The organism is Hymenobacter sp. GOD-10R (assembly GCF_035609205.1).
Lineage (GTDB): Bacteria > Bacteroidota > Bacteroidia > Cytophagales > Hymenobacteraceae > Hymenobacter.
Genome location: NZ_CP141184.1, coordinates 2,509,902 through 2,625,244 on the forward strand (window position 1 = coordinate 2,509,902; position 115,343 = coordinate 2,625,244).

Consider the following 115,343-nt stretch of genomic DNA (forward strand, 5'->3'; position numbering starts at 1 on the left):
GTTTGATACCCCCGCGCGGGTGTTGGGGCAAGTAAACGGTATGTACGCCGGCCTGAAATCGGGTAACTTCTTCGGGGGCCGCTTCCTGATGCTGAGCGACATTCGGGGCGAGGAGTTTATTAACCGCCTGCAAAACGTGTTTACCGGCTATGATGCCTGGAACCACACTATCAACTCCGGCTCCAACGATGCTCTCACGACTTGGAGCAGCGCCTACGCCACCATCAACCTAACTAACTTGGTAATTGATGGCCTAGCCGCCCACCCCAATGTGGTGGATGCGGCCACCACGGCGCAGTACGTAGGCGAAGCCAAGTTTGTGCGGGCCCTGTGCTACTTCAGCCTCATCTCGTTCTACGGTCAGCCCTACGTGAAAGACCAGGGCGCTTCGCCCGGCGTGCCCTTGCGCATGAAAGGGGAGTCGACGCCGGCTAGTAACAACCTAGCTCGCAGCACTGTGGCGCAAGTATACGCCCAGATCATCAAAGACTTAGATGATGCTGAAAAGGCGTTGCCGCTTCAGTATAGCACGCCGCTGCTGACCACTACGCGGGCGCACCGGAACACCGCTATTGCCCTCAAAACCAGAGTGTACCTGAACATGGGTAAGTTTGATGAGGTAGTGACGGAGGCGAGTAAAATCGTGCCCTCGGCTGCGCCATTTAAGGCCCCGAGCGGTGTTGCAAACGAAATGCAGGCAAGTGTTGCCACGGTTTTCTCCGGCAGCTACACGACCACGGAGTCCATGTTCTCCATGCCCATGACGGAACTGGACAACATCAGCGGACAAAGCTCGCTGGGCTATGAGTATACTGTTAATCAGGAATACAACCTGAACCCGGCCGGTATTTTGGGGAACGCCGCGTGGCGCAGCACCGACGCGCGCCGCACTATGTTGCGCACCTCCGGCACCACGGTGTACCTGACCAAATACAACAAGGCCAATCCGTACCTCGATTATGTGCCGGTGATTCGCTATCCGGAAGTATTGCTCAATTACGCCGAAGCTTTGGCCCGCAAAAGCACGCCTAACCTAGCATTGGCTACCACCTTGCTTACGGCTGTCCATCAGCGCTCCGACGCTAGCTACACGTTCCCGGCCACCGCCACCAGCACAGCCGCCGCTCTGACCAGCTCCATCTGGGTAGAACGCCGCATTGAACTGCTCGGCGAAGGGTTCCGCTCCAATGACTTGTTGCGCAATATGCTGACGATTCCGAGCAAAGGCACGGCTCCATCCATTACGGCCAGCCAGCCGGAGTATATCTTCCCCATCCCGAATGCGGAAATTTCCTCGAATAAGGAACTGTAAAAGCTAGCTAGGTGGTGTAGAGACACATACTTGTGTCTCCCCGTTGAACGACCGGTATAGCACGACTATCGTCACAACAGACTGATTGAAAACGGCCGGAATAAACAGCATCAGCAACGACGAGACACAAGTATGTGTCTCTACAACCAGATAGCCGCAACGCGCCAATCTAACTTATTCCTTACCCAATAAACCAAACCCGCACGCCCAATCATCTATGAGAGTAACTCGACCCTTGTTGGTGGGAATGTTGGCCTTCAGCCAGATTTCCGTCGCCCAAAACACTCCCTCTAGCCCCGCCCCCAGAGCCGAAGCCAAGCCTGCCGCGTCCATCTCATCGGTCACGCAGGGCATGAAGAAATTCGATGGCTATTTTCCCTTTTATTACGATGAGAAAAGTGGCAAAATCTACCTAGAGGTTGATAAGCTAGGAAAGGAGTTCCTGTATTTCGGCTCGCTCACCAATGGGGTCGGATCGGGCGGACCGGAGCGCGGACAAGCATCGTCGGCCATTGCAAAGTTCGAGCGGGTGGGCACCAAAGTGTTCTTGGTGGAGCCCGTGTACAGCTACCGGGCCATGTCGAAAAATGCGGATGAGCAGCACGCGGTGGAAAATGCCTTTGCCAAGTCGGTGATTTGGGGCTTTAACCCTGCCGCCGTAGAGGGCGACAAAGTGCTGTTGGATATGACGCCTTTCCTGGTGCGCGATAGCCAAAAAATCGGCGACCGGCTCGGTACACCTAGCTACGCGGGCCCCGGTGTGGGCGGTGGCCGCGCCGGTGGGGGTGGCGCCAGCACGCCGTACCGCTTCGATGAGTCGCGCTCGGCTGTGTACCTAGAGAACACCAAGAACTTTCCCAAGAACACCGAGTTTGAGGCCATCATCACCTTCACCGGCGGTCCAACGGGCGCGGGGCGTGGCTTCTTCGGGGGCGGCTCCGACATTGCGCCCGACCCCAACGCGGTGACGGTGAACATGCACCAGTCCTTCGTGGAGCTGCCCGACGACAAGTACAAGCCGCGCAAGTTTGATCCGCGCTCGGGCTTCAACCAGTTCACCTACATGGACTTCTCGGCGCCCATGACGGAGCAGCTGACCAAGCGCTACACCCGTCGGCACCGGCTAGAAAAGAAAAACCCGAAGGCTGCGATGAGCGAGCCGGTGGAGCCAATCGTGTACTACGTGGACCGCGGCGCGCCGGAACAAATCAAGAAGGCGCTCATCGAGGGCGGCTCCTGGTGGAATCAGGCATTTGAAGCGGCCGGATATAAAAATGCCTTCCAGGTCAAGGAACTGCCTGCTGGCGCGGACCCCATGGATATTCGCTACAACGTGGTGAACTGGGTGAACCGCTCCGGTAGCCCGAGGGCTTTCTCGTACGGCTCTTCGTACATCGACCCGCGCACGGGCGAAATCATCAAAGGCGTCGTGACCCTAGGTTCCGACCGCCACCGGCAGGATTACCTCATTGCCGAGGGCCTGTTGCAGCCTTACCACGATGGCAAGCAGACGACCGACAAGATGGAGAAGATGGCGCTGGCCCGCATCCGGCAGCTGTCGGCCCACGAAATTGGCCACACCCTAGGTCTCTACCACAATTTCACCTCCAGCACCCACGACCGGGGCTCGGTGATGGATTACCCGTTCCCGCGCTTCGAACTCAAGAATGGGGTAGTTGACGTGTCGGATGCCTACGCGACTGGCATTGGCAGCTGGGATAAGCGCGCCATTACGTGGGGTTACCAAGACTTTGCAAAGGGCACGAACGAGGACGAGGCGCTGGATAAAATCATGGCGGAAACCCTGAAGCAGGGCCACATCTTCATCCCCGACATTGGCGGCTACGTGCACCCCAACTCCCACCAGTGGGACGACGGCGAAAATGCCGTGGTGCAGCTCAACAAGCTCATGACGGTACGCCGCCACGTGCTCGACAACTTCTCGGAAGCCGCTATCCAAAAGGATATGCCGATGGCAACGCTGGAAGAAGTATTGGTGCCCATTTACCTTTTGCACCGCTACCAAATCGAAGCCACGGCGAAGTCGCTGGGTGGCCTTTACTTCACGCACGCCGTGAAGAATGATGGCCAGACCATCACTCGCATGGTGGACCCCGCCGAGCAGTGGAAAGCCTTTGATGCGCTCATGGCTACCGTGTCGCCACAAGCCCTAGCCTTGCCCGAGAAACTAATTCAGAAAATTCCACCGCGCCCATCGGGCTTCCCAGGCGGCTTGGAAACGTTCAGCGGCTATACCGGCCCAACCTTTGACCCAATGGCCGCCGCCGAGTCGGCCGCAAACGAAACCATTTCTTCGCTGCTGAATCCCGAGCGGGCGGCCCGCTTGGTGGAGTACCACGCCCGCGACGCGGCCCAGCCCGGTTTCCTGCCCGTGGTCGACAAGCTGCTGGATAAGACGTGGAAAACGCCGCTGGCTGCCGGCTACAACGGCGAGCTGCAAGCGGTCGTGAACAACCTTACGCTGAAGTACTTGCTAGCCCTAGCGGCCAATGAAAAAGCATCGCCTGGCGTGCGCGGCGAAGCGCTGCTGAAAGTAGACGACCTACAACAGTGGATGACCGCCACCGTGGCAAAAGCCGAACCTAGGCAAAAAGCCAATCTGCTATTCGGCCTGGATCAGATTGGTAAGTACCGCGAAAGCCCCGAAAAATTCCTGACTCCGGCTGCCTCGGTCATGCCTCCCGGTGCCCCCATCGGCATGCCCGCTATGGACTTCTTGAACGATGATTTTGCTTACTAACTAATGTAGCGTGAAGCGCCAACTCGCGTGTCGTTGAACGATGCTTATGGTGACTAAACCTAGGTGCTGCTTTTCAGCGACGCGCGAAGCCAGCGCTTCACGCTACAAATCATTCGCCTTTTCACCTCAACCAACCACTGCTTCCATGAAAAGAAAACTACCGCATCTTTTTCGTCGCGCTGGCTTCGTGCTAGCCACGGCAGGCCTGGTAAGCGCGCTGACGCCCAAGCAGGCCGCTGCCCAAACTACGATGTCGCCAGCTAAGCTGGAGGCGCTCAAGAAAGAGCTGGTTGCCGAAATTGACAAGCAACAGAAGTCGACGCAGGAGATGGTGGATATGGTATTCAGCTTCGGGGAGCTAGGTTTTCAAGAGACCGAAACCTCGCGCTACCTAACCGACATCCTGAAGAAAAATGGCTTTACGATTGAGCAAGGTGTTGCCGGTATGCCCACAGCGTGGATGGCAAAGTGGGGGTCAGGAAAGCCTGTTATTGCCATCGGCAGCGACATCGACTGTATCCCAAAAGCGTCGCAGAAGCCCGGTGTAGCCTACCACGACCCCATTATCGAAGGGGCTCCAGGTCATGGCGAAGGGCACAACTCGGGTGAGCCACTGAACCTCACGGCGGTGCTGGCGCTCAAGAAGATCATGCAGCGCGAGAAGATTTCGGGTACGTTGGTGCTGTGGCCCGGTGTGGCGGAAGAGCAGCTAGGCAGCAAGGCGTACTTTGTGCGCGATGGATACTTCAAGAACGTGGATGCCTGCATCTTCACCCACGTGGGCGACAACCTAGGTACCTCGTACGGCGACGCAGGTGGCAACGGCATGGTGTCGGTGAAGTTCAACTTCGACGGTCAAGCGGCGCACTCGGCGGGTGCACCGTGGCGGGGCCGTAGCGCCCTCGACGCCGTAGAGCTGATGGATATTGCCTGGAATTTCCACCGTGAGCATATGGAAATCACCCAACGCTCGCACTACGTCATCCCCGATGGGGGCGACCAGCCGAACGTGGTGCCTTCCAAAGCGTCGGTGTGGTACTACTTCCGTGACCGGACCTACCCGAAGATCATGGACATGTACAAGGATGCCATCAAAATGGCGCAGGGCGCTACCCTGATGACCAACACCGAAATGACCTACGAGATGCTAGGTAGCGCTTGGCCGGGCCACATGAACAAACCCATGGCCGAAGTCATGTACGAGAATATCAAAATGGTAGGGCTGCCCACTTGGTCGCCCGAAGACCAGACCCTAGCTCGCGCCACGCAGGTAGAAATGAAAGCCCCCAAAACGGATCGGCGCGGTCGGCCCATCGATGGCCTCGCAATGAAGCTAGACAGCCTCAGCAAACCCGATAACAACTCCATTGGCGGCGGTTCCGACGACATTGCCGACATCTCCTGGAACGTGCCGACCATTGTGCTGCGCTACCCTTCCAACATTCCGGGCTTGCCTGGTCATCACTGGTCTAATGCCATTTCCATGGCCACACCCATTGCCCACAAAGGCGTAACAGCCGGTGCCAAAGCCGAGGCCATGACGTTGCTGGACATGCTCGTGAAGCCCGAAATTATCAAAAATGCCTGGGCCTATTTCAACGACGTGCAAACCAAGGACACCAAGTATATTCCCTTTGTGTCTAAAACTGATAAGCCGGCTATCGAGTTGAATAAGAAGATAATGGCTGAGTACCGCCCGGAAATGAAGAAGTATTACTACAATCCGGCGAAATACAAAACGTACCTGGAGCAGTTGGGTATCAAGTACCCGACGGTACGCCCCACCGGCACCAGCCAAACAACAACGGGCGGTGGCAATTAGGAAGATGCGAGGCCTAGCTTAGCTATAAGCCTGCACCTGCCATCCTAAGAAAGTGAAGGGCCTTATCAGGCTAGAACGAGTCGTGGTTACGGCAGTTGTTCTAGCTTGATAAGGCCCTTCGCTTTGTTCGAGATGACAGGCGGACTTGAGGTAAAAACTATCGATTAAAAAGTCCCATGCTTTTCTTCCACACCTAGCCCAAATAGCGCAAAATCGTACTTCACCGGGTCAGTTGGATCAAAAGCGCGCAGGTGAGCGGTGAGTTCTTCGGCCGCTTGCCAATCTACGAGTTTGCGGGTCATTAAGCCTAGGCGGCGGGCAACGCGCTCCACGTGCACATCACAGGGGCAGACCAGGTCGGCGGCGGGCATGCGCGTCCAGAGGCCGAAGTCGACGCCGCGGGCGTCTTGGCGGACCATCCAGCGCAGGTACATATTCACGCGCTTACAGGCCGAACCACGCGCGGGCGTGGCCACGTGCTTGCGGGTGCGCTGCGGCGCATCGGGCAGGCTGAAGAAAAGGTTGTGGAAATTCTCCAGCCGCTCGCGTTGCGTACTACCGATCAGAAAACCATCTTCTAACGTGCTGTGACTTTGGTAAAACCAACGCAGCCAATGCACGAAGTACAGCAAGTCGGTGTCGCAGAACGTGCGGTGGCAGAAACCTAGCAAGCCCTTTAAGTCCTCATCTCCGTGCTGCGTGATGAACTGGTAAGGCGCATTATCCATACGCTTTATAAGCTCAGTACACTTGCTGATGATGGTTTTGCGCTGCCCCCACGCGAGCAGCGCCGCAAACAAACCGCTGATTTCTATATCCTGCCGCTGTGTAAAACGGTGGGGAATGCTAATCGGGTCGTTCGCAATAAAGGTTGGCTGGTCGTAACGGTCGTAGTGGTCGTTGAGAAACTGGCGAAGCTGGGCAGTGTTCATTTCATTTATTAGTCAATAATGAGCATTTAACAGGTGGAACCCTCATACGGATGATGAAGCAGCTTCCTAGTTAAATGATGAACATTAGTTGACAAGTGAAACGGTTACGGTACATACGACGTCTCGACGCGGAAGCGGCTGTTCGGCATGGAGAGGCGCTGCACGGCACGTGGGGAGAGACGCACCAAGATGGTGCTGTTCTCACCCGTATCAGGTAGTTGGCCAATCACGCGCACGTACACCGATTGCCCATTCATGATGTTGCGTACCTGCATGATCGTGCCCACTGGTGCCGTCTTGTGCAAGGCTAGGTACTTATCCGTCACGGCCCCCTCAATAGTAGCAGCTAGGCCGTTTTCGCGCACGCGGTGCACGATTTCGCTGGCCCGATCGGGCGCACGGTCTTCGGCGGTGGTGGGTGGGGTCGCCGCGTCGGCGTTGGTTTCTTTGTCGCGGTCAGTAGCCTCCGGACGTTCAGCGAGCACCGTGGCGGGCGATGAGGGCGCGGGCGTAGTCTTAGGTGCGGCAGCCGCAGTAGGCTCAACGGCGGGTTTAGCGCTAGGAGCCGCACCACCAGCCGGCACGATGATCAGCGTTTGCCCTACGCGCACACCGTAGTCAGCCGGCAGCTGATTGATACGCGCTAGCTCAGCCGGCGCCATATTAAAGCGGCGAGCGGTAGAAAAGAGGGTTTGCCCTTTTTCTACAACATATACTTGGTTGCCACGGGCATCAGTCTGTAAGCCTGTCCCACCAGTAGGAGTCGCTGGCTTAGGTGCCGCCGAAACGGTAGCGGGGCGGTTAGCCGGTGCCGGTCGGGTAGCAGTGGGCGCGGGGTTAGTCAGCACAACACGGGTGCGAGGTACCAGTACAACTTGCCCCGAAAACAAAGCGCCTTGCACTTTGGGGTTCGCTTCCACAATCTGATCGACAGGTACTTTGTAGCGGCGCGAAATGCCGTAGAGGGTCTCACCCGCTTTCACGCGGTGTTTGATGAGTATCTTATTATTTTGGTAGATAACCCCAATGGAGTCGACCAGAGCAATGGGCCGAGGCGTGGCCAATGCGGCAAATCCAGCGAAAAAAGACGCGGTAACCAGCACTAAAAAACGAGTCATAGAAAGGTGCGCAGGAAGCGCGCAGGAGCCAGGCAGCCGGGGCTAGGCCCCGCGCGGAAGACGGGAAAAGTAGGCGGAAAGATAAAAAATAATCCTAGCCTAGGATGGTTTGCACGGCCTTTAGGCTAGGAGGAAGTACAATAAAGTAGCTATTTCTGCTAGGAGCTCGGTGGGCATCCCGGAAATTTCGGTTTTTTGCAAAACGTTTTTCGTCTTGCTCTATTATGCTCAACGCTCTCGGCATCATCCCGGCCCGCTACGCTTCCTCCCGCTTACCTGGCAAACCTCTCATCGACCTAGGTGGTCAAACCATTATCCAACGGGTAGTGGCGCAGGCTCAAAAATCATCGTTGAGCCGCGTAGTAGTGGCCACCGATGACGAGCGCATTCACCAGCACGTGCTCGATTTTGGTGGGGAAGTTATCTTGACTTCGCCCAATCATCCCAGCGGCACCGACCGAGTGTTTGAAGCGTACCAGAAGCTGGACCTAGGAGCCGATGTCGATTGTGTGATCAACATTCAGGGCGACGAACCCTTCGTGCAACCTGCACAAATCGACGCGTTGGTGCAACTCTTTGCTGCTACCCCACCGCCCCAAATTGCCACGCTCGTGAAGCCTGTACTCACGGAAGAAGAACTGCGCAGCCCGCACTTACCCAAGGTTGTAATCGACCAGCGCGGGCAGGCCCTGTATTTTAGCCGTCATCCGTTGCCTTACCAGCGCCAACATGCCCCCGAGCAGTGGCTGGCACATCACCGCTACTTGCGCCACATAGGGCTCTACGCGTATCGCCCCGATATTCTGGAGCAAATTACCCGTTTGGCGCCGTCACCGCTGGAAATAGCCGAGTCGCTGGAGCAGTTACGCTGGCTGGAACACGGTTTCCGCATTCAAACAACGGAAACCAACCTCGAAACTATCGGCATCGACACGCCCGACGATGTGGCGCGGGCCCTACAATTTCTGCAAGCCTAGGCTCCCGGGTAGCGCGGACTTTATCGTCCGCGCCTAGCTCGTTCGATGCCCGTACTGTAGCATCGCGCTACTTTGGGGTAAGCTTTGGTTTTGGTATCACCACCGTCTTTTCGTAAGTGCGGGCTGCCTACCTGTTAGCTTAGCCGCCCGCCTTCTTGGCTTTGTATCCTAGGTCCAGCAACACCGCCAAGGCTTTATCCCGAAAGTCGCCTTGAATCAGGATTTCCCCATCCTTAGCATTGCCGCCTACGCCGCATTTGGTTTTCAAGGTCTTTCCTAGGCTTTGCAGATCAGCGTCGCGGCCTACGAAACCTGTGATAAGGGTCACCTGCTTGCCACCGCGCGACTTCTTATCAAGTTGCACGCGTAGATTCTGCTGCTGAGGCGGCAGCGTTTGAGCTTCGGTTTCGCCTTGCTGTTGGTACTCAAAATCAGGGTTTGTGGAATATACCACGCCCTCCCGGCCAGTACGATTTTTCATGGTATCAAGAAAATAACGGAGTAGTTAAGTAATTGATTCGCTGAATAACAGCGTACACTTTTAAGGTGGAAAGTAGGTGAGCAAGGCTATAATAAACTGCTAAGCTGCTTACGTAGCTACTTCCAACGCTAGGGGGGTAAGAGTTACTTCAAAAGTAGAAGCTTCGCCCACATAGTCGCCGTCGACGTGAAAGCCAAGTGGAGCTGTAGTTTGTACGTGAACTTGGCGCGCTGTGTGAAAATCCGCCGCACCAGATTTGGGTAAGTCGCCGATAGCTAGGCCTATTCCGACGCGTACTGCCCGCCAGAGCGGCAGCGCATCTATAAGAACTAAGTCAAGCAAACCATCCCGAATGTCAGCTAGCGGAGCGATGTAGGCATTGTTACCGTATTGAGCAGCGTTGGCAAAAGCTAGGATGTAGCAATTGGTATCAAGCTGCTTCTCCCCAAACGTAAGCTGAATGGGTGTTGGCTGAAAGCTACGATACTGGCGCAAGGCCACTTGCACGTAGGTAGCTAGTCCCCGCGTGCCGGCCGTAGCAAAGCACTTGCTCACGTGCGCATCAAACCCCAGGCCGGCCGTGCAGAAGAACGGATGCCCATTGATGTCGCCAACATCCATACGTTGGAAATTAGGCGCATTGAAGCGCCGAATGGCTGCTGGTAAACTCAACGGCACACGCAGATGGCGCGCCAGCCCATTGCCTGAGCCCCGTGGAACAATGCCCAATGCCGCATTCGTACCCAGTAAGCCGCGCCCAACTTCATTCACCGTGCCATCTCCGCCCACGGCCACTACTACCCGGAAGCCCTCCGCTGCTGCTTGGCGAGCTAGCTCTTCTGCATGACCCGCGTACTGGGTCTTGTAAATAGCATACGCAACTTGGTCGTGGTTGAGGTGTTTGGTGATGAGCGCTGGTACATCCTGCCGCCGGTTCGTGCCGGAGTTGGGATTTAGAATAAAACAGATACGAAGCCGAGGCATAGAATAGGGGAGAGAAGAGGCCGTAGATCTACGGCAACCTGCCAAAAAAGAAAGCCCGCCCGGAAGTGGGCAGGCTTTCCAAAACATACTACTACCTAGCTTACGAAGCCATTTTCTCACCCAATTTCTGGATGAGGTCAGCAGTACGCGTGCTGTAGCCGGTTTCGTTGTCGTACCAGCCGATTACTTTGGCCAGCGTGCCATTGGCCGAAGTAAGAGCCGAATCGAAGATACACGAGTGAGGGTTGCCCACGATGTCGATGCTTACTAACGGATCGGTCGTGTACTCGATGATGCCTTTCAAGGCACCTTCAGAGGCTTGCTTCAAGGCATCGTTGATTTGCTCCTTAGTAGCTTCCTTCTTCAGGATCACGGTCAAGTCGGTCATAGAGCCATCCGGCACCGGAACACGCATTGCCAAACCGTCCAGCTTGCCTTTCAACTTGGGCAATACCAAGCCTACCGCTTTTGCAGCGCCAGTGCTGGTAGGGATGATGCTGTAAGCCGCAGCGCGAGCCCGGCGTAGGTCCTTGTGAGGAGCGTCTTGCAGGTTCTGGTCAGAAGTGTAAGCGTGCACCGTGGTGATGTAGCCTTTCTCAATGCCGAATACCTCGTCCAATACTTTAGCCATAGGAGCCAAGCAGTTGGTGGTGCAGCTAGCATTAGAAATGATGGTCTCGTCGCCAGTCAGGATATCTTCGTTCACACCTAGCACAACCGTGGGAATGTTGCCGGTAGCAGGGGCCGAAATCACAACTTTCTTCGCGCCAGCCGTGATGTGCTGACCTGCACCAGCCTCGTCTACGAAGCGGCCAGTCGACTCAAGTACTACGTCAATGCCCATCGAGCCCCAGGGGAGGAGCTTAGGGTCGCGCTCAGCAAGTGCATGAATGCGCTGACCATTTACCGTCAGGCTCTCCTCGTCGTACGTTACGGTTCCGTCAAAACGGCCGTGTACAGAATCGTACTTCAGCAGGTGAGCCAGCGTCTTATTATCAGTGAGGTCATTAATAGCCACCACTTCTACGTTGTCGCGACCAAGCAGCGACTTGAAGGTGAGGCGACCGATGCGGCCGAAGCCGTTGATGGCAACTTTAATTTTAGCCATATTAGGAAATTGGTTTGGCGGCCCCGAAGAGCCGGATGAAAACGCGGGGCTAAGGTATAAGGATGGGGTAACTTCGCCAAATCAGAGTAGATCTTGACAAACGCCTGACCTTAGTACCGCCCAACGATTGGTATTACAACAATTGACTAAGCAGATTGATTCGGTGGAATCGATGCCACGAAGAGAGGAGGGAGCAGCTAGCACCGTATTTCAACCGTTTGTGAAGACTATATCATCATGCTGTTAAAAAATTTCTCCCTGAATCTCAGTCGCTTTCTTCTAATGGATGATTTTTTTTAGGCCTAGGTATTGCAGTGAAAGCTCGCTGCTCTATCTTTGCACCATCAAAACGAACAAGGGACGACAATAACACAACAAAATGGTCCGTTCGTCTAGGGGTTAGGACAGTAGATTTTCATTCTACCAACAGGGGTTCGATTCCCCTACGGACTACATAAATCCTCGTTTTGACCTTGTAAAGCCTCGTAAGTCAAGCACTTATGAGGCTTTATTCATCTCCGGGGTACGGCTAGGGGTATAGATGCGTGCCTTCCTCGAGTTAGCAACTGCTCTAGCCTTAATGGAAAGAAGTAACATACGTTAAAAAAGGCATAGAATTTTCGCTGTCGGAGCAATCCATCGTGGCAACGATTACTTCACCCACGAGAACATCCACTTTAGCGGGTAAGACTTGGAATGAGCTTCAGCGTAGGAGTTTTCTGACCGCACCCACATCCCAGACAATACCCAACGCTTCCAGGCACACGACCACGCCCCAGGCTAGATCCAGCTCGTACCAAGCGGTGCTCATCTTCGCGGAGCGGCACCACGGCCTACTTGCGTTTTATCGCTGCTAACACCAGAGTCGAAATGCCCGCCGAGTATGTAGCTACCATCGGGGGTTAATCTTGGGCTGTAACCGCTCATCTTCGCTAGGGTGAGTTCATGGTAACAGCGGCCTTTAGCTCTTGTGCGAGGCGCACACATTGCTTTCTGTACGGCTATGGCAGTCGCCCCATCATGATCGGCACCACTAGCTTGTTTCGCCCACACAAAAGTTGTTGTGATAGGGCTCTACTTGGTGACAAAAACATCTTCTCCACCCGAACTTGTCAGGGTCATAGTACCAAAGCAGATCGTACTGGAAAAGGAGACAGCTAGGTAGACATTGCCGTTAGTATCAGTGGTAAAGGCGACGTAGGATTTATTCGTACTAGCCCAGGTGCACCCGCCATTGCCAAGCAGGCATTTGAGCGCGGGTAGTTCCGGTGAGCAAAAGCAGGAATAGTAGCACTCTAAGAAGAGAAGTCTATGTATACGAGAGGGTAAGAGGACGCTCATAGAGTATCGTAAAAGATAATTAACCGCAGCTTGGTCAAACATTATAGCTTCTATATGATAAGTTACATGATAGTTCTTCTTTATTATAACATAGTAAGATTGAGAGAAAGCAAGAAAGCCCCGCTTATTATGGAGAATTTTCTTGTTTTCTATAGCTTCTCTGCGGCGCGCTTTACTCGCGTTACTCTATCACAGGCCTTCTCTGCTGTTATATCGGCACAGCTAACATATATGCTAAGATCTTTACCCGAGTAGGCGGAATAGTTGATATGGGTGTGTTTCCCGTGCCAGAAGTAGGAGCCACCTGGGCTATCTTCCGAATTGTTTAAGACTGTGCTAGGCGCAACCTGATAGGCTGTTTTCAGTAGCTCCATCCACGCTGCTTTGTTCTTGAGGTCATTTACGGCGTGGACTTGTACGGCGCTGAGCTTGCCTTTGTAGAAGTAATAGTCAACATACTTGATCGTGGCTTCGCCTACTGCTTTTCGCTCTGCTTTCTTGCGGTACACCTGCTCTTGCTCTTGAGTGCGGACCAGATGCAGCTCTTTAAAGCTGGTTAGAGGGGTGTCAAAGGGAATACCCAGAAAGCCATGCCGCTTATCGAGTTCAGTGGAATAGCCAGCTTCTCTACTGGTAGAATCATTGGCTGATGGTTGGGCTTGCGTAGGATTGGAAAAGAGTAAACTTAGAGTGAGAAAGTACAAACAGTGCATGAAGAATGGCTTTTGCTATCTTATCGACACAACGATTACTATGCCTAGATTCGATAACTGTATTGATGAAAGTGCTAGATAGTACTACTCAGTTATCCGACAGAACAGCATGACCCTAAAACTCAGCCTCCTTTCCCTACTGCTAGCCGTCTCTCCCTTTGCTTCGGCCAAAAAACTAGAATTACCGATCGAGGTCATTGCCTCTCAAGCGGATTACATTTTCATTGGAGAAATTGCCTCTGTTCAAGCTAGCACTTACCAGTTCTACGTAGCTGAATATATCAAGGGAGGCGGCAGCTCAAGCCTGACTGTTCAGCCTTTTGAGGAATGGACGTGCGATGTGCGCTACGCCAAAGTGGCCAAAGGTCAACGCCTGGTTTTGTTTCTGCAGAAAAACAAGGGAATGCTAGAACTGATCAATGGCAGCAGCGGGGAACTACCCATTATCAACAACTAGGTAGCCCTAAAAAACGAAGTCTATGCTTATCAACGTGGCAAGCCGTTCGTCCCCTATTCAATTCCTTTACCGGAGTTCAAGACCGGCATCAAGAAGTTTGTACACTGCTTCAGCATCCCAGCGGACCCCAACGCTCGTTTCTCCTTTGCTCCTAAAGCCATTGTGCAGCTAGGCAGTGCCGAAGAAGTCAACGCCTTTCGGTATGCGAGCAGATTTACAGGCTGGCTTTATGAGCGAGTCAAAACCCGCTATATGGTTGCTCGCAAATAGCGCGCTCAATAAAATTGATTATTGCTAGGTAGCTGTCTAGTACTATCCCAGATCAAGTAACGCTGCTGCCCTCTTTCTTCCACCCTTCGGTCAATAGTGACCTTGGAGACATGGAGCTCACCTTGGACGTAACCGGTCCTCTCCAAGGGCTGGGCCAGTTGCGGACAATACCAGCAAACACCTCGCCTCATAGTTATCACCCAACTATTTTGGTGGCCTGGTGGAGAAAGAAACCGTCAGACCGGCTCAGGATTACATGCAATCGAAAGTGATAGAAGTGGCGAAAGCGCGCGTTTGACATGAGTGAATCGGTTAGTGAAATTGCCTACGAATGCTTTAGGTTTCCGCAGCATTTCACCCGCTTATTCAAATAAATGCAGGCGTTACGCCGAATGATTGCCGGATGAATTATATGATTTTATACAGAGTTTCATCTTTAGGGATGTTGAAACTTTCGTGCCAGCCCGATCACTACCGATTGTTGGGGAGCAACTTCAACAATGAAAGTTAATTGGTCTTACCAATCGTAACTCGGTGGTGCGCTGCTGGCCCAACATCCTCGGCGGACCGGGTCAATTCGTTGAAACTATTACAAACCCCTTTGATTGTCGTTAGCAGTTCCTTAGGGTGGGTAGGACCTTTGTAAGGTCGTTCGCTGGCTGTATCAGCCGGCGGCAAATGGATAGCGCGGGGCGGTCGCAAATGGGCGCGCTACCGGCATTTTTTGCAGCTATCCCTAACCTAAATAGCTATGTTAAGCAACCAACAAGGAGAATTCACCGGCAAGGTGGCGTTTATCACCGGGGCTGGAACGGGCATCGGCCGCGCTACGGCGCTGGCTTTTGCGCAGCAGGGTGCCCGCGTGGTAGCCGCCGATATCTCGATTGAACAAAGCCAAGAAACTGTGCAGCTGATCGAGCAGGCCGGCGGCCAGGCCCTGGCCGTCACGTGCGATGTGCTACGCTCGGCCGACATTCAGGCGGCGCTGGCACTTACCATCGGTACGTACGGCCGGCTGGACTACGCCTTCAACAACGCGGGTGTGGAACAAGAGCAGATGCCAGCGGCCGATATTGAGGAAGAAGAATGGAACCGTATCCTGAATACGGACCTCCGCGGCGTGTTTCTGTGCATGAAGTACGAGCTGCCGCTGCTGCTTAAACAGGGCGGCGGGGCTATCGTTAATACCTCGTCGGGGGCAGGGGTGAAGGGTATTCCGGGGCAGGGAGCGTACTCGGCCGCGAAGTTTGGCATCATCGGCCTCACCAAGTCGGCGGCACTGGACTATGCCGCTAAAAACATCCGCATCAATGCGGTGTGCCCCGGCTTTATCGACACACCCATGATGGACCGCTTCAGCGGCGGCACGCCCGAAGGCCGCGAGAAAATTGAGAAGCAAGAGCCGATTGGCCGCGCCGGCAAGCCGGAAGAAATTGCCAGCGCCGTCTTGTGGCTGTGCTCCGACCTGGGTGGCTTCACGGTCGGCCACGCCCTGGTGGTGGATGGTGGCCAAACAGCTTAGGAGGCGCAATAGGCAACCGATAACGCATTGTTGCGCGTGGCTTTGCCGCAACCAACTTAACTACGTTCCGCTGGGGTGGGGCGCCTGGGTGCTGGCAGTTGTCGGGCCCTGGGCTCCCCACCCCAGCGGAACGTTGCTTTTACTTTCTACTACCCCTTGGCGAAGGCGCTGCCAGCCTGGCCTGAAGCTAAGTCTGCCCCGATTATTTGAATCGAGTAATCACTCCTTTGATTGTCGTTACCGACTCCTTACTGACCCCAGGGACCTTTGCAGAGTCGAATTAACGACCTAGGTGCCGTGCCGCATTAGTCCCAAAAATGGGTGTGCTACCAACGTAGCCGGCGTCTGGCAGGAGTGTGTAATCTACTTGAACAGAAAAGCTATGAATCAACTACCTAGTACTCTAAAAACCAGTGTTCCCGACCTGGTTTCAAAGCCCGCTTGGAATGCGGTATTTGCCCTGGCCCTTGGGGTGGCGGGCCTGATTACCTCCGAGTTTCTACCCGTCAGCCTACTGACGCCGATGGCCCACGACCTGCACGTAACCGAAGGCGTAGCCGGGCAGGCCATTTCGATAACAGCGGTGGTGGCCATGGTGGCTAGCCTGCTCATTGCCGTGCTGACCAAGGGGCTCGACCGGCGCTGGGTGCTGCTGTCGTTTTCGGTATTGCAGGTGCTGTCCAATGTGCTGGTGGCGCTGGCCCCTACCTTCCTGGTTCTGACCATCGGGCGCTTGCTGCTGGGGGTAGCCATCGGCGGATTTTGGGCCATGTCGGCGGCTGTGGCTATGCGCTTGGTGCCCAGCAAAGACGTGCCCAAGGCGCTATCCACCATCTTTGGAGCCGTGTCGGTGGCCACCGTGGTGGCTGCGCCGCTGGGCAGCTACCTAGGGGGGCTGTTGGGCTGGCGCCTGGTATTTGGGTTGGCGGCCGGGTTGGGGCGCTGGCCTTCGGGTGGCAGGCCCTGACCTTGCCAAGCATGGCGCCCGAGCAGCCGGCGAGTCTGCGCACGCTGCTGCACGTACTCAAGCGGCCCAAGGTCGCGCCCGGTATGCTGGCCACGCTCTTTGTGTTTATGGGCTACGCTACGTTTTTTACGTATCTGCGGCCATTTCTCGAAACTGTGACCGGGGTTAACGTGAATACGCTGTCCACGATTCTGCTAGGCTTTGGGTTAGCTAACCTAGCCGGCACGGTGCTGGCCCGGCACCTGCTGGCGCGCAGCCTGGCTTTAACACTCACGCTCATGCCGCTGCTCATGGGCGGGGTGGTAGCGGGCTTGGTGCTATTTGGCCGCCAACCGGTAGTGGCGTCGGTGTTGGTCGCCTTCTGGGGAATGACCTTTGGCGGGGTGCAGGTAGGCTGGCCTACCTGGCTGACGCGCACGCTGCCCGACGACGCCGAAAGTGGCGGCGGCCTGCAAGTAGCCACTACCCAACTAGCCATTACCATCGGCGCCGCCCTAGGTGGCTTGTTCTTCGACCTGACAGGCGTGGTCGGCGTATTCATTACCAGCAGTGTGCTCACGTTAGTTGCCGTCCTGGTGGCGTGGCTGGCCTTCCGCAAGGCGCCTACCCAGGTGGCCGTGGCGCAACCCGTGCCGGCTGAACTGGTCGCTCATTAAAATTGAGTCAGTGAGAAGCGTACGAGGACCGTGCACAGTTCAGGCTATTGTTCAAACCGTGAACGGTCCTCGTATGATTGGTTTGTTATGAATTGAAAATCAAACGGTTATTACTGGTATTCATGGTCCCGAAACTACTGTTGAAACAACAGAAGTAATGAGCTCAACGGTAGTTATAACCGGCTAGGACAACTACTAGTACCTTTCTCAGCACCGTAAAAGCCGGGCCGGCACGTTCGACGTCATCGAATGTACCGGCCCGGCTTTTACGGTGCTGAGAAAACAGTTTACCGGTGAGCTTCCGCTTAAAAGAGCTGCGCTCGAATGCCTGTTAGCTTTGCTGCTATTGCTCAAACGTGACAGTCACGTTGCCCCGGCCTAGGGCCGTAGCCAGCCCGGCGGGGTTGTCGATGCGCCCCATGCGGGTGTAGCGGTACGAGGTCGAGAGCGTCTGATAGAAGAGCACCAGCGTATTCGAGTTGTAAAGCACCAAGTCGCCCGCCTGAATCGTGTTAGGATTCACGGCATTAGTGGGCAGGCTCTGGGGTAGGTCGTAGTACTTCTCGTTGCCGTTAAGCTCCGTCATCGAAACAGTGAGGGGCAGCCGGGCCACGAAGGCGGTAGTGGTCGGGTTGTCGAACAGCGTCGCGGTGAACGTGCTGGCCCCAACTTGAATGCGGAGTTGACGGCTCATGGTGGGCAGGGTGGAAATAGCTGGCTCGGGCGTATCGTTTTTACAAGCCCCGGCAATAAAGAGTAGGAGCAGCAAGGGCAGCAAAAGCAGACGAGGACGTTTCATTGCCTTAACGCAGTGAGGTACTTAAATCGGGACCGTAGCAATAACGAAGCGGTAGCGCATGTCGCCTTGCAGCTACACTGGCTGGCGCATAGCGGCCAGCACCTTGCTGGGCGTCATGGGTAGGTCGCGCAGGCGGCGGCCGGTGGCGTGAAAAATGGCGTTGCCCACGGCCGCGGCGGTGCCCACGATAGAAATCTCGCCGATGCCCTTCACGCCCATGGCGTTGACGTAGGAATCTTTTTCGTCGATAAATTCCACCATCATGTCGGGGATGTCGGCGTTAACGGGCACGTGGTAGTCGGCCAGATTAGCGTTGGTGTAGCGGGCTAGGTTAGGGTCGCGCACGGCTTGCTCCATGAGCGCGGCCCCGATGCCCATGATGCCGCCGCCCATGATTTGGGAGCGGGCCGTTTTGGGGTTCAGGATGCGGCCGCCGGCCACCACGCTCACCCAGCGCGTGACGCGTACGGTGCCGAGGTCGGGGTCGACGTGCACCTCGCAGAAGTGGGCCCCGAACGAGTGCATCGAATGCTGGCCGCTGGATTCCTTGCCGGCATCGTCCGATTTGGCGGCACCGGTCGCTAGGCCCGACTCGTAGCCCGCGCCGTATTTGCCCTGTCCGCTGCCTTCCAGGTCCAGGATGTCCGCGCGCTTCATCAGGTCGGCGAAGCCTTCGCCCTTGCTCGGGTTGGCTTTCAGCTGCAAGCGGCCTTTTACCACTTCCACATCCGTGGACTTGGCGCGGTAGAGCGGGGACTTGGCATCCTGAACCGCCATTTTAGTGAGCTGCTGCCATACGCTCTGGGCGGCCACGTAGATAGACGACGAGAACGTGCCCGCGCCCATCGAGCCCCCCGAGATGTTGGTGGTCGGCAGCATCGTATCGCCCAACTCGAAGCGCACTTTGTCGGGGGCAATGCCCAAGGCATCGGCCGCTACCTGCGTGCCGATGGTGTAGGTGCCGGTGCCTAGGTCGGTGGCGCCTACCTGCACCACGGCGTGGCCGTCGGCGTAGAGGCGCACGCGGGCGTTGCCCTGCGAGCCGTGCACGGGGTAGCTGGCCGTGGCCATGCCATAGCCCACGAGCAGCTTGCCGGCGCGGGTAGCCCCGTTCTTCGGGTTGCGCTTGCTCCAGCCGAAGAGTTCGGCGCCGCGCTCGTAGCACTGCTTCAAACCCTTGCTGCTCCAGGGCTGGCCGGTGCTCGGGTCTTTGTCGGCGTAGTTGCGCAGTCGAATTTCAAGGGGGTCGAGGCCGACCTGGGCGGCCAAATCATCGAGGGCGCACTCGATGGCAAATGAACCGGGGGCTTCACCGGGCGCGCGCATCCAGCTGGGAGTGCTGACGTTGGCGCGTGCCAACTTGGTCGTGGCTTCGAAGGCGGGGCACGCATAGAGCATCCCGATGATTTTGCTGTTGCTCTCGGCGTAATTGTCCCACTGCGAGGTAGTAGAATGCTTTTCGTGGAGCATCGCCAGCAGCTTGCCCTCTTTGGTGGCACCCACGCGCAGGGTTTGCTCCTGGTCTTCGCGGTGGCCCATGCTGGTAAACATCTGGGGGCGGGTGAGCACTAGTTTCACCGGCCGACCCACGGCTTTGGCCGTCAGGGCCGTCAGCACCGTGTGGGGCCAGATGGGACCTTTGCAGCCGAAGCCCCCGCCTAGGTACTTGGTTATCACGCGCACCTGGTCGTTGGGCAAGCCCATAAAGGCGGCTACCGCCCGCTGCTGCCACGATACCCCTTGGGCCGTGTCATAGATGATGAGGCGGTCGGCGGCTTCCCAGTGGGCGATGGTGGCGCCCGGCTCCATGGGGTTGTGGTGGTTGGTGGCGTGTGTATAGGTAGCCGTCAGCTGCACCGGAGCGGCGGCAAAAGCAGCTGCGGCCTTGCCCCGGGACTTGGTGCCTTCGGCATCCGCATCGGGCTTGCCGCCCGGGTTAAATAGCTGCGTCTTCGGGTCTTGGTATGAGGCAACGGGTGTATCTGGGGCGATGGTCACGCGCAGCTTCGCGGCGGCGTGCTGGGCGTGCTCCAGCGTGTCGGCCACCACGATGGCCACGGGCTGGCCGGCGTAGAATACTTGGTCGGACTGCAAGGGCAGGAACGACATCTGCACCGAGGGACCAATAGCTTTTTTACCCGCCTCCGACGCGGCCGTGAGGGCCGGCTTGGGCAGGTTTTGGTGCGTGAGAATAGCCACTACCCCTGGCTCGCGCTGGGCGACGCTGACATCGATGCTGGTGATGCGGCCTTTGGCCACATCGCTAGTTTTAACAACGGCGTGCACCAGACCTGGCAGGTCATTGTACTCGGCTGAGTACTTCGCGGCGCCCGTCACCTTCGCCCGGCCATCGACGCGGCTCAGTGGCTGGCCCACGGCTACTGCCTGCGGGTTGGTTTGGGAGAATGTTGGTTCGCTGTCCATAAAAAGCTACTGTCTGAGTAAGAGGGAGAAAACAGGCACAAGGCCCTAGGCGCCAGCTACCTGCTGCAAGGCGCGCACCAGCGTATTCTGCGCCAGCTCCACCTTATAAGCGTTGTGCTCACGGGGCTTGGCTCCTTGCAGAGCGGCGGCAGCCGCCGCCTTAAAAGTGGCCTCCGTGGCTGGCTGGCCCACCAACGCTTTTTCGGCCTCGCGGGAGCGCCAGGGCTGCGCGCCTACCCCCCCTAGGGCCACCCGCGCCGCGCGGATGGTGCCACCCTGCACGTCCAGGCCCACGGCGGCCGAGGCCAGCGCATAGGCGTAGCTAGCGCGCTCGCGCACCTTTAGGTAGGTCGAGCGCTGGGCATGCGGGGCGGCTGGAATGGTCACGGCCACAATCAGTTCGCCGGGTTTCAGCACGTTTTCTTTCTGGGGCGTGGTGCCTGGCAGCAGGTAAAACTCGGTGAGGGGCACCTGGCGTTGCTTGCCTTTGGTATTCTCCAGCGTCAGCACCGCATCGAGGGCCACGAGGGTCACACTTAGGTCGCCGGGGTAGGCGTTGGCAATGCAGGTGTCGCTCACGCCCAGGATGGCGAGGTTGTGGCTGTCGCCCGTGAGGGCGGGGCAGCCCGAGCCGGGCACCCGCTTGTTGCACGGAAACGCGGCGTCGCGGAAGTAGCCGCAGCGCGTGCGTTGCAAGATATTGCCCCCGATGCTGGCCATATTGCGCAGCTGCGGCGAGGCCGCCAGCAGCAGCGACTCCGACACGGCCGGGTACTGGGCCTTCACCAGCGGGTGCTCGCCCACGGCGTTCATGCGCTCCATCGCCCCAATGCGCAGCCCGTCCTTGGTCTGCTCGATGCCTTTGAAGGGCAGCAAGTTTATATCCACCAGTTGCGGAGGCTCGGCTAGATTGGCCTTCATCAAGTCTAGCAGCGTGGTGCCGCCCGCAATGTAGGCGGCTTGGGCTTGGTCCTTGAGCCGGCCGGTGGCTTCTTTGGCCGTGGTGGCCTGGGTGTAGCTGAAATTGTTCATCTTTTGAAAGGGGGTAGGCGGGCAAGGACGGAGCCAGCGGCAGGGGGTAGGGAATGATTAGTCAGATAGTTATGACGAGCAGGTAAGCAGTTGGCTACTGCCTAGGTAGCGAGGTCCTGCCAGGGAGCGCTAGCAGCTGTTGCGGGCTAGCTGGGGGTAGGCGGCTCATCGGCCGAAGCAGTCAGCGCCTGAATGCGTGCCCACATCAAGCGGCGGCTTTCGGCTAGTTCAGCTTCACTTAGTTGCGCGGGTTCCGGTTGCCCTAGCTGCTCACTCCACCTTTTTAGCACCGTTGCCTGCTGCGAATTTGGAAGCTCCCCGCTGGCCAAATACTGGTCAAGCAACGCTTCGAATTCTTGCAGGCTGAGCATGATAGTAGTCGCGACTTTTAAGCAGGTAGTGGTCACGATTTGCCTAAGCTGGCAGCCGCACCTAGGTCCCTCTTTTCAGTAAATAGCCTTGTGTCGCACAAGGCATTATCCTTGGTGGCCAGCTACCTCGCGCACGGCGGCCAGAACATTGGGGTAGGCGCCGCAGCGGCAGAGGTTGCCGCTCATCCACTCGCGGGCCTGGCCGTCGGTGGTGGCGTGGCCTTCTTGCACGCAGGCCACGCCCGACATGATTTGGCCCGGCGTGCAATAGCCGCACTGGAAGCCGTCGTGTTTCAAGAAGGCCTCTTGCATGGGGTGCAGCGCGTCGCCTTTGGCCAAGCCTTCGATGGTGGTGATTTCCTTGCCCTTCGTCATCACGGCCAGGGTCAGGCAGGAGTTGACGCGCTGGCCATCCACGTGCACGGTGCAGGCACCGCACTGGCCGTGGTCGCAGCCTTTCTTGGTGCCCGTCAGGTCGAGGTATTCGCGCAGGGCATCGAGCAGGGTCACGCGGGGCTCCAGCGTCAGGTTTTTCACCTGGCCGTTGATGCGAAGCTGCAACGGGCTAGCCCCTGATACGACGGGGTTGACCGGCGCCAGCTTGTCGGCCAGCGTTTCGGCTTGGCTGGCAATGGGGGAGGCCAATGCAAAGCCCAGGATGCCCCCGGCTTGCTGCATGAACGAGCGGCGCGAGCTGTCAGACGGCTGCGAGGCCTCCGGCTGAGCGTCTGGAAATAAATCAGACTGCATGGGATAAGGTAAAAGTGGAAAAATGAGCCCGCTTTGTCGCGTGTTGCGCAGGGCCACCTAGGTGGCTACCTAGCTCGTTGCTGGGGGCCAACCGCGTCCGCCCGAAGTGGCCGCACCGGTTGGCGTAGGGAGTGGTACAAAGCCCTTTCGTAAAGGTATTGGCCCCTCTAAAGCTCCTGTGTACACATTTCAAATGGATATGTATACTTTTCAAAGAGTGCTGGCTTACCCGTCCGATTTACCCACGAACTTCCTTTCCAGCAGCGGCTTTGGCTAGCATAAAAGCATGCCTCGCTCACCATCGACACCCAAGTATCAGTGGCGAGCGAGGCAACAGGCTAAGTAAGGAGGAAGGCAACAATACCCAGCCACCTGGACGAGTTCGGTTGGCGCTAGTGTGCCTTACGCCGGCAGGGCTGGTGCCTGCGCACGGCGGAAGGTAAGGGGGGTAGTGCCGGTGTGCTTTTTGAAGAAGTTGTTGAAGTACGTGGGGTACTCGAAGCCTAGGCTGTAGGCAATTTCGCCTACGCCCCAGTCGGTATGGGCCAGTAGCAGTTGGGCTTCCGTGAGCAGCCGCTCATTGATGTGCGTGCTGGTGGACTTGCCCGTGACCTCCTTCACCATGGCATTCAGGTGATTGACGTGAATGGCCATACGGTCGGCGTAGTCGCTGGCCGATTTGAGTACCGGCTCGCGCAACTGCGCCGTTATGGGAAACTGCACTTCCAGCAAATTCAGAAACAGGCTGGTGATGCGCTCGGCCGCGTTGGCGGGCGCGTGCTGCGCGGTGGCCGGCTCCAGGCGGGCCGCCTCATGAATGATGATGGAAAGCTGGTTGCGCAGCAGGTCTTCCTTGTGGGCGTAGTCCGACTCTAGGTCGCGCCGCATGCGGGTAAAAGCGTCGGTAAAGTAGCGGGCTTGTTCTTCGGACAGAAAGTACACCGGGTTGCCTTCTACCTTGTAGAGCACGGTGTCTTTCAGACTCACGCCGCGCATGGCCGAGTGCAGAAACGACTCGGAAAAGCAGCACAGGTAACCCTGCTGCTCGTTGAAGCCCTCGGGCACCTCCCAGGCGTAGGGAATCAGGCGGTTAGTGAACACCAGCGCGGGCTGGTTGATACCGAAGCTACGGGTGGTGTAGTGCAGCTCGTTGACGCCTTCCAGCACCAGTACCACCTTGAATTTGTCGCGGCGGTTGAAGCTGCCTAGGCCGCAGCGCGCCTCGTGCATGGTCAGTACTTCCACGTCCTCCCCAATATGGTAGGGCGAAGGCTGGGTAAAGGGGCGGACTTCGGTCATGGGATTGCTTAGCGCTTTGGCCAGCATGCGGCGCTGGTGCGTATCCTTAACGGAGGCCGGGAGCCTATGGTTGGTATCAGCCATGGGGTGAACGGGTTATGGGTTGGGTGGCAGCCGCTTGCTGGTGGCCTGCTACTTAAAACTGGTGTACTCCTGGTCGGTCACGGGGCTGCCCCAATCCACGATGCCCTTCTCGGTATTGACATTGAGCGAGATGTGCGTCATGCCCTGCTGGGGCGAGGCGCCGTGCCAGTGCTCCACGCCGGGTTGGGCCTGTACCACCTCGCCCTTGCGTAGCAGCCGGATGGGCTGCCCCTTTTCCTGGTAGTACCCTAGGCCATCGGTGACCAGCAAAATCTGGCCCGCTGCGTGCGTATGCCAGTTCGAGCGGGCACCCGGCGTAAACGTCACGTTGCTGCTCGCGCAGTTAAACGTATCGTCGTTTTTCACCAGCGTGGACACGTACACTACCCCCGTGAAATTGGCCGCCGGGGCCCGCTCCCCCTTCGGGAAAGGGCCGCTCAACGGTCCTGCTGGGGCTTTCGGCGCGGTTTGAGCGAAGCTGGTCAGGCCGATGCCGAGGGCTAGGGCAGTGGTTAGGACGATGCGATTCATAGCAAGGGGGGTAGGAAAGTGAAAAATCGAGTTCGGCCGTGGGCAACCCTTAGAGGTGCTTGACCACCCGCGCGGGCACGCCGGCCACAATGGTATTGGCCGCCACATCTTTCGTGACCACGGCACCCGCGCCCACAATGGCGTTTTCGCCGATGGTGACGCCGGGCATCACCGTCACATTAGCGCCGAGCCACGCGCCCCGTTTCAGCACGATGGGCAAGGAAATGGTGCTGCGTCGCTGCGCCGGCTCGGTGGGGTGATTGGTGGTGATGAGGTTCACCTTGGGGCCCAGCAGCACGTCGTCTTCCAGCGTAATGCCACCCCGGTCCATGAAGGTGCAAGCGTGGTTCACGAAGACATTCTTGCCAATCTGAATGTTGTGCCCGAAATCGGTGTAAAAGGGCGGAATCAAGAACAACGACTCATCCACCGGCTTATTAATCAGCTCGCTGAACACGCGGTTTACCTGCTCGTTATCATCCACTCGCATGGCGTTCAGCTCCGAGGTAATGCGGATGGCTTTGCGAATGATGGCGTAAATCTGCGGGTAGTCCGGGTCATCGAACCGGATAACCTCGCCGGCCAACTCGCGCTCAAAAATGGTTCGGGGCTGGGGCTCCATATAGGCAGTTGTGAGTGGTTTACTTCTTACTTTTCAGTACCCTAGTCAGCACGGTGCGGGCGGCTTCGGCCTTTGGCTGGCCCACCGCCGCTTCGCAAAGCCCAATGAGCTGTTGCAGCTGCGCTTCAGTCAGGCCCACGTGCAGGCCCGCGCCCAAGTGAAACTCCAGCATCGGCTCGACGCCGCCTAGGCTCACGAGCGTCGCCACGGTGGCCAGCTCCCGCTCCTGAAACGTGAGCACGTCGCGCTCAAAGAGGTCGGCAAACAGGTGCTCTTTCAGAAACACGTCGCTTTCAGGGCTGAAGGCATTGGCCCCGGTTTTGGGGCCAGTTTCGGGCTTGCCAGTGAGCTGCTCCAGGTTCTTCTTGCCGCGCTCGTACTTGGGCGCGGTGCTGGTAATGGGGGAGGCCGCCCGGCCCACCACCTCCTGAATGCCTCGGGCTTTGCGTTCCTCCAGCACCTGCATCAGGGTATTGATGCCGCTCAGGCTGCGCGGAAAGCCACAGTAGGCGTAGAGATGCACTAGGACCTCCTTCGCCTCGTTCACGGTCAGCCCCGCGTCGAGACCCTGACTTAGCGCCGGGTGCAGGTGGGGCAAATCGCCGGTGGCGGTGTAGGCCGACACAGTTACCAGGGCCTGCTGCCGGGCAGTGAGGGGGGGAGGCGCTTGGGCGGAAGTAGGCATGCGTGTTAGGAAGAGTAAGACCGAGATGAGGACAGTAGCCAGTAGTAAGGGGCGCGTCATAACGTTGGGGGCAGGTAAGCGTAGCCGCAGCGCCAACGGCTTGTGGGACTGCTGTATAGAAACGGGTTACCCGTGCGCGCTCCGGTATTCCTCGTCCGTGACGGGTTGCAGCCAGTCGGACACCCCTTGCTTGACGTTGGGGTTGATAGCTAAGTGGGTGAAGATGCTGTCGGCCGCAGCGCCGTGCCAGTGAACCACCCCTGGCGCAATACTTACCGTGTCGCCGACCCGCAGCAGCTGGGCAGGTTGCCCTTTTTCCTGGTAAAAACCCCGGCCGGCTGTCACGACTAGAATTTGCCCAGCAGGGTGCGAGTGCCAGTTGTTGCGGCAGCCCGGCTCGAAGGTCACGTCGGCCACGGTGCAGTCGGTAGGGTTACCGCCAGCTAGCATCGTGACCCAGGCCGTGCCCGAGAAGTACTCGGCCGGGCCGCGCTTGGTGCCGGCCGGGGTAGGGGAGGAATTAGTGGAGTCGCTCATAGTAGAGGGATAGTTGGAGCCGCTACGCGGGGCTGGAATGGAACCTAGCAGCACGTGCATGAGCAGTGTCACTCATTCACGTCCTGTGCTTAGAGAATCCGATTAGCGCAGTTGCTGACCGGGTAGTGCAAAGGTCAGCCTGGCCTTTCCCTCAAGAGAAAAGCAATTCAAACGGATTTGTATACAAATCAAAGAATTGCCCGAAGCGGTAAGCCGCCGGGAAAAGGCGACACTTAATGGCTTGTTAAACTCCTATCTATACCTCAAACAGCCTTGCGAAAAGCTAGGGGTGTCAGGCCCACGTGCTTCTTGAAAAAGATGTTGAAGTAGGACGCATACTCGAAGCCTAGGCCATAGCCGATGGTCGCCATGTCCCAGTCGGTGTGGTGCAGCAGGGCTTTGGCTTCGCCCACGATGCGCTCGGCGATGTGGGCCGTGGTGGACTTGCCGGTGGCCTCTTTCACGGCCCGGTTCAGGTGGTTGACGTGCATGGATAGCTGCTGGGCAAAATCACCGGGCGCGCGCAACTGCAGCGGCTGTTCCGGGTTTTCGACGGGAAACTGCCGTTCCAGCAATTCTAAAAACAGCGACGTGATGCGAGCGGCTGAGTTCTTAGGTTGCAAAAAGGTTTCGGCCGGCTGCATGCGCAGCGCCTCGTGAATCAGCAGCTGGAGGTAGGTGCGAATCAGGTCGTTTTTGAACAGGTACCCGGTGTTCTGCTCCGCGATAATTTTCTGAAAAATGCTCTGGGCGTAGGTACTCTGCGCTGCATCGAGGGGGAAGATGGGCGAGCCGCCTACCTTAAACAGCGGCGACTGCTGCAGGCTCTCCGACCGGTCATTTTCCTTCATGAACGCCTCGGTAAACAAACAGGAATAGCCAGTCAGGCGTGGGGCGTGCAATTCCAGCGAATACGGGATGTAGGGATTGGCAAACAGCAGGCTGGTACCCGGCAGCTTGATGCTGCGGTCGGCGTAGTGCACGGTGCAGTCGCTAGTCATCAGGGCCACTTTGTAGAAGTCGCGGCGGCGATACGTCACACCGGCGTTCCCATCCGTATCTACCTCGTAGGCCCGGAAGCCGCGGCGCTGCAACTCCCGGGCGCTCTGCTCCTGGGTGGCGCAAGGTTGGTCGGCCGTTGAGGCGGGTGCCGCTGTTTGTGCTGCTACCGGTTCGTTGTGCATAGGGCAAAGAGTAAAACAGGTATACCTACGGCCCGTCGCCTTCGCTAGGCCACTTTCAGCAGGGCCGACATCGTGCAGAGGAAGCCGCTATTTAGCGATTTATCATCTTTTGCTGAGCCTCGGCGTAGCGGTCACCCACCAGGGGGATGCGCGCGGCGGCCTCGCCGATTTCGCGCAGGTCGTCGGCCGAGAGGGGTAGGGCGGCCGCGCCTAGGTTCTCTTCGAGGCGGTGCAGCTTGGTAGTGCCGGGAATGGGGGCAATCCAGGGCTTTTGGGCCAGCAGCCAGGCCAGCGCAATCTGGGCGGGCGTGGCTTGCTTGTCCTGAGCAATACGGCCTAGCAAGTCTACCAGGGCCTGGTTGGCCTGGCGGGCGTCGGGCGAGAAGCGCGGCACCGTGCTGCGGAAGTCAGTCTTATCAAACTGGGTGTTCTCGTCAATTTTCCCGGTCAGAAAGCCTTTGCCCAATGGGCTGTACGGCACGAAGCCGATGCCTAGCTCTTCGAGGGTAGGGAGGATTTCCTGCTCCGGCTCGCGCCACCACAGCGAGTACTCGCTTTGCAGAGCCGCCACGGGCTGCACGGCGTGCGCCTGCCGGATGGCCTCCACGCCAGCCTCACTCAGACCGAAGTGCTTGACCTTGCCCGCCGCAATGAGGTCCTTCACGGCGCCGGCCACGTCCTCCATGGGTACATTGGGGTCCACGCGGTGCTGATAAAGCAAGTCGATGCGGTCGGTGCGCAGTCGCCGGAGCGAGGCATCCACCACCTGCCGAATCTGCGCGGGCTGGCTGTTGAGGCCACCGCGGTTCTGGCCGGTTTGCTGGTCGATGTCGAAGCCAAACTTGGTGGCAATGACCACTTGGTCGCGCACGGGCTCCAGGGCTTCACCTAGGAGCGCCTCGTTGGTCCAGGGGCCATACACCTCGGCCGTGTCGAAGAAGGTCACGCCCCGCTCCACGGCGGCGCGAATCAGCTGAATCATCTCATGCGAGTCGTGAGCCTGGCCGTAGCCGAAGCTCATGCCCATGCAGCCCAGGCCGAGGGCCGATACCTGCAGGCCACTGGTGCCCAATGCGCGTTGTTGCATCTGATAAGGGGGGATTAAAGGAAAAGATGGGGGTAGGGGGCGTAAGCGGCCAAGAAAAGACTAGAGGTCAAACTTTACCTCGCTCATCCACTTCACAATGGCGGAGTCGCGGTGGTCGAAGAAGGCGCTGGCGTTGGTGTCCAGCGTCTGAATAGCGGCTAGGTCCTCGGCGCTCAGCTCAAAGTCGAATACCTGGAAGTTTTCGGCAATGCGCTCGGGCTTGACGGACTTCGGAATCACGACTACCCCGCGCTGCGTGAGCCAGCGCAGTACTACCTGCGCCACGCTGCGCTGGTACTTGGCCGCCAAGTCTTGCAGCAGCTTGTTGGTAAATAGATTGTTGCGCCCCTCCGCAAAAGGGCCCCACGACTCTAGCTGCACGCCGTTTTCCTGCAGAAATTGCTGGGTTTCGACTTGCTGGTGGAAGGGGTGCGTTTCAATTTGATTGACGGCTGGCTTCACCTCGTGGTGCACCAAGAAGTCCATCACGCGGTCATTCGGGAAGTTGCTGACCCCAATAGCCCGGATTTTGCCGGCGTGGTACAGCTCCTCCATCGCCCGCCACGCGCCGTACACGTCGCCGTAGGGCTGGTGGATGAGGTACAAATCCAGGTAATCGAGCCCGAGCTTCTGCAGAGATTTTGCAAATGCGGCTTTCGTGGGCTCGTAGCCCGCGTCCTGCACCCACAGCTTGGTGGTGATGAACAGCTCTTCGCGGGGCACGCCGCTCTTCTGAATGGCCCGGCCCACCGCATCTTCGTTGCCATACGCCGCGGCAGTATCAATCAGGCGGTAGCCCGCGCGCAATGCCGCCGAGACGCTAGCCTCGCATTCCTGCGGGTCCGGAATCTGGTATACGCCGAAGCCCAGCAGGGGCATCTGCACGCCGTTGTTAAGGGTTGTGTATTGCATGGTTATCTGAAAGGGTAAAAATTAAAATGACAGCGTGCGGCGCATGACGTTTTTTGTCCCGTCATCGGCGCCCGCTACTTATACCCGCCCTGGCGAGCGTTAAGATTACTAGCCAGAAAAGTCCGGCAAGGAGCTGCGTTAAGCAGCTCTGGAGTGTTGGGACAAAGTTCGGGTAACCTAGGGCCGGTACTTGTATTACTATCAAACGGATTCTTATACTAATCAAACGATTTGCGTAGACTAGGTGTCACGAATTCGACCTTCATAGTGCCGAGTATTTCACTGATGCAGCCGGCTTTACCGACCATTTGTTTGCCATGATGCCGGCCGTTTTCTGGCCAGATAAAGTCGCCGACTGCTACGCCATCTTGGTGGGTACGCGCGGGTAGAACTGCGCAACAGCCAAGGAAAAACGGTACTATCTTCCATCGCAGACCTGTATAGCAAGTATCTTGTCGCTGGGCTAGCTTTTCTGAACCCGATCTGCCCAAAGGCAACTACACCTTGACCGTATCGGTACTGGCGGAGCGCAGCACGCGGTCCGATAAGCGAAAGGCGTTGTACGGCAGCACGAGCACTATTATCTCCCTCGATGAGGTGGTCGTCAGTGAATAAACGCGCGAGCGGATAGACAAACTTTTAAGCTAGGCCTGCCGTTGTCGCCATCCTCTATTTTGCTTGCTTTACGCCATGAATTTGAACTACCACTTCGCCAAACTGCCGGTGCTGGCCACGGGCCTTTTTCTACTGCTCGCTTTAGTACCCAAAGACGAGCCCAAAGTCTGGACGTCGGCTAGCCAGCCGTTGCAGGAGCTAGCCCAGGTGCGCAAACTGATTAAAGCCCCAATCTTCAAAAACAAGGAGTATTCGATTACTACCTACGGCGCCAAGGGCGACGGCACGACCAACAACACTGAGGCCTTCAAAAAAGCCATTGAAGCTTGTAATGCTGGGGGCGGAGGAAGAGTGCTGGTACCGGCGGGTAAATTTCTGACCGGGCCTATTTACCTGAAAAGCAACGTTAACCTGCATCTGGATGCGCAGGCGACTATTGTCTTCAGCCAAAACCCGAAGGACTATCCGCTGGTGCTCGTGCGCTGGGAGGGCATGGATTGCATGAACTACTCGCCCCAGATCTACGCCTACAACGAAAGCAACATTGCCATTACCGGCAGCGGCACCATCGACGGCAACGCGGACAACGAGCACTGGTGGCCTTGGAAAGGGCGGGCGCAGTACGGCTGGAAAACTGGCACGCCCAACCAAACCAACGCCCGTGACAGCCTGCACGTGCTGATGCACAATAAGGTTGAGCCGCGTAAAAGGGTGTTCGGCGCAGGCTCCTACCTGCGGCCCTACATGATCCAGCCCTACAACTGCAAAAACCTGCTGATCTCCGGCGTCAAGCTCGTTGAATCACCCATGTGGTTTATCAGCCCAGTGATGTGCGAGAACGTAACCGTGGAGAAGGTGCGCATTTCTTCGCACGGTCCCAACACCGACGGTTGCGACCCCGACGCCTGCAAAAACGTGCTGATCAAGGACTGCTACTTTGACACCGGCGACGATTGCATCGCCATCAAATCGGGCCGCGACGAGGACGGGCGCGACAACAAGCGACCAGCAGAAAATCACATCATCGAAGGCTGCGAAATGAAAGATGGGCACGGAGGCGTGGTGCTAGGCAGCGAAATTGCTGGCGGCGCCCGCAACATCTACGCCCTAAACTGCAAAATGGACAGCCCCGACCTCGACATCATTCTGCGCATCAAAACCAGCTCGTCACGAGGCGGAATTATTGAGAATATCTTCCTAAGAGATATCAAGGTGGGCACGTATAAAACGGCGGCCGTGCACTGCAACATGTTCTATGAGAAGCCCGGCAGCTTCATGCCTACCATTCGCAACATCTGGGTAGAGAACCTCGACGTGACCGACGGTGGCGAGTACGGCGTGTTTGTGAATGCTTATAAAGAATCTCCGGTTACAAATCTCAAACTGGTGAACTGCACCATCCGCAGCGTAGAGAAGCCCGTGCAGACCGACTATACTAAAAACTTGGTGCTGCAAAACGTGCTAGCCAACGGCCAACTCGTCAAGCAGAGTACGGCTGCCAAGAGCAGTAACTAAGGCCACGTCTCCGTCTAGTACCACGAGCGAGCGGCATACAGGCTACGGCTCCGTAGTAGTGGCTTCTTGCTCCTTTTATTAGTCCATTCCAGAACTTCTGACCTCCGTCTGTGCATGAGGAAGTCCCGCTTTTTGCTGTCCATCTGCTTACTCGTATTAGGGATCCACCTAGGACTAGCGCAGAACTCGCCCGCCCCATTAAAGCTGATCAGCTTTGTGCTAACCCCTAGCGCCCCCGAGTGGAAGTACGCGGTCAACCAGACTGCTTCAGTACAGGTGCTGGTGTTGAAGAATGACGTGCCACTGGAAGAGGCGACGATCAGTTATGAGTATGGGCCGGAAATGCTAGACGCAGAGAAGAAGGGAAGCCTGACGCTCAAGAAAGGGCAAGGCCGAATCGACCTAGGTACCAGTAAGCAGCCCGGCTTTCGGCAACTACTCGTGAAGACCGAGTACCAGGGGAAAACCTACAGCAGCCAGGTGAAAATCGGGTTTTCACCCGAACGGATTACGCCGACCGTCGAGCTGCCCTCCGATTTTGCCGCCTTCTGGGAGCAGGCCAAACGCGAAGCAGCCACCGTGCCGATGGATGTCCACCTGACGTACCTGCCGGAGCATTCCACGAGCACCGTGGACGTGTACTTGGTTAACTTGCAGAACTACCAGAAGGGGCAGCGTTTATATGGCTTTTTGTGCAAGCCCAAGGCGCCCGGCAAATACCCCGTGCTGTTTTCGCCACCAGGCGCCGGGGTAAAAGCAATCGGCCCGTACACCTGGTATGCCGAACAGGGATTCATCAGCCTCAGCATTGAAATTCATGGTATTTCGCCCTTGCTCGACGAGGCTACCTACAAAAACATCAGCAATGCCTTCGGCGATTATACCCTTAATCGGCTCGATGACCGGGACAACTACTACTACAAACGCGTATACCTAGGTTGCGTCCGCGCTATCGACTACCTGTGCAGCCTGCCCGAGTTCGATGGCCGGAATGTGGTCGTAACGGGAGGAAGCCAGGGCGGGGCCCTCACCATCGTCACCGCGGCCTTGGACAAACGCGTCACGGCGCTTGCTGCTTTTTACCCGGCGCTGTGTGACCTGACCGGATACCTACACGGCCGGGCTGGCGGTTGGCCACACCTGCTAAACGCACGCTCCGCCGGCACCAACAATACGCCAGCCAAGCTCCGCACCATAGGCTATTACGATGTCGTGAATTTTGCTCGTCAAATAACGGTTCCCGGTTTCTACTCGTGGGGCTACAACGATAATACCTGCCCACCGACTTCGGTGTATGCGGCTATCAACACCATCAAGGCACCCAAAACTGTAGTTATTTCGCCCATAACTGGTCATTGGCGCTTCGAGGAAACCAACCTAGCCTCCATCGAATGGCTCAAGCAGCAGATCGTAAAATAGGTATTACCAAGGAAGGCTTGGCTAAGTGTTGAACCGCAAACAAGCGTCGGTTCGCAAATCAAAGCGGCCTTCGTAGGTACAATGTCCTTTCATTCCTAAGCGATACACTCCTCACAACTTTCAACGCTATTAGTCCTAGGTAAACTAATGCTGCCGTACGAGCGCCCGAGAGGCTTGTAGCTTCTAAGGTGCTCGTTTTTGTCCTTGTTACAGTATTATTTTAAAACGAATTATCTTCATTAATTACAGATATTTAAGTCGATAGAGCCGATGCCTCACATATCGTGAGAAGTATACATGCATATAAATGACATTCATGCCTGATGAACAAACATTGTGGCGCTCCATGTGCCAAGGTGATAAAGCGGCATTCAGGCAGCTGCATCAGGCGCATGTTCATCATCTTCTAAACTATGGACTGCGTCTGCACGGCTCTCTCTCAGTCGTAGAGGATTGCTTGCAGGATCTTTTTGTCGAGTTATGGCATTACCGTGCCCGTTTGAGCCAGCCCACATCCGTACGGTTCTACCTACTGAAAGGACTGCGAAACAAGATCAAGGCGCAGTATAAGCGGGAGCAGCTTTGGCAAGCTAGTCTAGAGGACGATGCCGAAGAATGGTTTTCGCAGTACTCCTTTAGCCTAGAGCCATCTGCTGAGCAACGGCTAGTTGAACTGGACCTCGATGCTGAGCGGCGCGAGCAAGTGCGGCAGGCGCTAGAAGCCCTTACGCCCCGGCAACGTGAAATCCTGTACCTGCGGTACTTCAACGACCTCTCGTATGAACAAATCTGTGAGGTAATGAGCATCAATTATCAAGCAGCCCGCTCACAAGTATACCAAGCCTTGAGGGTACTCCGCACCGTCTTAAAGAACCAGTATTTGTTGGCGCTGCTCGTTAGCAACTTTTTTCTGTAAAAAATTCTCTTTTTCATACTACAAAAGAGGACCGTTACGCCACTGTAGGATTATTAACCCTTGGTTATGAAATCCTACGCTGATTATAACCCCTACGCTACCGACGACTTCCTGGCGGATACAGCCTTTCGAGCTTGGATCAGGCAGCCTACGCCCGAAATGGATGCCTACTGGCGGGGTCTGCTGAAAACCAATCCGCAACTGCGCGACGCATTTGCAGAAGCGCGCTTGCTAGCGCAAGGTTTAGAAAGTACATGGACTTCCTTTTCGGATGCCTACGTAGAATCTTTGTACGAGCGCTTACGAGTGCCGCATACTACGCCCCGGCTGCGGGCAAGGCGTAGTTCTCGGCGGCTGGTGGCCGCTGCAGCGGCAGTGTTACTCGTGGGAAGTGGTTGGGCGTACTCGTACTTCATGGTGCCGCAGCGTATTCAAACGGCGTTCGGTGAGGTGCGAACCCTGACTCTGTATGATGGCTCGGTAGTGACGCTCGCCGCAAATACCCAACTGGAGATTCCTTCCCGCTATCAGTGGCAACAGAGCCGGCAAGTATGGCTGAAGGGCGAAGGCTACTTTGTCGTGCAGAAACAGAAGCAACACGACCAGGCAGGCGCCTACCGCAAGTTTGTGGTTCATACCCAGCGCGTCGATGTGGCGGTGCTAGGTACGCGGTTTTCGTTGTACACGCGCCCCAAGCAAATGCAGGTGGTGCTTGAAGAAGGAAGCATTGAATTAACGGACGCTGCCACTCGCCAACACTTATTTATGCAACCCGGGCAGGTGGTACAATACGCACCCAAAGAGCAGTTCTATCATCTCCAGCCGGCTGCTACCGCCCATAAGCGCCAGTTGACCGTTTGGCGCGAAAACCTGCTGGTATTTAATGGTGCTACCATGAATGAGTTAGCCCGTCGCTTCAAGGAGGTGTATGGGCTAGAACTGGTGCTGCAAGGTGAGCTTTTCACTAAACAGCAGTTCGTCGGCGAGTTGCCAGTAGATGATGTACAAAAAGCCTTGCTCATCCTCTCAGAAACGTTCGGTGCTAAGGCCGTTCGGGATGGAGCCCAGGTCTATTTTATTTCCAATGATCAGGTCAAATCTCAGTAAAGCATCATTCAAAAGCTTGAAGAATAACCTGTAATAATCCTGCCACACAAAAGACTTAGTTATATGCCTAGACCCTTACTGATTGTTCCGCTGAGCGTGCCCCTGTTGCTGGGAGCTGTTGATTGTGTATCAGCGCAAACGTATGCAGCTATGCAGATGCAACAACACAGCTCACCTACGATTGCGCAAACTACGAATGCATATAAGCAAGTAGACTTGCCACTTTTACTCAAGGAACTAGCGCAAACGTATGCAGTAAAGTTTAACTACAAAGCCGACCTGGTGCGCAATGTCACCGTTGCGGCTCCTGCAGTGGCCGAGTTTGATGGAAAACTGACTGAACAACTTAATTCGGTTCTACAGTCCGTAGCATTGCAATGCGCTTCCATTGACGCTCGCACCTTTGTGATTCAAACTCGGGTGCCTTCGGCTCGCCAGGCCCAGCAAGTTAACGCGTCCGCAACAGCCGATATCGTAGTGACTGGCCGTGTCACTAGCCGCGACAACAACGAAGGCTTACCGGGCGTGACCGTGCTGCAGAAGGGCTCCACGAATGGTGTTTCCTCGGGCGGAGACGGCTCATTCTCCCTAACTGTGCCGGCGGGAAGTACCCTGGTCTTCAGCGCTATCGGGTATATAACGCAAGAATTGCCGGTTACGAGTTCGACAGCTAGCCTTAACGTGAAGCTAGCGGCCGATAATAAAGCGCTGGACGAAGTGGTAGTGGTGGGCTACGGCACCCAGAAGAAAGCGGACGTGACCGGTGCCATTGCTACCCTCGATGCGAGCAAGCTAGAAGAGCGGCCCATTCTGCGCGTCGATCAGGCGCTGGTGGGGCAGCTAGCGGGCGTGCAGGTACAGCAGAACACCGGCTTGCCTGGCCGAGGCTTTGCGGTGCAGGTGCGCGGCACGGGCTCTATCACGGCCAACAACCAGCCGTTGTATGTGATTGACGGCTTTCCGCTGGAAGCGGCCGCGCCCAACTCCAGCGGCAACTATGCCACGGGCAGCCCGCTCGACAATATCAATCCTAATGATATTCAATCCATTGAGGTATTGAAGGATGCCGCGGCGGCCGCCATCTACGGCTCGCGTGCGGCCAATGGTGTGGTGTTGGTAACTACCAAGCGTGGCAAAACTGGTAAGGCTCAGATTTCTTTTAATACCTACGCTGGGGTGTCGCAGGCCGCGCGGAAAGTGAAGCTGCTCTCGCCGGAGGAGTGGATCGAGCGGGCCACTGAGGTCATTAACGGCAACTGGGTACGCTCCGGTACCGGCCGCAATGCCACCGACGACAATGCCACCCGCCGCCGTATTTTGAACCTAGGTGCCACTGGCTACAACCCCGACCTGATGCCCGACGACCGTTGGACCCAGCCCGGCCACCCCGGCCTGGATTTCGTGGACTGGCAGGATGAAGGGTTCCGCACCGCTAAAGTGCAGAACTACCAGGTGAGCGCCGCAGGCGCTACCGACAACGTGAACTACTACATATCGGGCAACTACACCGACCAGGACGGCATCGTGCTGGGCGTGAACTATAAGCGCTACTCGGCTCGCGCCAACATGGAAGTGCAAGCCAATAAAAAGCTGAAGTTTGGTCTGAACGTGGCACCTAGCTACTCCGTGTCGAGCGACCCCGGCGTGGAAGGCAAAGACAACATCCTGAACAAGCTCGTCACGATGGTGCCTGTAGTCGAATCGTCGGCTGGGCTGCTTTCCAACTACGGCGATAATGACCGCTACCTCTGGGCCAGTAGCAGCAACAGTCCGTATGGCCTGCTCACTGATCGGCAGCAGCGCACCACCACCTTCCGGACGCTAAGCACCGTGTTTGCAGAGCTGGAAATTATTAAGAACCTGCGTTTCCGGACCACCCTTAACCTCGATAACACCGACGTGCGCAACAAGTCGTATGTGCCCAACGCTAAGTCGGGTGGGCTAGGGGCGACGGGCACGTTCTCGGCGTATCGCAAGCAGGCGTTCGTGAACGAAAACACCCTGACCTATAACCGCACGATTGCCGAAAAGCACAGCGTCACGGCGCTGGCAGGTTATTCCTACAACTTCTTTAAAACCGAAACCGACAAGCTGAAATCGTCGGGGGGCTTTGTGAACGCCGCCGTGACAACCCTGAACGGAGCCCAGAACATCAGTGGCACTAGCGACAACGGCACCAGTGAGACCCAGAACGTACTGCTGTCGTACTTCGGCCGCTTGCAATACGCTTATGAGGGCAAGTACCTGTTCACGGCTAGCGTGCGCCGCGACGGTTCCTCGCGCTTCGGTGAAAACGACAAGTGGGGCATCTTTCCGGCAACTTCGCTGGGTTGGCGCATCTCGCAGGAAAAATTCATGCAGGCCCTGCGGCCAATCAGCGAGTTGAAGCTGCGCGCTAGCTTGGGCTACTCCGGCAACAACGGTATTGGCGACTACAGCAGCGTGCCCACCTTGGGCGTCTATAACTACGAGCTAGGGGGCGCGCTAGCTACCGGCCAAGCGCCTAATGTTTCGGCTAACCCCAATCTGAAATGGGAGAAGTCGCGCACGCTTGATTTCGGCTTGGATTACGGCTTTCTGGACAACCGCATTTATGGCTCTTTCGACTACTATACGAAAACCAGTAACGACCTGCTCCTGAACCAGCCCGTGCGCGGCGCGTCGGGTTTCAGCTCGCAGCTCGTCAACATCGGCGAAGTAGTGAACAAGGGTTGGGAAGTGGAACTGAATACGCGCAACCTGACGGGAGCCTTTCAGTGGAACACGTCGGTGAACTTCAGTCACAACGAAAACCGGGTGGTGCACCTAGGTACCGGTGACGCACCCATTGAAATCGGCACCGCGCTTTATGGCGCACCTAGCGTATTGCTGAAAGTAGGGCAGCCCATGTACTCGACGTATGTGGTCAAGCAAATCGGTATCCTGACGCAGGCTGACATCGACAACAACGTGCCGATTGTCCAGGGCCAAACCCAGGGTGACCCGCGCTACGAGGATGCCAATGGCGACGGGGTTATCAGCGTGGCTGACCGCCAGATACTGGGTCAGCCCAATCCGAAATACACGTGGGGTATCACCAACACGTTCCGCTTCAAGGGTTTTGACCTGAGCGTGCTGGTGCAGGGCCAGCATGGAGGCAGTGTTTACTCGCTTCTGGGCCGGGCTCTCGATGGCACTAGCATGGGCTATAATGGCAACGCGGCCGTTGCGCAGCGCGACCGGTGGCGCTCACCCGAGAACCCCGGAGCTGGCGAGCGAGGCCAGGCTCGCGCCAACTTCACGCCCTTGCTCAACAGCTCATGGCTGTACTCGTCGGACTACTACCGCGTGCGCAACATTACGCTGGGCTACAACCTAGGTAACATTCTGAGCAAGCGCGTGGCGCAGGGTGCCCGGATTTACTTCTCGCTGGAGAACTTCTTTGGCCATGACTCCTACCGCGTGGGCTACAACGTGGAGGCGGCTAACTCCAGCAACAGCAGCGACGGTTTCTCGGTGAGCACCGACTACGGCGGGCTGCCTCTTTCCAAAGCCATGACCCTAGGTCTGAACGTCACTTTCTAAAAAGCCGCTGGCTTTTCGCCGTCCGCGGCATGCGCTACTGGGTTCCCGCTGTTTGCGGCCGGTAGCTTAAAGCCAACCGCCACTACTCTCCATGAAAAAGATATCTCTCCTGTTTCTCACGGCGGCCGCCCTCACCTTCAGCAGCTGCGAAGACGAACTCAACCAGGCGCCTATTTCCAGTGGCTCGGTACCCACGTTCTACCAGAGCGCAACGGACTTCAGCCAGGCGCTGAACGCTACCTACAATGCCCTGCGTAACTTTCCGGACCGTGAGCTCACCTTATCCGAAATGCGCTCCGACAATATCTACGGGGTAAGCACCCAAGGCGTCCGCCCCTGGGAGCCCATCAACAATTTCTCGACGACCATTGCCACTAGCGAATTCGTCGATGAAGCTTGGAGCGCCAACTACGCGGGTATTTTCCGGGCCAACGTCCTGCTGGACCAACTCGGCAAAAACGGCGGCGTACTCGCCGCCGACGTACGAAGCCGTATGGAGGGCGAGGCCAAGTTTTTACGCGCCTTTTTCTACTTCAATCTGGTTCAATACTTTGGCCGCGTGCCGCTGGTCGACAAGCCCTTGAGCCCGCAGGAAGTGGCTACCATCAACCGCACGTCGGTTGATGAAGTGTATAACCTCATTGTCGCCGACCTGCTGGATGCGGCCGGCACCCTTGCGCCCTCCTACACGGGGGCCGACGTGGGCCGCGCCACTAAGTGGGCCGCCAAGGGGATGCTAGCCCGGGTATACCTCACCCGCTCCGGCGCGACCTACGGCATTGATGGACCCGGCCGCGGCACCAACGACTACGCGGCCGCCCTAGGTTTGCTCAACGAGATTATCGCCAGCGGCCAGTTTCAGTTTTTGCCCAACTACGCCGACATTTTCTCCTACACCAACGAAAACAATAAGGAAGTACTTTTCGACATCCACTATAGCAGCGGTGGTACGGGCCTAGGGGCTACCTACCCGTCTATTTTGGTTTCTAATAACTACTTCAACTCGGTTGTGCCGAACACATCCGGCTTCAGCACCGGCGACGAGCTGCGCCCCGCTTCCAACAACTTGCTCAGCTCGTTTGCCACCGGCGACTTGCGCCGGAGCCAAGCCTTGCAGGTGGGCTTTACAGTAGCGGCCAGTGGCAGCACACCCGCCATCACCGATTCTCGTGCCGCCTACAAAAAATACCTCGACGTGGCCCGGCGCGGCACCACTCGTGCCGACTGGTCCATCAACTTCATCGTGCTGCGCTACACCGACGTGCTGCTGATGAAGGCCGAGTGTATTCTTAAAGGTGGCGGTGGCAGCCAGAGTGACGCAGATGCCATCATGAACCAAGTGCGCCGCCGGGGAGTCGCTAATGCGCCGGCCGTGACCAACACCACCTACGCGCAACTCATCGAAGAGCGCCGCCGCGAGTTTGTGGGTGAAGGCCTGCGTTGGCACGACCTCGTGCGCTCGGGCAATGCCGTGACCATCATGAATGCGTGGATACCCCAAGACGACGTAAGCAAGCGCATGCGCTCCCCCATTACGGCCAACGACCTGATTTACCCGGTGCCACAGTCTGAGTTGAGCGCCTCGGGCTATGATTACGAGCAGAATCCTGGTTATTAAATAGATAACTTAACGCTCAGCCGCCGCGACATTGCTACTGCTTACGTGCTGACGATTTCCATGGCATATCAGCAACCTAGGTTGGCTACATCAGTACGTGGCCAGCCTAGGTCGATACTGCTCCCACTTGGCCGTACTCGCATCACCGAGTCGGTCTTCAACCAACCGAATGGCTAAATGCCACTCCCCGTTGCTTACTAGCAGCCTGCTGCATGAATCAAAAAGAACCTAGTAGAATAGCGGCTAAATCATTGTCTGGCAGCTGCCTAGCGCTAATGCTTTGTGCAATGAGCTACGCGGCAGCGGCGCAGCAAGACAGCCTCTCACTTGCGTTCAAGCAGCCAACGGCCAACGCAAAGCCTATGATCTGGTGGTTTTGGGGGGAAAGCACCATCACGGAACACGGCATTACCAAAGACCTAGAAGCCCTGAAAAGCGCGGGGTTCGGTGGCGTGGTCCTGTACGAACAAGTTTTCAAGGATGATCCTGACGCGTTGAAAAGCCTTTCGCCGGAATGGTTAAGCCGCGTTCGTTTCGCCGCCGCGGAGTGCGCTCGATTGGGCATGCGCCTAGAAATCAATAGTAGTAATGGCTACGTAGCCGGAGGACCCTGGATTACGCCTGAGCTAGGCATGCAGCGACTAGTCGCAAGTGAAACAACGGTAGCAGGGGGGCGGCACCTAGCCCTACAGCTAGAGCAGCCCCCCACAAAGCTCAACTACTACAAAGACGTAGCGGTACTGGCGTTTCCGGCCTTAAAAGGCCAGCTTTTGCCCGCTCCCGTCATCACGAGTAGTCCGAAGGTGGACGACCTAGCCGCCATGTTCAACACCGCGGCACCCGTTCGAGTGAGGGTGAAGCCGGCAGCAGGTGGCAAGCCGACCTACATCAAGCTGGATTATGGGTCGCCGGTTGAAGTCAGGAGTATCACCTACGCGCTCCGGCCGTCCTCGAAGGCGTATATCATTGCTACGCAGGTTCCTGGTAACTGGAGCAAAGACTTCTACGGCGAAAACATGAAGCCCATCCTGCCCATTGGCGAGCTGGAAAGCAGCGCGGATTCGCTTCACTGGGAAAAGATAAAGCAGTTGCCGGGGCGAGGCTATCAGTTTGAAAACTGGGATAGGCAGACGCTAGCTTTCAAACCCGTAAAAGCTAGGTATTTCCGCCTGAACCTCCACGACTGGGGCTACAACGACCGAGCGAAAGATGCGGACCTGCTGATCGGTAGCGTTCGATTGCAGGGCACGGCCAAGATTGACCAATGGGAAAAGAAGAGTGGGAACACCAATGATTTTCCCGACCCCGACTTAACACCCAACTATCAAGCCGGGGAAGTTATTGACCCGCGTAAGATCGTCGACTTGACGCATTTGATCGATGCCACTGGTCACCTGGAGTGGACGGCCCCAGCCGGCCGCTGGACGATTATGCGGTTTGGACATACGCCCACCGGCGTAAAAACCAAGCACGGCCGCCCCGAAGGCCTAGGTCTCGAATGCGATAAGCTGAGTGCCAAAGCGACAACGGTGCAATTTGAACACTACGTTGGCACCATCCTGAAAGAAGTACAACGCGTGCCGGGAGCAAAGGTGGCTGGCGTCAACATGGACAGTGCGGAACACGGCACGCAGAATTGGACCGAGGACTTTGCCGAGCAATTTCGCAAGCTGTGCGGCTATGATCTGCGGTCCTACTTGCCCACGATGGCGGGCTACGTAGTTGATAATCCTCAAGTCTCTGAACGCTTTCTGTTTGATGTCCGCAGGACTATCGCCAACCTAATGAGCGATCAGTACTACGGCACGTTTCAGCAGCTCTGCCACGCCAACGGGATGACCTTTATGGCTCAGGCGCCGGGCAATGCAACCTGTATGCCCAGTGATAATATCCGGGCCAAAGGGCGAACGGACATTCCAATGGCGGAATTCTGGATGCCCGAGAAGGAGGGGAGCATCGAATGCAAAGAGGCATCTAGTTCGGCGCACATCTACGGCAAAAGCACTGTCGCCGCCGAATCATTCACCGGCAGTAAGGCCGACGTGACCCTAGCCCAAATGAAGCCGCTGGCCGACGCGGCGCTGGCGCAGGGCATCAATCGGTTTGTGGTGCTCGCCTACATGCACCAGCCGTGGGATGAGCGCAAACCGGGCGTAACCGAAGACCGGTTTTACCTGCCTTACCAGCGCCACAATACCTGGTGGCAGGAGAGTACGGGCTTTTGGAATACCCTAGCTCGGTCTTCGCAAATGATGCAAACCGGAAAGCCGGTCATTGATATTCTGTATCATCTCGGGAATGACACTCCCCTAAAAATCGCCACGGCCCGCATGCGGCCCGTACCCCCAGTCGGCTACGATTATGACGTTTGCAGCGACGAAATCTTGCTGAGAACGACCGTTAAAAATGGTCGTATTCAGTTACCTAGTGGCATGACCTACCGCCTGCTTATACTGGCCGGCGGAAAACAGCTGACCCTAGCAAGCCTGCGCCACATCCACGATCTGGTTAAGCAGGGAGCCACCATTCTAGGCCAAGCCAAAGTCAACGGCTCCTCCTCACTTGCGGACGGCAAAGCGGCTGATTTGCAAGTTCGTACCATCACGAATACGTTATGGGGCGCTGGAAATGCCAAAAATGGCCAGACCAATCTTGGCGCCGGCAGATTTATCTGGGGCGTTTCCCCCGCGGAGGCACTAAAGCGCATGCAGGTACTCCCCGATTTCGAGGTGGCGTCTTCTGCGCATGCGGACAGTATTTTGTTTAATCACCGCAAGGCGGGGCAGGACGAAATCTACTTTATCGTCAATCACGCGCAGCAACCCCTCGCCTTTGAGGGTGTTTTCCGGACGGAGAATCTACATCCTCAGCTCTGGAACCCAGAAGACGGTGCTATGGTGGGAGTAAAGCACTACCAGGAAGCAAAAGGGCAAACCACCATTCCGCTACGGTTGGAGTCACACGAATCGGTGTTTGTAGTATTCAGAACCAAAGCAGTACCGGCAGTGGAGCAACCTAGGTTAGTGGAAGCCCTTCCAGTTTGGAAAGATCTTTCCTCAGATTGGCTGCTACGCTTTACACCAGGCTTAGGCGCTCCGAAAGAGGTAAGCTTAAGCAAATTAACATCGTGGACAAGCGCTGCTGATTCGGGCGTACGACACTATGCCGGCACCGCCACATACAGCCGAAAATTCGAGGTAACAAGCAAGCCTCCTGGGCGGATTATGCTCGACCTAGGTTCTGTAAAGGAAGTAGCCACCATAAAGGTGAATGGCGTTCCTTGTGCGCCAATCTGGAAAAAGCCTTATGCAGTTGATATTACCGAGATGATCAAACAAGGTAATAACGACTTAGAGGTAGCAGTTACCAACACCTGGGCTAACCGCCTAATTGGCGACGCCGGCCTCCCTCTAGATAAGCGCATTTCATGGGCAACCTTTAATCCCTACAACCCAGAAGATCCCTTGATAGCATCTGGGTTATTAGGGCCAGTGGTCTTGAAAACTGAATAGAATAGGAGCTAGTAATCTAGGTCAGCCGCACCGAATCAGAATACATTTTCATTTGTCAGGAGCGACACAGCGCGCGGAGCGTCACTTAATAAATCACGCAAGCATGACGCAGATCCTGAAGCATCACGCTGTAGCAGCTGTATTTCACAAGCCTTGTGGTAGCGTGTATCAATCAGCGTGGTAAGCGGTAATATGAACAGTAACATGCAGAGTAATAGAAAGTGGCAGTGGCTGGTGGTAAGCGTCTTATTGAGCACGTTGAACGTAGCCTTCTGCCATTCGGCAAGTGCCAAACCAAAGCCAGCGCCTTTGAAGCTGTGGTATACCAAACCCGCCGCGAACTGGAACGAAGCCCTGCCTATCGGCAACGGCCGCTTGGCCGCTATGGTCTTTGGGCAGCCCGGCCGGGAGCGGCTGCAACTCAACGAGGAAACCGTGTGGGCCGGCGAGCCGGGCAATAACGTGGTGCCGAGCGTGTACGAAGGCATTCAAGGCATTCGCAAGCTGCTCTTTGAGGGGAAGTACAAGGAAGCCCAAGACCTGTCGAACCAGACCTTTCCGCGGAAAGTAGCGCCCAATAACAACTACGGCATGCCCTACCAAACGGTGGGCAACCTGCTGCTGACTTTCCCCGGCCACGAAGCCGCTACCAACTACTACCGCGACCTAGATATTCAACAAGCGGTAACCAAGGTAATCTATCAAGTGCAAGGCGTGACCTACACCCGCGAGATGTTCGCCTCGCTACCCGACCAGGTCATCGTGGTGCGCTTGACAGCTAGCAAGCCAGGTAGTATCACCTGCCAGATCGGCATGAACAGCCCGCAGCTTAACTATGGTGTGAAGACGGAGCCCTCGAAGCTGGTGCTAGCGGGCGTCAGCGGCGGCAATGACAACAAGGTCGGCAAGGTCAAGTTTCAGGCGCACATCGTGCCGAAAGTGGAAGGCGGCACCGTAACCTCGACCGACAGCACCCTGCAAATAACCGGTGCCAACGCGGCAACGGTCTACATTTCGATGGGCACGAACTTCAAGAGCTACAAAGACCTGAGCGGCGACGAGGCCATCAAAGCGGCTTCGTACCTGCCGACGGCCCTAGCTCATGCGTACCCAGCCGCCAAAGCCGCCCACGTAGCTAGCTACCGGCGCTACTTCGACCGGGTGAGCCTCAGCCTAGGCAGCTCCGATGCAGTGAATAAGCCTACCGATGCGCGCCTCGCGGATTTTGCCAAAGGAAACGATCCGGCCCTGGCTGCCATGTACTTCCAATACGGGCGCTACTTGCTGATTTGCAGCTCCCAACCCGGTACCCAAGCCGCCAACTTACAGGGCAAGTGGAACGACAAGCTAGCTCCGCCCTGGGACAGCAAGTACACGGTAAACATCAACACCGAAATGAACTACTGGCCGGCCGAGGTGACGAATCTGTCGGAGCTGCACCAGCCGCTGTTCGCCATGCTCAAGGACCTAGCGGAGACGGGCAAAGAAAGTGCCTCGGTCGTCTACCACGCGCGCGGCTGGAACATGCACCATAACACCGACTTGTGGCGCATCACCGGCAACGTCGATGGTGGCTTCTACGGCATGTGGCCCATGGGCGGCGCGTGGCTCACCCAGCATATCTGGCAGCATTACTTGTACACCGGCGACCAAGCTTTTCTGCGGGAGTACTACCCCGTGCTGAAAGGGGCGGCCCTGTTTTATGTGGATGCCTTGCAGGAAGAACCTAGCCATAAGTGGCTGGTGATGGCGCCTTCGATGTCGCCGGAGAATACCTACGAGCCGAGCGTGGGCATCACGGCGGGTACGACTATGGACAACCAGCTGGTGTTTGATGTATTCTCCAATGCCCTGCGCGCTGCGGCTGTCCTGAACACGGACAAGCCTTTTGCTGATACGCTCCAAAACATGATCAAACGCCTGCCGCCCATGCAGATTGGTCAGTACGGGCAGCTGCAGGAGTGGCTGCAAGACTGGGACGACCCCAAGAGCACGCACCGGCACATCTCACACCTATACGGCCTGTTTCCAAGCGGACAGATTTCGCCCTACCGCACGCCGGAGCTGTTTGAAGCGGCCCGCGTGACGCTCGCCCAGCGCGGCGACGTATCCACGGGTTGGTCGATGGGGTGGAAGGTGAACTTCTGGGCCCGTATGCTCGACGGCAACCACGCCTACAAGCTGCTCACCAATCAATTGCGTCTGCTCTCGGGCGACCTGGTAAAGGTGAGCGAAGCCACTGGCGGCGGTACCTACCCGAACCTCTTGGACGCGCACCCACCGTTTCAGATCGACGGCAACTTTGGCTGCACTTCGGGCCTAACGGAGCTATTCGTGCAGAGCTACGACGGCGCTATCGACATTTTACCCGCGCTGCCGGATGCTTGGCCTACGGGCGAAGTGAAAGGCCTGGTGGCGCGTGGTGGCTACGTGGTGGACCTAGCCTGGGACAAGGGCAAGGTCACGCGCCTACAGATTACCTCTAAGCTAGGTGGCAACTGCCGCCTGCGCCTGCACTCGCCCCTGAAAGCCAGCAGTAAAGCCAGGCTGACCGTGGCGCAGGGCGACAATCCCAATCCCTTTTACCAACTGGTAGTGCCCGTGCAAGCACCGCTTATTTCAGCTAAAGCCAGCCCTCAAAAGCCTCAACTCCCGACTTCAACGCTCTACGATATGGCTACCCAAGCCGGACAGACCTATGAACTGACCAACAAGTAAGCGTGGTGAGCCTAGCTACGGTGCTGTGTGCCAGCACTAGTAGTTGCAGGAATCCACCATTGCTGACATTTTTTCTCACATGCAATACCCATTAAAATCCCCACACTATGAGAAGAAAACTACTAGTACCCATGAGGCTAACGCCCGCTCGCCCCACGGGAGCTTGGCGAAACCTCGCTTGCGCATCAGTGCTTCCGCTGTTTCTGGTGGCCACTTGCCCGGCGACCTCACTAGCACGTGGTAACCACGAAGCAACCAGAAAATCGACAGCAGAAGAGGCTGCCCAGCCGTTGGCCGACCGGGTAATAACCGGGTTTGTGACCGACGAGAAAAATGAGCCGTTGCCTGGCGTGACCGTCGTGGTAAAAGGCACCACGCAGGGCTCGACAACGGACGTCGCCGGCAAGTTCCAGGTGACGGTGCCCGAAACCGGTGAGGTGGTACTCTCTTTCTCCTACATTGGGTACAAAAGCCAGGAAGTAGTCGTCGGTAATCGAAAAACGATTACGCTAGCCCTAGCTCCCTCCACCAATGCCGTCGACGAGGTCGTGGTAATCGGCTACGGGGCCGTGCGCAAGAAGGACCTGACCGGGGCAGTATCCCAGCTCAAGGGCGAGGAGCTGAAGGAAATTCCGGCTGCCAACGTGCTAGAAGCCGCCCAGGGCAAAATTGCGGGGGCTGATATTACCCGCAGCAGCGGCCAGACGGGGGCAGCCGTTAACATTAACATCCGCGGCAACCGCTCGATTGGGGGCAATAACTCGCCGCTGATTATTGTGGATGGCATTCAGTACAACAGCCTGCAAGACATCAACGCCAACGACATCGAGACGATGGACGTGCTGAAAGATGCCTCGTCGACTGCCATTTATGGCTCGCGCGGTTCGAACGGCGTCATTCTGATTACCACCAAAAAGGGCAAGTCGAGCAAGCCGGAAATCTCCTTTAACACCTACGCGGGCGTTTCGCAGGTCACGATGTACCCGAAGGCCATGGACCTTTACGGCTACCGCGACCTGAAGCGCGAGGCCTGGCGCGCCGCCGGCGTGTGGAAGAGCCCAACCGACGACCCGGCTATTTTTACCAACGGGGCCGAGTACCAAGCCTTGCAGGACGGGGTGTGGACGGATTATCAGGATAAGCTCATTCACCATGGCTTACAGCAAGACTATCAGGTGGGCGTGCGGGCCGGTACCGACCGCCTAAAGGGGTACGTCTCCGTCGACTACTTCAACGAGAAGGGCATCCTGAAAATGGATGAACTCAAGCGTTACACCGGCCGCCTCAACGTCGACTTCATCGCTACCGACTGGCTGAAGGTGGGCCTGCAAAGCCAGCTGACGTACTACGACCAGGGTGTGCGGCGCGACCCGCTGAACCAGGCTAATAAAATCAGCCCCCTAGGTTCGCTCTACGACGCCAACGGCAACTTTAACTTCATCATGCTGGACGGCCAAACCGCCAGTCCGCTCTCCGACGAACAGCCGAACGTGTTTAAAGGCCAGGTACTGACGACCCGGACGCTGACCAACGGCTACGTGGAGCTGACGCCCGTGAAGGGCCTTATGATTCGCAGCACGCTAGGGGTCAACTTGTCGTCGGCACGCGACGGGGCCTATATGTCGCCCAAGTCGATTGACCGGTCGCTCTCGGGCAAGTCGCTGGCTACCTACAACACCAGCAACAGCCGTGGCATCAACTGGGAGAACGTGGCGACCTATCAGCGGGAGTTTGGCCAGCATGCCTTCACTGTGACGGGTATTGCCAGTTACCTAGGCAATAGGGCAGACAGCGCGGCGGCATCGGGTGTCAATCAGCTGCTGCCTTCGCAGCTCTTCTACTCGCTGGGCAGCGCCACCGAAGAAATCAAGATTAGATCAGCTTATTCGCAGAACAACCTGGTATCATTTGCGGGGCGCCTCAACTACGCTTTCCGCGACCGGTATTTGCTGACGGTGACGGCTCGCAAAGACGGCTCGTCGAAGCTAGCAGTGGGCAACAAATGGACGTTCTTTCCGTCGGCGGCCCTGGCCTGGCGTATTGTGGATGAACCGTTTATGCAGGGCATCAAAGGCCTGACCGACCTGAAGCTGCGCACCAGCTACGGTGTGGCCGGCAACGACCCCTCTGGACCCTACGCCACCCAGACCACGCTCACACGCATTGCCTTTGGCTACGACGAGGTGTCGTACCCGGCTTACACGTTTTCGCGTAGCGTAGGTAACCCAGACCTAGGGTGGGAGCTTTCCTACACCAAGGACATCGGCTTGGACGTAGGCATCTTCAATGGCCGCCTAGCGGGGTCGATAGACTACTACGACACCCGTACCCGCGACCTGCTGCTGAACCGGGGCCTGCCCCCCACGACGGGCGTAACCACGGTGAAGCAGAACATCGGCCGCACGCGCAACCGGGGCTTGGAAGTCTCGCTGACCAGCACCAACATCAAGGCCAAGGACCTGACCTGGACCAGCACGCTCACCTTCACGCGCAACAAAGAGGAGATTACCGAACTCGTAACCAATGGCAACGACGTGGGCAATGGCTGGTTTATCGGCCAGCCCATTCGCGTGTACTACGACTACGAGAAGCTAGGTATCTGGCAAACCAACGAAGCCGACCAGGCCGCCAAAATCCAGCCCACCCAGGTGCCGGGCGAAATCAAGGTAAAGGACCAGAATGGCGACGGTAAGATTGACGCTATCAACGACCGGATTATCCTGGGCAACCCGCGCCCGAAGTGGAGCGGCGGCCTTGATAACACGTTGCGTTACAAGGGCTTTGATCTGAACTTCTTTATCTACGCCCGTATCGGCCAGATGATTAACTCCGACCGCTCGGCGCGCTTCGACTACCAGGGCATCGGCAACAGCACGGCCGGCCTCGACTATTGGACGCCCGAAAACCCGACCAATGCCTACCCACGTCCTAACAAGAACGGGGGCGGAAAATACCTCTCGACACTAGCTTACCAGAACGGCTCGTTTGGCCGCATCCGCAACGTCACGCTCGGATACAACTTCTCTAAGACGTTGCTGCCGAAGGCGATTAGCGGAGTTCGGGTGTACGTAACGGGCAAGAACCTGTACACCTTCACCAAGCTGAACTATGACCCGGAGCGGGGCGGCGGCGAAAGCTTCCCCATGACCAAACTGTATGTCGTTGGCCTGAACGCCACATTCTAACTCTAGCATCCCATCCATCCCATGAAAGCTTTTTTCACCAAGAAGGGGGTGCTAACCCTCTCATTACTCGCGCTGTTTTCGTGCGATAAAACGCTCGAGGAATATAACCCAAGCGGGCTGACCGCCGACACCGTGTATACCACGCCCGAGGGCTTTGAAACCTTGGTCAATGCGGCGTATTCGTACCAGCGCTGGTGGTACGGCAAAGAGGAAGCCCACAACATTGCCGAAATGGGCACCGACATCTGGACCAGTGCCTCCGGCGACACCGACCGGGGTCTGAGCCAATACCTCAATCTGCAAGGCACCAATACGTACCTAGCTACCGAATGGCGCGAGCTATACGCGGCCGTAAACTTGTGCAACGGCGGCCTAGGTCGCATCGACAAAGCCGGTCTCTCGGCCACGTTGCGGCCCATTCGGGAGGGCGAGTTGCGGTTTCTGCGCGCCTTCTACTACTGGCACATCGTGGAAACCTGGGGCGGCGTGCACTTCACCACCGAGGAAACCAGCGGCGTCGTGTCGACCGCCAACCGCACGCCCGAAAGTACGTTTTACGACTTGATTATCTCGGACTTGCAAACGGCCGTTAACCAGCTGCCCGCCACCCAGCCGCAGTATGGCAAAGTGACCAAAGGCGCCGCGCAGGCCTTTCTGGCGCGCATCTACCTAACACGGGGCATGAACCAGGAAGCCCTAGCTATGGCTAAGGCGGTGCTCGCCAACACAGCCTACAAGCTGGAGCCTAACTACGCCGACCTGTGGAAGATGAGCAATCTGAAAACCAAAGAGGCCGTGTACGTGGTCGATTACTCGGCCAATCTAGCCCTCGACGACCTCGCCAACACCACGTTCAACCCCTACGGGCACAGCCGGGGCGGCAACAATACCCACCTGCTGTACATCATGAAGTACGATGACCGGCCCGGCATGGTGCGCGACATTCCGAACGGGCGACCCTTCAACCGCTACATGCCCACCCGCTTCCTGCTCGATTTGTACAGCACCAACGATGCTCGCTACGAAGGTTCCTTCAACGAGGTGTGGTATGCCAACTCCACCACCCGGCCAGCTGGCATGGCCCTGGGCGATACGGCCGTGTACTGCACCCGCCGGGAAGTTCCGGATGCGTATGAGGCCACCCGCAAGTACCAGACGGTGGACCGCAGCAAGATTTACAATGCCAACGGCACGGTGAAAGATGGCCTGCGCTATCCTAGCCTCACAAAGTTTATGGACCCCACCCGGCCCAGCTTAAACGAAGCGCAAAGTGCCCGCGACGTGTTCGTCATCCGACTGGCCGAAGTGTACCTGATTGCCGCCGAAGCGCAGATGAAGCTAGGTAATACGCAATCCGCCGCCGACTACGTGAACGTGCTGCGCACCCGCGCCGCCAAACCCGGCCGCGCCGCCGCCATGCAGGTGAACGCCTCGCAAATGACCCTGGATTTCATGTTGGATGAGCGCGCCCGTGAGTTGGCCGGTGAGCAGCTCCGCTGGTTCGACCTAAAGCGCACTGGCAAACTAGTGGACCGCATCAAACTCTATTCGCCGGATAATGCGGTAAATATTCAATCCTATCACTTGCTGCGGCCCATTCCGCAAACGCAGCTAGATGCCGTAACCAACAAAAGCGAGTTTACTCAAAACTCTGGTTATCAGTAGTATATTCGTTCTTTGCGTGGCTGCGCAAAGAACAAGCTGAGGGCTTGGAGAGTCAACATAACGCGAAGAAGGCGTGCATGCTATTTAAGCTAGGAATTCCTACAACGCTACAATAAGTACTGTTTCATTTCGCAGTAATTAGGGCCTCATAGCCTCACCGTAACTTGACCTGATAGGCGACACACGCCGCCTATCAGGTCATTGTGCGTCCTAGCTACTAGCTATGAATCGTTAGAACATTCTGACGGCTACCCGCCCGGCTCCATTGGATACTTAGCCTTTGGGTGAGCAAATGAACTCTTGTTAGGAGTACTTTCAATCAGGCTATTGACTTTCTGGAACTACTGCTCAAATATCCACACCTCCTAGAACGATTTTGTTTGATTCAGCGGCAATATCGATCCAGCAACTGTGCTTCGATGCCCTGCCAACGGGCGAAAGAGGCTAACAGCCGGAATACGGGCGTGAGTAGATTGCCTAATCCTGGCAGGCGCGTATCGCTCATGATAGCGCACACGGCTAGGTGCATGATACTTTTCGGTAGACCCTTCTCGTTGTAGAGACCGTCGGCTGCTAGGCCATAGAGTATTCGTAACGTGTTTTCGAATCCTTCGTGCCCTAGCAGCACGACGTTGCGGAAGGTGATGGGAGTGTCGCCGGGGTTGAAAAAACGATGCACCTCCCCGAGCTTGATGACGTAGGATTCGCCGGGAGTTAACAGGAGCTTGCGCTTCTTTTCGAGTTCAAGTCCCAGTGTTCCAGTTATGGCGGTAAAGGTTTCGGTGTAGGTGGTGTGGTAGTGCAACGCGTTGCCGCCGCCAGGCAGCATGGTAATTCCCAGTTCGCTTAGTTGCCCGGCCGTCTCGGCCGCTGTCTGTACAAAGGTGAGCGTGTCTTGCTGAATGGGATTGAAAATAGTACGCTTCATCAAGCTGAAAAAGAAGGAAAGAGAAAGGATGGAGCCGCCAGCAGGAGGGAGGGCTACAATTTGGTACCGGGCTGAAATGAGCCGTCGTCTACTGCCTTCAGGTATTTAATCAGGCCGGCCATGTAGGTTTGCTGGTCGTCGTAGAGGCTCATGTGGCTGCCGTTGGGGCAAATCAGGGAGTTGCCTTGCTTAACCTGCGTGGCAATCCAGGCCATGTGCTCGGGGTCCATGGTATCGTACTTGCCGCCGATGGAAAGCACGGGCATGGTGAGCCGGGCTAGGTCGCGGCTCCGGTCCCAGTGCGTCAGTTTGCCCGCCAGCCCAAATTCACTAGGTACCTGCATGGTCACATAAAGCGACTGATTGATTTTGCCCAGGGAACGGTTCAGCGGCTCGGGCCACAGGGCCAGGGGTAGGCGGCAGATATGCTGCTGGTAGAAATTAGGCAGCAGCAGCTCCATGTAGCGCGGGTTGGCAAAGTCCTTTTTCGCTTCCAGTTGGCGGATTTCGGCTAGCACTTCGGGCTTCATCTGCTTGGCCAGCACCTCATGAGCATACTTGCCGTAGGCCGGGCCGCTCATCATCATGTTGGAGATGATGAGGCCCTTGAGGTTCTGCTGGTACTTGAAAGCATACTCGGCCGCCAAGATGCCGCCCCAAGAGTGGCCGAGCAGGTAGAAGTTGTCGTTGGTCAGGTTGAGGGCTTTGCGCACCTGCTCCATCTCTTCCACGTAGCGCGGCAAGCTCCACATAGCCGTGTCCTTGGGATTATCGGAGTTGCCGCAGCCGAGCTGGTCGTAGTAGATGAACTCGATACCCTCGGCTGGCAAGAAGTTTTCCAGGCACTCGAAGTACTCGTGCGTGGCCCCGGGGCCGCCATTGAGTAGCAGCACCTTCATCTTGGGGTTGTTGCCAAAGCGCTTGGTCCAGACGTTGAACGTGCCTTTGGGCGTGGTAATCGGTACGAGCTGTACGCCGCCCGTTTGCACGCCCGTAGTACGAGAAGTGAAATAGCTGCTGGTGGCGGAGGCGTTTGAACTAGTAGTGGGGTTGGCTTGGCAAGCCGCGAGTAAGGTCGCGGAGCCGACGACTGCGCCGATGGAACGCAGGATAGGAAGTGACTTCAACAGGAACGAATTGACGACCAGCCTAACTGGTCAGTGGAAAGTAAAATCGAAACTCAACTACCTGGCAGGAATTTGCCCGGGTAGAAAGCGCCTGCAGCGCAAGTAATAGGAGAGCAACTGCGGGAGTAAGTCAGCTTTTGGATTTGTGTAGAAAAGGCGCTTGTCATTTGCTTGAACTATTGCTGTTTATATGTTTTAGATTCAAATAGCGGCTAGTTATTGGCGGTGTTCGCGCCAGGGTGTTATTTAAGGTGAAAGGTTGCGGTTAGCAGCACCGTATGCTGCCAGCGCACGCGCCGCGGCTCGTAGCCCGCCCACCAGTTCCAGTACAGCGCCTGCGCCGTGATGCCCGCCCTCGGGGCGAACTGCAAACCGACTTGGGAGCGCACCTCTTGCAGCCAGGTGTCGGTGCGATATACAAAGGGCTCTGTATTGAGCACCAAGCTCAAATGATGGCTGAGCGGGGGCACGATGCCAACCAAGGTGCGCACCCGGTAGATGGGCGGCCGTTCCTGGCTTTCGAAGAGTTCGGGGGTAAACCAGAGGCGATCTAGGGAGAGCTGCCAGCGCGGGTGTAGGCGGCGGGTAGCCAGCTCCTGGCCTAGGTAAAGTCGCGCCAACTGTAGCGTGCCCCGCTGGTCAGCCGGCCCTACTTCGTACAGCAGGGAAAGCGTCAACTGCTGCCGGGGCCAGGCGTAGCTGACGCGCCCCAGGCCGAGGCGCAAAAACGTGCGCGTCAGGTTCTGATAGACTACGTAATTAGGCGAGATTTCCAGCGCCCAGCGGCTGCTATCGGGTTGCCACTGCACACTTGCCCAGGTCCAGCCTACTAAATCGGCCTGTTGCTGCGCCCGGCCAATTCTTGGCTGTAGCGTTAAGCCAGCTAGAACGCTGACAAGCAGAAACGACGGCCTGAAATGCCGGTAAGCTGCCAGCAGCCGACCTCGAAGCTGGTTCAACATGCCTCCTCCTTGGAAGCTAGTCCGAGGACTCTTTGGTTTGGAGCGGCGGGCTCGGTGGGCGCTAAATTCGGCGGCACGTCTTTCAGCGGACCAGGCTTTTTCGTCGGGTCGTGGGTGTAGCGAGACGCAATGGTAGTAAAACCCGTAACTGGGGCCGCCGGCCCGAAATAGTCCACGAGGACGATGCCTAGGCCGGTTGCGGTACCTAGCAGCAACAAGAGCAGCGGCGAAACCCAGGGCGCGGCCAGTACCAGGCAGCTTCCGGCCGCCACCCGGATGGTTACCCGCAGCTTGGTGCCGGGCTGAGGCTGCTCACTAGCCCATTGATTCACAAGGCCCAGCAGCCCCATCACCAGGTAGCTGCCGCCCACCCCGGCTCCTACCAACAAGCTAGTGAGTGCCAGCGCGCGCTTATCGGCCACGGCCAGCGTCAGCCCGGCGCTGCTCACGAGCAGGCAGAGCGTCAGCGGTAGGTGTAGATACACCCACGCCCAGAACGGACCGGTGCGCTGCCGTTCGCTCAGGGCCTGCACGGGCGCTTCGTACACCCGGGTGAAGTAGGCCCCGCCTAGCCCGATAAGGGTCAGGCCCGCTAGCACCGCCCGGCCGAGGCCTTCCCCGCTCAGCCCCGTTTGGGAAAGCCCCTGCGTGACGCCGTGCGCCACCTGCCCAAGCACCAGTAGCACAAAGGTGGCAACCCGCCCGGGCAGGTGGCGGGCATCGGGGGGGATGTGCTGGTGCAGAGCCCGCCCGCCCGCCACCAAGGGCGTACCTATCTCTGCCGCCAGCGCTAGTGCCCACAGGCAGTAGCTAAGCGGGGTAGGCGCCAGCGCCGCTCCTACCCAACAGGCCAGCGACACCCCGAAGCCGACCTGCACATGCCGCACGTAGGGCCGAGCGACGGGCACGAAATAGGCCACGCGGGCGTATTGTAAATGTACTACCCCCCTGAGCCCCGCGTAGATGCACACGAACAGGACCGTGTTGGCATGGCTGGTTAGGGCGAGCTTCGTGACGACCGCTAGCACCAACAAACCCAGCAGCTGCACCACCGTAAACAGAAAGTCGCCTAGGTCGTTGACTACGGCAAAGCGGTTGGTATAAAAGGTCAGCCCATTCCAGAGCCACCACACCGGCACCACGAGCAACAGCAAGTCGCCGACGGCGACCTCGCCGGGCACCTCGAGCAGGCGCCTAACCAGCTGGCCTAGGATGACGACAAAGGCTAGGTCGGTGAGTAGCTCCAACCAAGAAGGGCGGCGTGTGCCGGGCGGGTCGCTAGCGCGCAGGCGAGGTACCGTATCAGGAGGATAGTGACTCATGCGGATAGAAAGAATAGTGGGGGTAGTGGCGTCCCGGCAGGGAGTCAGCAAATCAGCTTCTGGGCTTGAAAGACGCCCGGCTTTCAGCGCTAGCGCTTTACCCTGCGCCGCTGCTGGCCAAGAACTAGTGGCTGTGCAGCGTGCCCGCCCGGTCACGCAATGGCTGCCCTACCCGCCCGTTGCGGTGGGCCTGAATTTCAGCCACAATGCAGAGGGCAATTTCCTCGGGCGTCTCGCTGCCTAGGTCCAAGCCGATGGGGCTGTGCAGGCGGTGGCGCAAGCCGGTGGTATCGCCGGGTAGCTCGTCGAGCAGGCGCTGAGCTTTCTGCCGCGGACCAAGCAAGCCAATGTAAGGCGCGGGCGAGCAAGCTAGGGTTTGTAGCACCGCCAGGTCGTAAGCGTAGTTGTGGCTGAGCAGCACGTGGTAAGCCAGTGGGTCGGGCGCGGCGGTTTCGAGTTCCTGCACCGGCACGATGTGCACCGCGGCGGCCTCTGGAAAGCGGGCGGCCGTGGCTAGGTGCGGACGGCCATCCACGACCGTAATGTGCCAGCCCAGCGAGGCCGCCAGGCGCACCAGCGGCTGAGCGTCGTTGCCGGCGCCGTACACCATCAGCCGCAGCGGCGGCACCAGCACCTCCAGCAGCGCCCGCACCGGCCCGGCATCCGTGTCAAGCGTCAGCACGCGCGACTGCCCTTGGCCCAGTGTAGCGCGGGCAGCTTCCGTCAACGGGCCGGCCTGTAGCGGGCTGCTGCCTAGGGCTTCGGTGGCGGTAAGAAGCAGCCGCTGACCTACTACCGCCTTAGGCCCCGCCGCATCGGTGGCGAATAGCGTAGCCAGCACGGCGGGCACCGGGTGCCGGGCAAAGCTGCGCAGTATTTCCAGCGGGTTGGTCTGGTCTGAAAAGTTTAGCGGCTCCAGCAAGATGCGCACCACGCCCTGGCAGCCGGGCCCGAGGCCGTGCCGCGGGTCGTCTTCGTCGCGGGTGTCGTAGGTTACCAGCGCCGGCACGCCCTGTACGAGGGCGCGCCGCGCCCGCTGCCGGGCATCGCCTTCTAGGCAGCCCCCACTGATGGCGCCGGTGAGCTGCCCATCGTCGGTGACGAGCATGCGCGCGCCCGGCCGGCGATACGCCGAGCCGAGCACCTCCACCACCGTCGCCAGTGCGCAGGGCCGCCCAGCCGCGCGGTGCTCGTCGTAAGCCAGTAAAAGTCGCTGCAACTCGGTCATGGCGTTCTGAACCAGTGAGGCCAGGCCCTAAAGCAGCTTGTCGAGCGTGATGGGCAGTTCACGCACGCGCTTGCCGGTTGCATGGTAAATGGCGTTGGCTACGGCCGCCGTTACGCCGAGCATGCCCACTTCCCCGATGCCTTTCACCCCGATAGGGTTCACGATGGTATCGTTTTCCTCCACGAAAATGACGTCAATTTTGTGGATGTCGGCGTTCACCGGCACGTGGTACTCGCCGTAGTTGTGGTTCATGTACCGGCCGAACTGGTTATCGAGCACCGTGGCCTCCATCAGGGCCATGCCGATGCCCCATACCACGGAGCCGAGCACCTGGCTGCGCGCCGTTTTGGTGTTCATGATGCGGCCGGCCGCCACGGCATTCACCACCCGCGTGACGCGGATGATGCCGAGGTCCTCGTCTATTTTCACTTCCACAAACACCGCGTTGTGCGAGTGCATCGAGTATTGCGCCTGCTTGGCTTTGTCGGGCGCGCCCCCGCCCGTGGCTTCTACGCTAGGCTCGCCACTGGCCGCCAGCACGTCCCGAATGCTGACTTGCCAGCTGATGTCGTCGTTGGCCCGAATGACGCCCTCCGCGAACTGCACGTCCTCGTAGGCGAGGCCGGCGAGCGGCGAGTCAGCTTGCTGCTGAGCCAGGCGGAGCACTTTTTTGCCTAGGGCCTGGCACGTGTCCTGCACGGCCGAGCCGAGCGAGGCCGCCATCCAGGAGCCGCCTTGCAGGGGAGCCTGCGGCAAACTGGTATCGCCGAGCACGAAGGTGACATCCTCCAGGGGCAGGCCCATCGTTTGGGCGGCCATTTGGGTCATGATGGTGTAGGTGCCGGTGCCGATGTCGGTGCTGCCGCTGCTCACCGTGAGGTGACCGCTGGCGGTCAGCACGGCCTTGGCCTTAGTGGGCATCTGCATGGCGTCCCAGATGCCAGTGCCTACCCCCCAGCCCACCAGTAAGTTGCCGTCGCGCATGGAGCGCGGCTCCGGCGTGCGGGCGTCCCAGCCGAATTTGGCGGCCCCTTCGTGGTAGCAGTCGCGCAGGCGCTTGCTGCTGAAGGGCTTGCCGGTGGTTTTGTCGGTTTCTGAGTAATTCAGCAGGCGAAACTCCAGCGGGTCGCGGCCGGCTAGGTAGGCCATTTCGTCGATGGCCACTTCGAGGGCAAACTCGCCCGACGCCGCTCCCGGCGCCCGCATTGACTGCGGCGTGTAGATATCGAGGGCCGCAATTTGGTGTTCCAGCGACACGTTGTCGCAGTTATAGAGCACGCCCGAGGTGGGCACCACGTTGTCGGCGTACTTCTCGAAGCGCGACGTTTCAGCCACCGCGTGGTGTTGCAGGGCTGTGAGGTGGCCCCACTCGTCGGTGCCTAGCTTCAGGTTCTGAATTACCGCGGGCCGGTTGCCCATGCTGAACATCTGGTCGCGCGTGAGGGTCAGGCGCACGGAGTGTTGCAGCTCAAGCGCCGCCAGGGTGGCCAGAAACGCCTGGTGCTGCGGCCGCAGCCCCGCGCCAAAGCCGCCGCCCATGTACTTGGTGATAACCTGCGCATCGGTTTTGTCGAGCCCAAATACGCTGCACAAGTACTGCTGCGTGTTGAATACGCCCTGCGTCTTGTCGTAGATTTTCAGCTTCCGGCCGTCGCCTAGCCACTCCACGGTCGTCGCAAACAGCTCCATCGGGTTGTGGTGCTGCGGGGGGTGGGCGTACTCGCCGGTGTGCTGGTACGTGGCCGCCGCGTAGGCCTGCTCGAAGTGGCCGTAGGAAGTTGGGGGCGTAAACACGTTGTCTTTCCCCGGCGTGAAGCCGTTATGGCGCGCCTGCGCCAAGTTGGTGTTGAAGTCGGCCACCTCATACTCGATTTCCAAGATGGAAGCCGCGTAGCGCGCCAACTCAAACGTGTCGGCCACTACCAGCGCCACCGGCTGCAAGTTGTAGACCACCTCGGGCGAGTGCAGCGGCCGGAAGGGCGAGCCGTTCGGCGCCAGGTCATCTTGGTAGCATTTGTCGGGCGCGGCCAGCGGGGGTACATTTTCGTGCGTAAACACCTGCTTTACGCCGGGCAGGGCTAGCACCGGCGCCGTGTCAATCTTCGTGATGCGGCCTTTCGTGATGGGACTGTTTACCACGTAGCCGTACCAGAGGTCGGCCACGGCAAAATCGGCCGCGTAGGGCGCGGCGCCCGTCACCTTGGCCGGACCGTCCACGCGGTTGGTGGGCTGGCCTACGTAGTCGGTGCCCAGCTTGACGGTGGGCGGCGAAGCAATGGTCTGGCTCATGGGTTAGGGATTGGAGTTGAGAAAAGCATTCGGATTCCGGGCCTGGTCCATGGCCACCGCTTGCCGGAGGGCCCGCACGATGGCCCGCTGGCCTAGCTCTATTTTGAAGGCGTTGTAGGGGTAGCCCTTGGCTTCGGCAAACACCTTGGCTGCCACCCGGCGGAACAGCTCGGGCGAGGCCGGCTGGCCTTCCAGCATCTTCTCGGCCTCTTGGTCGCGCCAGGGCTTGTGCGCTACCCCCCCGAGGGCGAAGCGGGCCCTAGTAATCGTGTCGCCGGCCATTTCCAGCCCCACCGCCACGCTCACCGTCGCGAAGGCGTAACTGGTCCGGTCGCGCACTTTCAGGTAAGTAAAATGCTCGGCGTAGCCCTGCGCGGGCAAGTCGATAGCCACCACCAACTCGCCGGGCTGCAGCGTGTTATCCACCTCCGGCGTGTTGCCCGGCAGTCGGTGGTAGTCCTCGAACCGGATGGTGCGCTCCCCGGACGGGCCTTGCACGCGCACCACGGCCTCCAGCACGGCTAGGGCCACGCACATATCGGAGTGATGGGTCGCGATGCAGCTTTCACTGGTGCCAAGCACGCCGCACCCGCGGTTGTAGCCCGTGAGGGCCGAGCAGCCGGTGCCGGGCTCGCGCTTGTTGCAGGGGGTAGCGAGGTCGTAGAAGTAGGGGCAGCGGGTACGCTGGTTGAGGTTGCCGCCGTCGGTGGCCGCGTTGCGCAGCTGCGGCGTGGCCCCCGACAGAATGCTCTGGCTCAGCACCGGGTAGCGCGCCTGCACCTGCGCGTCGTAGGCAGTGGCCGAATTGGTCACCAGGGCCCCGAGGCGCAAGCCGCCGTCGGGCAGCGCCTCGATGTGGTGCAGCGGCAGGTGGCTGAGGCTCGTGAGGTGGCCGGGCCGCGTCACGTTGTACTTCATCAGGTCCACGAGGTTGGTGCCGCCGCTCAGGTAGGCCGATTGGTCGTGGCTAGCCCGGTCGGCTAGGGCCGCGGCCACCGAGTCCACTTGGGTAAGGGTGAAGCTGTTCATGGGAAGGCGCGTAGATTATTGAGCAGTAGCGGAAATCGTTGTCAGCGTGCCGTTGTCCACGATGGCCTGACCATCATGTAGCACTTCCATCACGGCCGAGAGAATATTGGTATAGGCGCCGCAGCGGCAGACGTTGCCGCTCAGCAGCTCGCGCACCTCGTCCTCGGTTTGGGCGCGGCCCTCGTTGAGGAGCCCCTGGGCCGAGCACAGCTGGCCGGGCGTGCAGTAGCCGCACTGAAAGGCATCGTGGTCGATGAAGGCCTGCTGCAAGGGCGACAGATTATCCTCGGTACCTAGGCCCTCAATCGTCTCTATTTTCCGGCCCTGGTACACGGTAGCCAGCGCCAAGCAGGCGTTGATGCGCAGGCCATCGACAAGTACCGTGCAGGCCCCGCACTGGCCGTGGTCGCAGCCTTTTTTGGTGCCCGTCAGGCCCACGTACTCGCGCAGGGCATCGAGCAAGCTGGTCCAGGGCGCAATCTGAATGGTGCGGTCCTGGCCGTTCACGTGCAGCGTCACCGCCTGCGCTGGTACTACCTGCGCCGCGGGCTGACTTAGTGGTTTTTGAACAAAGTGAGGCATAAAAACAGCGGTAAGTGAACAACCCAAAAAGACCTATCAAGCGCGTAACACGCTGAATTCTAGAAGCAGGCTACAGCCAGGCCTAGCTCCGTAGCGGGTACCTAGGGCTAGCACCCGAGAGCTCGTTTTCTAACCCTAGGTACCCGCGGCCCACTAGCGGTTCGCCGGCACGGTGTCTTCCACCAGCACTTCTTGATTTACTAGCCACTCGGCTACGGCCAGCGAAAAATCGGCCACGTCGATGGGGTGGCGGCTGGTAATGAGGTTGCCATCGACCACCACCGGCTCATCGACCACCTGCCCGCCGGCGTTCACCAAATCGGTCTGGATGTTCCAGTAGCCCGTGAGCTTTTTACCCTTCAAAATGTTGGCGGTAGCCAGCACCACCGGGGCGTGGCAGATGGCCGCCACGAGCTTGCCCGACTTGAAAAAATCTTGCACGTAGGTCACCACGTTTTTGTCGTAGCGCAAGTTATCGGGGTTCCAGGCCCCTCCGGGAATGAACACGGCATCGTAGTCGTCGGCCTTCACTTGGTCGGCCCGGCGGTCTACTTTCACCCACCCCACGGGGTTCAGGTATTGGATGGCCATGATGTGGTCCTTCGCCATTTCCGGGGTAGTCAGCCCAAAGCGGGCCGGCGCCGGGTTATCCGTGGGGCCCACCACTTCCACCTGCGCCCCTAGGGCTCGGAAGTACCACACGGGGCCGAGCATCTCGATTTCCTCGAAGCCATCGGCCGCCACGACGGCAATCTTTTTGCCCGCCAGCTTTTGCGGGTCGTCGATGGGGGTGAAAAAGAACTCCCGCATCTTTTCATTGCCGGGGGCCGTGAGCAGCTTGGCCACGGGTAGCCCCGCCACCGATGCTTGACTGGTCAGTTGCTGTAGTATTTCTAGCTCGCGTTTGCTTTCATCTAGCGCACTCATGGGTTTGGTTGGTTAAGGGTGACGGAAAAAGGGTCTTATTGCCACCGCAAGGGGGCAAACTCAGTTAGCTTGTGCAGTCCCTACTCGAAGGGCGGATTTGTAATCGAGGTGTGCAGAAAGTCGAGGATGGGCCCCACGAACGAAAATTTCAAGTGGTCCTGCAAGGCCTGCGCATTGCGAAATTTCTCATAGGTAATAAACTTGCCTTCAGAGCCTTGCACCTGCGTAAGCTGGTAGGTCACGATGCCAGCCTCTTGGCGGATTTGGGGCATCGCGGCATGGTAGCGCCGCCGGAACTCGGGGCCCGTGCCCGCCACGGCATCCACAAACAGCATCACGGTCAGGGGCTGGTCGCTGGCCGCAGGCGCCCGTAGCCAGTCTTCTTTGGAGAGGGGCTCCAGGTCGTGCACCAGCAGTAGCTCGGCGGGTGCCGCCAGGGCTTCCTCGGCTAGCCTAGCCACGGCCGTGGCCGGGTAGCTTTTCTGGTAATCTTCCCGCTGCGCTTGGTCGCGCCACCGCTCAATCAGCCAAAACACGTCGGGCTTATCCAACTCAGTGTAGGCTTCGGCCATGATATTGCCGGGCAAGTTGAGCGCACTCGTTACGTACTCGCTAAGCGCCTGGCGGAAGGCGGCCTGGTGCGTCGGTTTGACGCGGTAGCTGGTCAGCTGAGCCAGCGCACTCTCGCCGGCTGCCGGCTGCGCTTCCGTAGCCGCCGGTCCGGCAGAAGGATGTTGCTTCGTTAGCATGGGGTCAGGGGTGTTGTGGTAAGAGAGACCTTCAGACGTTTTGCCTACCCCCCTCCGGGAGTGGCGCTAGTGACGGGCCGCCCCGCGAGCAGGGGTAGGAACACCTAGGTGCGGCGGGTGTTACAGGCTAGCCCCTAGGTGCCGCCAATCTGCTCTTGGGCAGGCAATGGCCGCTTCAGCTGCGCCGCTGCAAGGCGCCTTGGGGCCAGCCTGAACAGTGCAAAAGTCTGCGCAGCTAAGCGGCTGCTTTGTCTGATTTTAGACAAAACGTGTTCATTGCACGGTTTTTTTATTTTGTATTGACAATCAAATATTTGCGAACAAAAAAAACCAAGCCTGCATAAGGCTCGGTTTCAATTTTTAAACACCGCTGTTACAATAGTTTTAGTGGGGCGCGTGCTGCGCCCGGTACTCGGAGGGCGAGACTTGGTAGCGGGCCCGGAAGCTGCTGGAAAAGTAAGACGGCGTTGAAAAGCCTAGCTCGTAGGCCACGTCGGTGATGGTGCGTGACTCGTCGCGCAATAGCTCGCCGGCCTTGGTCAAGCGCAGTCCTTGAATGAACTCCGTGACGCCCATGCCTAATACCGCTTTCACTTTGCGGTAGAGCTGCATGCGCGTTAGGTTCAGGTGACGGGCCACGTCCTCCACGCTCAGGTTGGTGTCGCTCAGGTGCGCCTCTACGGTGGCCGTGAGGTTGGCCACGAACTGCTGGTCGGGTGTAAGCGCGGCTTCGTCCAGGCGGAACTCGCGACGGAAATGCGCCCGCTGGCGGGCGCGGTTGGCCAGTAGGGTACGCACGCTTTCGAGTAGCAGCGCGGGGTTGAAGGGCTTGGTCAGGTAAAGGTCGGCGCCGGCTTGCACGCCTTCCACCTGCTGCTCGGCCGCCCCGCGGGCCGTGAGTAGCACCACCGGAATGTGCGAGGTGCGCCAGTCGGCCCGCAGCTTCGTTACGACTTCCAAGCCGCTGAGGCCCGGCATCATCACATCGCACACGATGAGGTCTGGCACCAAGTCGGTAGCCAAGCGGAAGCCCGTGTGGCCATCGGTAGCGCTTTGCACCTGAAAATCGGTGTTCAGCTTGCGCATCAAGAAGCCATTAACTTCCGGGTTGTCTTCAATCACGAGCACCAACGTTTCGCTGTCGGCGTTGGCCGTTACCTCTGCTTCGGGCACTAAGTCGTGCAGCATGCCTTCCGGCTCCTCGAGCCAGCCCGCCGCCGGCTCCTCGCCAGTGTCCGTGGCCAGCAGCTCGGCCGGCAACTCGCGTGGTAGCGTCACGGTGAATGTACTACCCCGTCCCGGCAAACTACTGAAGGTGAGTTCGCCCTGGTGCAGGCGCACCAGCCCACTAGCCAGCGCCAGGCCAATGCCGGAGCCTTTGGTTTCGGTTCCTAGCCCACTTTGGTCGCCTTGGTAAAACCACTCGAAAATGTGCGCCCGGTCCTGCTCCGAAATGCCGCGCCCGGTATCGGCGATGCTAACCTGCACGAACCGTCCCTCGTCGGCAGGTTGCAGGCTGATGGTAATCGTGCCCCGGTCGGGCGTAAACTTCACCGCGTTGGAAAGCAAGTTGAAGAACACCTTGTCGAGCAGATTAGAGTCGAAGGACGCCAGCAACTCGGACTCGGGGCTTAACAGTCGCAACTCGATGCCGCGCAACTGGGCCGGCTTCTCGAACACTTCCACAATCTCGCGCACGAAGGCCACCAAATCGCCCTGGGTGGCTCGCACGGCCATCTTGCCCACTTCAATTTTCCGAAAATCCAGGAGCTGATTGACCAGTTGCAGCAGCCGGCGGGTGTTGCGGCGCATCAACGTCAAATCCTGCCGTTGGTCTTTGGTCAGCGTGGAGCCGCTGGTGAGCAGCTCTTCTACTGGCCCCATCAGCAAGGTGAGCGGCGTGCGCAACTCGTGCGAGAGGTTAGTGAAAAACCGCAGCTTTGCTTCCATATCGGCGCGCGCTTGCTGAGCCAGCGCCTCCAACTGGTTGCGCTGCACCATGATTTCCTCGTTCTGGCTGGCTAGTTCGCGGTTGATGCGGTCGTTCTCCTCGTTGCGGCTGGTTAGCTCCTTATTGATTTTATCGTTTTCCGCATTTTGCAGGGCTAGCTGCCGGTTTATCAGCCGGTTCTTGCGGGCCGAATTCCATGCCAAGGCCCCTAACGCAAGCGCCACCACCAACGAAGCCAGCAACCCGAACACGGCCCGGTGCTGCGCGGTATAGGCATCCTGCAGCTGCTGCAGGATACCTTGCTGCCGCTCGATATCGCGCTGCTGTCTGGTCATCTTATCCGTCTGCTGCCGTATCGTAGCCGCGTTGGTTGAGTCGACGACTAGCGTAGCCAGGATGTTTTCCCGCTTGAAGGGCTGCTTGGTCAGAATCTTAAACGCTAGCCGGATGGCGTCTTCGCCCGCGGTCGGGTAAAGCAGCGAAGCCGTAAGCTCGCCCCGCTGTATCAGTACCGGGTCTAGCCCGTCTACGCCGATGATGCGCACTTGCCGTGTGCGACCCATTTGCTGCAGCACGGCGGCGGCCCCTCGGCCCATAGCGTCATTGTGCGCAAAAATGAGCGACACCTCGGGATGCGCTTTCAGGGCCGCCGTGAGGGGCGGTTGCACTCCTGTTCGGCTCCAGTTGCCATTCACTTTGGCTACCAGATGCAGGTTGGGAAACTCGGCCAAGCCTTGGCTGAAGCCTAGGTGCCGGTTTTTGGTTGCCGGCGACTCGGCAGTGCCTAGAATCTCCAGTAAGCTCCCACGCTCTTTGAGCAAACGAGCAGCGTAGCGGGCGGCGGTTTTGCCAGCCTCCAGGTTATCACCCCCCACAAAAGCGGTGTACTGGGCCGAAGCAATCCGCCGGTCGAGTAGCACCACCGGGATGCCCCGCTGGTAGGCCTCCGCTACAACCGGGGTCAGGGCCCCCGCTTCCTGCGGCGAAACAATCAGTAGGTCAATGCCCTCGCGCAACAACTCTCTAATTTGCTTCTGCTGCAACTGGCTGTTACTCTGTGCATCCGTCACCTGCAACTGCAGCTCGGGATGGAAGCTCAACTCTCGTTCCATGCCCGCTGTTACGGCTTGCCGCCAAGTGCCGGCTGTGCTGCACTGCGAGAACCCAATGCGGTACGTACGGGGTTTCGCTGGCCCATCACAGGCCCCTAGTAGTAGGAGCGGTGCCAAGCACCATATCAACCGGTGTAGAATATTTTCAGTCAAGCTCTTGCATTACCCTCCTAAGCCTGAAACGATGACACTGTGTATCAAAGATATGCAATGCAAAGCAGAGAAATATACGCTCGCCTGCTACCCTGCAGCAGGGCCAGCAGGATAGCAGGCGAGCGAGCACCTTGGTGCGGTCAGCCTAGGCCGTAGCGAGTAGCCAGTCGAGCGCTTGCTGCTCCTGTGCGAAGTTCTGGAAGACCATGGGGAAGCGTTGTTCGGCCTGCTGGTGCAGCGTGTACATCGTGAGGCGACGCTCCACTTCCTGTGCGGGCAACACGGCCACATACGACGGCCCATACTGCGTGGCGCGGGGCAACCATTCCAGCAGCAACCACAAGGTATCTTCTTCACTCAAGGGGGACATGCCGCGCTGATCCAAGAGTACTTTATGAGCGTATCCCTCGGCTAGGTACGACAACAAGCACTCTAACCCGGCGCGTAAGGCGAAGCGGCTACTGCAAGCCGGTAAACACACCAGCTGCAAATACCCACCGGAACGTATAGTCAGCCGAACAGCCGAATTTTCAAAGCAGACAACCGAAGAAACAGGGGAGACGAGGTGCACGGAGGCAAGTGTTGCTGATTATCAACCACTTTACAAGAACGTTGCCAGTCACACGCAAGTGTTAACCTACTCCTGCTTAAACCGCTGCTTGCTCGTTCAAGGTAGTTCTGCCATTACTGAACTGAGACCCGCCTTTGCTTCTCCGCTGCCACTAGTCGCACGATTTTCCTTCCCTTACCCTAGTGCACGCTTTGGCGCGCCTCTAATTAAGAGTTAAAGGCGTTCACAATAGTCTGGTATCAATGCCCGAAGTCCAATTCTACAACTGCCACTAGGGAAGGTAGTGTAACTGGGTCCCTCTTGCACGCGAAGAGTTGTTGCCCCAGACTCCCTGCCTTTTTCGTAACAAATAGCAGGGCTGCGCAGACCATATGCTATGCGCAGACTTCTAGCCAGCTCTACTGGTTGAGAATAGCAGTGAATAGGTCCTACCAATGGCCTCAGCGTCTTGTGTCAACGTCGCAGGGGCGCCTCGCTAAGCCAACGCAGAATAGCTGCGTTACTATTTTTCTGGGAAGACTGTACCTCACGGAAAAAATAGTAACTCTAGGTTGCCGAGCACTTAGTACTCTTACTGCACTCCAGCAACAGCGTGTGTCTTTGGCTGGAAGCTAGGTCAGTCGTTCTTATACGAAGAAATAAAGCCACAGCGGCGCTACGTACATCCCTACGTAGCGCCGCTGTGGCTTTATTTCCTTGCTGTATTTCGTTGGTTCTCGCTAGCTCCCGCTCTGGAGCTGAACGGAGCCCTAAATAGCCGCGGAGTTATTCTTAGAAGAAGAACCAGCGGTGTTTCTTCGCGCCTGGACGCGGGGCTAGGGTCATGTTGCCCACGGTGGTGCCTTTCACTTGCACTTCCTGCTCGGTGTAACCTCCGTAGCCGTATTGCAACGTTACTGGCTGATTCGCGGGTACGCGCAGCAGGTATTCCCCTTTGGCATCGGTGCTCACCCCGTAGAAGCTGCCCTTTTGCAGCACCGTCGCGCCCACTAGCGGCTTGCCGTTCTCGTCCAAGATGCGCCCCCGTACCGTGGCCACGCGCAGTAGGTTCGCGGAGGCTTCCGTTTCAGCAGGAGACAGGGCTGAAGAAGCCATCGGCAAAGTTGCTTCGGTGGTGGTAGGGCGGCTCGAGCCGGCAAACACGGCACTACCGACCAGTGCGGCTCCCACAATCATCGTCGCGGCGCGCTGGCGGAAGCGCTGGGGCTCGGTGCGAATTAGGTCGAATTGACGCTGCACCCAGCCGACGGCTTTCACCTGGTGCCCCTGACCTTTGAGCTCGTGGAAGCGGCGTAGTGTCGCATCGGCTTGTTGACGGTTGGCATTGATGTACGCGTCGACGAGTTCGGTGTTTTGGCTGGAGAGGTCACCACGCAAGTACGCGTCGCGGTAAGCGGGAAGAAGTTGACCAGTTGTTGCGTGGAAGGGAGAAGTCTTGAGTTTCATATTGGGAAAAGTGCAAAAAGAGCGTGCGAGAAAAAGCGGGAGTATTAATAGGGAAGTGGCAAGAATAAAGTATCGTTGCCTTTATTGTGATTCAAAGATACTAGAAGGCCATTTAACGCTTAGTTTAGCTTCGATCAACGCCTGTCAATTCTAGGTGAGTAGGAGTAGAAACGAGATGAGAGTGGGAAAAAGAGCCTATATGAATTCCTAAAAGTAGACACTGGTTCTCCTCTTGGGAATTAAATGTACGCACATGGTTTATAATCGGATTTAGTATAAAGCAAATAATCTTACTTATTATATGTATTGGTTATCACAACATCATTGCTTGGTGTGCTATACGCAGTGACCCTTGGGGAGCAGTGGTAATTATGATATCTACTCAGTTTGTCGTTACCGCATCTCTGCTGCCACGTTTTGGGTTGTATTTGGCTCCTCACATCTTGGGAACCTGATTAGGAACCGGCGGCTCTCGCTGGTTCCTGGCGTAGTGGAAAGTAGCAGACAAGCCACAAGGCACAGCAGATGTATTGCCGAAATGGAAACGGCTGTAGAAAGCGACCGTTCGCACTTGTTACGGCCTTGATGCTCCTACTAGGTCTAACCTTACGGAACTGCTTGGTAGAATGTAGCCAAGCAGTACTCGCACAAGTGCCTTGCCTTTGTCAACAAATCGACGAAGTAGGAGCAATGAGAGGATCTAAACAAAACTAATTGTGCGCCACTACAGTCAGTCTGTCGGGGCGTAGTGCTCTGCAGACTATAGCGGCGCTTAATGCGAAGCTTATTTTATTAACTCGTCTAACACTGCCTCGCGCAGTTCGCCGGTTTTGCTCACCAGCTTGCCTTCGGTGAGAGTGCCCATGTTCACGCCGAGAAAGAAGTACAGCTGCTTATCAGGCAGGTAGTAGAGGGCGCAGCCGGCTCCAAGGCCTGCGCCGCCGTGCCCGTAGGCTACGTGGCCTTGGTGCTCAATGTGGTACAGCCCCATGCCGTACTTGGGCTTACCGGTTTCGGGGTCCTTCACCCAACTCATCATCAGCTGGCGAGTGGCGGGCTTAAGAAGGCGGTCTTCCATTAGGGCCCGCAGAAAGGCGACATAATCCAGGGGTGAGGCCACAAGGCCGTCGTCGCCATACAGTGACTCTACGTTGATCTGTTGCATCTGCGACACGTTTTCTACCTGGCCGTTGCCGTAGCGCTCAAAGTAGCTGTTCACTACGTCGGGCTGGCGAAGGTAGCTAGGGGTGTTGTGGTAAAAGGTACTTTGCAGGGCTAACGGAGCAAGGATGCGTTCCTGAATCAGGCGGGCATGGTCGCCGTGAATCGCATCGGTAATAAGGGCGACGAGCAGGTAGTTCGTATTAGAATAGTTGAACTTGCTGCCGGGCTCAAACTCCAGCTTGGTGCCGGTCAGGTAGTCGAGGTAGTCGGCGCTGCTGAAGCGGTGCCGCGGGTGTTGTAGCAGGTAGGCTATGTAGTCGGCATTGCTGGCGTAGTCGGATAAGCCAGAGGTGTGGTTGAGCAGCATGCGCACAGTTATCTTTTCCGGATCGGGCAGTTTGCGACTCAGATTGGCCGGCAGGTACTCCGTAATGGGTGCGTCGAGTTGCACCTTACCTTCCTCGTAGAGCATAAGCAGGGCCACGGCGGCGTAGGTTTTGGCCACGCTTTGCCCATACTGCAAGTGGCAGACCTGCATGGGCGTGCGAGTTTCGATTTGGGCAAAGCCGGCAGCATCGGCCCAGTAGCCCTCCGTGGGGCTGTACACGGCTACCGCGCAACCCGGCAAACCAGCGGCTGCGTAGCGTTGTAGCACCTGCCGAAGTGCGGTTGCCTTGGAAAAGCTAGGGTTGATGATAGCCGGGGCGGCGCAAGTCGTGGCCGGGGCAGTAAAATCGACGGGCGTACAGGCGCCCAAGGCCAACAGCAGGCCCAGACACAAGGTTTTCATAACGGATCAGTGGTGAAAGAGGTGGGCCCGGACGCCAACTTGCAGTAAGCGGTTGGGCACGATTGGGATACTGGGATTGTAGCCGTGCAGGACAAACACCTGGTAGCTGACGAAGGGCGAAATTCGGGGCGCGGCTTGCCGCCCGTTGTAGCCTATCGACAACCCCACCGGCAGCATCAGGGTGAGCTTGCCGCCGTGATTGTGCGTTTGCCAACTGTCGTCTTTCAGCTCGTAAGAACGGCTTGGCTGCATGGTGTACAGCGCCCCGACTCCGGCCCGCAGCTCGGCGTACAGCGGTCCGAGCTGCGGGCGGTACACTAGCTGCGGCGCTACGTACAGGCCATTGCCGGCGTAGCGGTTATGATAGTATCCTACCTGGGCGCTCTGCAACAGCGTGGCGCGGCGGTTGTAGCGAAACTCAGTACCTAGGCTCAACCCAGGATTGGAAAAGGACGTTGGCCAGTCGCCGAGCGGCGTGGAGAGGCTGTGAAACTGTAGGCTCACAACGACGGGCCAGTTGTGGTAAGTGGCCGCCGTATTGGGCGCTTGGGCGCGGACTCCCACGGTACTTAGCAGTAGCACCGTGGAAACCCACTGGAAAAGATTTGTTTTCATAGCATATAGGAGAAGAGTGGAGGCACGGTTTTGCGCAGCGAAAAGGCGCTTGGTGCTGCACAACCTAGGTCTCGGTGAAAAGCGCGTAGGCATGCGCTACTTGTTGAGTTGCAGCCCCCGGCTTTTACTGGGCTGCATTCTTCGGGTATTCTGGACCTAGGCCTTATCTCAACAGGCCCGCTTGGTGCAGCGCGTCAAAAATGAGCTGGGCCACGGCCGATACGTTAGCCCGATCGGCGTAGGTAAGCCACGCCATTTCTTCAATCTCGGCGGCTGGGGCCAGCTCGCCGCAGTAATCGGCTGCGTAGCAGCGCATTCGTACCAGCGTACCGGCTGGTTTGTCGTGCGCCTGGGCTTCAAATTGCCCCACCAAGCGCACCGTTTCCGGAATCAGATCGACGCTTAGCTCCTCCTTTATTTCCCGCAGTAAAGCTTCCTGATCTAGTTCGCCGGGTTCTCTTTTCCCACCCGGAATGTAGTAGGCGTCGCGGTGGCGGCTGCGGGCCGTCAGGATGGCGCCGTCCTCCAGGCGGATCCAAGCTAGTTTATCAATCATGGCGCGGCTGATGAAGTGGTCGTAAGCTACCAATCTAGGTCAGTGAAGAGCTACTCAGGGGCAGAAGCCTAGAGGAGCGCTGCGTCAGCGCTAGTTGCTGGCGTAGTAGATGTTAGACCACGTTTGCCAGCCGCCGGAATACACGCCTTTCCAGTCGCCGGCCGTCGGAGCATTGGCACTGCCGTTGCCGTTGGAGTCGCCGCCGCGGGTGTCGTCTTTGTAAGAGGTGAAGGTCACGCCCGAGCCGTTAGCATTGACCAGTTGGGCGAGGGTGCTGCGCAGGATAACCTGCATAGTGGGCAAGAACTTCAGCGTGACGTTGTTGCCTAGGCGCAAAGATTTGTCAATAGCTAGGTCAATGTTCTCGGCGTTCACATAGGCCACTTCGGTTTCCTCCCAGCTCACGATTGCCTTGCTCAGGTTGTGGTTCCATACCGCCACGATGCCCTGGTACTGATTTTTCTCGCTGGCGTTGGCCGGATTGTGGAAGGTGTTGGAATCGTCGAGGTCGAAGCTGCTGGTGATGGAAAGCGGCCGCACGTTGTCATAAAAGACGTTGTGCTGGATAACGGTACCGGCATAAGCACGCGACGCGTCGAGGGCGGCCTCGGTCACGAGGTCGTCTTGCCCGTTGTGGGCGAAGGTGCAGTGTGTCACGCTGATGACGCTGGCAAACAGATCGAGGGTGTTGCCGCCGTTGCCGCCGTAGAAGAATTGGCAATAAGCAAGTTCGGACCCGCCGGTGCTGCCCACCACCAGGTTGCGCCAATCCTTTTTGGCCGCGGTGGTGTTGGTGCCGTCGTGGTTTGTGTCGCCGCCGTGCGCGTCGTCTTTATAAGAAGTGAAGACGACGGGCTGGGCGCTGGTGCCGCGTGCGAGCAGCTTACCGCCGCTGTTGAACTGCAGCAGCGCGTTGGGCAGCAGCTTGAGCGTGACGCCGGCACCTAGGGTAAGCGCCGACTCCCAATAGGTACTTTCCAGCACGTACGGCACTTCCGTTTCGCCCCAACTCAGAGCCTGCGACGGGTTGGAAGTGTCTTCCACCCAGATGCCCTGAAAGTCATTTTTCTGCGCCGCGCTCTGCGGGTTCTGAAACGAGTTGGAGTTGTCCAGGCTGAAGAGGTTGTTGACACGCAAGGGTAGCTCGTTGTCGTAGAAGGTGTTGCCTTCGATAACGGTGTTGGCCAAAGCTTCGCCAGCGTGCAACGCACCGGGCTGGTTGTTTCCGCCACCTGCGTTGTGAGCGAAGGTGCAGTTACGAACCGTGGCGCTGCCATTGAACAAAGCGAGGGTGTAGCTCAGGGTGCCGTTGCCCCCGCCATAAAGCAACTGGCAGTATTCTAGGCGCGAGCCACTCTTGCCGTTGAGGTTGATGTGGTTCCAATCTTTGCGGGCTGGGGTGGTGGTGCTGCCATCGGTGTTGGAGTCGCCGCCGTGGCTATCGTCCTTGCTGGAGGTGAAGAAAATGGGGGCGGCAGCCGTACCCGCAGCCTCGATTCGGCCGGCCCCTTGCAATTCTAACCCACCGCCCGGCTTGAACTTCACCACCGTGCCTGGCTGCACGGTGAGTACGTTGCTGAGCCCCACGTTCCCATCCACCACGTACACATTGCACGATTCCCAGGTGGTGGCGGTCGTGATGTTGCCGCTAACCGGAATGATCTGGCGGGTGCAGCCCGAGCCTGTTCCGACCGTGATGCGCTGGCTTGTGGTGTCAGCGCCGCCTGCGCTAGTTGCTTTGAGCTTTACGCGGTACAGGCCGGCTCGGGCGTAGGCGTGCGAAAACTGAGCGTCGGTTTGACTGCCCGTGGTGTTGTCGCCAAAATCCCAGGTGTAGGTAGTAGCGTTCTGCGAGGTATTCTGAAACGTCACCGGGCAGCCATCCTGGCAAGTGCCGCCGGTGTACGTAAACGCGGCTTTGGGCTTAGTGGAAGGCTCTGGAGAAGGATCTTTATCCTCACAGGCTGTGAGTGTCAAGGCAGAAAGGCCTACCACCAACGCTGTCAAACGATAGGGAAAGAATTGCATAAAAGAGTGTAATTGAAAGGAAGGAAGAACAAGGGAATGCGTGCGCGTGCCGGGCTGGCCAGTACCTAGCTTTGGCGTAATGATGAACCCCATAGGCAAGGGCTAGCCTAGGCAGTTGGCGGAGGCCACTGCTGCGCGATAAAGGATTGGTAGATTGATGCTTTGCCTGGAAAGGCGAAAGCGTTATTGCTTCACCACCCGCTGCCGCACTACGTGCCCGTTGGCGAGCGTGAGCGTTGCCACGTACACACCGGCGGTCAGTTCACGCAGGTCGAGCGTAGGAGCAAGGGCGGTGGCGGAAGGCTCGAGGCGGCGCACTAGCCGGCCACCTAGGTCGGTGAGCGTGACGGCGCGAAGAGGTTGGTGCGTATTGTTGACAATGTGGACCAAGTCGGTCGCAGGATTGGGATACAGCTGCACTTGCGCTTGTTCCTGCTGGGGCCGATTGGCGGTAACTACGCTGGTAGCCCAGTACACAAGCGGGTCTAGATTTTGCACCATGAAGAGCTTGCCGTCGGGCAGCTCAGCAAATTGCTGGGGTTCGTGCAGGCCGTAGATGCTTACCCCTAGCCCTGCATTCAGGAGGCCCCAAGTGTGTCCGCGGTCCTGCGACACCAAGGTGCCGCCGAAGCTAGGGGTACCGGTGCGCGAACTATACCACGTGCCATTAGCGGCAAAATACAAGTGGTTCAGAGGCGGGCGAAACCACCAGTTTTGGGCGCTGGTACCTCCACGCACAGTCCAGCCGATGCTAGGATCAGCGGCTTCGGCCACGCTCTTAGTGAAGTTGCCCATCACGCCGATTGTGGCATAGCTTCCCGAGAAGCTGCATTGGAGCGAATCCTGCGGGCTCACGGCTAGTGCCGTAACTTCTAGCACGTTAACTGGATCCGTAAAATCGGGGCTGCGGAGGCACAAGGGCAAATAACGCCAAAGCTGCCCATTGTCGCCCGACACATACAGCCCCGGTTGGTGGTCCGTATTTTGATCGGCCACGGCCGCGTACACCCGGCCTTGGCGGTCGACGGTGAGTTGATTGACGTAGCGGCCGGTGCCAAACCCGGTATTGCGGACCTGCCACGTAAATCCCTTGTCAGCGGAGAAATACACGCCGCTCCCGATGCTGCCCGTTGTGGTGTAAGCGCCCGTGCCGAGGAGGAGTTGTCCCTGCGGGGTTTCCGCAAAGGTCGTGATAGGGTAGGAGGTAGTTAGGCGAACCGAATCCCAGCTAGCTCCGGCATTGAAGCTCCGATACACTTTCCCCAGGCCGCCAGCTAACAATTCCCCGCTGCGCGTAGCATAAACTACCTCCACGAAATGCGCCCGCAAAGCTAGCTGCCAAGTGCGCCCTTGGTTGTTGGTGCACATAATTCCGGTCGCCACGGCTGTGATTAAGGTGGAGTCACCCGTAGCCGCTATGCCGGTCTTCGCGCCACCTGGAAATGAATACGTTGTTTGCCACGCTGCTTGTGCCTGCACTGCAAAGCTGCCCCCAAGCAGGAGCAGCCCCATCGCCGCGCGGCACAGCAAGCCACCTAGGTTTACCAATGAAAGCGCCAAGCGCCAGGCAGAAACATTCATGAGAGAAGGAGTAGGGCAGACGAACAAGCTATGGTCAGACACTTCGCACTAGCAGTTGCCAAGGCAAGCATAAGTGCTTCATTGCTTGACTGATACTTTCACTGCGACAAAGCTAGGGTGCCGCTTTCCGGCGGGCTTTCGTCAAACGGATTTCTACTTCTCGCTCGCGGATTACTGCCTTCTCTCTGGTTTTTGGATGGCTATCTGCTGATGCCTAGCGAGATTCCACAGCATCAACCCAAGGCGCGTTTTAATCAACTCATACACTTGAAGTAGGCTAGCTGGAACACGTAACCTAGCTGCCTGCCACAAACAGATTAACTTGGGCTGCTTATGATAATAGCCGGTTTTAAGAAGAATCCGGCAGCCGCAAGTAGAACTCCGTTTGACAAAAGTCTGTCAGCAGGAGCCTTGCTAGCTTTGTCGTACGCTTGCAGCAGCTATCCTAGCGAAGCCTAAAACAAGCTGCCAGTGCTTTAATTGGCTTTAAGCTTTACCGCTACTTTTGCCTTCTGTTCCTTTGCTATGAAACTCCACGCTTTCTTCGTGGTCTGTGGCCGCTTGCTTATGGGAGCACCTTTGCACAAACGCCACCAAGCAACGAGACCGTACCTTAGGTGCTAGTGAGAAGGAACAGCCCACGCGCGACGGCCGCAGTATTCTCGTAGGTGCTTCGCAACCTGGTATTTCGGTTATAAACGCAAGCTAACCTAGGGGTGGAGGATATCTGGGTGGTAAACCTAGGTGCCTCAAGTACCAAGCAGTGGGATTGCACGCTGGAAGGCAGTAACTATGACGGGCCACCAGTATGCGGCAGACAACCGACGACGGGTACCTGCTCAGCGGATAGTCCACCTCCGGCTTCTCACTCCTTCGTGCGCGACAAGTAATTACACGACGCTTTTCTTCACTTATCTACCTTCTACTCATGTACATTCCCGAAGTCAATACCAAGGCTATTGAAGTGTTGTCCGACAACTGGTACACGCTTCGTAAGATTACCTTTGAACTCCGGCAGAAAGACGGCCGCTGGTCTACCCAAAGCCGGGAAGCCTACGACCGGGGCAATGGCGCAGCCATTCTGCTGTATAATCCCGGCAAGAAGACGGTGATTCTCACCCGGCAGTTTCGCATGCCCACCTTCGTGAACGGCAACCCCACCGGCATGCTCATCGAAGCCTGCGCAGGCCTGCTTGACCAAGACGATGCGGAGGCCTGCATTCGGCGGGAGACGGAGGAGGAAACTGGCTACCGCGTGCAGAACGTGCAGAAAGTATTCGAAGCGTATATGTCGCCGGGCTCCGTGACGGAGATGCTGTACTTCTTCGTGGCCGAGTACGGGGAGGAGTTACGTGTGCACAGCGGCGGCGGGCTAGCCGAAGAACAGGAAGATATTGAAGTACTCGAACTGCCTTTCGCGCATGCCTTGCACCTGCTCAAAACCGGCGACATTCGAGATGCCAAAACCATCCTGCTACTCCAGTACGCGCAGTTGCATGGGCTGCTAGGGTAAGCCGAAGGGCATACAGAAGATCAAAAGGCTAGAACATGACCCTGCTTGACCCTGGTAAAAGCGCAAGGAGTATTTTCAACAAGAGCCCTAACCCAAGCCGCGCATTTAACTCTAGTACCGAACTTTCAACCTAGGTCTAGGGCGCCAATCGGCTTGGAATCCTTCCGTATAGGGCCTCAAACCAAACGTTCTTTGCTTGTTTGTTCGCAATACGTCCGTTAGCCTCAACAGAAATTCTTGCTTAACATACTTAAAGGATACGTAACAATGCCGTAGCTTTGCAGCATGCTTCAACCAAAAAACTTGTTGATGAAGCGTGGGACCCTGCTTGGCTGGGAACCGCGAGTGGACCGGAAGGTCTTCGCAACCATCGGTTCTCCTGATTTTGCCTCTGGTATTTCCGTTGTTTTTTTTGAGTGTTGCCCCGCCACCGTTTCGGATTCCGAAACGGTTTTTTTATGTCCGTTGAGTTCGTCGGCTACCACCCCGCAGCCAATGCGTAGTGCATACCTCAAACGCTAAACCCAAACCCCTACCTCCCATGGACGCCAACACCCTCCCCCAGTCGTGGCTGCTGTTACCATCGCCTCGGCCCACACCGGTAGTCCATTTTTCTGTCATAGGTAGTGGCAGATAAGTATTCACATTGTCCGTTTTAGCTAGTCCACCTCATTTTCCTCCACTTCGGTATGGCACGTAAAGACCTGCTCGACATCGCCTCCCTCCACCGTGAGGAAATCGAGTTCCTGCTCGACCAATCCACGTCGTTTAAAAAATTGTTCACCCACTCGGTGAAGAAAATTCCTGCCCTTGAGGGCAAGTCCGTGCTCATGCTGTTCTACGAGGCTAGCACCCGGACGCACTCCTCCTTCGAGGTAGCGGCCAAACGCCTCTCGGCGGAGGTAACGAATTTCGATGTGGCCCACTCCTCCATCACCAAAGGCGAGTCGGTGCGCGAGACCATTGAGACGCTCCAGGCCATGCGCACCGACTACATCGTCGTGCGCCATAGCCACCCCGGCCTGCCCGGCATGATTGCCCGCCAAACCACAGCCTCGGTTATCAATGCCGGCGACGGAGCGCACGAGCACCCGACCCAGGCCCTGCTGGATGCCTTCACCATCCGGGAGAAATTTCCCGACCCTAGGGGCAAAAGAGTCCTCATCATTGGGGACATTCTCCACTCCCGCGTCGCGCGCTCTACGAGCACGCTGCTGCAAAAGCTAGGTATCGAGGTTGCTTACCTCGGCCCAGGCTCGCTGGTACCCAAATACGTCCCGGAAAGCATTCCCCGCTTCACCGACTACGAAGCGGCAATGGCTTGGGCGCCCGATGTGGTGTACCTACTTCGCGTGCAGATGGAGCGCCAGGACGTGCAGTTTTTCCCCAGCGTCCGCGAATACCACCGGGTGTACGGCATCACCACTGCCCGGCTAGCGGAAATCCGCGACAAGGGCCTCTACATCATGCACCCCGGCCCCGTGAACCGGGGAGTCGAGCTGTGCGACGCCGTGATGGACTACGAGCGCAGCTTGATTACCAACCAAGTCGAAAACGGCATCTCCATCCGCATGGCCGTGCTCGACTGGCTCACGCCGGGCGGGGAGTTTCCGAAGCAGGAAGCGTATGCCGCGCGGCAGAAAGCTAGCTCGCCGGTGATTATGCCCTAACTGCCGGACGCGGCGGCCGACTCTTTACTTTTACCTCTTCATAACCCCTTGCCGGGTCACAGCAATTACCACCCCATGCTTCTCCTTCAAAACGCCCGCATTGCCTCCGAAAATTCACCTGTGCTGCTCGAGGGCGATGTCCTGATTGTCGAAGGAAAAATTCAGGAAATCGGCAGCAACCTAGCTGTTCCCAAAGAGGCCCGCGTTATCGACGCGCGTGGCCGTGTGCTTATGCCGGGCATGTTTGATGCGCACGTCCATTTCCGCGCCCCTGGGTTTGAAAATAAGGAAACCATTACGACGGGTAGCGAAGCGGCCATCAATGGCGGCATTACCGGCGTGGTGATGATGCCGAATACTCGCCCGGCCATCGACTCGGCGGCAGTGGTAGCTACAGTGCTGGAAAATGCCAAACATCGGTCGCGCATTCCGGTATACACCTCCGGCTGCGTCACCAAGAACCGCGAGGGCAAGGAGCTAGCGGAAATCGAGGGGATGCACCGCCTCGGCGTGACCATGCTCACCGACGACGGCGACACCACCAGCGACCCGGCGGTGCTGCTGCGGGCCATGCAGTACGCCACCGAGTTTGGGATGTTTTTCGCCAGCCACTGCGAGGTGCCGGAGCTAGCCGGGCCGCGCGCCCTCAACGAGGGCGTGATGAGTTATCGGCTTGGTATCAAGGGGTCACCATCCTGCGCGGAAGAAATCATCATTGACCGCGACATCCGTTTGGCCCGGGCGGCGGGTGCGCACGTGCACATCCAGCACGTGTCCAGCAAGCTAGGTATGGAGACCATCCGCTGGTGGAAATCTCGCGGCGATGTGAAGGTGACGGCCGAAGTGGCCCCGCACCACCTGCTGTTCACCGACGAGCACATCGGCGACTATGACACGAACTACAAGATGAACCCGCCGTTGCGCACGCAAGACGATTGCGATGCACTGCTTGAAGGGCTCATCGAAGGCGTCTTCGACCTGATTGCCACCGACCACGCGCCACACACGCCGTTCGAAAAAGCCCAGGATTTCATCAGCGCGCCCAACGGCATCACCGGCTTGGATACGGCCCTGGTGTCGCTCTACCACTACTTCGTCGAGCCCCAAAAATTCGGGTGGGACCTAGTGGTGAAGCGCTATTCAGCCGAGCCTCGCCGCCTGATGGGCCTGCCAGTAGCCGCCATAGAAGTCGGCCAGCAAGCCGAGTGCGTTTTGTTCGATACCGAAGCGGAAACGACCTTCACGCGAGACTTCATGAAGTCTAAATCCCAGAACACCCCATTCATCGACCAGACGTTGAAAGGCCGGGTGGATATGGTGATTCTAGGTACCGAAATCTTGCTGGAGCGAGAGTAGCAGAGCTTACCTAGATAATAGTCGTCTGTCATGCTGCGCTGGTCGAAGCATCTCTACCGCCATAGTAATTAGTTGCTTGCGCAGTAGAGATGCTTCAACTAGCACAGCATGACGTTCATTTTCAATTTGTTTCCCATGAGTACCTTTCCCACATCCGATACCCCTAGCGCCGCCCCAAGCAAGCCCTTAATTGGCGTTGTTATGGGCTCCAGCAGCGACTGGGACACCATGCAGCATGCCGTGCAAATTCTCACGCAGTTTGGCGTGGCCCACGAAGCGCGCGTGGTATCGGCCCACCGCATGCCCGACGATTTGTTTGCCTACGCCGAACAAGCCGGTCCGCGTGGCTTGCAGGCTATCATTGCCGGCGCGGGTGGTGCCGCCCACCTGCCAGGCATGCTAGCTGCCAAAACCACAGTGCCCGTGCTAGGGGTGCCAGTAGCCAGCCGTCATTTACAAGGAGTGGATTCGCTGCACAGCATCGTGCAAATGCCCAAAGGGATACCCGTGGCCACGTTTGCTATTGGTACCGCCGGGGCTGCCAATGCGGCGCTATTCGCCGTCAGCCTGCTGGCCCTGCACGACCCGGACCTAGCCACTAAGCTACAGGCGTTTCGCGCCGCACAAACCGAGGCCGCCCGCGCCATGACCTTGCCCGTATGAGTGCCGATAACCACGTTGCAGCCCTGACCCCAATTTTTCCTGGCAGTGTGGACGCTGCGGGCCAGCGGGCCACCCTAGGTGTGCTGGGGGGCGGGCAGCTGGGTCGGATGTTTGTGCATGCCGCTCAGCGCCTGGGATACTTCACCGCCGTGCTGGAGCCCGACGCGCAAAGCCCGGCCGGACTGGTAAGTCACCACCACATCCAGACTGGCTACGACGACCCGGCCGGGCTGGCTGAACTGGCTCAGCTGTGTCAGGCCATTACCACCGAGTTTGAAAACGTGCCGGCCCAAGCCCTGCAAACGCTGGCGCAGACCCGACCCGTAGCGCCGGGCGCGGCCGTGGTGGGCATTGCCCAAAACCGCATCGAGGAAAAAGCTCACTTCACGGCCTGCGCCGACGTGTCGGGGGTGACTTGCGCGCCTTATGCGGTGATTGAAACGCCGGCCCAATTACAGGCCGTGCAGAGCGACCAAGCGGATTTACTGCCCGGTATCCTGAAAACCGCGCGCATGGGCTACGACGGTAAGGGCCAGGTTCGCGTCAGGACCGCCGATGAGCTAGCTGTTGCCTGGAAGGAGTTGGGTGGCGTGGCCTGCGTGTTGGAAAAGATGCTGCCGCTCACCGCCGAGTGTTCGGTGCTGGTGGCACGTGGCTGGGACGGGCAAGTCGTCAGCTTCGCCCCGCAGCGCAACGTGCACGTCGATGGCATTTTGGCCGTGACCCACGCCTACGAAGGAAACATGCCGCCCGCCCTAGCCGATAAAGCTCGCGAAGCGGCCATTTCTATTGCGCAGCACCTAGGATATGTCGGAGTACTATGCGTAGAGTTTTTTGTGGTAGACGACGGCAGTGAGCACGGTGGTCTGGTGGTGAATGAAATGGCCCCGCGCCCACACAATAGTGGTCATTACACCCTAGACGCCTGCGACGCGTCGCAGTTTGACCTCCAGGTTCATACTATGGCAGGCTTGCCCTTGCCGCAGCCACGCCAGCATTCCCCGGCCATCATGCTCAACCTGCTAGGTGACGTGTGGTTTGACGCCGACGATCAACCGCAGGAGCCAGACTGGTACTCCGTGCTGAGCCTGCCGGGAACGCACCTGCACCTGTACGGCAAGTCGGACGCGCGCATCGGCCGCAAGATGGGCCATCTGACCATCACCGGTCCGGATGCGGCTAGTGTCAAAACCGTGGCGCAGCGCGCCGCTGGTCTGCTCGGCTTGCCGGGGCTGGACGCCATCTAGCTAGGTACCATTGTCTGAACGTGGCCAATGGCGCATTCTAGCGTAGGCAGTTGGCCCAGCGTGAAGCCGTCGATAGGTGAGACGAAGTCCTATGAATTGTCAGACCCCTGCCAACGGCCTTTCATAGGGTGCAAGTAGCGGCCATTCTGGTCAAACAGTTCGGGCATTGCCTACTTGACGACGCTAAACAGACCACTGGATGCTACTTGCGTAGAAAAGAGACGCGAAAAAGCCCGTCGTTTAAGAGAGTGGGCCCACTCTCTTAAACGACGGGGCTTCAGAAAAGACGGTGGGGTCGTTATCCTATTCAGCAAATTACTCTACCAACTCGAAGGCAACACTGGTCAGCTCTTCGGTTAAGGGCCACAATCGTTTGGCGGCGGCAGCATCCAACGAATAGGGCTTTACTCCGGCTGACATTCCTTCTCCAAGCGCTAAGGCGGCAACATCCCCATCCTCACAGTACACGCCTCCGATGTGGTTTAGCAACGGACTTGTCGCGCACCAAATCGTAGTCGCAGCTCCTTGAGGAATGGTTTTGAGCGAAGCAATTACTTCTGGCACTACCTTGCCTTGGGCGTCATAAAAGCCAAACTGCTGCTGCATTTCCATTGGCGCTTCCCGAACCAACTCGGTGCCCCAAATATTGCCAGGGTGTACCGCATACGCCCGTACACCAGCGTTTTTCGCCCGGTTATCTAATTCCAACGAAAACAGGTTCAGTGCCGTTTTGGATTGACCATATGCAGCCAAGGTTTCGTAGTTCCGGTGTTCAAAATTGGGGTCTTCAAAATCGAACGATGCAAACTGATGCCCGAGAGAGGATACGTTGACGACTCGGGCGCCATGTGCTCTTTTCAACGCCTCCCACAAGCGGGCCGTTAGCTGAAAAGGAGCTAGGTAATTCGTAGCTAGTTGCGACTCGATGCCCCGGCTGTTTCGACGCAGGGGCACGAACATGATGCCTGCATTGTGAATGAGCAAATGCAGCGGCCGGCTCGAAGCCAAAAACGTGGCTGCAAAGGCGTCTATAGAATCTGGATTCATTAAATCCAGTTCTGCTAGTTCCACGTTGGCCACGCCCGCCAAATTCTCCCTAGCTTTCTCCAAGCTCCGGGCGGGCACCACGACGGTGGCCCCAGCGGCAGCTAATGTTTTGGTGGTCTCTAAGCCAATGCCTGTGTACCCGCCCGTGACGATGGCCACCTTGCCGGCCAGACTTATTCCCTGGATAACCTCACTAGCCGTAGAGGTCGCAGTAAATCCCGAACCTAGCGGCTTTTGCAGGACACCGTTATTATTGTTCTGTTCCATGGAGCTTGAAGCTTAGCGTCCGTATTGTTGGGTTGAACTATTTTACAAACCATAGATGCCGCCGGATACCGATATTTTCTCCCCCGTAATCCAGGCGGCATCTTCCGACGCCAGGAAGACGGCTGCTTTGGCGATATCGGCGGGCTGACCCGTCCGACCAAGGGGAGTGGTTGCCACTAAGCGGGTTTCTGCCTCGCTGCCGATAAAGCCTCCACTGCGGGACCCTTCCGTGTCCACAATGCCGGGCAGAATCGAATTGCCGCGGATGTTGCGGCCGCTGAACTCCTTCGACAACGATGTCGTGAGGGCATCCAAGGCGGCTTTGGAGGCCGAATAGATGGAGCCAGTAGGGAGAGGGTTTCTGCCAGCTTCGGAGCTGATATTGATGATGTTGCCACCGGCCGCGCCAAAGAGTTTCAACGATTCCTGAATGGCGAGTACCGTGCCCCACACGTTGATATCGAACTGCCGCCGAAAGGACTCAGCTGACACCGCTTCAATGGGAGCATAGTCATAAATGCCGGCATTGTTGACCAGGATATCCAAGGTGCCGAACGCCGCCTGGGTTTCGGCAAATAGTCGGCGCACATCGGCTTCGTTCGATACATCGGCCTGTACCGAAATAGCCGTGCCGCCAGAAGCCCTAATGGCCTGGACTACTTCATCAGCCCCGTCCTTGCTGGCGGCATAATTCACCACCACGCTAGCCCCTTCGGCGGCAAAAAAGGTGGCAATGGCCGCGCCGATGCCTTTGGAGGCCCCGGTAACTACCGCGACCTTGTTCTTGAGCTTGCTCATTCTTTCAGTTTAGTTGAGAAGGCAAACGCCACTGCCGATTTCATAGGTAGGGCCGTTTGATAAGGCAAAATTGGGGGGAGTGCCGGGGGCAAAACGAGGACATTTGTCACTAAATCTTCCGGCTCTGCAGGCCTAGCAAGGATTGCCAAAGGCCGTAGGTCGCGCGACCATACAGCATATGAGCTAGCTCAAATAGCTAGGTTGCTAGTGCACTCGCCCGCAACAGCTGCCCGTACCTGCGGGTAATCGAAGACTTTAGATATTTAGACAAGCCCCGCGGTATTCTCATCCAGCCCTGCGGCCAAAGCCCGGCCCTGATGGTTTACTAAGTCAAATGCGGAATTAGCTTATTTGCGTAGCCCTTTTTTCATCCAACGCAGCTACATGGCCCGCGTAGCCTGCTGCGTTAAACGACGTGCGAAGCCATGATTGAACGGTTCCGAAAGTACCTGACTTCCAAAGCCGCTTTTACCGACGATGAGTTGGAGCAGATAGAGGCGGGGGCGGTAGTGAAAAGCTCAAGCGCCGAGAATATTTATTGCGGCAAGGTGACGTATGCCGGGACATGGCCTTTGTCGTGAGCGGCTGCTTGCGCCTCTACCGCACCGATGAGCAAGCACAGGAACACATCATGCGCTTTGCGGTTGAGATCTGGTGGATTACCGACGCCGAAAGCTTCCGCACTGGGCTGCCGGCCAAAGGGGCTATCGATGCGCTGGAAGACACTCAGGTGCTGTTGTGGTCAAGGGAAAACTTCGAGCGGCTGAAAAAGGAAGCTCCGACCTTCAACGCCCTAGAAAATCAATTAGCCGGTCACTACTTGGATGCTCAGGTCAACCGGCTCTACACGGCCATCAGCCACAGCGCGGAAGAGCGCTACGAGGAGTTTGTAAAGGCCTTCCCCGATTTCTACCAGCGCATCCCGCTGCACATGATTGCCTCTTACCTAGGCCTCTCCCGCGAAACCCTCAGCCGCATCCGCAAGCATACCGGCTTTCATTGAAGAGCCTGGCAATTGGGCGTCATTCTTAGTCAGCCGCTGCCGAAATCACTAGCAGGTAGTGGTTTTGGTTACAACAAACGCGGTTTTGGTTAACCCAGCCGCTATTTGTTATCAGACCTTTGCATCACTCCACCACAGAGGGATAAGCAGCCGCTATGTAGCCTATCCTTATGGCTTGGAGCAACCTTGAAGGATCCATGACGAAGCCGTACACCATTCATTCTATCTCTGAGCTGCACCGGCTGCTGGAAATCGGCAAGCCTGAGCACCCCCTGGTGAGCGTCATCGACTTCGCCGAAATCACCTGCTTTTCCGATGAGAAGCTGCGGAGCGTGGTCTACAACTTTTACTGCATTGCCCTGAAGAAGAATTTCCAAGGGAAAATGCAGTATGGGCAGAACTCCTATGATTTCGACGAAGGAATAATGACCTTTTTCGCCCCCGGCCAAGTGGTGACCACCGACATCGTGGATGGCTTGCACCTGACGGGGTGGTGGCTGGTCGTGCACCCGGACTTCATCGCCAGCTCGCCCCTGGCCAAGAAGATGAAGGAGTACGACTTTTTCTCCTACGCCGTCAACGAAGCGCTGCACCTCTCGGAGAAAGAAGAAGCCGTTGTGGACTTCCTTATTCAGACGCTGCAGCAGGAGTACCGCGCCGGCATCGACTCCTTGAGCCACACCATCATTCTCTCGCACATCCAGCTGCTACTGGATTACTGCCAGCGGTTTTACAACCGGCAGTTTCTGACGCGTCAAGTGGTGCACCATACGTTGCTGGAAAAGCTAGAAACCCTGCTGACAGCTTACCTCGGCAGCGAGCAGCTAACCGAAGCTGGCCCGCCCACGGTGCAGTACCTAGCCGAGCAGCTGGCCATGTCGCCCAACTATTTGAGCAGCATGCTCAAGAGCCTAACGGGCCAGAACGCGCAGCAGCACATTCATCAGCATTTGCTGGAAAAGGCAAAAACGGTGCTAACGACCAGCGAGTTGAGCGTGAGTGAAATTGCTTTTTTGCTGGGCTTCAACCACCCACAGTCTTTCACCCGCCTGTTCAAAGCCAAAACCAGCCTCTCCCCGCTGGATTACCGCAAAGCCTTTCGCCTCAACTAAGTTTTCATAATCAACTATCTCATGTCAACCTCCCCACAGAAAGTAGCCATTGTTACGGGCGGCGCCACAGGCATTGGCCGGGCCATTGCTCAGGCCCTAGTCGCCAACGGTACTGCCGTCCTCATTGCCGGCCGCGACCAGCAGCGTGGCGAAGCCGCTGCTGCAGAACTGGGCGGCAACACCTTGTTTGTGCCTGCCGACGTCAGCCAAGAAAGCGACGTGCAGCGGTTGGTAGCCACTGCCGTGGACCGCTACGGCCGCCTAGACTACCTCATCAATAATGCGGGCGTGGAAGGTGGCATGGGTGGGTTCGAAGGTACCGAAGCCGCCCTAATTGATAGCGTACTGTCCGTTAATGTGAAAGGTGTGTTCCTCGCCATCAAGCACGCCGCGCCGGTGATGGTGCGTCAGCAAAACGGAGTAATTATTAACATCGGCTCTTTTGTCGGTACCACCAACCCCATTCCGCAGGCTGCCATCTACGGGGCTAGCAAGGCGGCCGTGCTCAGCCTCACGCGGGCCGCGGCGGCAGGCTACGCCGACCAGCACCTGCGCGTGTACGCTGTCTGCCCCTGGATGACTGACACCCCCATGGCCGACCGCCAGACCGACAGCGACGCAACTGCCAAAGCCGGCTACGCAGCGGCCATCAACCCAAGCAAGCAACTGGTTACGCCCGAAGACCTAGCCCAAGCCACAGTTGACCTTCTGGAAGGCCACACCCAGCTGCCCAATGGTGAGGCCATCCTGGTAGACCACGCCAGTGCGCTGAGCCAGATTGTGCCGATGACAGTCGCATAAACCCTGAAGCGGCTACTGGGTACTTTGTGGTAGTATCCTTGCGTTTCGTCACTTGGTGTAGGAAACGCATCCGTTTGCATTTCTATGCCCAATAGCCTGTTGCGCGAATGGCTAGGTAGCGTCTTAGCATTCAATGCTTTACTAGGTAAAGTAGAAATCCGTGCGACGCCTCTTCTAGTTCAAGAATAGGGTAGGTTTTCTGAAAGATATACTTAGGAAACAGCGCTAGTTACCCTAGCCGGTTAGTTAGTAATGCTCTTACCCTAGACCTGCTTATGCAACTGCTGAGCCTTTGTATCATGTAGCTTCAACCTTCTGCTGGCTGCGCAACGGGTAATAACCTCTCTGTGCGCTGTTGACTTGGTGAGCTGGTAGCTAGTTAGCGGGCACTCCCTAGATCCAGCACGAGTTTCCCAATCATTTCGCCTTTTTCCAGGACTTCATGGGCTGTGCGGATGTTCTCGCTGGTTAAGCCGGACAAGGTTTTCTGCAGGGTAGAGGTAACCTTGCCCGCTTCTACCAGCTTCGTGAGTTCACGCAAGATTAGACCTTGCTGCTCAGGGTGCTGGTTGGTGATTACTCGGGTAAATACATTTTCTAGATGCACGGAAATAGAATGGTGTGTCAAACCGCTGACATCCAAGCTTTGGTGAACATCCAGCAAGGAGAGGTGTCCGTAGGCCTTTAGCAACTGCGGAATGACGGCCAAATGGCTGGCAGAGGAGCGGGTTGCCAATACCATATCTACCCGCTCGATTCCGTGCTGCGCCAATTGCGCGGCGAGGTCCTGGCTGTGGTCTAGCACCATATCGGCGCCCATGGCCGCTACCCACTGTTTGGAGGCCGGGCGCGAAGCCGTAGCAATGACCATCGCGTTGGTGTGGGTTTTCAGCAGCTGGATAGCGATGGACCCAATGCCGCCGGCTCCGCCCAGCACCAGGACGGTGCCTACGCCCGCGGGCAACTGATTGTCGTTGCGTAGTAAGGCGCCCCAGGCCGTCTGGAAGCTCATGGGCAGGGCGGCAGCTTCTGGGAACGATAGGTTAGCGGGTTTGCGGGCTACCACCCGATAATCGACCGCCACGTAGTCGGCGTAGTTGCCGTCTCGTGACAAGTCGCCGGCGCCATATACCGCATCGCCCGGTTGAAACCCCGTGGTGTGCGGGCCTACCTGCTCGACGATGCCAGCGAACTCCCAACCTAGTATCACTGCCTGGCCCGGAGCCGCCGACTGAAACCGGCGGATAACCGTATCACCGGGGTTTACGGCAAAGGCTTGGACGCGAATCAGCAAATCGGAATCTCGTAGCGTGGGCAGCGGCACCTCTTGTAGGTGAAGGTCGAACTCAGCTAGTTCGTGGGCGTGCTGATACGTAAGCGCATTCATGGCTAGGTAGTTAATTAGTGAGTAGTAAGTTGAGAGCGGCTAGGGGCTTGCCGGCTTGTTGAAGCCGGCCGCCCTCCACTAGCCCACCTAGGTCGATGGGGGCAAAGCCCATAGCAGCAATCAGTTCCTTAGCCGTGTTTTTCGCTTCTGCCTCATCGCCGCTCACGAACACGACCCGCTTCCCCGCTGGCTGCACGGGTTCATCTTCCATCCAGGCGGCAAACAAGCTGTTGAAGGCCTTGACCACCCGGGCGCCCAGCAGCTGAGCCGCCACCAACTCGCTCGACGTCCGCTCGCCTAGGTCCACGAAGGTGCCATCAGCCAGGATAGGGTTAGTCGTGTCGACCACGATGCGGCCTTCCCAGTTGGGAAGGCCTTGTAGGGCCTGGCTGATGTCGGCCCAGCGCACGGACAGGAACACTACCTCGGCCTGGGCCGCCTCGGCGACGGTGCCCGCCGAAGCCAACGGGCCTAGCTCGGCCACGTAGCTGGTCAGCGAGGCGGGCCCTCGACTATTGCTAAGAAGGACGCGGTTGCCCGCTCGCATACTCTTCTCGGCCAGCGCCTTGCCGACGCGGCCCAGTCCGATAAAGCCAATGGTTATAGGAGACATAGTAGTAGGTTTGAAGGAATACTGAACGTGCGGGCCAGCAAGCAGAAAAAGGCGGATAGGGCGCGGCTGGAAGCAAGCACGGGCATTCCGAGATAATTTACTGGGCTGACTCGGTTGGCTGGCAAGCCCAGATAGCGGCCGCCACAACGAGCAGTTAGCTACCCGAGAAATACGTCGTTTTCAAGTACTCCCGCAGCGAAGTGGGCTTGCGACCTAGCAGCCGCTCCACGGTATCATCCGTGCCGGCCAGCATGCCGTGCTGGGCGGCAGCACCCCACTGGGCGAAGAAGTTGGCGACGGGTTCGGGGAAGCCAGCGGCTACTGTCTGCGCGATGTAGGGGGCTAGCTCGCTGCTGTGGTAGGTGATGGGCCGACCCGCTAACTCGGACAATTCCTGAGCGATGTCGTGAAACGAATAGGCTTCGCTCCCGGTCAGAGTATACTCTTGGTTGTCATGGCCTTCACTGGTCAGCAGGGTCGCCGTGGCGGCAGCCAGTTCGGTCCGCTTAACGAAGGCTATTTTGCCTTCTCCCGCCGGGAAGCGTACCTCTGCCTCCGGCACCTCACTCCCAATTAGGTACCTTAAGCCTTCGAAGTAGTAGCCGTTTCGGAGGATAGTGTAGACCAGCCCGGACGCTTTGAGATAGGCTTCCGTGGCCAGGTCGCTTTCCGTAACCTCTTGCATTATAAAATCGGTGCTGCGCTGGATGCTGGTGTAGAACAGGTGCTTTACCCCAGCTTCCTTCGCTGCATCGATAACGTTGCGGTGCTGGTGCACTCGGTCGGTAAAGGCCACGGCGGAAACTAGCAGCACCTTATCGACGCCCCGGAAGGCCTGTACCAGCGCGGGGTGGTCAAAGTAGTCGGCTTGCCGCACGTCGACGCCCCGCTCTGCGAGGTCCGTGGCTTTGTTGACGTCGCGCACCAGAGCGGCGATTTCTGTGGCAGGTGTAGTCGTGAGCAAGCAGTCGATGGTTTCGTGGCCCAAGCCACCGGTGGCTCCAGTTACTAAAATCATGGTTAGAGAGAAATAAAGACCACTCCTGTGTGGTCGGCAAAAAGTAATGTGGTGAGAAGAACAAAATGGGGCTCACCGCCTAAAAGAAGGGGGTTGGGTAAGCCGTAAAAGGCAGTAAGTACTTGTGTTGCAAGCGCTGGAGTATCTCAGCATTGAAGAGGTCTCTACCTAGTATGGCTTTTGGGGCTCGCGGGACATCTACTAGGCGCGGCCGATACTGCGTCTCCGCGGCCGGTAGAACGCCTAGCCGCCTTTCCTACCTAGGCGAGGGCAATCGGCTCGATGGCGGTGAATCACTTATCTAGCGTTAACAGTAGCTCGTGGCCGGCGCAGGGTACGGAACTGTTTCTGAAACTGCTGTCGGGATTGAAGGGGCGGTTGCTGGCATGGGGCTGTTAAGTGGGGTGTTGAACAAAAAGGAGAAAACCTAAGTCAGACAGGCTCCCTATAGTGGCAGGATCAAAACATCTGTATATTTGCTTGCGAATTGCAAGTGCAAATGTAAAATAAATAACTTGCAAAAAGCAAGTAAAAATAAATTATTGGTATGAAAGAGTTCAAACAGCGTTCGACCTGCCCCGTAAGCACGTCGCTCGACGTACTCGGGGACAAGTGGACCCTGCTGATTCTGCGAGACATGGTGTTCGCCGGTAAGACGACCTATGGGCAGTTTCTGCAATCGGAAGAGAAAATAGCGACCAACATTCTGGCCGACCGCCTAGCCGTCTTAGAGGCACAAGGCCTCTTAACCAAAGCCGTGGCCGCTGATAAGAAATCGAAGTTCACCTACCGCCTGACGGAAAAAGGCGTAGATATCGTCCCGATTATTGTCGAGCTTGTGCTGTGGGGAGCTAAGCATTGCCCTGCTATTGTGGACCCTAGCTTAATGGCAGAACTTCAGACGGACAAAGACGCGGCTGTGGAGAAGTACAAGCAACTTGCCCGCGAAAAGGCGCTGGTCTAAACCAACAGCGGGGATGATACTGTCTACTTCCCCGGTCATGAGCTATTATCCCGCCTCCACGATCTAAGCCCCGGCGGGTGGTCGAAGCCGCTAGTTGCAGTTTGAGGCACCCAGCTTTACGATAGTAGTGCACGAATACTTTTCGCAGGGCCACGAGTTGCACAGCCTTATGCGGGGGTATGGGTACTTTGAGTACGAAACGCGCTACGCCTATTTTCTGAGGAAGAGCAGGTTATCATTGGCCTCTACGCCAACATTACAGGCGAGTACGCTAGTAACGAGGACCCTTGCAGCCGGAAGCTGATTTTGAGGTACTTGTCGACTATTTTGCTTTGTGTCCAGCGCTGCTACGTTCGGTAGGTTTGGAACTGGTTCGTAGCTGCGGGCAAAATGCTGACCCGCTCCCGCAAGGCATTGGCGGCCTATTATCAGACCCTCCCGTCGTCCAAGGCCAGCTTGCCTCGGTGACCACCATTCTAGGCTCATGGTGTTGAGCGCTGTGTTCACCAAACGCAGCAAATCGTTTTGGAAGGCGAAGTAGGTAGTGGCCTCACTGCCCAGATGTGCGGAGTGCCACGGCCCAGACGCACCGCGGCCCGGCAAACGACGAGAAGTCCTTTGCCGGGCCGGGTAGTGGTCGGCACCACACTAGGTGGGTGCCGTAGCGCGCTCCGTCGTTTATTGTTTGACTAGGCGCACCTGCTGGGTGCCGGAGGCCGTGGTCAGGCGCACTAGGTACACGCCCACCGGGTAGGCCCCCAACGATAGACGCACTTGCTGGCGTTCGCCCGCAGCTACCGGCTGGCCGCCCTGCTGGCTCAGCGTGCGCCCCGTCAGATCATACACCGCCAGCGTGTAGGCTTCCGCACTCGGAAGCTGGAAGCTGACGCGGACTAGGTCGGCGGAGGGGTTCGGTGCTGCTTCTAGCCGCGCGGCGAGCCGGCTCGAGGCGGTGGTGGCCAGCACTGCGTTACTGGCTAGGCTTGTGCTAGCACGGCTGCTCGGCGCGAGTACTTCCAGGGCCGAGAGCTTGGCCGCATCCCGGCCCCCGTCGCTCTCGAGAGCCGACAAGTCCAGGTTGAGTACCCCATCGGTCACGACCACCGAGAAGGTCTCAGTCGTAGCGGTGAACGGAGCCACTTTCTTTAGAATGTCGTAGTTGTCGAGCACCAGCTGGTTCTCGGCCCGTACGTCGAAGATACGCTGGCCGGGCTGAGTCCAGTAGAGCTCAGCGAAGTGCACCACCACTTGGTAGGTGCCGTTGGGTACGCGCAGGCTGTAGCCAAACGCGCCCTCAAACCGCTCGGTCTGATACAAGGCATCATCCGTGGTGCCGGCAATCGGCCCGCTGTTCGCGCCCGTACGGCTGGGCGAGAAGTACTGATCAGCGGTGAACGAACCGAGGCTGGTGTTCACGGCCGGGCCACCGGCGTGCAGGCGATAGAGCACCTGCATGCCCGGCGTCACGTTCACGGTGACCGTGGCCGTGGCACTCAGCGCGGGCTGCCCGTCATCGGTGACGCGCACCGAGAGGGTGAAGGGCGAGGTGGCCGAGCGCACAGCTGCCGCATTGGCCACTTGCAGCTGATTGCCCACGAAGGTGAAGGCCCCGTCCGTGTTGCCCGCCGTCAGGCTGTAGGTGAGGCGTTGCCCGGCATCCGGGTCGGAAGCCACCACGGTGCCCACCAGCGTACCCGCGGCGCTGCCCTCGACCACCGAGAAGCTTTGGTTGGCAAGAACAGGCGGTTGATTGGGGCCGCTGCTGCGGGAAAGCACTTCCAGGGCCGAGAGCTTGGCCGCATCCCGGCCCCCGTCGCTCTGCAGGGCCGACAAGTCTAGGTTGAGCACCCCATCGGTCACCACGACCGAGAAGGTCTCAGTAGTAGCCGTGAACGGGGCGACCTTCTTGAGGATGTCGTAGTTGTCCAAGACGAGCTGGTTTTCGGCCCGTACGTCGAAGAGGCGCTGGCCGGGCTGAGTCCAGTAGAGCTCAGCGAAGTGCAGCACGACTTGGTAGGTGCCGTTGGGCACCCGTAAGCTGTAGCCGAAGGCGCCCTCAAACCGCTCGGTCTGGTACAAGGCATCGTCCGTAGTGCCGGCAATTGGACCGCTGTTTGCGCCTGTGCGGCTGGGGCTGAAGTACTGGTCGGCCGCAAATTGACCCAGGCTCGTATTCAAGGCCCCGCCCCCGGCGTGCAAGCGATAGAGGGATGTTGTCGTGGGTGCTACGTCTACGGTGAAGGTAATAGTAGCGCTGTTGTTACTCACCACTAAGCCACTGAGTTGGGCGGTGGCGTACACGCTGTGCAGACCTCCGCTAAGCTCGGTGGGTTGGAGTAGGCTGAAGCTACCACCCGTGGCCGTGGTGGTACCGATGTTGGTATTGTCCACGTACACCGTCACGAGGCTGCCGGCGGGGGCAGTGCCTTGGTAGGTAGGCGTGCGCGTGCTAACCGTGCTGTTGTTGGCTGGGGTTGTAATCACCGGAGCTGCCGTGAGGGGTTGGGCGTAGGTGATGCTAAAAGGGGCGGCGGCCACGTTGCCATTGCCGGCCGCATCCTGGGCCCCGTTGGCGGGCACGTTCACTGTCACGAGCCCGCTGGCGGTGGGCGTCACGCTGAAGGTATACGTAGTGCCACTGCCGCTGACGGCGTTGCTGGTTACTGCGCCGTTCGTTACCGTGATGTCGGTGGCCGTGAAGCCCGTTACGCTTTCTGAAAACGTCACCGCGAAAGGAATAGGCACGGTACCCGTACTGCTGCCCGACGGCCCCGCCGTACTGCTGATAGCCGTCGTGGGTCCGTCGCGGTCGATGCTGTAAGCTAGGCTGGTGAGGCCCGGGTTGGTTACCACAGGCGAGATGCCGGTGCTATTCTGGAATTGCAGCTGCACACTGCCCGTGGTGCCGGGACTCAAGATGCCCGTCGTAACCGTTACAGTATAGCTAGCACCTGAGCCAGCAACAGACGCTACGGCGGTACCCGTCAGGTTGGTGCTGCTCGCCAGGAAATTGCTTGTACTCACCCCCGTTACCGTGCTAGCAAAGGTGACGGTATAAGCAACCGTGCTGGCGTTGGTCGGGGAAGCGCCGGCTCGCTCGATGGAAACTACCGTTGTGGTGGCGGCAAACGTGATGTTTTTCGTAGCAGCCGTACTAGTGAGGGCCCCGTCATTCACCACAAACGACACCGTGCGGGTAGCCGTATTCGGCGCAGCCGACGAATTTCTGTAGGTTGCACTGCGCAGAATGGCCTGGTACTGGGCCACCGTAGCAGTGCCCGTCAACGCTAGTATACCCGTGGCGAAGGTATAGGTGCCAGCTACACCATTGCTTGGGGTAACACTCAGCACATCCTGGCTACTCACGAAGCCGCTGCTGATGCTTACCGTGGCTGAGCTCAGCGTGGTGTTATCCACGTCCGCTACCGTGAGGCCGTTGTCGATGACCACGCCACCCGCGCCCGGCGTAAAGGCGGTGCTACCGGCGGTGGTCGTCACCACGGGTGCATCGTTCACGGGCGTTACCGTCACGGTTACGGTTGCGGTGGCCGTGCCGCCGTTGCCGTCTGAAATAGTATAGTCAAACGTCGTCGTGCCGGTGAAGTTGGCGCTCGGGGTAAAGCTTACTATGCCGCTGGTCAGGGTGGCGGTGCCATTAGCGGGCTGGGTGACGGTCGTTACGGTCAGCGTTTCGTTGAGGTCGGGCGCGCTCGTGTCATTCAATAGCACATTGACCACCGTGGGGCCACTGTCCTCGCTCACGGTCACCGCGTCGGGATTGGCCGTGGGCGGGTTGTTGAGGGTGGTGAAGGTTTGGCTGGCCCCGTAGGCCGTGCCGGCGCTATTGGTAGCGTAGGCGCGCACGGTGTAGGTTGTGTTGCCGGGCAGGCCCGTTATTGCCTGCGAAAAGGAGCCCGTACCTGCGTTCGTGCCAATCGTTACCTTCGTATTGCTGATCGTTGGGGTGGCCGCGCCCTGTACATAAACCACGCCGCGGTCGGTGATGCTAGCTCCGCCCGTGGCTGTTACGTTGCCCCCCAACACAGCGCTGGTCCCTGTGATACTGGCGGGAGTATCCGTCGTGACGGCCGGCACGGTAGCCGCCGTCGAAAAGCTCACGACCGTGCCATAACTCGTGCCGATGCTGTTGGTGGCATAGGCCCGCACGTAGTAGATGGTACCGGGAGCTAGGTTCGTAACGGGTTGGTTATAAGTGCCCGTGGCGAAAGGAGCCGCACCAATGGTGATTTTCGTATCGGCAATAGTGGGCGTAGTATTAGTGCTGCTGTACACCACGCCCCGGTCGGTCAGGGCCGTGTTACCGTCGCTGGTTACGTTGCCGCCCAGCGTGGCACTGGTGCTAGTGATAAGGGCCGCGGTAGCGGTCATGACTGATGGAGCTACTACCTGCGTGCCCGTTACCCGGATATTATCGAAGGCAAAGTCGTTGGTAATGTCGCCGCTGTTGAGCACCATTTGAAATTCTAGGATCTGCCCGTTCAGACTGCTGGGCAACGTAAACTCAAAATCGGTCATTGCGGGGCTGAGGGCCGTGCCGGTCGGTACGCCGGTGCTCGCATTAGGGTCTGTGTCTTGGCGTAGCACGCCGGGGCTAACCCCTAATGAGCCCGTCGAAGTGCCCCGGAACGAGCCAAATGGCGTCCAGGTGCTGCTGCCTGCCGTGCGGTAATACAGCTTAAAGTATTCGCTCGTTATCCAGGTTGCGTTTCGTGCGTTGCCGGCAGCCGCGCCACCGGTGTTGGTAGCTCCTAGCCGGACGGTAAACTTCAAATTAACGTAGCCGCTCGTGTTCACCTGCTTGGTCGTGAACACACCTAGCCTCGGGGTACTTGGGTTGAGGCTGTTGTTGGTGACGGTGCCGTACCAATAGTAGCTGCCGCTGATGTTGCTGAAGGTCGTGGCCGTTACGGGTTCCGAGTAGGGGTTGACGTTGGTGCGCAGCCAGGCGCTGCCGTTGGCGGCCACGTAGGTGTTAGAGGCGTAGCGTGTGCCTTCACCGTTGGTTTCGAGGTCGTCGGTGTAGGGCAAGTTGCTGGCCGCATCAAGCGCGGTCGTCACCGCAATGGTGCGCGTAACGGGTGAGGAAGTCAGGTTGGTCGGGTCCGTTACTGAGATGCTGACGACGCGGTTGCCAGCCGAGGCGCTGATGGCATCAACGTTCTGGTACCGCACCGAGCGGAGCGCCGCTTGGTAGGTAGCCAGAGGGGCCGTGCCCAACAGCGTCAGCACACCTGTGCCGGTGTTATAAGAACCCGTAATGCCGTCTTGGGTAATAAAGATCAGCCGGTCTTCCGACGAGTCGAAACCGCTCGCAAATTCCACTTTAGCGCTGCTCAGCGTAGGGCTGTCGTTGTCCGATACGGTGATGGTGTTGGTAATTGCCGTAGCTGGTGCGCCCTCGCTGTACGCCAGCGGTGTTGATTCAATGTTGGCCACTACCGGCGGCGTGCCACTGGCCGCCGTGCCGTAGACCCGGATGTTGTCGAAAGCTACTTCGCGGCTGGTGCCGCTGGTCGACACAACCACCCGCGTATCCATTGTGTTGGCCGACGACCCCACGTCGAAGGTGAAGTCTCTCATCACATCCGTGATGTATTGTGGGTTGCTGCTGTTGCCGATGGTGCGTCGCAGGTTGCCGGTAGAGCCCCCCGTAGCTAGGTCAGTAAAAAAGCGCCCAATGGTGCGCCACGCGCCTGCCCCGTTCAGACGCACCTGTACCTGCACAGTGTCGGTGGTCCGGTATGCGCCATTATTGCCGCCCGCATCGTAGCGCGGCGCCATCAGCGCCACCACCACTTGTAGGTTAGCCTGGCCGGCTACGTTCAGGGTGTTGAGCCGCACGGAGCCAGGAGCGCGGTAGGTGTTGTTGCCGCCCTGGGTGCCCTCGGCCGCCCAGAAGTAGGCGCCATCGAGGTTGAGACCAATGCCGGAGCCAGCCACCAACGGCTTGCTAGGCCACACGTCACTCATAATGCCCGAGGCCTGGGTGGTGGGCAGCGTGTTGGGCGGACTGGTCGTGCCCGGCTCCGTTACCCGCTGAAAGTACTGGTTATACTTCTGAATGGTACCGGTGCTGGTGGTGCAATACGCGTTGCCGGGGCAGTTCACGTTGTTGTCTTGCAGGAGAACGTTGGCGGTATAGTTTACCGCTTCACCGTTCTCAAACGACTGCTTTTGCAGCAGCGTTTGAGCGCGGGTCCCCCAGGCCGCCAGCAAAAGCGGCAGCAGCAAGAGTGGTTTCAAAAAGGAAAAGTGCTTCATACGAAAGAGAATGGGGATAGAAAGAAGAGCGAGAATCTAGGTCGGGAAGGTGCCAAGGCATTGCCAACCGACCTAGACGGCTGCGTGGCGAATGGGGTGCGTAGCGCGCGGTTGCCGCGGATTAAAGCAGCCTGACGCAGTATAATTGGGTCAGGCTAGCTTGCGCAGAAGTCTGCGGTAGGGATGGAGTGGGTAATTGAAAAACTGTAAGGTGTTGTTAGCTAGGTTGTAGAGCGCAGCTAGTTGGCGTAGCTCCCGGTAGCAACTGCCATCAGCCCGAAGGCGTGGTCGGCGGCGTACCTAGCACTTCGCCCGGCTGCACTCCTAGCCCTGCTAGCTGCCCGCCGCTGAAATAGCCTTCGTCCAAGGCTACCACGTCTAGTTGCAGCACCTGCCCGTCGCCGCAGGCTACCAGCAGGGCCTGGCCGGGCGCGGCCAGCACCACGGTGCCGGGCGGGGCGGCTACGGTTTCGGGGCGGGGGGTGGCGCTCAGCACGCGCAGCAGTTGTCCGCGCAGGGTAGCTAGCGCGCCCCGGTTCCAGGGGTTAGCGGCCCGTGCTAGGCGGGCAATGGCTTCGGCTGGTTCAGCCCAGCGTACGCACAGGTCGGCTAAAGTAGGGCGGGGCCAGTAGCGAGCTACTGCCTCGTCCTGGGGCTGTTCTGGCAGGGTCGCCGTGCCGCGCAAGCCGGCCAGCAACTGGCGGCCAGCTTGCACGCCCGCCAAAGCTAGCTGCCCCCGGTGCAGCCCGTGGGTGTCGTGGGGACGGATGGGCACCGGCAGCGCTACCAGCACCGGCCCCGTATCAAAGTCGGCGGCCATGCGGTGCACGGTCACGGCTCCGGCTGGCTCGCCGTTGCGCAGTTGCCAGAACGTAGGCTCCGGCCCCCGGTAGCCCGGCAGGGCTGCAAAGTGGAAGTTAAGAAAGCCCTGGGGCGGCAACGCCAGCACTGCCGCCGGCACCCGCCACGGAAAGGTGAGCACCAGCACCGCCGTGGGCTGCGTGGTGGTTATCCATTCAGTCAGCTCGGTGGTCAGCCCCGCCCGCGTCAGGGGGTGCGCGGTTAGCCCCTGCTGCGTCAGCAGCTCGCGCACCTGCTCCGAGCCCTCTCGGCCGGTAACTGGCACGGCCACGCTGGCTACTACATCCTGCGCTAGCAAGTCTTGTAGCAGGGGCCAGCCTAGTAGGCTGCTAATGATAACGGCCACGCGCATAGAATAGCTCCGTAACGTAAATAGGATAGTAAACAGCACCGCCCAGCTAAAGCTAGGCTGACTCGTGCACCGGGCTCCAGCCGGAGCATGGCTAGCAGGAAGCAGATAACAAAAAGCCCCGCGCTACTGGAACGAGGGGAAAACACCGGTGAGGGCAATAACGTAGTTGAGCGCGACGTAGGGCTGGCGGTTTTCGTGCCCTAGGCTTCCTCCCGCGTTGCTGGTGGCAGGCGGCAAGGCGGTGCCCATGGGGGCATTGGCTGGGCCATCGGTGTAGAGCGCCGCTACGCCTGGCCCTGGTAGCCCCGCACTGGCAGTCGGCCGTTCAGCTTCTGTGGCCGTTTGCAGCGTGGCCGAGAAGTTGTGGTTGTGGGCGGGTAGCTGGCCCCTGGTCAAGCTCACCTGTTCCGCACCGCCAAGCTGCCCCTGGAGGTAGTTGCTGCCACTAGCAAGTTGGCCGGCTCCCACCACGACGCGGCCACGCAAATCGGGCAGGGCGAAGGTGGTGGTGCCGTTGCCGCCATAGGTAGTGCCTATCAGCGTAAACAGCGCCGCGTTCTGGTTGATGGATAGTAGCTGACCAGCGCAAAAGGCCCAGCCTTTAGGCTCGTAATTGATAGCAATGGGGCGAATTTCGCCGAGATACGGGTCGTCCATGAGATGACAGTGTAAAAGAATAAAAAGCTAGGAAGGCGGCTGGGTGGGGTTAGTTATGCGGCGGAAATAGACCATCCACCGCAATGATGTAGTTGAGCGCCAGCGAGGGCTGGAGGTTAGGGTGCGCTTGGCCGCTCCCGGCCACCGTTGTAGTACCGGTCAGGGCCGCTACATTCAGGGTAGCGCTTGGCGACGATGACGGGTTGTAGGAGCCGGCCAATTGGCCGGGCAGGTGGCCCACTGGGTCGTCGGTAGGGGTGCCGCCCGTGCTACCCGCCAACGACCCCGAAATAGAATGGCCGTGTGTGGCTAGCTGATTGGTGGTGAGCGTGACGGTGGCCGTACCGCCCCGCTGGCCCAACGGGTAGTTGCTGAGCCCACCGCCCGCCCCCGCCCCGACGATCACCGTCCCGTTCAGGTTTGGCAAGTTGAAGGTGTTGACGCCGTCGCCCCCGTAGGTGGTGCCCAACAGCTGGAACAGGGTGCTGTTATCATTAATGGACAGCTGCTGCCCGTTGCATGTGGCCCAGCCTCGGGGCGCAAAATCGAAACCAACCGCGCGAACTTCACCCAGATAAGGAGTAGACATAGTAATACTGGCGATAAGGATGAGAAAAACGACTATGGACGCGGCGGAAAAACTCCCTGTAGGGAAATGTAGTAGCCTAGGGCTAGGTAAGGCATCCGGTTTTCGTGGGTTTCGTTGCCGCCACTGATGCCCGTTGTGCCGGTGGCCATCGGGGCCATCTGGCTGCCGCTGGGGGCTAGGCCATAGGCTTCGTCCTGGGTGCTAGCAAAGTAAGCACCCGCCGGTGAGCCCGTTGAGCCGCCAGCGGTCGACACTGGCACAGGACCCCCAATTTGGTGCGTGTGTGGCGGCAGCTGGGGTTCGGTCAGCAGCACGTTCTCGGTCCCTATCACCGACCCCTGCGGGTAGGAGCCGTCGACCCCCATAATAACGCGGCCATTCAGGTTCGGTAGGGCAAAAGTAGTGGAGCCGTTGCCGCCATAGCGGGTGCCTAGCAGCGCAAACAGGGCCGTATTCTGTTGCAGCGGCAGTAGCTGACCATCGCAAGGCAACCAGCCGAGTGGGTTGCGACGCATATACGGCATGATGCGAATTTCTCCCACAAATGGGTCCATAGGGTAAGGAAGTTGGGATGAGGAAAGAAAGACTGGAAATAGGACTAGCTCGGCGCAGGATCGAAGAAGCGACGGTCACTGAGCTGCCTAGGTCGTCGCGGGCACTGGTCAACTACTGGCTGCGTACGGGCCTTGCTTAGGTGGTAAGCTGACACTCGCTGCTAGCAGGCACAAAAGGAGGCGGGAGCGGGTGAGGAAGAGGCCAGAGTGGTGGGTAAGTAAAAGTGGTTATCTCTTTAGCTTACAGCAACAAAAGTCCGTGAACACCCGAATTTGGATAGTAAACGACACCGATTGGGGTGTGAGCAGATGGCGCACTTGGTTCGTATCTTCTCGCTGCTCCCGTGGTAGGAATGCTGACCTTTGGTGCCGCGCTCAAAAGAGGGGAGAGGCTAGCTTCTTTTAAGCGGAGTAGCTGCCGCTACTCTGGCTAACGTAGCTCGGCACCTCGTGCTGACGCCCGCCGATTAGGCCATTTTCACCGCTTTCTTAGTACCGGCTCAGCTGCCTCGGTTTGCCTATTTACTCCGAGTTGGTGGACATCGTCGATACGAGCTGCTAGGCTAGGCTCCCATTGGTGGACCTAGGGGCTACGTTGGTGTTACGCTGCTGACTGGGGTTAACCACCTGCCCTTGGGCCGGGGCAGTGAAGGCGAGGGACAGCAAACCAATCAGTAGCTACAAGTGGTTCAGCCGGGGCAAGCACCTAAGTAAGCGAATACGGATAGTAGCATGGTCATAAAGGAGATGAGGTGAACTGTTAGAGAAAAGTAAAAAGCTAACGTGAGGGTGAGGTAGCGGGCCGTGTCCGCCATCTTACTGCACGGCGGCACTATTTGCTTGAACTTTTCAAAGGTTTCATTTCTGCTAGCCTCAATGCAAGCAAAGCAATACCCCTAAACAGGGGGGATACTTTAGCTTTCTGTACCTAGCGTTTCACGGGAGTGACGCTTACCCACCATGTACCTGTGTAGGAGCGTCCTGTGGCTACTCTACGCGTACTTTATACCCTAGCACTGGTTAGCTGGCCCGCCGACAGAGGCGGATGCTTACTTCGTAGCTGCTTACCACTGATCAAGACCTGAGTTAGCCACTCAGGTACGGTTTGTTTTGGTTCGTTATAGCGCTGGTCTCCTTCCTGCGACCCTAGGCCCGCCGCGCTTTAGCCTCCAATAGCGTAGCGAAACGGTTACTTGACCTTTTCAGCATACAAACTTGGACTTTTCAACAAAACAGCGCCGGCAGACCTGACGGTACCTTTGCTATGTAGATTTTACATAACAAAACTCCTAAACACATGAAAAAGACAGCCTTAGTAACGGGAGCTTCTGCCGGAATTGGCAAGGCGACTGCCATTTATCTCGCGCAACATGGCTATACGGTTTATGGTGGAGCGCGCAGAACAGACCAAATGCTTGCTTTAACAAGCTACGGCATCACACCGATTGCGCTTGATGTAACAAAAGACGAAAGCGTGGTGGCGTGCGTAAATCAAATTCTCGAAGAAGAAGGAAGCATTGATATTTTGGTAAACAATGCAGGTTTCGGTCTGGAAGGAGCAATTGAAGATCTTCCGATGCAAGACGCACGCTATCAATTGGAAGTAAATGTATTTGGTGCGATGCGTTTGGCCCAACTGGTTTTGCCGAAAATGCGGGAAAATAGATACGGTAAGATTGTGAATATTTCGTCTGTTGGCGGTAAGATTGCCTTTCCACTAGGTGGTTGGTATCACGCAAGCAAATTTGCTTTGGAAGCGTTGAGCGATAGTCTGCGCAATGAAGTAAAGGAATTTGGTATCGACGTGATAGTGGTTGAGCCAGGTGCCACCCGGTCGGAATGGGGAAATGTGGCCACGGATATTCTACTTAAAGTATCGGGACACACCGCTTACAAAGAATTGGCGACCAAAACACATCGTTTATTTACCCGATTGTCGAAGGATGTAGCAGAACCAATCGTGATAGCTGAACTTGTCAAGAAGGGAATTGAAGCGAAAGCTCCAAAAACAAGGTATACAACTTCACAAATGGCCTCTTTGCTTTTGTTGTTTTTAAAGAGAATTCTATCCGATAAGCAAATGGATAAATTAATTATGAGCCAAATAAGATAATGTGCTATGGATAATGTCTTTCTGCAACATAATTTTCTGTACGCACATGGTCATCAAAAAATGCAAAGCAGTGAACACTACTTCCCCGACCACGCGCTAGGAATAATGCTGTCCGGCGAGTCGCATTATTTTTCAAACGAGGGATCTTTCGTCATGAAAGAAGGTACAATATGCTTAATGCGCCGGAACGAGTTGTTCAAAAAGCTGAAAAAGGTTGGGCCAAATGGTGAGCCACCATCGTTGATCAGCCTATTTCTTGATCAAAAAACGTTACATCAATACGCATCCGAAAATAGTGTTCCCAAGCAAAGTACTTACAAGGGTGAAGCAATGATTGACTTAACCAGTAATTTGTTCTTGAAAGGATTTTTTGATTCATTATTGCCTTATATCGATAACCCAAAAAGACTTAACGCGAAAATTGCGGAACTCAAAACTTATGAAGCAATTGAGCTATTGCTTCAAACGGGTGATATCTACCGAAAATTCTTATTTGATTTTCAGGAACCTCACAAGATAGATTTAGAAACGTACATGAACCATAATTTTAAGTATAATATACCATTAGTATCATTTGCTAAATTGACGGGACGCAGCCTTTCTACCTTTAAAAGAGATTTTACAAAAATATTTGAGACGACGCCGGAAAAGTGGTTGCAACAAAAGCGTTTGGAACAGGCGCACTATCTCCTTTCAAAGAGGGAAATGCGGCCCTCGGATGTCTATTTAGAAGTTGGTTTTGAAAATCTGTCGCACTTCTCCTTCGCTTTCAAAAAAACGTTCGGCCTAACGCCAACCGAGTTGACTGAACAAAACGGAGTATCAGCCGCTAACAAGGACGAGGCATTCTATGGCATTTAATCTCGAAAGCAAAACCTTATCTATTCTAAGCGCAAAGCCGATTGAAAGCTTGCTATTTATCCGGATCGAATAATAAAAATCCACGATTTAGCTAGGTGCACAAATCGTCGTTTTTGAGCTTGTACTATCAAATGGACACGTACATTTTTGCTCCATGTCAGGAGCACCTTCCTTCCCTTCCTGCAGACCGCTGCCAGTGCGCAGTGGCTATCGTCCTCGTGCATGTCCTCTTCTAGTAAGGTTTCTGCGGCTCGTGCTGCCCGGTTCTGGGCCGCTCGCCGTCATGTGCTGCAAACCATTGGCAGCATTGGGGGCGCGTTCGTAGGGGTCCTGTTAGCTCTGGCACTGCTGCTGTGGGTACCGACGCGCGCCCTGTTGCCACTCGCCCTTGTAGGACTACCGATCGGCTGGGCGCTGGGCGTGCTCGAGGTACTTGTGTTTCCCGCGCTAGTGCAACGCATGTCCTTGCGTTTGGCCACGGCGCTCCAAGGCGTGGGGCATGGCTTCGTACTGCTGCTGCTCTACGGCGGCTTTCGCCTGATTGCGCACCGCTTAGGACTGCCACAACTCTGGACGGAGCCGGCTAACGCCACCGCCGAACCGTTGCGGCGGGTGTTGCTGGTGCCCATTGTCTATGCCCTAGCAGTATTGGTTACTACCCTGCTGAGGCAATTACTGCAAGGTATGAGCCGCCGTCGCTTGCAAGAGCTGCTACGAGGCCGTTATCAGCAGCCAGAAACCGAAGAGCGCATTTTTCTCTTCGTCGATCTGAAGGACTCGACGCACCTAGCCGAGGCCCTCGGGAATGACCGCTACAGCCGCCTCGTATGCGACTTTTTTCGTGACGTGAGCCCGGCCATTGCGGCCGCCCGTGGGGAGGTGTACCAGTACGTGGGCGATGAAGTGGTGGTCACCTGGCCCGCCGCAACGGGGCGGCAGTATGCGAACTGCCTACATTGCTTTTTTGAGATGCAGCGGACTATTACTGAGCGGCACCAGGCGTACCAAGACGCGTACGGAGTGGTGCCCTCATTCAAGGCCGGAGCGCACGGCGGCATGGTCACGACCGTGCTGGTGGGCACGTTACATCGGGAGGTAGTTTACCACGGCGACGTGCTCAACACCACGGCGCGCATTCAGGCCCAGTGCAATAGCCTAGGTAGCCGTTTTCTGATTTCGGCTGCATTGCGCCAACAGCTAGGTGAACAGCCAGAATTCCAGTTTACGGCTCTAGGCGGACAAGCGCTACGCGGCAAAGCTAGCACAACGGAGCTGTTCGACGTGCAAGTCTACTTGCCCCGTCTTTGAGAGAGTCTTGCCACGGACCCGCTTTCAAAAGTAGGTGGATACCAAAAGGTAGCGTAAACTTTACCCGCTTCAGCCTAGGCCTGCGTTAGCTAGTACCTGCGGCGCTGGGTAAGAACTCCTGGCTCGCCTTCTCGTCGCCTCCAGCGCGCCTATCTCACGCCGAACGAAGTAGTTGTTACTTAGTTTTGTTTCTTGCTGCTTCTGTTCCCACCGCTTTCGCTTCTGCCTTTGCTCATGGAAACGTACGTTATCGGCGACCTGCACGGCGCAGCTCGCGCGCTCGAACAAGTGCTGGCGCGCAGCCCCTTCCGCCCCGGTATTGACCGCCTCATCCAACTTGGGGATGTGGCCGATGGCTGGCCCGAGACCCCAGCCTGCGTGGAACGCTTACTAAGCCTATCCAACAGCATCTGGCTACAAGGCAACCATGATTGGTGGGCCGCCGAATGGCTCAGCACGCAAGTGCCCCCGCCCCAGGTGAACCAGCAATGGTACACGCAAGGGGGCCAGGCCACCTACGAGGCGTATGAGCAGCTGCCACCAGCCGAGCGCACCCGCCACTTTCGCCAGTTCTTCGGCGAACAGCTCCCTTACTTTGAGGATGAAGCCGGCAACCTCTACGTACACGGCGGCTATGATTCCCGCCGGCCCATTGCCGAGCAGGACCCGTACGATTTGATTTGGGACCGTGACTTGTGGGAGGGCAACCAAGTGGCCAAGGGGTACCGGGAATGCTTCATTGGTCACACCTCCACCTGGAATTACAAGAAAGTGCCATGCGCCACCCACAACGTCTGGAACGTGGATCAAGGCGCCGGCTACCGAGGTTGCGTGAGCATGCTGAATGTGCGCACCAAGGAGTTTGTGCAAAGTGACCCGGTGCCGAGTCTCTACCCCGACGTGCAGGGGCGCTAGCCCATCCGCCGACCGTCCCATTCGACAGAGGCTTGCTTACGCGAGATAGCCGCCTGCGAAACCAATGTAAGGCTGAGTCGGCGGCTTTCCCTGTTAGCTCAACACCCCCTGAAGTAAGCGGAATCCTTGATTCGAGGTCTGTTCCACAATGGGTACCTGATTGAACTAGCGCGTCTTCAAACAGAAGCCTATGGCCTAGCCGTATTGGAGCCGTTAGCCTAGAGGGGGCCTGAAGCAACGGCGTAAGACCGCATGTGCAGTGCTCAGGAAGGTTTGCTCACCCGGCATTATCCTAGCCAGAGCTTCCGGCAAAAACTTGACTCTTCACCATTTTGCCGGAATCCAATGGTCGACCTTTGCTATCGTACTACAGCAAAGCAGCATGCTTCCTCTTCCACTGGATTACCTGTCCCGCCAAGCAGAAATACTTACCCGGTTTGAGCAGGTGCTGGAGCAACATCTGGATGATTTGTTGGCTGGGCGGGTCGAAAAAATGCATGAACTACAGGACTTCGCAGCGGCGCTCTGCCTGCACCCTGGTCATTTAAGTCAGGTGATCAAGCTAGCCAGCGGCCAGCACGCCTGCCAATTCTACCAACAAAAAATAGTACGAGTAACTAAAAATCTATTGACTAACAGTGATTTATCTATCGGAGATATTGCTCACCGCCTAGATTATGATGTATCCAATTTCACGAAGTTCTTCAAGCGCTTCACGGGATTTACCCCTTCTGCTTATCGCAAAGCGCACGGCTCGTCGCCGATTTCCAGCCACTAAGTAATTCGTAATAATGAACAGAGTAGTCACGATTGGGGCAGATACAGCTAGCCCCTTGCTGGCGCGTACCCCTGGGTATGGTACCATGCGCCTGACGGGGGAAGACTTCTGGGGCGAGCCCCGCGACCGGGCAGAGGCACTGGCCCTCTTGCGCCAAGCCGTTGACCTAGGTGTTAACTTCTTTGATACCGCTGATTTTTATGGGCCGGGGGTCACGAACCGATTGCTGGCGGAAGCGCTTTATCCGTACTCGGCCGACCTCATCTTGGCGACTAAGGTGGGCGGAACCCGCGGCGCCGACAAGAGCTGGCAGCCCTACGCGCAGCCGGCCGAAGTGCGGCGCAGTGTCGAGAACAACCTCAAGGAGTTGCGGCTGGAGCAATTGCCGCTGGTTCATTTTGGCAAAGCGGCGGATAGTCCGGGTAGTTACGAAGCTGCCTTTACGACCCTGTTGGAAATGCAGCAGGAAGGCAAGATTCTGCATCTCGGGCTAAGTAATGCGACCCTTGCGCAGTTTCAGGTTGCGCGCGCCCTAGGGCCCGTGGCGAGCGTCGAAAACTTGTACAGCTATGCGCAGCGGGTTACCGACCCAAGCAGCTCGTATGGCTTTCAGGGTGGCGAGTTGCTGCCTGTCTGCGAGCAACATCGTATTGTTTTTATTCCTTTTTTCTCGCTGCAAACGTCCTTGCCCACCGCCCAGCAGAAACTACAGGGAGTTGCTGCCGCGAAAGGCATCACGGTGGCCCAACTGAACCTAGCCTGGCTGCTGCATCAGTCCGAATGGATATTTCCGATTCCAGGCACTACCTCTTTGCAGCATCTACAAGAAAACATCCAGGCGGCGGCCATTTCGCTTTCCCCAGAAGAATTGGCGTTCCTAGGTTGATCCGATGGCGCTTAGGAAGCTATCCAGCAGCGCTACAATTAGGACTGCCTTCGTCACAGCTTAGTGCAGGTAGTCTAGCCTACCTGGTGCGCGTAAGCGGCGTGTTATTGACCAACGGTAGGTGAAGTGGTTGTTGGCGAATGTAATGCCATGCGCCGAAAGGCTTTAGCCGTCCAGACCGACACTTGGCCTGCTTGCGTCATCCAGACCCGTTGTTGCTCATCTACCTGCGTCAAACGTGGACCATGGGTCTTCGCAGCAGTACTAGCGGGCAACGAAAGTGGCACCAGTAACTGCTTTGGTATTATCTGGTCTGTGGCAGATTCAACCTTTTCAAGCCGGCTACTAGATTCAGCGGGCAGTAGCAGCAGGCCCATGGCGGTGGCAAATACGTGTCCTACGCCGTTTAGGTACGCCACGCTATAGACCTCATTACCAGGTTGGCCGATGAACGTGACAGTGAGTAGGTGCTCCGTGTCAGCAGTTCGTTGAGCATCCCCGGAAAACACGCTGATACCAGCCGACATGAGCACCCACATGGTTCCGCCGTTGTCGCGTAAGAGCTTCTCTACAATGTTATCGGGAATTTCGTGATTCGCTACGCCTTCTTCGTTGTAGCGCGTCCATTGGTGCCGATGCCAGCGGTATAGACCAATATTTGTTCCGATCCATACAGAGCTATCTGCCGTGGTAAGGCCAGTGTTTACCGACGGAATACTAAGCTCCCGTTGCAGGTCACCCTGTGCATAGCGAAACATCCCCTCACCAGCAGCGCCCAACCACACGGCACCCGTGGCATCTTGGAAGAGCGTGGTGATGTTTGGTTCGGCCTCAGTTGTGGGCAAGTGTTGCGCGTGGGCGCTAAACTGCCGCGTATTCAGGCGAATGGCCCCCTGCCGAGTGCCGAGCCAGAGCACCGTGTCGGTGTTCACGGCACACTGAATGGGTGCAGCGCTTTGATACTTGCGAACAAACTGCTTGTGCTCCAGCCGGAAAACACTCTGCTGTGTTACCAAATACGTGTCCTTCTTACGCTGGAGCAGGGCTACCGGCTGTTCGTTTCCTGCTACGGGATAATAGGTTTGGGCGTGCAGCGAAAAGCTCCCCACCAGTAGCAGCAGTCCTATCCACAAGACCCGAAGTGGTTGACGTAATGGTGTTATCATGCAGCGTACGAACAGGCTTTACACTCGTTTGCGCAAAGGTAGGCACCTAGCTTCCTCGCCAGTTGTCATGTTTTTGTTAACAAAATAGACTGTATAATGCCAATCGTTAACAAATGCGTAACTGCTTCATAATGCTCTAGTTATAGTAGCCAGTCAACTTTGGTAGGTAAATATTACCCCTCACTACACTACCAAACCGCATGAAAATCAAACCTTTACTCGTCAATGGATTACTGTTCTTTGCTGGGTGCTCTCCGGCTATTGCGCAGTCTTCTACGGCCAACAACGTCATTCTCTATATTGGTGACGGCTTTGGCCTAGCTCCCAAAACAGCGACCCGCATGGCTATGGGGCAAGGTAAAGATGGCAAGCGCTTCACCTCCGATCCAGGCTTTCAGGTGCTCGCCCTCGACAAGCTCAAGTACAACGCTACGGTGACGACTCACTCGCTGAACTCCTGGATTACGGACTCGGCGCCCGGTGCTTCGGTATACGCCTGCGGCAAAAACGGCAAGCAAGACAACGAGGTGATTGCCCTGAACCCTGCTAATGGGCAGGCCATCGAAACGATTCTGGAAGCCGCTAAAAAACAAGGATACGCGGTAGGGATAGTGTCGACTGCCCGCATTACGCACGCCACGCCTGCCGCTTTTGCTAGCCACATCTGGTTCCGCGACTTAGAAGACTACATTGCCGCGCAATACATTGCTTCGACACAGAGCCAGTACGAAGCCATCTTCAACGCTAGCCCAACGGCTAGCTACCACTACAATGCCGCTCGCGACTGGCAACTACCCACTCCGAAAGTTGGCGTGGAGCTAGATGTGGTGCTGGGGGGCGGGGCGCGCCACTTCTTGCCCCGCACTGCCGCTAGCCCTTACAAAGCAGTGGTAGATGCTGCGGGCAATCCTATTACGAACGGTGGCACGGCGGTTACGCTCAGTGGCACCCGCGCCGACAACGTCGACTTAGTGGATTATGCCGTGCAGCAGCGCAACTATAAGTACGTCAACAGCCGCGATGCGCTCAACAACCTAGATCTGTCGCAGTTTGGCCCTGGGGGCAAAAAGCTGCTCGGCCTGTTCAATGCCTCGCACGCTAGTTATGAGCAAGACCGCCAGACCAGCGCCGCCTGGGAACCCTCACTAGCTGAAATGACGAAAATGGCCATTCAGGTATTGCAGGCAAAAAGCAATGGCAAAGGCTTTTTTCTCATGGTGGAAGCCGGCCGCATTGACCACTTGGAGCATTCCAACACGGGCGGCATTTCGGTAGTAGCCGGCACTGGTGCTGCTAACCAGTTTGTGGTGGATGCTGACCGGCCAACCTACGTGGGTACCGGCGACGCGGGTGTAGCGGCTACGCCCGCATCGCCGCGCACCTCTAACGTATACGGCTCTGACTACATGATTAAAGAAGTGTTGGCCTTCGATTACGCCGTGGCCGAAGGGCGCGCCTTAGTAGCTACTCCTGCCAACGGCCGCACGCTGCTGCTCTCAACTTCTGACCACGAATGTGGCGGCTTTGCCGTAACGGGCTTGCACGACGAAGCCAACGCAAGCGGCAACGGCACCAAAATCCGCACCTACGCGGGCCAGATTACCAAGTCGGTAGTGGCCGAAGCCGGGTACGCGACACCCACCAATCTGGTGCGGGGTGATGGTGGAGCCAACGGCTGGTTTCCCGAATATGTAATGACCAGTTTTCAGGGCAAAGACTATCCAACCCCCGCTTCTCCTACCGGCAAGCGCATAGTTGTGTCTTATGGGTCTAACCCCCTCACTAACGGCAACGGCACGACGCAGTCAGGCACCGCCGGCAATCACACGCCGCAGGACATTTGGGTTGGTGCCGATGATAACACGGGCACCCACGCGCAACAGCTGGTTGGTCGTGGCTTGCTCGACAACACGGCCCTAACGCCCCTAATGGCTGACTTCCTGAAGCTGGCAGACTTCGGTATTACCCTAGGCGTGCGGGCGGGTGCTCAACTGAAGGCCGACACCAACCTGACGCTGTACCCAGTACCCTTCAGCGATAAGTTCAATATTTCGTTTGACGTAGAACAGGCTTCACCCGTGAGCGTGGAGCTCTTCACGGAAACGGGCCAGAAAGTGCAGACGATCGTCGGACAGCGAATCTACCAGAAGGGTACTCACTCCGTTGCTATCGACGGTGCCCACCTAAAAGCGGGCCTGTACATTGCCACAGTAACCATTAATAACCAAATAGTTTCTAAAAGAACGATCAAGTTCTAATAACGACCAAGCAGTAAACGGTATATTAAAAGCCCCAGCTGCTCGACAGCTGGGGCTTTTATCTTTCAACATAGCCACGAACAAGGTGGGAGGGAACTGCTTGCTAAGGCATATTGGTTGCCTCCAATGCATCAGTTATTTGCGTTGCGTGAGATATTAACTAATTAGCTCTCTGAGCATAAGCGAGTAAATATCCTGTCGGATAGACACAAAAGCGAGGCACTCATAGATGCAGCTTTTTCTTGCGCTTTCGACTTCTTGAGGTCGATTTCTACCAAATCCACGCCCTTCTCAATGGCTAGCAAGGAGTTTTTCGGAGCATTGCGCCAGTCACCCCGGTGCGCCACTAACACCTGCTTGCAGCTTGGGTCGCGCAACGTACGAATGATGCTATCTACAGGACGCTGCTGAGCCTGTCCCGTTCTGAAGAGGAAAACACCGAGTAGAAGGAGGAGAAGACGGTTCATGGAAGGCAAGAAGTAGCGAAAAGCAGTAGGGCTAGGCTAGGTTGTGCTAAGCCCAGAAGGATAGCGCGTAAGTTTGACAACGGGCTTGCCACTTGACGTGCTCAGGTAAGGGGAGAAGCGAGTCAAATGGGGTAGGCGTATTCCGTTTTCTAGGGATCCAACGGATCAAACGGGTCGGGTTGGCGAGCCTCCGGCACGGGCTGACACGCGTTTTCGGTTTCAGATACCCGCTGCGGGTTGCCGTAGGGCACGTATCCTAGCTCCCGCTGACAGCGCGCCGCCATATTGAGGATGCCGCGGCTTTGGCTGATATCGGTCACTGTCAGCAGGGGTTTATCGGTCGGGAAGCCGAAGGCATACAGCATGCGCACCGTGTTGCGCAGGTTGGTAGTGGTGTGGCGGGCATGTGGGTCGATGAGCACGGCTGCATCCGGCAAGCCTAGGGTTTCAACCATGTATTTCTTCATCTCCACCGCTTCGCAGTAAGGCGTCTTGTTCGGATGCACGTACCCGCCCGATACCACCACGAAGGGTGCCTGCCCGGCACGGTAGCGTTCGGCGGCGAGTCGACAACGGTACGCGCCCATCGAGTCGAGCGCCACGCCGAGCTTGCTAGGGCCACTGCCCGGCACCAGAATGACGCTGTAGGCGTAGCGCGCCCACTCCGTGCGAGCCACCGCGGCCTGGGGGCCGGCGTTGGGGCCAGCGGTGAGGGGTTCGTAGCGCGCCGCTTCGTCCCGACCGTTCAGGCGCAGAGCTGCTAATGCGGCTTGCAGCGGCAAGGTGTAAAAGGTAGCTGGACGCCGCCGCGCGGTAGCGGTGAGTGGCCGGAGCTGCTGCCGAACCTGCTGGGCCAAGCCAGCATCCCGACGGGCGAAGCTGCTGGAATCGATAACCGGGTAGCGCGGCTTCGCATTAGCTAGGTACACCCGCAAGATGCGGTTCAGGCCTTGGGCTGCATCCTGCCAGGCGAGCCGCAATGCTGCCGTATCAGGGCGGGAGGCATACAGCGGGTAGCGGCCGGTGCGCGTCAGCAGCGGGGCAACCGCCGCCCGGAAGCCAGTATTTGTGGCGTAAAGCTGCTGCAACTGTTGCCCCGCCGCGCGAATTTCTTGCGGCTGCCACACCAGCGAATCGACAAAACGCGCCACGAGCACCGGCTGTTTGCGCAACGTTCCGTAGCTGCGCTGGGCTTGGCGGCGGGCGAGCGTTTGTAGGCCGGTTGACTCTTGCAGCGCTTGTCGCAGGGCGGGTTGAGCTTCAAAGAGCGCTAGCAACGGAAACGCCTTGGCCACAATGATGGAGTCGATGCGGGCATAGCTAGGGGAAGCAGGCAAAGCTTGGCCGAATCCAGAGTGGGTGCACAGGAGCAGCAAGCCCAATAGGTAAGAGAACAGGCGCTGAGGTGAGTATTCCATGAGCATCAGGGGCAATGCGCCAGCAGGGCGTCAGAATGTATGGCCGGCAACCTACGTTAGTCCGCCGGAATATTCAGCTCACTCAGCACCACCTAGGCCAAACATAATAGCATGGCAACCCTAGTGCAACTGTTAGATAATGGTGGAGTCGGTCCTTGGCAGCCGCTAACCACCACCTAGCACGCTACCAGCTAGGTTGCTGCAAGCTACTGACCTTCAGTAATATTTAGGTAATGTAGCCGCCGCAACCGGTTTCCTCGACCAAGTACGCGACCGGGCTAGGTTGCCGCTCTACGCGGCGTCCAGCGCCAAATATCCCACGCTCAAGCTCGCCATCCTGCATGAGCGGCGCGTAGAGCTAGCCTTTGATAAACCAGCGCTGGTTTGACTTGCTGCGCTTCTTCACGCCCAAGGAACTCGTTGCCTACTTCCGCACTAAGAGCCAGGCTGATTTTAGTGCCGCTCAGCTCTCAAATTTTGGCGCCAAGGATTATTACTATCCCATTTCGTTCAACGAAGTCAAACTGAACCCAACGGGCATGTACCAGAATCCAGGCTACTAAGCCGCTAGTTCTACAGGTAGGTGTACCTTGTGTTCAGCATGGTCCTACTAGCCACCTTGTCGTACTAGCTAATTCATCGCTGTAGATTTACTTTTGATAGCAGCAGTTGGCCTAGGCTTGCTACCTACCATCTTACAAAAGCCGCAGCCACTTGGCCGCGGCTTTTGCGTTTCATACTCCTAAAGAGTTATGCTCCTGAGAAACTTTGATCACACCTTCCATTTAACAAGCAGAAACCGCATGAAATTTATCCTTCTTCTCACGGCCGCGCTGGCTACATTGGCTGTTCAAGCGCCCGCGCAAACCGCCACCACGGGGACTACCTCACGCGTAGCCGCCGATCAGATTACGACCCAAACAGGTCCGCTCACGGTGCAACCCATCACGCACGGAAGCGTGGTATTTACCTGGAACAGCAAGACCATTTACGTAGATCCTTACGGCGGGGCACAGGCCTATGCCGGGCTAGCCGCGCCGGATGTGATTCTGATCACTGATATTCATGGCGACCACCTAGATCCGAACACGCTAGCGGGCCTTTCTGTAGGCAAGGCCCTGCTAGTGGTGCCGCCAGCCGTGGCGGAGAAGTTGCCGGCCGAATACCACGCGCACGTACGCATTCTGCATAACGGTCAGCGGCTCGACACGCTTGGGATGAGCATATCGGCCATTCCCATGTACAACCTGCCCGAAACTGCCGACGCGCGGCACCCCAAAGGCCGGGGGAATGGCTATGTGCTGAAGCTAGGGGGCAAAAACGTGTACCTATCCGGTGACACGGAAGACATTGCCGAAATGCGCGCCCTCAAAGGCATCGATGTAGCGTTCGTGTGCATGAACATACCCTATACCATGGACGTGCAACAAGCCGCGCAGGCCGTAGTTGCCTTCAAGCCACGCATCGTGTACCCCTACCACTACCGGGGCCAGAACGGACTGAGCGACGTGGAGAGCTTCAAGAAAAGCGTGAACGCAGCCAATAAGAACATTGACGTGCGGCTGCGCAACTGGTATCCAGCACCCTAGTAAGGTTACGCAACCCTGAAGAACGTCTTGAAAGAGCATCTAGCTAGCCAGGACGCTCTTCAGGCTTAATGCCCAGGAAGACTGGTGCAACCTTCTTGGGTAAATAGATATCAACAAGCCTGTTCGTGATACTAGCTGTTGACCACCATGCCGCAGATACAGCCACACTGACTTCACGCCACGAGGTACAAGTGCTGTTTAGTAAGAACAACTGGCCTAGCTTCCGGCTGAGCCAAAGGGTAGGGGCGGGCAGCCTAGTTGGTGGTAGCCGGCAGAATGCCCAGCCAGCGCAACCAAACCTTCTGACCTAGCTAGGAAAAAGCGCAGCCCGCCGCCCGTGGCATAGCACGCGGAGGTCAACCAGGTTATTTCGACCTAGGTGTATGGCACGTTCAGTCGTTAGCTAAGCGAAAGTACCTGACTGCGTGCGGCCGAACTCTTGTACCCGATTTAAGGACGCTTCGTAGCACTTCGCAGAAATTGGTATGGTAGGCGCAAAACGTCGAGATTAAGTGCTGAGCATCGGTTGCGCAACCGTGAAGAAGTTATTCAGCCAGTTGCTGCATGAGGCGGTTAAAAACCGTCGCCTCCGCCTGAACAGGGCCGAAAAAGGTGGTATCTACCTCCTGCACCAGCGTGTAAGCGTGGCGCAACAGCGTTTCACCGGCGGGCAACAAGTGGAGCTGCTTAGCGCGGCCATCCTGCGCGTTGGTACCTCTTTCCAACAGCCCTTTTTTCTCCAAGGTCTGCAACACTTTAGACGTCATCATTCTATCGACGTGGGCATAATCAGCCAGTCGTTGTTGCGTGACGACTTCCCCTTGCCGGCTGAGCCAGTACAGGCCGGCCAGCAACGAAAACTGGGTGAGCGTAAGGCCAACAACTCGCAAGCGCTGATTCATTTGTAGCTGCCAGCGCATACTCACCTGCCACAGCAAATAGCCGTTGTTCTCCTCCGGCTGCGAGTACGTAAAAATTGGTTCAGTCATCATGAGCCGGCGTTAGCATATGCCGGCGAATTAGGTCGAAGTTCGACTGCGAAATCTCTACGCAACCGAAGCGAAACGGGTACCCCCATTGCGCTTTGTTGGTAATAAAGCCGAGTGAGGCGAGCAGCGGCTGAATGGAAGTTTCGATGACGGCTTCGTACCTAGCTTTTCGCCGGAAGGGGTGAAAGTCTTCCCCTACGGTGGCTTGATAGATTGGTTCATCGGTCACCACACCTAGGGCCACAAAGCGCTGACAAAGCGTGGGCTCCCCATAGACGAGCTTAGGCGCGTACACGACTATCCCGTCGCCGGGCTGCATTCGGCGCAACGGAGCTGCCTTGCCGTGGTTGGCCTGCACTATGCCCTGCTGCACCCCGGAAAGGGCGTGGTCGCGCGGCGACCACTACCCAATAGCGCGGTGTACTCATTGCGCTGGTACTTCTAGCAAGGTGAGCGTGTACCCGTCTGGGTCGGCTATCACCGCCGTGTTGCCAAACGGAGTGGCCTGAATGCCCCGCACTAGTGTGGCCTGGCCGTGAATGCGGTGCAAAAACTCATCTAAGTGCGTCACATTGAACCACAAGCCTACTCCCCAGCCTAGTCGGTCAGCAGCCTGCAAATCCACCAACGGCTTGCGGATAGCAAACACGGCCCCCGACTGCGTAGCAAAGACGCAAGCGTCGGGTTGTCCGGTGGCGAGAGGCTCGAAGCCCAGCACTTCCGTGTAAAATTGGCGGGAAGCGTCCAGGTTGCTGACTTGGAGCGAAACGAATCCGAGTTGAGTGGTCATAAGCGAAATGGTTAAATTTGTAGTCACGACTACAAATTTAACCAAAGATTCGGAATTGCAGCTTAGTCAACCTACCTAGCTTTCGTCGGTGAGCAATTTTCTTGTAGTTTCCTACCAGAGCGCAATTGATGGAATAGTCCTATGATTACTTTCGGAACTGTTCTCGTGTCAAGAGCAAAAGCTGGCTGTCACGCTTTCCCAGCAGCTTTTGCCACCCCGTTAGCGTATCCCGTTTCGGCAGGCCATTGTGGCCTACTTTCTCAGTCCCATGAGTTTAGGTAGCGAAAGGGGCTGCTCACGGCCAGCTAGTCAAACGGCTGGGTCTCTTCTGTTGTCGTAAGCGGCCTGGAAAGTTGCTGCGCGCAGCCT

92 protein-coding genes and 1 tRNA gene (1 of these 93 only partly in view) are annotated in these 115,343 nt (G+C 57.5%); 40 read left to right on the forward strand and 53 right to left on the reverse strand.

The annotated features are described in order from the left end of the window. The 3 genes from SD425_RS10095 to SD425_RS10105 all read left to right on the forward strand — a co-directional run. Positions 1 to 1,312: the 3' portion of a RagB/SusD family nutrient uptake outer membrane protein gene (locus SD425_RS10095; RefSeq protein ID WP_324678066.1), read on the forward strand. It extends 143 nt beyond the left edge of the window; the window shows 1,312 of its 1,455 coding nt (coding positions 144-1,455); its start codon lies off the left edge, out of view; its stop codon occupies positions 1,310 to 1,312. A gap of 217 nt (positions 1,313 to 1,529) precedes the next feature. Further along, positions 1,530 to 4,073, forward strand: a complete 2,544-nt coding sequence (locus SD425_RS10100) for a zinc-dependent metalloprotease (RefSeq protein WP_324678068.1) — start codon at positions 1,530 to 1,532, stop codon at positions 4,071 to 4,073. Between the two features lie 250 nt (positions 4,074 to 4,323). Then, complete coding sequence (locus tag SD425_RS10105) at positions 4,324 to 5,895, forward strand: peptidase dimerization domain-containing protein (RefSeq protein WP_324679519.1); 1,572 nt, start codon at positions 4,324 to 4,326, stop codon at positions 5,893 to 5,895. A 164-nt stretch (positions 5,896 to 6,059) separates the two neighbouring features. Here SD425_RS10105 and SD425_RS10110 read toward each other — a convergent pair whose 3' ends face one another. After that, on the reverse strand, positions 6,060 to 6,827 hold the full coding sequence (locus SD425_RS10110; protein WP_324678070.1) for a TIGR02757 family protein: 768 nt from the start codon (positions 6,825 to 6,827) through the stop codon (positions 6,060 to 6,062). 104 nt (positions 6,828 to 6,931) lie between these two features. Further along, a complete protein-coding gene (locus SD425_RS10115; protein WP_324678072.1) occupies positions 6,932 to 7,945 on the reverse strand; it encodes a LysM peptidoglycan-binding domain-containing protein in 1,014 nt (337 codons plus the stop codon). A 224-nt stretch (positions 7,946 to 8,169) separates the two neighbouring features. Between SD425_RS10115 and kdsB the strand changes: the two genes are divergently transcribed. After that, positions 8,170 to 8,922 carry a 3-deoxy-manno-octulosonate cytidylyltransferase gene (gene kdsB / locus SD425_RS10120; protein ID WP_324678074.1) on the forward strand — a complete coding sequence of 251 codons (753 nt, stop codon included), beginning with the start codon at positions 8,170 to 8,172 and terminating at the stop codon, positions 8,920 to 8,922. A 139-nt stretch (positions 8,923 to 9,061) separates the two neighbouring features. Here kdsB and SD425_RS10125 read toward each other — a convergent pair whose 3' ends face one another. The 3 genes from SD425_RS10125 to gap form a co-directional block, all read right to left on the reverse strand. Next, positions 9,062 to 9,403 (reverse strand): translation initiation factor, encoded by a 342-nt coding sequence (locus tag SD425_RS10125; RefSeq protein WP_324678076.1) that lies wholly within the window; start codon positions 9,401 to 9,403, stop codon positions 9,062 to 9,064. Positions 9,404 to 9,511: 108 nt separating this feature from the next. Continuing rightward, positions 9,512 to 10,387, reverse strand: a complete 876-nt coding sequence (locus SD425_RS10130; RefSeq protein ID WP_324678078.1) for a diacylglycerol kinase family protein — start codon at positions 10,385 to 10,387, stop codon at positions 9,512 to 9,514. A gap of 100 nt (positions 10,388 to 10,487) precedes the next feature. After that, entirely contained in the window at positions 10,488 to 11,495 is a 1,008-nt protein-coding gene (gene gap / locus SD425_RS10135) for a type I glyceraldehyde-3-phosphate dehydrogenase (RefSeq protein ID WP_324678080.1), read from the reverse strand. A 381-nt stretch (positions 11,496 to 11,876) separates the two neighbouring features. Between gap and SD425_RS10140 the strand changes: the two genes are divergently transcribed. Then, positions 11,877 to 11,948 (forward strand) — tRNA-Glu (locus SD425_RS10140). 1,037 nt (positions 11,949 to 12,985) lie between these two features. Here SD425_RS10140 and SD425_RS10145 read toward each other — a convergent pair. Then, on the reverse strand, positions 12,986 to 13,549 hold the full coding sequence (locus SD425_RS10145) for a hypothetical protein (RefSeq protein WP_324678082.1): 564 nt from the start codon (positions 13,547 to 13,549) through the stop codon (positions 12,986 to 12,988). 109 nt (positions 13,550 to 13,658) lie between these two features. On the opposite strand from SD425_RS10145, the gene SD425_RS10150 reads away from it, so the two are divergent. The 4 genes from SD425_RS10150 to SD425_RS10165 all read left to right on the forward strand — a co-directional run bounded on the left by SD425_RS10150 (position 13,659) and on the right by SD425_RS10165 (position 17,421). Continuing rightward, positions 13,659 to 14,006 (forward strand): hypothetical protein, encoded by a 348-nt coding sequence (locus SD425_RS10150; RefSeq protein ID WP_324678084.1) that lies wholly within the window; start codon positions 13,659 to 13,661, stop codon positions 14,004 to 14,006. A 1,021-nt stretch (positions 14,007 to 15,027) separates the two neighbouring features. Further along, complete coding sequence (locus SD425_RS10155; RefSeq protein ID WP_324678086.1) at positions 15,028 to 15,798, forward strand: SDR family oxidoreductase; 771 nt, start codon at positions 15,028 to 15,030, stop codon at positions 15,796 to 15,798. 382 nt (positions 15,799 to 16,180) lie between these two features. Beyond that, positions 16,181 to 16,765 carry an MFS transporter gene (locus SD425_RS10160; RefSeq protein WP_324678088.1) on the forward strand — a complete coding sequence of 195 codons (585 nt, stop codon included), beginning with the start codon at positions 16,181 to 16,183 and terminating at the stop codon, positions 16,763 to 16,765. 11 nt (positions 16,766 to 16,776) lie between these two features. After that, complete coding sequence (locus tag SD425_RS10165) at positions 16,777 to 17,421, forward strand: MFS transporter (RefSeq protein WP_324678090.1); 645 nt, start codon at positions 16,777 to 16,779, stop codon at positions 17,419 to 17,421. A 343-nt stretch (positions 17,422 to 17,764) separates the two neighbouring features. On the opposite strand, the gene SD425_RS10170 is transcribed toward SD425_RS10165, so the two are convergent. The 13 genes from SD425_RS10170 to SD425_RS10230 form a co-directional block, all read right to left on the reverse strand. Then, positions 17,765 to 18,220, reverse strand: coding sequence for a cyclophilin-like fold protein (locus tag SD425_RS10170; protein ID WP_324678092.1), 456 nt, complete (start codon positions 18,218 to 18,220; stop codon positions 17,765 to 17,767). Between the two features lie 72 nt (positions 18,221 to 18,292). After that, the gene (locus SD425_RS10175; protein WP_324678094.1) at positions 18,293 to 20,644 is read right to left on the reverse strand and encodes a xanthine dehydrogenase family protein molybdopterin-binding subunit; all 2,352 of its coding nucleotides are present in this window, start codon (positions 20,642 to 20,644) and stop codon (positions 18,293 to 18,295) included. 45 nt (positions 20,645 to 20,689) lie between these two features. Continuing rightward, positions 20,690 to 21,676, reverse strand: coding sequence for a xanthine dehydrogenase family protein subunit M (locus tag SD425_RS10180; RefSeq protein ID WP_324678096.1), 987 nt, complete (start codon positions 21,674 to 21,676; stop codon positions 20,690 to 20,692). 146 nt (positions 21,677 to 21,822) lie between these two features. Then, on the reverse strand, positions 21,823 to 22,083 hold the full coding sequence (locus SD425_RS10185; protein ID WP_324678098.1) for a hypothetical protein: 261 nt from the start codon (positions 22,081 to 22,083) through the stop codon (positions 21,823 to 21,825). A gap of 69 nt (positions 22,084 to 22,152) precedes the next feature. Further along, positions 22,153 to 22,797, reverse strand: a complete 645-nt coding sequence (locus SD425_RS10190; RefSeq protein ID WP_324678100.1) for a (2Fe-2S)-binding protein — start codon at positions 22,795 to 22,797, stop codon at positions 22,153 to 22,155. Positions 22,798 to 23,199: 402 nt separating this feature from the next. Further along, entirely contained in the window at positions 23,200 to 24,180 is a 981-nt protein-coding gene (locus tag SD425_RS10195; protein WP_324678103.1) for a helix-turn-helix domain-containing protein, read from the reverse strand. 48 nt (positions 24,181 to 24,228) lie between these two features. Further along, entirely contained in the window at positions 24,229 to 24,711 is a 483-nt protein-coding gene (locus SD425_RS10200) for a cupin domain-containing protein (protein ID WP_324678105.1), read from the reverse strand. Positions 24,712 to 24,760: 49 nt separating this feature from the next. Beyond that, entirely contained in the window at positions 24,761 to 25,333 is a 573-nt protein-coding gene (locus SD425_RS10205) for a sugar O-acetyltransferase (protein WP_324678107.1), read from the reverse strand. Positions 25,334 to 25,352: 19 nt separating this feature from the next. After that, positions 25,353 to 26,078 (reverse strand): carboxymuconolactone decarboxylase family protein, encoded by a 726-nt coding sequence (locus SD425_RS10210; protein WP_324678109.1) that lies wholly within the window; start codon positions 26,076 to 26,078, stop codon positions 25,353 to 25,355. 66 nt (positions 26,079 to 26,144) lie between these two features. Then, positions 26,145 to 26,627 (reverse strand): cupin domain-containing protein, encoded by a 483-nt coding sequence (locus SD425_RS10215; protein WP_324678111.1) that lies wholly within the window; start codon positions 26,625 to 26,627, stop codon positions 26,145 to 26,147. 191 nt (positions 26,628 to 26,818) lie between these two features. Next, on the reverse strand, positions 26,819 to 27,739 hold the full coding sequence (locus SD425_RS10220) for a helix-turn-helix domain-containing protein (protein ID WP_324678113.1): 921 nt from the start codon (positions 27,737 to 27,739) through the stop codon (positions 26,819 to 26,821). Positions 27,740 to 27,830: 91 nt separating this feature from the next. Then, positions 27,831 to 28,826, reverse strand: coding sequence for an aldo/keto reductase (locus SD425_RS10225; protein ID WP_324678115.1), 996 nt, complete (start codon positions 28,824 to 28,826; stop codon positions 27,831 to 27,833). A 60-nt stretch (positions 28,827 to 28,886) separates the two neighbouring features. Continuing rightward, entirely contained in the window at positions 28,887 to 29,738 is an 852-nt protein-coding gene (locus SD425_RS10230) for an aldo/keto reductase (RefSeq protein WP_324678117.1), read from the reverse strand. Positions 29,739 to 30,428: 690 nt separating this feature from the next. On the opposite strand from SD425_RS10230, the gene SD425_RS10235 reads away from it, so the two are divergent. From SD425_RS10235 to SD425_RS10285, 11 genes are all read left to right on the forward strand, one after another. After that, positions 30,429 to 31,868 carry a glycoside hydrolase family 28 protein gene (locus SD425_RS10235; protein WP_324678119.1) on the forward strand — a complete coding sequence of 480 codons (1,440 nt, stop codon included), beginning with the start codon at positions 30,429 to 30,431 and terminating at the stop codon, positions 31,866 to 31,868. A gap of 114 nt (positions 31,869 to 31,982) precedes the next feature. Then, entirely contained in the window at positions 31,983 to 33,287 is a 1,305-nt protein-coding gene (locus tag SD425_RS10240) for an acetylxylan esterase (protein ID WP_324678121.1), read from the forward strand. A gap of 316 nt (positions 33,288 to 33,603) precedes the next feature. Further along, positions 33,604 to 34,203, forward strand: coding sequence for an RNA polymerase sigma factor (locus SD425_RS10245; RefSeq protein ID WP_324678123.1), 600 nt, complete (start codon positions 33,604 to 33,606; stop codon positions 34,201 to 34,203). 66 nt (positions 34,204 to 34,269) lie between these two features. Then, positions 34,270 to 35,310, forward strand: a complete 1,041-nt coding sequence (locus tag SD425_RS10250) for a FecR family protein (RefSeq protein WP_324678125.1) — start codon at positions 34,270 to 34,272, stop codon at positions 35,308 to 35,310. 63 nt (positions 35,311 to 35,373) lie between these two features. Then, positions 35,374 to 38,874, forward strand: a complete 3,501-nt coding sequence (locus tag SD425_RS10255; protein WP_324678127.1) for a TonB-dependent receptor — start codon at positions 35,374 to 35,376, stop codon at positions 38,872 to 38,874. Between the two features lie 91 nt (positions 38,875 to 38,965). Next, complete coding sequence (locus tag SD425_RS10260) at positions 38,966 to 40,492, forward strand: RagB/SusD family nutrient uptake outer membrane protein (protein ID WP_324678129.1); 1,527 nt, start codon at positions 38,966 to 38,968, stop codon at positions 40,490 to 40,492. A gap of 45 nt (positions 40,493 to 40,537) precedes the next feature. After that, positions 40,538 to 40,669 carry a hypothetical protein gene (locus tag SD425_RS10265; protein ID WP_324678131.1) on the forward strand — a complete coding sequence of 44 codons (132 nt, stop codon included), beginning with the start codon at positions 40,538 to 40,540 and terminating at the stop codon, positions 40,667 to 40,669. A gap of 110 nt (positions 40,670 to 40,779) precedes the next feature. Beyond that, positions 40,780 to 44,004, forward strand: coding sequence for a glycosyl hydrolase (locus SD425_RS10270; RefSeq protein WP_324678133.1), 3,225 nt, complete (start codon positions 40,780 to 40,782; stop codon positions 44,002 to 44,004). A gap of 309 nt (positions 44,005 to 44,313) precedes the next feature. Further along, positions 44,314 to 46,722, forward strand: coding sequence for a glycoside hydrolase family 95 protein (locus SD425_RS10275; RefSeq protein WP_324678135.1), 2,409 nt, complete (start codon positions 44,314 to 44,316; stop codon positions 46,720 to 46,722). Between the two features lie 131 nt (positions 46,723 to 46,853). After that, complete coding sequence (locus tag SD425_RS10280; protein ID WP_324678137.1) at positions 46,854 to 49,907, forward strand: TonB-dependent receptor; 3,054 nt, start codon at positions 46,854 to 46,856, stop codon at positions 49,905 to 49,907. Between the two features lie 21 nt (positions 49,908 to 49,928). Continuing rightward, a complete protein-coding gene (locus SD425_RS10285; protein WP_324678140.1) occupies positions 49,929 to 51,572 on the forward strand; it encodes a RagB/SusD family nutrient uptake outer membrane protein in 1,644 nt (547 codons plus the stop codon). 385 nt (positions 51,573 to 51,957) lie between these two features. Here SD425_RS10285 and SD425_RS10290 read toward each other — a convergent pair whose 3' ends face one another. The 18 genes from SD425_RS10290 to SD425_RS10375 form a co-directional block, all read right to left on the reverse strand. Further along, the gene (locus SD425_RS10290; RefSeq protein ID WP_324678142.1) at positions 51,958 to 52,500 is read right to left on the reverse strand and encodes a cupin domain-containing protein; all 543 of its coding nucleotides are present in this window, start codon (positions 52,498 to 52,500) and stop codon (positions 51,958 to 51,960) included. A 53-nt stretch (positions 52,501 to 52,553) separates the two neighbouring features. After that, positions 52,554 to 53,627 (reverse strand): proline iminopeptidase-family hydrolase, encoded by a 1,074-nt coding sequence (locus SD425_RS10295; protein ID WP_416381030.1) that lies wholly within the window; start codon positions 53,625 to 53,627, stop codon positions 52,554 to 52,556. A gap of 242 nt (positions 53,628 to 53,869) precedes the next feature. Further along, positions 53,870 to 54,589: a hypothetical protein gene (locus tag SD425_RS10300; protein WP_324678144.1), complete on the reverse strand. Its 720-nt coding sequence runs from the start codon at positions 54,587 to 54,589 to the stop codon at positions 53,870 to 53,872. Then, positions 54,583 to 55,911, reverse strand: coding sequence for a low temperature requirement protein A (locus tag SD425_RS10305; protein ID WP_324678146.1), 1,329 nt, complete (start codon positions 55,909 to 55,911; stop codon positions 54,583 to 54,585). The genes SD425_RS10300 and SD425_RS10305 overlap by 7 nt, the downstream gene beginning before the upstream one ends. Before the next feature lie 124 nt (positions 55,912 to 56,035). Continuing rightward, complete coding sequence (locus tag SD425_RS10310) at positions 56,036 to 57,139, reverse strand: XdhC family protein (protein WP_324678148.1); 1,104 nt, start codon at positions 57,137 to 57,139, stop codon at positions 56,036 to 56,038. Between the two features lie 27 nt (positions 57,140 to 57,166). Next, the gene (locus SD425_RS10315; protein ID WP_324678150.1) at positions 57,167 to 59,428 is read right to left on the reverse strand and encodes a xanthine dehydrogenase family protein molybdopterin-binding subunit; all 2,262 of its coding nucleotides are present in this window, start codon (positions 59,426 to 59,428) and stop codon (positions 57,167 to 57,169) included. A gap of 3 nt (positions 59,429 to 59,431) precedes the next feature. Continuing rightward, positions 59,432 to 60,457, reverse strand: a complete 1,026-nt coding sequence (locus SD425_RS10320) for a xanthine dehydrogenase family protein subunit M (RefSeq protein WP_324678152.1) — start codon at positions 60,455 to 60,457, stop codon at positions 59,432 to 59,434. A gap of 15 nt (positions 60,458 to 60,472) precedes the next feature. Further along, positions 60,473 to 61,039 (reverse strand): (2Fe-2S)-binding protein, encoded by a 567-nt coding sequence (locus SD425_RS10325; RefSeq protein WP_324678154.1) that lies wholly within the window; start codon positions 61,037 to 61,039, stop codon positions 60,473 to 60,475. Positions 61,040 to 61,192: 153 nt separating this feature from the next. Continuing rightward, the gene (locus SD425_RS10330; RefSeq protein WP_324678156.1) at positions 61,193 to 61,966 is read right to left on the reverse strand and encodes a type 1 glutamine amidotransferase domain-containing protein; all 774 of its coding nucleotides are present in this window, start codon (positions 61,964 to 61,966) and stop codon (positions 61,193 to 61,195) included. Between the two features lie 80 nt (positions 61,967 to 62,046). Continuing rightward, entirely contained in the window at positions 62,047 to 62,715 is a 669-nt protein-coding gene (locus SD425_RS10335; protein WP_324678158.1) for an antibiotic biosynthesis monooxygenase, read from the reverse strand. Positions 62,716 to 63,099: 384 nt separating this feature from the next. Next, the gene (locus tag SD425_RS10340; RefSeq protein WP_324678160.1) at positions 63,100 to 65,895 is read right to left on the reverse strand and encodes a substrate-binding domain-containing protein; all 2,796 of its coding nucleotides are present in this window, start codon (positions 65,893 to 65,895) and stop codon (positions 63,100 to 63,102) included. A 181-nt stretch (positions 65,896 to 66,076) separates the two neighbouring features. Beyond that, a complete protein-coding gene (locus tag SD425_RS10345; RefSeq protein WP_324678163.1) occupies positions 66,077 to 66,301 on the reverse strand; it encodes a hypothetical protein in 225 nt (74 codons plus the stop codon). A 972-nt stretch (positions 66,302 to 67,273) separates the two neighbouring features. Continuing rightward, complete coding sequence (locus SD425_RS10350) at positions 67,274 to 67,948, reverse strand: carboxypeptidase-like regulatory domain-containing protein (protein WP_324678164.1); 675 nt, start codon at positions 67,946 to 67,948, stop codon at positions 67,274 to 67,276. A 784-nt stretch (positions 67,949 to 68,732) separates the two neighbouring features. Beyond that, positions 68,733 to 69,902, reverse strand: coding sequence for a serine hydrolase domain-containing protein (locus SD425_RS10355; RefSeq protein WP_324678166.1), 1,170 nt, complete (start codon positions 69,900 to 69,902; stop codon positions 68,733 to 68,735). 6 nt (positions 69,903 to 69,908) lie between these two features. Next, positions 69,909 to 70,517, reverse strand: a complete 609-nt coding sequence (locus SD425_RS10360; protein WP_324678168.1) for a hypothetical protein — start codon at positions 70,515 to 70,517, stop codon at positions 69,909 to 69,911. 163 nt (positions 70,518 to 70,680) lie between these two features. Beyond that, on the reverse strand, positions 70,681 to 71,106 hold the full coding sequence (locus SD425_RS10365) for an NUDIX domain-containing protein (RefSeq protein ID WP_324678170.1): 426 nt from the start codon (positions 71,104 to 71,106) through the stop codon (positions 70,681 to 70,683). A 57-nt stretch (positions 71,107 to 71,163) separates the two neighbouring features. Further along, a complete protein-coding gene (locus tag SD425_RS10370) occupies positions 71,164 to 73,194 on the reverse strand; it encodes a PKD domain-containing protein (RefSeq protein WP_324678172.1) in 2,031 nt (676 codons plus the stop codon). A gap of 90 nt (positions 73,195 to 73,284) precedes the next feature. Next, positions 73,285 to 74,682: a T9SS type A sorting domain-containing protein gene (locus tag SD425_RS10375; protein WP_324678174.1), complete on the reverse strand. Its 1,398-nt coding sequence runs from the start codon at positions 74,680 to 74,682 to the stop codon at positions 73,285 to 73,287. Positions 74,683 to 75,610: 928 nt separating this feature from the next. Between SD425_RS10375 and nudK the strand changes: the two genes are divergently transcribed. The 5 genes from nudK (at position 75,611) to SD425_RS10400 (ending at position 81,131) form a co-directional block, all read left to right on the forward strand. Then, positions 75,611 to 76,195, forward strand: a complete 585-nt coding sequence (nudK, locus tag SD425_RS10380; RefSeq protein ID WP_324678176.1) for a GDP-mannose pyrophosphatase NudK — start codon at positions 75,611 to 75,613, stop codon at positions 76,193 to 76,195. A gap of 689 nt (positions 76,196 to 76,884) precedes the next feature. Next, positions 76,885 to 77,865 carry an aspartate carbamoyltransferase catalytic subunit gene (locus tag SD425_RS10385; RefSeq protein ID WP_324678178.1) on the forward strand — a complete coding sequence of 327 codons (981 nt, stop codon included), beginning with the start codon at positions 76,885 to 76,887 and terminating at the stop codon, positions 77,863 to 77,865. 75 nt (positions 77,866 to 77,940) lie between these two features. Continuing rightward, positions 77,941 to 79,221 (forward strand): dihydroorotase, encoded by a 1,281-nt coding sequence (locus tag SD425_RS10390; protein ID WP_324678180.1) that lies wholly within the window; start codon positions 77,941 to 77,943, stop codon positions 79,219 to 79,221. A gap of 135 nt (positions 79,222 to 79,356) precedes the next feature. Then, the gene (gene purE / locus SD425_RS10395; protein ID WP_324678182.1) at positions 79,357 to 79,884 is read left to right on the forward strand and encodes a 5-(carboxyamino)imidazole ribonucleotide mutase; all 528 of its coding nucleotides are present in this window, start codon (positions 79,357 to 79,359) and stop codon (positions 79,882 to 79,884) included. Then, the gene (locus tag SD425_RS10400) at positions 79,881 to 81,131 is read left to right on the forward strand and encodes a 5-(carboxyamino)imidazole ribonucleotide synthase (RefSeq protein ID WP_324678184.1); all 1,251 of its coding nucleotides are present in this window, start codon (positions 79,881 to 79,883) and stop codon (positions 81,129 to 81,131) included. Before purE ends, SD425_RS10400 begins: the two co-directional genes overlap by 4 nt. Before the next feature lie 315 nt (positions 81,132 to 81,446). Here SD425_RS10400 and SD425_RS10405 read toward each other — a convergent pair whose 3' ends face one another. Together SD425_RS10405 and SD425_RS10410 are read right to left on the reverse strand one after the other, a co-directional pair. Beyond that, positions 81,447 to 82,445 carry an SDR family NAD(P)-dependent oxidoreductase gene (locus tag SD425_RS10405; RefSeq protein WP_324678186.1) on the reverse strand — a complete coding sequence of 333 codons (999 nt, stop codon included), beginning with the start codon at positions 82,443 to 82,445 and terminating at the stop codon, positions 81,447 to 81,449. A gap of 42 nt (positions 82,446 to 82,487) precedes the next feature. After that, complete coding sequence (locus SD425_RS10410; protein ID WP_324678188.1) at positions 82,488 to 83,243, reverse strand: glucose 1-dehydrogenase; 756 nt, start codon at positions 83,241 to 83,243, stop codon at positions 82,488 to 82,490. Between the two features lie 425 nt (positions 83,244 to 83,668). Here SD425_RS10410 and SD425_RS10415 point away from each other — a divergent pair, with 425 nt between their 5' ends. The 4 genes from SD425_RS10415 to SD425_RS10430 all read left to right on the forward strand — a co-directional run bounded on the left by SD425_RS10415 (position 83,669) and on the right by SD425_RS10430 (position 86,159). Further along, positions 83,669 to 83,824 (forward strand): hypothetical protein, encoded by a 156-nt coding sequence (locus SD425_RS10415; protein ID WP_324678190.1) that lies wholly within the window; start codon positions 83,669 to 83,671, stop codon positions 83,822 to 83,824. After that, positions 83,809 to 84,246: a Crp/Fnr family transcriptional regulator gene (locus SD425_RS10420; RefSeq protein WP_324678191.1), complete on the forward strand. Its 438-nt coding sequence runs from the start codon at positions 83,809 to 83,811 to the stop codon at positions 84,244 to 84,246. Before SD425_RS10415 ends, SD425_RS10420 begins: the two co-directional genes overlap by 16 nt. A 197-nt stretch (positions 84,247 to 84,443) precedes the next feature. After that, a complete protein-coding gene (locus tag SD425_RS10425) occupies positions 84,444 to 85,358 on the forward strand; it encodes a helix-turn-helix transcriptional regulator (RefSeq protein ID WP_324678193.1) in 915 nt (304 codons plus the stop codon). A 21-nt stretch (positions 85,359 to 85,379) separates the two neighbouring features. Beyond that, complete coding sequence (locus tag SD425_RS10430) at positions 85,380 to 86,159, forward strand: SDR family oxidoreductase (RefSeq protein WP_324678195.1); 780 nt, start codon at positions 85,380 to 85,382, stop codon at positions 86,157 to 86,159. 379 nt (positions 86,160 to 86,538) lie between these two features. Here the strand turns inward: SD425_RS10430 and SD425_RS10435 are convergent, their stop codons facing one another. The 3 genes from SD425_RS10435 to SD425_RS10445 form a co-directional block, all read right to left on the reverse strand. Further along, the gene (locus SD425_RS10435) at positions 86,539 to 87,546 is read right to left on the reverse strand and encodes a zinc-binding alcohol dehydrogenase family protein (protein WP_324678197.1); all 1,008 of its coding nucleotides are present in this window, start codon (positions 87,544 to 87,546) and stop codon (positions 86,539 to 86,541) included. Between the two features lie 10 nt (positions 87,547 to 87,556). Further along, on the reverse strand, positions 87,557 to 88,159 hold the full coding sequence (locus SD425_RS10440) for an NADPH-dependent F420 reductase (protein ID WP_324678199.1): 603 nt from the start codon (positions 88,157 to 88,159) through the stop codon (positions 87,557 to 87,559). Between the two features lie 154 nt (positions 88,160 to 88,313). Then, positions 88,314 to 89,177: an SDR family oxidoreductase gene (locus SD425_RS10445; RefSeq protein ID WP_324678201.1), complete on the reverse strand. Its 864-nt coding sequence runs from the start codon at positions 89,175 to 89,177 to the stop codon at positions 88,314 to 88,316. A 547-nt stretch (positions 89,178 to 89,724) separates the two neighbouring features. Between SD425_RS10445 and SD425_RS10450 the strand changes: the two genes are divergently transcribed. Further along, on the forward strand, positions 89,725 to 90,141 hold the full coding sequence (locus SD425_RS10450; protein WP_324678203.1) for a helix-turn-helix domain-containing protein: 417 nt from the start codon (positions 89,725 to 89,727) through the stop codon (positions 90,139 to 90,141). A 678-nt stretch (positions 90,142 to 90,819) separates the two neighbouring features. On the opposite strand, the gene SD425_RS10455 is transcribed toward SD425_RS10450, so the two are convergent. The 5 genes from SD425_RS10455 to SD425_RS10475 form a co-directional block, all read right to left on the reverse strand. After that, positions 90,820 to 96,405 (reverse strand): malectin domain-containing carbohydrate-binding protein, encoded by a 5,586-nt coding sequence (locus SD425_RS10455; RefSeq protein WP_324678205.1) that lies wholly within the window; start codon positions 96,403 to 96,405, stop codon positions 90,820 to 90,822. Between the two features lie 289 nt (positions 96,406 to 96,694). Further along, on the reverse strand, positions 96,695 to 97,636 hold the full coding sequence (locus SD425_RS10460) for a methionyl-tRNA formyltransferase (protein WP_324678207.1): 942 nt from the start codon (positions 97,634 to 97,636) through the stop codon (positions 96,695 to 96,697). A gap of 123 nt (positions 97,637 to 97,759) precedes the next feature. After that, positions 97,760 to 98,293, reverse strand: coding sequence for a phage tail protein (locus SD425_RS10465; RefSeq protein WP_324678209.1), 534 nt, complete (start codon positions 98,291 to 98,293; stop codon positions 97,760 to 97,762). 49 nt (positions 98,294 to 98,342) lie between these two features. Further along, positions 98,343 to 98,882, reverse strand: coding sequence for a phage tail protein (locus SD425_RS10470; RefSeq protein ID WP_324678211.1), 540 nt, complete (start codon positions 98,880 to 98,882; stop codon positions 98,343 to 98,345). Positions 98,883 to 98,914: 32 nt separating this feature from the next. Continuing rightward, positions 98,915 to 99,436: a phage tail protein gene (locus tag SD425_RS10475; protein ID WP_324678213.1), complete on the reverse strand. Its 522-nt coding sequence runs from the start codon at positions 99,434 to 99,436 to the stop codon at positions 98,915 to 98,917. A gap of 1,297 nt (positions 99,437 to 100,733) precedes the next feature. Between SD425_RS10475 and SD425_RS10480 the strand changes: the two genes are divergently transcribed. The 6 genes from SD425_RS10480 (at position 100,734) to SD425_RS10505 (ending at position 106,297) form a co-directional block, all read left to right on the forward strand. Next, the gene (locus SD425_RS10480) at positions 100,734 to 101,549 is read left to right on the forward strand and encodes an oxidoreductase (RefSeq protein WP_324678215.1); all 816 of its coding nucleotides are present in this window, start codon (positions 100,734 to 100,736) and stop codon (positions 101,547 to 101,549) included. A 6-nt stretch (positions 101,550 to 101,555) separates the two neighbouring features. After that, entirely contained in the window at positions 101,556 to 102,410 is an 855-nt protein-coding gene (locus SD425_RS10485; RefSeq protein ID WP_324678217.1) for an AraC family transcriptional regulator, read from the forward strand. Positions 102,411 to 102,632: 222 nt separating this feature from the next. Then, positions 102,633 to 103,718 carry an adenylate/guanylate cyclase domain-containing protein gene (locus SD425_RS10490; protein ID WP_324678219.1) on the forward strand — a complete coding sequence of 362 codons (1,086 nt, stop codon included), beginning with the start codon at positions 102,633 to 102,635 and terminating at the stop codon, positions 103,716 to 103,718. A gap of 234 nt (positions 103,719 to 103,952) precedes the next feature. Continuing rightward, a complete protein-coding gene (locus SD425_RS10495) occupies positions 103,953 to 104,633 on the forward strand; it encodes a metallophosphoesterase (protein WP_324678221.1) in 681 nt (226 codons plus the stop codon). A gap of 382 nt (positions 104,634 to 105,015) precedes the next feature. After that, positions 105,016 to 105,411, forward strand: coding sequence for an AraC family transcriptional regulator (locus tag SD425_RS10500; protein ID WP_324678223.1), 396 nt, complete (start codon positions 105,016 to 105,018; stop codon positions 105,409 to 105,411). A 13-nt stretch (positions 105,412 to 105,424) separates the two neighbouring features. Next, the gene (locus SD425_RS10505) at positions 105,425 to 106,297 is read left to right on the forward strand and encodes an aldo/keto reductase (RefSeq protein WP_324678225.1); all 873 of its coding nucleotides are present in this window, start codon (positions 105,425 to 105,427) and stop codon (positions 106,295 to 106,297) included. 104 nt (positions 106,298 to 106,401) lie between these two features. Here SD425_RS10505 and SD425_RS10510 read toward each other — a convergent pair whose 3' ends face one another. Next, positions 106,402 to 107,463 (reverse strand): hypothetical protein, encoded by a 1,062-nt coding sequence (locus SD425_RS10510; RefSeq protein ID WP_324678226.1) that lies wholly within the window; start codon positions 107,461 to 107,463, stop codon positions 106,402 to 106,404. A gap of 200 nt (positions 107,464 to 107,663) precedes the next feature. Here SD425_RS10510 and SD425_RS10515 point away from each other — a divergent pair, with 200 nt between their 5' ends. Further along, positions 107,664 to 109,721, forward strand: coding sequence for an alkaline phosphatase (locus SD425_RS10515; RefSeq protein WP_324678228.1), 2,058 nt, complete (start codon positions 107,664 to 107,666; stop codon positions 109,719 to 109,721). Positions 109,722 to 109,885: 164 nt separating this feature from the next. Here SD425_RS10515 and SD425_RS10520 read toward each other — a convergent pair whose 3' ends face one another. Together SD425_RS10520 and SD425_RS10525 are read right to left on the reverse strand one after the other, a co-directional pair. After that, entirely contained in the window at positions 109,886 to 110,188 is a 303-nt protein-coding gene (locus tag SD425_RS10520; protein WP_324678230.1) for a hypothetical protein, read from the reverse strand. A 149-nt stretch (positions 110,189 to 110,337) separates the two neighbouring features. Beyond that, positions 110,338 to 111,606, reverse strand: coding sequence for a YdcF family protein (locus tag SD425_RS10525; protein ID WP_324678232.1), 1,269 nt, complete (start codon positions 111,604 to 111,606; stop codon positions 110,338 to 110,340). 283 nt (positions 111,607 to 111,889) lie between these two features. Here SD425_RS10525 and SD425_RS10530 point away from each other — a divergent pair, with 283 nt between their 5' ends. From SD425_RS10530 to SD425_RS10540, 3 genes are all read left to right on the forward strand, one after another. Continuing rightward, positions 111,890 to 111,994 carry a hypothetical protein gene (locus tag SD425_RS10530; RefSeq protein ID WP_324678234.1) on the forward strand — a complete coding sequence of 35 codons (105 nt, stop codon included), beginning with the start codon at positions 111,890 to 111,892 and terminating at the stop codon, positions 111,992 to 111,994. Continuing rightward, positions 111,972 to 112,169 (forward strand): RagB/SusD family nutrient uptake outer membrane protein, encoded by a 198-nt coding sequence (locus SD425_RS10535; protein WP_324678236.1) that lies wholly within the window; start codon positions 111,972 to 111,974, stop codon positions 112,167 to 112,169. Before SD425_RS10530 ends, SD425_RS10535 begins: the two co-directional genes overlap by 23 nt. A 240-nt stretch (positions 112,170 to 112,409) precedes the next feature. Further along, positions 112,410 to 113,195, forward strand: a complete 786-nt coding sequence (locus SD425_RS10540) for an MBL fold metallo-hydrolase (protein WP_324678238.1) — start codon at positions 112,410 to 112,412, stop codon at positions 113,193 to 113,195. 545 nt (positions 113,196 to 113,740) lie between these two features. Here the strand turns inward: SD425_RS10540 and SD425_RS10545 are convergent. The 3 genes from SD425_RS10545 to SD425_RS10555 are packed head-to-tail and all read right to left on the reverse strand — an operon-like array spanning position 113,741 to position 114,974. Further along, on the reverse strand, positions 113,741 to 114,187 hold the full coding sequence (locus tag SD425_RS10545) for a MarR family winged helix-turn-helix transcriptional regulator (protein ID WP_324678240.1): 447 nt from the start codon (positions 114,185 to 114,187) through the stop codon (positions 113,741 to 113,743). Beyond that, the gene (locus SD425_RS10550; protein WP_324678242.1) at positions 114,177 to 114,557 is read right to left on the reverse strand and encodes an EVE domain-containing protein; all 381 of its coding nucleotides are present in this window, start codon (positions 114,555 to 114,557) and stop codon (positions 114,177 to 114,179) included. The genes SD425_RS10545 and SD425_RS10550 overlap by 11 nt, the downstream gene beginning before the upstream one ends. Positions 114,558 to 114,608: 51 nt before the next feature. Further along, positions 114,609 to 114,974 carry a VOC family protein gene (locus tag SD425_RS10555; RefSeq protein WP_324678244.1) on the reverse strand — a complete coding sequence of 122 codons (366 nt, stop codon included), beginning with the start codon at positions 114,972 to 114,974 and terminating at the stop codon, positions 114,609 to 114,611. Positions 114,975 to 115,343 lie beyond the last annotated feature (369 nt).

What these genes read in the sequence shown, in the direction of transcription:
- SD425_RS10105 (WP_324679519.1), top strand. Translation starts at nt 4,324, where the DNA reads ATGTCGCCAGCTAAGCTGGAGGCGCTCAAGAAAGAGCTGGTTGCCGAA.
- SD425_RS10270 (WP_324678133.1), top strand. Translation starts at nt 40,780, where the DNA reads ATGAGCTACGCGGCAGCGGCGCAGCAAGACAGCCTCTCACTTGCGTTC.
- SD425_RS10230 (WP_324678117.1), bottom strand. Translation starts at nt 29,738, where the DNA reads ATGCAATACACAACCCTTAACAACGGCGTGCAGATGCCCCTGCTGGGC.
- nudK (WP_324678176.1), top strand. Translation starts at nt 75,611, where the DNA reads ATGTACATTCCCGAAGTCAATACCAAGGCTATTGAAGTGTTGTCCGAC.
- SD425_RS10320 (WP_324678152.1), bottom strand. Translation starts at nt 60,457, where the DNA reads ATGAACAGCTTCACCCTTACCCAAGTGGACTCGGTGGCCGCGGCCCTA.
- SD425_RS10285 (WP_324678140.1), top strand. Translation starts at nt 49,929, where the DNA reads ATGAAAGCTTTTTTCACCAAGAAGGGGGTGCTAACCCTCTCATTACTC.
- SD425_RS10545 (WP_324678240.1), bottom strand. Translation starts at nt 114,187, where the DNA reads ATGATGACTGAACCAATTTTTACGTACTCGCAGCCGGAGGAGAACAAC.
- SD425_RS10400 (WP_324678184.1), top strand. Translation starts at nt 79,881, where the DNA reads ATGAGTGCCGATAACCACGTTGCAGCCCTGACCCCAATTTTTCCTGGC.
- kdsB (WP_324678074.1), top strand. Translation starts at nt 8,170, where the DNA reads ATGCTCAACGCTCTCGGCATCATCCCGGCCCGCTACGCTTCCTCCCGC.
- SD425_RS10390 (WP_324678180.1), top strand. Translation starts at nt 77,941, where the DNA reads ATGCTTCTCCTTCAAAACGCCCGCATTGCCTCCGAAAATTCACCTGTG.
- SD425_RS10445 (WP_324678201.1), bottom strand. Translation starts at nt 89,177, where the DNA reads ATGATTTTAGTAACTGGAGCCACCGGTGGCTTGGGCCACGAAACCATC.
- SD425_RS10450 (WP_324678203.1), top strand. Translation starts at nt 89,725, where the DNA reads ATGAAAGAGTTCAAACAGCGTTCGACCTGCCCCGTAAGCACGTCGCTC.
- SD425_RS10200 (WP_324678105.1), bottom strand. Translation starts at nt 24,711, where the DNA reads ATGAATCGCATCGTCCTAACCACTGCCCTAGCCCTCGGCATCGGCCTG.
- SD425_RS10360 (WP_324678168.1), bottom strand. Translation starts at nt 70,517, where the DNA reads ATGAAAACAAATCTTTTCCAGTGGGTTTCCACGGTGCTACTGCTAAGT.
- SD425_RS10470 (WP_324678211.1), bottom strand. Translation starts at nt 98,882, where the DNA reads ATGTCTACTCCTTATCTGGGTGAAGTTCGCGCGGTTGGTTTCGATTTT.
- gap (WP_324678080.1), bottom strand. Translation starts at nt 11,495, where the DNA reads ATGGCTAAAATTAAAGTTGCCATCAACGGCTTCGGCCGCATCGGTCGC.
- purE (WP_324678182.1), top strand. Translation starts at nt 79,357, where the DNA reads ATGAGTACCTTTCCCACATCCGATACCCCTAGCGCCGCCCCAAGCAAG.
- SD425_RS10110 (WP_324678070.1), bottom strand. Translation starts at nt 6,827, where the DNA reads ATGAACACTGCCCAGCTTCGCCAGTTTCTCAACGACCACTACGACCGT.
- SD425_RS10225 (WP_324678115.1), bottom strand. Translation starts at nt 28,826, where the DNA reads ATGCAACAACGCGCATTGGGCACCAGTGGCCTGCAGGTATCGGCCCTC.
- SD425_RS10180 (WP_324678096.1), bottom strand. Translation starts at nt 21,676, where the DNA reads ATGAACAATTTCAGCTACACCCAGGCCACCACGGCCAAAGAAGCCACC.
- SD425_RS10210 (WP_324678109.1), bottom strand. Translation starts at nt 26,078, where the DNA reads ATGACGCGCCCCTTACTACTGGCTACTGTCCTCATCTCGGTCTTACTC.
- SD425_RS10100 (WP_324678068.1), top strand. Translation starts at nt 1,530, where the DNA reads ATGAGAGTAACTCGACCCTTGTTGGTGGGAATGTTGGCCTTCAGCCAG.
- SD425_RS10540 (WP_324678238.1), top strand. Translation starts at nt 112,410, where the DNA reads ATGAAATTTATCCTTCTTCTCACGGCCGCGCTGGCTACATTGGCTGTT.
- SD425_RS10420 (WP_324678191.1), top strand. Translation starts at nt 83,809, where the DNA reads ATGGCCTTTGTCGTGAGCGGCTGCTTGCGCCTCTACCGCACCGATGAG.
- SD425_RS10500 (WP_324678223.1), top strand. Translation starts at nt 105,016, where the DNA reads ATGCTTCCTCTTCCACTGGATTACCTGTCCCGCCAAGCAGAAATACTT.
- SD425_RS10430 (WP_324678195.1), top strand. Translation starts at nt 85,380, where the DNA reads ATGTCAACCTCCCCACAGAAAGTAGCCATTGTTACGGGCGGCGCCACA.
- SD425_RS10305 (WP_324678146.1), bottom strand. Translation starts at nt 55,911, where the DNA reads ATGAGTCACTATCCTCCTGATACGGTACCTCGCCTGCGCGCTAGCGAC.
- SD425_RS10245 (WP_324678123.1), top strand. Translation starts at nt 33,604, where the DNA reads ATGCCTGATGAACAAACATTGTGGCGCTCCATGTGCCAAGGTGATAAA.
- SD425_RS10410 (WP_324678188.1), bottom strand. Translation starts at nt 83,243, where the DNA reads ATGAGCAAGCTCAAGAACAAGGTCGCGGTAGTTACCGGGGCCTCCAAA.
- SD425_RS10325 (WP_324678154.1), bottom strand. Translation starts at nt 61,039, where the DNA reads ATGCCTCACTTTGTTCAAAAACCACTAAGTCAGCCCGCGGCGCAGGTA.
- SD425_RS10220 (WP_324678113.1), bottom strand. Translation starts at nt 27,739, where the DNA reads ATGCACAACGAACCGGTAGCAGCACAAACAGCGGCACCCGCCTCAACG.
- SD425_RS10250 (WP_324678125.1), top strand. Translation starts at nt 34,270, where the DNA reads ATGAAATCCTACGCTGATTATAACCCCTACGCTACCGACGACTTCCTG.
- SD425_RS10485 (WP_324678217.1), top strand. Translation starts at nt 101,556, where the DNA reads ATGGATAATGTCTTTCTGCAACATAATTTTCTGTACGCACATGGTCAT.
- SD425_RS10310 (WP_324678148.1), bottom strand. Translation starts at nt 57,139, where the DNA reads ATGACCGAGTTGCAGCGACTTTTACTGGCTTACGACGAGCACCGCGCG.
- SD425_RS10155 (WP_324678086.1), top strand. Translation starts at nt 15,028, where the DNA reads ATGTTAAGCAACCAACAAGGAGAATTCACCGGCAAGGTGGCGTTTATC.
- SD425_RS10330 (WP_324678156.1), bottom strand. Translation starts at nt 61,966, where the DNA reads ATGAGTGCGCTAGATGAAAGCAAACGCGAGCTAGAAATACTACAGCAA.
- SD425_RS10175 (WP_324678094.1), bottom strand. Translation starts at nt 20,644, where the DNA reads ATGGACAGCGAACCAACATTCTCCCAAACCAACCCGCAGGCAGTAGCC.
- SD425_RS10465 (WP_324678209.1), bottom strand. Translation starts at nt 98,293, where the DNA reads ATGGACGACCCGTATCTCGGCGAAATTCGCCCCATTGCTATCAATTAC.
- SD425_RS10300 (WP_324678144.1), bottom strand. Translation starts at nt 54,589, where the DNA reads ATGTTGAACCAGCTTCGAGGTCGGCTGCTGGCAGCTTACCGGCATTTC.
- SD425_RS10235 (WP_324678119.1), top strand. Translation starts at nt 30,429, where the DNA reads ATGAATTTGAACTACCACTTCGCCAAACTGCCGGTGCTGGCCACGGGC.
- SD425_RS10315 (WP_324678150.1), bottom strand. Translation starts at nt 59,428, where the DNA reads ATGAGCCAGACCATTGCTTCGCCGCCCACCGTCAAGCTGGGCACCGAC.
- SD425_RS10205 (WP_324678107.1), bottom strand. Translation starts at nt 25,333, where the DNA reads ATGGAGCCCCAGCCCCGAACCATTTTTGAGCGCGAGTTGGCCGGCGAG.
- SD425_RS10480 (WP_324678215.1), top strand. Translation starts at nt 100,734, where the DNA reads ATGAAAAAGACAGCCTTAGTAACGGGAGCTTCTGCCGGAATTGGCAAG.
- SD425_RS10260 (WP_324678129.1), top strand. Translation starts at nt 38,966, where the DNA reads ATGAAAAAGATATCTCTCCTGTTTCTCACGGCGGCCGCCCTCACCTTC.
- SD425_RS10145 (WP_324678082.1), bottom strand. Translation starts at nt 13,549, where the DNA reads ATGCACTGTTTGTACTTTCTCACTCTAAGTTTACTCTTTTCCAATCCT.
- SD425_RS10255 (WP_324678127.1), top strand. Translation starts at nt 35,374, where the DNA reads ATGCCTAGACCCTTACTGATTGTTCCGCTGAGCGTGCCCCTGTTGCTG.
- SD425_RS10150 (WP_324678084.1), top strand. Translation starts at nt 13,659, where the DNA reads ATGACCCTAAAACTCAGCCTCCTTTCCCTACTGCTAGCCGTCTCTCCC.
- SD425_RS10460 (WP_324678207.1), bottom strand. Translation starts at nt 97,636, where the DNA reads ATGCGCGTGGCCGTTATCATTAGCAGCCTACTAGGCTGGCCCCTGCTA.
- SD425_RS10405 (WP_324678186.1), bottom strand. Translation starts at nt 82,445, where the DNA reads ATGGAACAGAACAATAATAACGGTGTCCTGCAAAAGCCGCTAGGTTCG.
- SD425_RS10190 (WP_324678100.1), bottom strand. Translation starts at nt 22,797, where the DNA reads ATGCAGTCTGATTTATTTCCAGACGCTCAGCCGGAGGCCTCGCAGCCG.
- SD425_RS10195 (WP_324678103.1), bottom strand. Translation starts at nt 24,180, where the DNA reads ATGGCTGATACCAACCATAGGCTCCCGGCCTCCGTTAAGGATACGCAC.
- SD425_RS10385 (WP_324678178.1), top strand. Translation starts at nt 76,885, where the DNA reads ATGGCACGTAAAGACCTGCTCGACATCGCCTCCCTCCACCGTGAGGAA.
- SD425_RS10370 (WP_324678172.1), bottom strand. Translation starts at nt 73,194, where the DNA reads ATGGGGTTCATCATTACGCCAAAGCTAGGTACTGGCCAGCCCGGCACG.
- SD425_RS10160 (WP_324678088.1), top strand. Translation starts at nt 16,181, where the DNA reads ATGAATCAACTACCTAGTACTCTAAAAACCAGTGTTCCCGACCTGGTT.
- SD425_RS10350 (WP_324678164.1), bottom strand. Translation starts at nt 67,948, where the DNA reads ATGAAACTCAAGACTTCTCCCTTCCACGCAACAACTGGTCAACTTCTT.
- SD425_RS10520 (WP_324678230.1), bottom strand. Translation starts at nt 110,188, where the DNA reads ATGAACCGTCTTCTCCTCCTTCTACTCGGTGTTTTCCTCTTCAGAACG.
- SD425_RS10355 (WP_324678166.1), bottom strand. Translation starts at nt 69,902, where the DNA reads ATGAAAACCTTGTGTCTGGGCCTGCTGTTGGCCTTGGGCGCCTGTACG.
- SD425_RS10490 (WP_324678219.1), top strand. Translation starts at nt 102,633, where the DNA reads ATGTCCTCTTCTAGTAAGGTTTCTGCGGCTCGTGCTGCCCGGTTCTGG.
- SD425_RS10115 (WP_324678072.1), bottom strand. Translation starts at nt 7,945, where the DNA reads ATGACTCGTTTTTTAGTGCTGGTTACCGCGTCTTTTTTCGCTGGATTT.
- SD425_RS10495 (WP_324678221.1), top strand. Translation starts at nt 103,953, where the DNA reads ATGGAAACGTACGTTATCGGCGACCTGCACGGCGCAGCTCGCGCGCTC.
- SD425_RS10345 (WP_324678163.1), bottom strand. Translation starts at nt 66,301, where the DNA reads ATGTCCCCCTTGAGTGAAGAAGATACCTTGTGGTTGCTGCTGGAATGG.
- SD425_RS10510 (WP_324678226.1), bottom strand. Translation starts at nt 107,463, where the DNA reads ATGATAACACCATTACGTCAACCACTTCGGGTCTTGTGGATAGGACTG.
- SD425_RS10240 (WP_324678121.1), top strand. Translation starts at nt 31,983, where the DNA reads ATGAGGAAGTCCCGCTTTTTGCTGTCCATCTGCTTACTCGTATTAGGG.
- SD425_RS10375 (WP_324678174.1), bottom strand. Translation starts at nt 74,682, where the DNA reads ATGAATGTTTCTGCCTGGCGCTTGGCGCTTTCATTGGTAAACCTAGGT.
- SD425_RS10170 (WP_324678092.1), bottom strand. Translation starts at nt 18,220, where the DNA reads ATGAAACGTCCTCGTCTGCTTTTGCTGCCCTTGCTGCTCCTACTCTTT.
- SD425_RS10425 (WP_324678193.1), top strand. Translation starts at nt 84,444, where the DNA reads ATGACGAAGCCGTACACCATTCATTCTATCTCTGAGCTGCACCGGCTG.
- SD425_RS10290 (WP_324678142.1), bottom strand. Translation starts at nt 52,500, where the DNA reads ATGAAGCGTACTATTTTCAATCCCATTCAGCAAGACACGCTCACCTTT.
- SD425_RS10335 (WP_324678158.1), bottom strand. Translation starts at nt 62,715, where the DNA reads ATGCTAACGAAGCAACATCCTTCTGCCGGACCGGCGGCTACGGAAGCG.
- SD425_RS10475 (WP_324678213.1), bottom strand. Translation starts at nt 99,436, where the DNA reads ATGGACCCATTTGTGGGAGAAATTCGCATCATGCCGTATATGCGTCGC.
- SD425_RS10505 (WP_324678225.1), top strand. Translation starts at nt 105,425, where the DNA reads ATGAACAGAGTAGTCACGATTGGGGCAGATACAGCTAGCCCCTTGCTG.
- SD425_RS10415 (WP_324678190.1), top strand. Translation starts at nt 83,669, where the DNA reads ATGATTGAACGGTTCCGAAAGTACCTGACTTCCAAAGCCGCTTTTACC.
- SD425_RS10280 (WP_324678137.1), top strand. Translation starts at nt 46,854, where the DNA reads ATGAGGCTAACGCCCGCTCGCCCCACGGGAGCTTGGCGAAACCTCGCT.
- SD425_RS10435 (WP_324678197.1), bottom strand. Translation starts at nt 87,546, where the DNA reads ATGAATGCGCTTACGTATCAGCACGCCCACGAACTAGCTGAGTTCGAC.
- SD425_RS10555 (WP_324678244.1), bottom strand. Translation starts at nt 114,974, where the DNA reads ATGACCACTCAACTCGGATTCGTTTCGCTCCAAGTCAGCAACCTGGAC.
- SD425_RS10165 (WP_324678090.1), top strand. Translation starts at nt 16,777, where the DNA reads ATGGCGCCCGAGCAGCCGGCGAGTCTGCGCACGCTGCTGCACGTACTC.
- SD425_RS10525 (WP_324678232.1), bottom strand. Translation starts at nt 111,606, where the DNA reads ATGGAATACTCACCTCAGCGCCTGTTCTCTTACCTATTGGGCTTGCTG.
- SD425_RS10125 (WP_324678076.1), bottom strand. Translation starts at nt 9,403, where the DNA reads ATGAAAAATCGTACTGGCCGGGAGGGCGTGGTATATTCCACAAACCCT.
- SD425_RS10515 (WP_324678228.1), top strand. Translation starts at nt 107,664, where the DNA reads ATGAAAATCAAACCTTTACTCGTCAATGGATTACTGTTCTTTGCTGGG.
- SD425_RS10130 (WP_324678078.1), bottom strand. Translation starts at nt 10,387, where the DNA reads ATGCCTCGGCTTCGTATCTGTTTTATTCTAAATCCCAACTCCGGCACG.
- SD425_RS10440 (WP_324678199.1), bottom strand. Translation starts at nt 88,159, where the DNA reads ATGTCTCCTATAACCATTGGCTTTATCGGACTGGGCCGCGTCGGCAAG.